Raw genomic sequence first — 115,343 nt, forward strand, 5'->3', positions numbered from 1 at the left:
TATCAACACAGTAGAGAAGGGGAGCTACCTATGTTTAGCCATAAAAGATTGCTAGCTACGATGCTGATCAGTTTGACCCTGTTTTTGAGCGCTTGCTCGGGTGCGGCGCCGCCGCAGGGAGCTGCTTCCGGCAATGCTGGAAACGTACAAGCATCTGCAGAGCAGAAGTCGCCTGAGGCATCGCCGCAAGCTGAAGCGGCAGGCGGAACGCGGATGATTAAAACCATTAAAGGAGATATAGAAATACCGAATCAGGCACAGCGCGTCGTAGTCGATCTGTATTTAGGCAGCTTTATTGCGCTTGATGTGAAGCCCGTTGGCACGCCGCAAAAAAACCTCGAAAATCCCTACTATAAGGCCGAGCTTGCCGGCGTAGAAAATATTGGCGAATACGAAAGTATTTCACTGGAGAAAATTTTGGAGCTGCAGCCGGATTTGATCGTTACCGGCAATGAAATGGCTTATGAATCCTTCAGCAAAATTGCGCCAACCGTGCTCGTGCCTTTCGGCAATTTGAAAACGGTACACGAAGAAATTGAATTTTTCGGGCAAGTGCTAGGCAAGGAACAAGAGGCAGAGGCATGGCTTGCCAATTTTGATAAGCAAATTGCACAGGCGCGCGAGCTGGTTGCTCAGCATGTGCCAGCCGAAGCGACTTTCTCCCTCATGGAAGATTGGGGCAAAACAGTGGGCGTATTCGGGGATAATTTTGGACGTGGCGGACAGGCCGTTTATCATGCGCTTGACCGCAAACTGCCGCCAAAACATGCAGCTGAGGTCATGAAGGAGCAGTCGCTCGAAATATCGATGGAAATATTGGAAGAGTATGCAGGCGACTATATCATTTTCACTTCCGAGACGCACACACTTGAAGATTTAAAGGCAGATTCGATCTGGGGAACACTCGATGCCGTTAAAAATGATCGGGTTTACATCTGGCACGGCGATAAATCCTGGTACTTTGATCCCATCGCCACTTCAGCACAATTAGAAGAGCTTACAGCTTGGCTAGTAAAACAATAACGCGCCAACCTACAATAATCCATTGTCTCCCAACGCTGTTTTCTATATATTTTTAAAGAGACAGATGATAAGGGGGATTGAAGCAAGCTCATGATACGTCGTTTTTTTTCTTATTACCAGCCTTATAGAGGGCTGTTCATGCTGGATTTTGGCTGTGCGGTGCTGGCCGGGCTGCTAGAGCTCGCTTTTCCGCTAGTAGTCAACCGGTTTGTAGATGATCTGCTGCCAAAGGGAGAATGGATGATCATCTTGTGGGCGTCGCTGGCGCTTCTGGCCTTGTACATTGTTAATACGCTGCTGTTATTTGTCGTAAATTATTGGGGGCATATGCTCGGTATTAACATCGAGACAGATATGCGCAAAAAGCTGTTTGAGCACATTCAGAAGCTGTCATTCAAGTTTTTCGACAATACGAAGACGGGGCATTTAATGACGCGTCTGACCAACGATATGATGCAGATCGGCGAGATGGCGCATCATGGACCAGAGGATTTATTTATCGCTGTTATGACGCTGGCAGGCTCTTTCGTGCTGATGATGCTCATTAATTGGAAGCTTGCGGTGATGACTTTTATCGTCGTGCCGGTCATTATTTGGTTCGTTATTTATTTCAACCGCAAAATGACGAGCGCCATTCATCAGCTGTTTACCGATATTGGCGATTTCAATGCCCGGGTAGAGGATAATGTTGGCGGTATTCGCGTCGTTCAGGCGTTTGCTAATGAGTCGTATGAGAAAGAGCAGTTTAACACGAACAACAGCCGTTTCCGTCTGACGAAGCTGCTTAGCTATAAGCTCATATCGCAAAACGGAACGATCAGCTACATGATGATGCGCTTAGTTACCGTATTCGTCATGGTATGCGGCACTTGGTTTGTTATTCAGAACGAGCTGACGTACGGCGAATTTATCGGCTTTTTGCTGCTGACGAACGTCTTCTTCAAGCCAATTGAGAAAATTAATGCGATTATTGAAAGCTATCCGCAAGGCTTTGCCGGCTTCAAGCGTTATGTGGAGCTGCTCGATATTGAGCCGGATATTGCCGATGCGCCGAATGCGGTGGCGATGGGCGAGCTTAAGCGCGACATTCGCTTCCAAAATGTTTCCTTCGGCTATGAAGGCGAGGAGAAGGTGCTCAATAACATAAGCCTGACTGTCGGCAAAGGGGAAACGGTCGCTTTTGTCGGGCCTTCGGGTGCGGGGAAAACAACGCTGTGCAGCCTGCTGCCGCGTTTTTACGAGCTGAATGAAGGCTCCATTACGGTGGACGGCGTCGATATTCGCCAGATCAAGCTGCAATCGCTGCGCAGCCAAATCGGCATTGTGCAGCAGGATGTATTTTTGTTCTCGGGCTCGATTCGTGAAAATATTCTCTACGGCAAGCTCGGTGCCACCGAGGAAGAAATATGGGAAGCGGCTCGAAGAGCGCGCCTGGATGATTTTATTCGTACGCAGCCGGAAGGGCTGGATACGGTCATTGGCGAGCGTGGGGTCAAGCTGTCCGGTGGGCAGAAGCAGCGGATGTCGATTGCAAGAATGTTCCTGAAAAATCCGCCGATTCTGATTTTGGATGAAGCTACGTCGGCGCTTGATACAGAGACGGAGCTGATTATTCAGCAGTCGCTGGCTGAGCTGTCGGAGGGCCGGACGACGCTCGTTATTGCGCACCGATTGGCAACGATCAAAAACGCCGACCGCATCGTCGTCGTTACTCCACAAGGCATTGAGGAGCAGGGCCGTCATGAGGAGCTTGTTCACCAAGGCGGCATTTACAGCAGGCTCCATCAGGCACAGTTTGGTTAATAGCCAAAGCAGATTACTTAGATTAAGCGGACCAACTCAACAACCAGATCGAGCAGATCAAGAGAATCCAGAGCGAAAGAAAGCAGATCAAGAGAAAGCAGATCAAGAGAAAGCAGAGTAAGAGCAAGAAGCAGAGCAAGAGAAAAGCAGTTCTCTTGCTCTGCTTCTTTATTTACCTGATGGAAGAGGAGAAGTGTTCAGAATCAGTTCAGTTTTATTTTATATAATAAATAATAAATGGTTTAAAGAAGATTGTACGCTCAAAGAGGTGATAGAGCAGATGATAATCAAAATAGCGCTTGTATCCGATGCCGAAGCCCTTATCACGCTGAAGCAAGCAGCGGGCAGAGGCCTTGCCGGCCGATTCGGAGCATACAGGCTGGAGCCCTCCATTTCGTCCTTGGCGGCTATAAGGAAGCAGTTTCAAGACCATATTTACCTCAAAGCGGTTGTAGAGGGCGACGCGATCGTCGGTTCGATTCATTTGCATGTGCGAGGGGATGTTCCCTATATTGGCGGGCTCATCGTACATCCGGAATATGTGGACCAAGGGATAGGAGAGCAGCTGATGCTGGAGGCGGAAGCGCTGTTCAAGATGGGCCAGCAGCTTGATGCTCCTATATCGCATTATGAGGAGCAGGGCTATCGCAAGACCACATTCGTCTATAAACGTTTAATCCGGTTTCATTGAAAAATACCGTAAAAATATGAGTCCGTCTGGCGCATAAGATCGTGAGAAAAAACAGCTGCAAGCAGGGTCTGAGAAGACCGATGCTTGCAGCTGTTTGCTTATGTTGTCTTATTCTGCGGAGCCAATCGTTTCCCCCTGCACAGGCTTAATGCCGCCTTCCCATTTCACTGCAATCGCTGATGAGGTGAACAAATCCTTACCGTCAGACAGCTGAAAATGCAGATGGGCCTCGCTGGAGTTGCCGGAATTGCCCGTCTGTCCAAGGACATCGCCTTTGCTGACTTTGTCGCCTGGCTTTACAACTGCTGAACCTTTTTTCATATGGGCGAGATAGCTGTATTCTCCTCCATGATCGATGACAACCACATTGCCGGCAGGCGCCTTTTCATTCATAACGCCAACGGGCTCGTTATCGGCAATATCGTTAACAACCGATACGACTGTGCCGTCCGCAGGGGCAATAATATCTTGGCCAAAGGCGAAGTAGCTTTCATTTTTCAAAGGATCGCCTTCATAGGAAAAACCGTCCTTCGCCTGCACAAAATCATAGGCGTAACGCTGGCTCTCATATTCATAGTGATAATTGATTAACGCATTGTTTCCGCCCCAAATGACAAGCCATTCCCCGCGAAATGGCAGGCTGTAGCTATTTTTGGTCAGGATGCTGTCTGTTTCCGTTGCAGGGGAGAGCTCCTTCACTTGAAGCCCAATAATCGTGCCTTCCGCATCAAAAATGCCGACAATTCCCTTAGTTCCGGAATCGCTCACCCATGTGCGCTGTTCAACGCCGCTTTTGTTCAAAATGGAGGACTTTTCGAGCGACTTCACGCCGCTCATAAACGACTCCGCCATTTTTAGAAAATCAGCCTCGCTAACCTGCTCCTTAAACGGAGCGCTAAAGCGCTCATAAATCCCTTTATAATTGCCTGCAAGCAGCGCCTCTGGCAATTGCTCCGGCGTTATCAGCGCTTCACTTGGGTTCGTTGTCGACTCTGCCGCAGTTGGCGAGCTTGAAGCTTCACTGGTTGCTCCGCTATTGTTCGTCGCTGCGGTATCTCCACCCCCACAGGCGGTTAAAATTACGGCTAGCGTTCCGACAGCAGCAGCTATTTTAACCGAGGTGCTGGCTTGTTTGATCATTATAAATGATGGTTTCTTCATTCCGATCTCTCCTCTATATTCCTATAGTCTATAACCCTATACTAGCAAGCCACACTTAGCTGTACTGAAACAGCAGCTTAACGTTGTCTTAACTTTCAGGACTAAGCTGGTATGACGAATTAAGCTTCCGTTAAGACGGCATAGCGTATTTAATCAAAGCTATCATGCTATGATGGAGAAATAGTGCAATACAGCATTGAATTTGAAAGGAGGCGGCGTAGTGGAAAATGCAGCGATTTTGCTTGTGGACGATGAACAGGCGCTGCTGGAGCTGTTGCAGACGGTGCTGCACAAGGAAGGTTATACGAATATTGACAGCGTCGGCACAGGAGAAGCGGCGATTGCTGCCTGTACGGCGAAAAAATATGATTTAATCGTCTTGGATGTGATGCTGCCGGGGCGCAGCGGAATCGAGGTATGTCCGTTTATCCGGCAAACGACAGATGCTCCGATTTTATTTTTGAGCGCGCGCACTTCCGATTTCGACAAGCTGACCGGCTTTGCCATCGGAGGTGACGATTATATTGCGAAGCCCTTTAATCCGCTTGAGGTAGTTGCGCGTATCAGGGCGCAGCTGCGGCGGTATTTTGGCGCGTCTACTCCAGTCAATGGCGGCAGTGCGGCGGAGATGGAGCGGGGACCTGCCAGCCCTATTTTTGATTATGGACGATTTAAGGTGGATGAAGCAGCGGGCGAGCTGACGGTGGAAGGGCAAGCGGTAGCCTGTCCGGCACTCGTGTTTCAGCTGCTATTGTTTCTATGTAAAAACCCGAACCGGATTTTCAGCAAAAGCGAGCTGTACGAGAAGGTTTGGGGCGACGACGCCTTCAGCGACGATAATACCGTGATGGTTCATATTCACCGGATTCGGGAACGAATTGAGGCTGATCCTTCTAATCCGAAGTTTATCGTCAATGTGAGAGGGCTTGGCTACAAGCTCGTTCAAGGGCCGCTGCGGGAGAATGGCACGCGATGAATATGCGGCGGCAATTGACGTTGAGATTTGTCCTTCAGCTGGGGATAGCGGGCACAATCGTATTGCTTATGTCTGCTGTAACGGTAGTCTGGATGCTGCAAAAGTTTAACGAAATTAGCATTACGCGTGATTTTGCCAGCGTTGGGCTGGAGAGACTAGTTGAATCGTCGGAGCTTGGACCAGAGGGGATTCGCTTTGATCCCAGCCTGCTGAAGCAGGTGAAGGAAAATGGCGGCTGGCTGCAAAGTCTGGATGAGCTCGGACAGGTGGAAAGCTCCTATAATACGCCTGCGGATGTTCCCAAGCAATATGGACCGGGCGAGCTGGTCGCTTATTGGACAGGGAAGCAGCCGTTTGCTTACCATTTGGCCGTATGGATTCAACAGAAGAACGGTAGGCTGTACACGCTCGTTTATGGCGCGCCTAATTATATGAAGCCGATACTAACGCAGGTGAACGAAGGCGGATTTACCGCTCAAGGCGGTCAGCTTTTAATTCCTGATGCGATGGGAACCGAGCTGAAGAAAGGCCAAGTGTTCGTGCAACTGCTGGATCAGACAGGTACGGAGCTTGCTTCCTATAATAAGCCGGACGCCATTCCGGTGCAATATACCGTTCAGGAGCTGGTGCTTCGGACGCTCTACTCCGACAGATACGGCTATCTCATTCAATCTTCCTACAATGAACAGACGAAGCAGACCTGGATTGTTGGGCAAAAAAATACGGGAACAGGGGCCGCGGGCAAGAAACCGCTCATTCCGGCCGAAGCGCAAATTGTCATCATTGGCGTCGTTGCGATGTTCGCCGCGATGCTGATCCTGTTCTTGCTGCTTTCGCTATGGCAAGCGCGGCGGTTTGGCGCTCCTTTGCTGCATATGCTGGTATGGCTGGATGCCATCGGCAATGCCGTTTACCAAGAGCCGCTGGATCGCAAGGGTTTGCCGCGCAGCCGGATGCCTTCTGGCAAATGGCGGCGGCGATACCGTGTTTTCGCCGATGTCATATTATCCATTGATAAGCTGTCTGCTGCTTTGCAGCGCGAGCAGGAAATGCGGAAGCAGACGGAAAGCTTGCGGGAGGAATGGATTGCGGGCGTGACCCATGATTTGAAGACGCCATTGTCCTCCATTACGGGCTATGCTCATCTGCTCGTGGAGCCCAAATATGATTGGTCACAGGCGGATGTGCGCAAATTTTCAGCAACGATGCTGGAAAAATCGGCTCATATGGACATGCTGATCAGCGACCTGGCGATGACCTATCGGTTGAAGACGGGGATTTTGCCGCCCGAGATCGAGGAAGTGGAATTGAATGGCTGGCTGCGGGACACGCTGCAGCTGGCGGCAGATGATCCCCTGTTTGGCAAAGGTCGAATCCGGTTCCAAGCGTCTGCTCAGAAAGCCGTATGGGTTCAGCTCTATACCCCGTGGCTGGAGCGTGTCGTTAACAATATTGCTGCAAATGCGCTTCTGCATAATGCGCCGGATACTGTATTAACCGTCTCGTTGATCGCTTCGGAGGAGAAGAAGCGTGAAGGCATGACGATTGAATTTGCCGACAATGGTGGCGGAATGGACGAGAGCACGCTGAATCGGCTGTTTGAACGGTATTATCGCGGCACGGATACCGCCTCCACACCGAATGGCTCGGGCCTTGGGATGGCGATTGCCAAGGGGCTGACAGAAGCGATGGGCGGCAAAATCACGGTCGTGACTACTCTGGGGCAAGGCACGATCATTCGGCTCATTTGGAGAAATACGATAGTAAGGACAGATGCGGCTGGAGCCTCCGAGTAGAGGAGCTTTAGAGGAGAAAATGCCCTTTTTGCTTCCTTCCGGTTTGGGGGAAGGTTGGAATGGTGCAAGGCTGGATGCATAAAGCTTCCAGCCTTTCTTTTTTAGTCGAGTGATGCTTTTGTTATATTTTATAGTTTTTTTGCGTAATGAAGAATGTCATGAAATCAACGAAATAAGCTTTTGATTTGCCGAGGAAGAAAAAAAGAATGGCACAAAACCTGACTTGTTTTTTATTTTCGCGCTTAAAACGGAGTTTTGACACAAAATCTCGGATTTATATATCAACTGATGTCATATGTCACTTCTTATAACTTTTAAAGAAAACTAATGTGACAATGGACGAATTGAATATTTTTTTGCATTTTTATCAAGAAAATTCTTTTAATATGCAGATGAAAAAGGTAAAATGAAAAAAACTCATTGTCGGTGCAGTTCGATAGTGCGCGGTCGCGGTAAAGCGGCAGTTTTCAAGCAGACCAATTTAGAGTGAAGGAATGATTTCGAAAATGACAGTCGTTGTTGCAGAAGAAACATTAAACCCTTATAAAATTGCCCAGCAGCAAATCGATACGGCGGTTGCCCATCTGAAGCTGCCTGAGCATGTGACTCAAATTTTGAAGCATCCGATGCGCGTGTTGTCCGTTAACTTCCCGGTTCGTATGGATGATGGTACTGTACAGGTTTTTGAAGGCTACCGCTCCCAGCACAATGATGCGATTGGGCCGACTAAAGGCGGCATTCGTTTCCACCCGGACGTTACGCTTGATGAAGTTAAAGCATTGTCGATGTGGATGAGCTTCAAATGTGGCGTTGTTGGCTTGCCTTACGGCGGCGGCAAAGGCGGCGTTATCTGTGATCCTCGCAAAATGAGCAAAGGCGAGCTGGAACGCGTAAGCCGCGCATTTATGGAAGCTATTGCCGACTTTGTTGGACCGGATAAAGATATTCCTGCACCAGACGTGTATACGACGCCGCAAATTATGGGCTGGATGATGGACACGTACAGCAAGATGAAAGGCAGATATTCCCCAGGTGTCATTACGGGCAAACCGCTTATTATCGGCGGCTCGAAAGGTCGTAATGAAGCGACAGCTCAAGGCTGTGTTTATACGATTTTGGCGGCGCTCCAAGATAAGCATCTTCCGGTACAAAATGCGACTGCAGCTATTCAAGGCTTCGGCAACGCAGGAAGAATCGCAGCTCGTCTGCTTAGCGAAGCAGGCTGCAAAATCGTGGCGATCAGCGATTCGCGCGGTGGCATTTACGATCCAAACGGATTGGACATCGATCAAATTTCCGATCTTAAGGACAATGCATCCATTTTGGACTACGGCGAATCCTTCGTCATTTCCAACGAAGCTTTGCTTGAGCTGGATGTTGACATCTTGGTACCAGCTGCGCTGGAAAATGTAATTACAGCTGCAAATGCAGACCGCATTCAAGCGAAAATCATCGCTGAAGCAGCCAATGGCCCAACGACGCCAGAAGCAGACCGCGTTCTGTTCCAGAAGGGCATCGTCGTTATTCCTGACGTCCTTGCAAATGCAGGCGGCGTTACGGTATCCTATTTTGAATGGGTACAAAACCTGATGAACTACTACTGGAGCGAGGCTGAAGTGCTTGAGAAGCTGGAAACAAACATGATCCAGTCTTACGTGGCTGTTCGTGATTTGGCGAAAGAGCACAGCACTGATCTTCGTACAGCGGCTTATATGATTTCCATCAAGCGTATTGCTGCAGCGATGGAAGCAAGAGGCTGGGTGTAGAACGACCTTTAATTACGGATCGGCTTGCAATCATTTTTACAATCAATAAAAGGTGGCGATACACATGGCTGAACAAATTCGCATTGGCATTGTAGGTTACGGCAACTTGGGCCGCGGCGTGGAGCTTGCCATCAAACAAAGTCCGGATCTGCGTCTGGATGCTATCTTTACCCGCAGAAATCCAGATTCCATTCCGTCTGAGACGAAAGCATATTCCATTGAAGACGCAGAAAAATTCACTGGCGACATTGACGTTATGATTTTGTGCGGCGGCTCGGCAACAGACCTGCCGGAGCAGGGTCCTGCTTTTGCCCGTCTGTTCCACACCGTCGACAGCTTTGATACGCATGCCCGCATTCCTGAATATTTTGAGCAGGTAGATGCAGCTGCGAAAGCAAGCGGCAAAATCAGCGTCATTTCCACAGGCTGGGATCCAGGCTTGTTCTCCCTTAGCCGTCTGCTGGCGGAAGCGATTTTGCCGGAGGGCAAGGAGTACACGTTCTGGGGCAAAGGGGTAAGCCAAGGCCACTCCGATGCGATTCGCCGTGTCAATGGCGTCAAGAATGGCGTGCAATATACGATTCCTGTTGAAGAAGCGGTCAATCGTGTGCGGAGCGGGGAAAATCCTGTGCTCACAACGCGTGAGAAGCATCTTAGAGAATGTTATATCGTAGCAGAAGAAGGCGCAAATCAAGAAGCGATTGCCGATGAAATCCGCAATATGCCGAACTATTTTGCCGACTATGATACGGTTGTGCATTTTGTAGACGAAGCGACGCTGAAAGCAGAGCATTCCGCAATGCCCCATGGCGGCACGGTACTGCGCAGCGGCAAAACCGGAACGAACAGCACGCAAATTATTGAATTTGGTCTTACGCTTGACAGCAACCCTGAGTTCACAGCAAGCGTGCTTGTCGCTTATGCGAGAGCAGCCTACAAGCTTGCTCAAGAAGGTGGAGCTGGCGCGAAAACCGTCTTTGATATTCCGTTCGGCCTTCTGTCGCCGAAATCCGCAGCACAGCTGCGTAAGGAATTGCTGTAATTCGTTCCACAACAAGCTAGCTTGCATTTTTTTGCTAGTTGCTATTAAAGAAAAAAAGCCGTCCTTCAGCAGTTCATTCTGCTAAGGGACGGCTTCTTTTTTTTGCTGTATTGGCATGGAACAGCTAAATCGGCACTATTTGAGCAGGCATTACTTCGAATTGCATATAACGCATCCGTGACAAGTAAGATAGATGCCATGCTTCCCGCATTGCGGATACCCTGGTGGAATCGTCGGCCAATCGTCTCCTTCTTCAACGAGAGACCAATCCTCATAATGAGTGGCATCGACATCCTCGGGTCGAAAGGCGGAAACCATCCGGCCAAACCGCTCTAGCGTGCTTTTGATATAGTCCAGGTTCGGCTCGTAGCTCAGTTTGCTCCAGCCTAAACGCGCCAGCGCTCCGTCTACAACCCGAAGCAGAAACTGCTGATTGGATGAAAAATCATCCGGGTCCCACGGCAGCTCATCGAGGCTAAAGCCGACGGTTCCAATGCCGACTATGTTTTGATCGCGCTGAGCCAACCAAATGACAAACTCTTTCTCGCGGTTCGTTTGTGCAAGCGCCGATCCACTAAGCGCAATAACATCCACAAATACAGAGGTGAAAATATTGGACATGTGAATTTCTTCATCGTGCTCGCTTGATGAGGTTTTGAACGATATATTATTTCCCAATCGTGTCTGCTCCTTTATCCGTTATCCTTACAGTTGGTAAAGAGTAACTATTCAGGCAAAACGCCCATTTTCACCAGCTGCTCCTGCAAATCCGTATAGCCAGACATTATGTAGGCGGGAGCGTGCTCGGTTAACGGCTGCACTTGGCGGTGGTTGAACCAAATGGAGATCCAGCCTGCTTGCAGGGCGCCTACTACATCATTATTCCAAGAGTCGCCGATGTAGATGCTATTCTCGGGCAGTGTGCCTGTACGCTCATTCACCAGCTTGAAAATCCGCGGGTCGGGCTTGTCCCAGCCGACTTCGCCGGAAATGAACTGACGGTCACGCGGAATCAAATCGTCGATATCCATCGCTTCGATTTTGCGGCGCTGATGGGCGCCAGCTCCATTGGTAATGAGGCCAACGATATACCCGGCTTTTACAAGCCGCTCAAGCATGGCTTTTGCCCCCGGAAACATTATGATGTCGTATTGGCAGCCAATGTAGGCAGCCTGCATCGCTGCGGCCTGCTCGTCCGTGAGCACTACATCGAACTCGCCTAGCGCCAGCTGGAAGCGGCGCGTCCGCATCAGCTCCGTCGCAGCCCCAGCCTCCAGTGCGCCAGCGCCGCCCATTTGCTCAGACAGCACATCGCTGTAATGCCGCATGCGGCGATAGGCTGCTTCATAGGGGAAGGCTTCGCCAAGCTGAAGCACTTCTTGTACCGCTTTAGTGAATGGGGGCAAATGGTCATATAGCGTATCATCCACATCGAAAAAAATGCCTTTTACAACGGGAGCTGCGGAATGTTTTTCTGGTGCAGCGTCATATGCGAATCTATTTGTTAAGCGGTTATCCTTCACGGCGAGTTCTCTCCCATTTTCGTCTATTTCATCGTTAGTTGCTCTAATAGTAACCCAATTCGTCCTCGCCTTGCCAGCAGCAATTGCGTTTATACAGGCGCAGCTCCTCTCGGGTGGCGTGCGAAAGCGCATAAATTTTTTTCAGCAGAAGCTGGCGGGCTAAATAATACAGCTCAACATCACTGGCATTTTTGCGAAGAATGAGGTCGATCATATCGCTTGTCAGTTCTGTTTTCGGCGGGCGGTTTTCATTGGCGTTTTTTTTTGAATAGACTTTCGGCTCCCAGCCCATTGTTTTCATAAACAAAAATTGCGATTCCGCATAAAGCTCAGTAATGCCAGCAAAAGAAATGTGCTGCTCCAAATTCCTGATGGCCAAGTTCAAATTGGGGGTCGTGCTGCCCAGCTCTCCGCTCAGAAAACGGGTTTGTACATTGACATATTCGGGATCGAAATACGGATTATTCAAAAACTCCTCGAACGTAAGATAAGGATTGTAGTTATCGGGATAACGCTTATTTTTGTATTTAAAATAAAAGAAGGAGGCGATCTGCTCCACCGGATCACGCAGCATCGTTACATATTGGCAGGGGCGGGCGGTGGTATAGTGGAGGCCGAAGGGGAGGTGGCCGCATAGCGCATCGGCCTGTTTGAGGGTTTGACGCAGCAAACCGGGTTTATCCGCTACCTGAAAATAGTAAACCGCAATCGGGCAATGCTCGACAATCGCCTGCGTGAAGGAGGTTCCTCCGGTTTTCGGAATGTGTGCATACAGCAGCAATGGCTCCTTGGATGTTTTCATGATGCTGCACCTCGCCTCATTTGTAAAAAAGTAGTTGGTGCCAAAGCCGCTTACAAGCAGCCGTTGTCTCTTAAATAATCTAAAATGAAGCGGACAGATTCCTTAGGCGTATGCTTGTCGCTTGCGATCATTATTTCAGGATGCCCTGGCGCTTCGTAAACGGAGGAAATGCCTGTGAAATCATGGATTTTACCGGCACGTGCTTTTTTGTACAGGCCCTTCGGGTCCCGGCGCTCACATTCTGCAAACGGGCATTTGACATAAATCTCAATAAACTCGTCCTCGGAAAAAAAGGATCTGACCCGCTCGCGATCGGCCCGGTAGGGGGAGATGGCAGCGACCAGCACGATCAATCCGGCATCGGCGAACAGCCGGGCGGCTTCGCCAATGCGGCGGACATTTTCCCTGCGGTCCTGCTGGCTGAAGCCGAGCCCTTGATTTAAGCCAAGCCGAAGATTGTCCCCATCCAAAACATAGCTGTGCATATGGCGCTTAAACAACTCATGCTCTACTTCGAAAGCCAAAGTCGATTTGCCAGAACTGGGCAATCCGGTAAACCATAGCACGCAGCTTTTATGCCCGTTCAGCTGATGCCGCTCGTCCTTGCTTACTTTGGGCAAGTGCCGCTCATTAGGGGGCGTTTCATGTTTCATATTTCCACTTCGCTTCCGGAGGGCGCTACGGTCCTTTTTGTACTAAAATATGTTGCGCTGTGACAAGCGTTCGTACAAAAACACAAAATCAGGCACAGTGGCCTGTGCCTGATTTTATGGAGACGGTACTGCCCGTTTATGCCGGCCATATTGCTTTGCTGGACAGGTGACGCTGAGTTCTCCTTCATCTCGATTGAACCTGCAGCGCTAGCGCAGCAAATAGCCGCCGTCGGGATGCAAGGTTGTTCCTGTCGTGTAGCTGTTCGTCATTAAATAGACAACCGTATGGGCGGCTTCTGCCGCTTCCCCAACTCGGCCCAGCACATTCATATTCGTGTAAGCATCATAGGAGGCATCGCGGGTTGCCTGCTCGGCGCCCTCCCAATTAAATGCCGTATAAATCGTGCCCGGCGAGATGACATTGGCTCTTATTTTCTTCGGTGCGAGCTCGACAGCTAGCGCCTTCCCCAAGCTTTCAATCGCGCCGTTGCAGGCGGCATAAGACGCGCCATCCGCGAGCGGCCGCTGGCTGAATGCGCCTGACATGAGCACGACAGAGCCGTCTGAGTGAATATAAGGGAGAGCGTATTTCACCGCATAATATTGCGGCCAGAACTTCGCCTTGAAGCAGCTTTCCGCTGTCGCTTCATCTGAAGTGATCGGCCCCCGCACATACGAGGCTCCCGGAGTGAACAAGTGGTCGAAGCTGCCGATTTTCTTGAAAAAGAGTTCCAGCTGGTTGTTGTCGCGATTATCCAGCGCATGCGTCTCCACCTTGTCAGAGCTGAGCGTCTGACGGGCTGATGCCAGCTTCGCTTCGGATCGTCCGGCAATGACGACGGACGCCCCTTGATCAAGTGCCTGCTGGGCCGTCGCCAGGCCAATTCCCGAGCTGCCGCCAATAATGACGACGCGTTTATTTTTCAAAGATAGATTAGTCATAGGTAAGCCTCCTGATTTTCATCGATGGGCGAATTTCGCCATTACCGCTATTATTGAAGAGATCATAAGCGCTGCCAAGTACGCAGTTTTTTCGTACATAGTCCGAAATTTCGTACCATCAGCAAGCGCGCGGAGGTTAGGCGGCAGGTGTGCAGAATTGGCATTTAGCTGGTATGATGGTAGAGAGAGGAGTAGACTAGGATGAATTTACAAGAGCCGAGATTGGCAGGAGTTATTGCAACGCTGGAAGTAATCGGAGGCAAATGGAAGCCGCTCATCCTGTTTATTTTACTCGTAGAAGGTACGAAACGGTTTGGCGAGCTGCGGCGGTTAATTCCCGATGTGTCGCAAGGAACACTTGCGAAGCAGCTTCGTGAGCTGGAGGAAGACGGGCTTGTGCAGCGCGAAATATTTCAGGAGATCCCGCCCCGTGTGGAGTACAGTCTGACCGAGCATGGGCTTAGCGTATCGGCAGTGCTGGACAGCATGTGCGGCTGGGGCAGGAAGCATGCCCGGTTTGTGCAAGAGCTGGAAACCAATAAGGCCACGGATTCCCAGCCAGCGGCATCAGCCGAGGTGAAAGGGAGTACGGACCGGACGTATGAGGAGATGAGTTCAAATGCAATTTCGTAATTTAGGAAAAAGCGGTTTGAAAGTCAGCGAGATCAGTCTGGGAAGCTGGTTGACATATGGGGGTTACGTGGAGCGGGAAAACGCCGTTAAAGCGATTGAGACCGCCTATGGCTTAGGCATTAATTTTTTTGATACCGCCAATGTGTATGAGCGGGGCGAGGCCGAGAAGGTGATGGGCGAAACGCTGCGTGCGTATCCCCGCGAATCCTACGTGCTCGCAACGAAAGTGTTTGGCAAAATGGGCGATGGTCCGAATGACCAAGGGCTGTCCCGCAAGCATATTACGGAGCAGTGCCATGCCAGCCTGAAGCGTCTGGGCGCCGACTATATTGATCTATATTACTGCCACCGCCATGATCCGAATACGCCGATGGAGGAGACGCTGCGCGCATTGGACGATTTGGTTCGCCAAGGAAAAGTGCTGTACGTCGGCATCAGCGAATGGACAGCGGCGCAGATGGCGGAAGCGCATGCGATTGCCGATCGTTATTTGCTGGACCGCATTATAGCCAATCAGCCGATCTATAATATGTTTAACCGATACATTGAGAAGGAAGTCATCCCTTTCGGGGAGCGTGGCGGTATTGGCCAAGTGGTATTCTCGCCGCTGGCGCAAGGCTTGTTGACGGGCAAATACAGCTCGGCAAGTGAGCTTCCGGCGGACAGCCGGGCAGCAAAGCTTGAGAACATGCGTAAAAATGTGACCGACGAGAAAATCGCCAAGGTGCAGCAGCTGGGCAAAATCGCTGCGGAGCTAGAGCTGTCGGTTGGACAGCTGGCGCTGGCCTGGATTTTGCGCCAGCCGAATGTGTCCAGTGCGCTTGTGGGAGCCAGCCGTCCGGAGCAGGTCGAAGAAAATGCCAAAGCGGCGGGTGTAGAGCTTAGTGCTGACGTTTTGGAGCGAATCGAGGAAATATTGGCTTAATAAGTGATTGAAATTAGTGAGCGTAAATAGAGCTGGCCGCTTGGGGGTTATTCCTCAAGCGGCTGTTTCATTTGGAAAGAATCCATATTCTCATTTTTTTTGAAATAACGCGATTAAAGGGAATGAAAGAATGGCGCCAAAAAAAATGAAATATAAAGCAAGTTCGGCGCTTAAGAATTTGAACTGTACCAAAAAGAGCATAACGGCTATATAACCTAAGCTAAACAAATAAGCATAGTGGCCGACTTTCTTGAATAAGGAAGAACGGGCTTCCTCCGAAGTAGATTTCATCTTCACCCCAAAGTGCAGAATGAAATCAGATATAATGCCTACGATAATGAGGGCTCCGAGAAAAATAAAATCATTGCTTATAAAAAATATAGCTAATACTAAGCTTGAAAGTTCGCCAACAATACGAAATGAAGGGTTGGTCATTTTACCTCCTAAAGCAGCTGAGCTGTATAGAATAAAATTTATGTCATGCTTGTGTTGAGATTCAATGATATACGCCTCATTCCAGACTTATACCATCCATACTATTGTACATTAGACTATTAATATTGTGGATCTAAACTTGAAAAAACCAATTATCTCGTTAGAGTCCAACATAGACAGCGTCTTATTAGATTTGTATAAACGATTGTTCTATTTTGTCCATTGCTCTTTACTGGAATAGAAGGCTACAATGAATAATATAGTGAGAATGAATATCAAATTCAAGATCTGGGAGGAACAAGCGTGTCAGAACAGCTAGAATTATACGATGTAACGATTATTGGCGGCGGTCCAGCAGGACTATATGCTGCTTTCTATAGCGGGATGAGGGACATGAAGACGAAGGTGATTGATGCTCAAGAAGAGCTGGGCGGACGGATGCTGATTTACCCGGAAAAAATGATTTGGGATGTAGGGGGCGTCACCCCGATTTTATGTGAGAAGCTTATTGGACAGCTCAAGCAGCAGTCGCAAACCTTTGACCCGACCATTGAGCTTGGGCAGCAAATTCGCAATTTGACGAGGCTTGAGGACGGAACGTATATGCTTGAAGCCTCTACGGGGGAGAAGCATTGGACGCGCACCGTTATTTTGGCGATTGGCCGGGGCATCTTGAAGATGGCAAAGCTGGAGCTGGAGGGCGCCGAGCGCTACGAAGTATCCAATTTGCATTATACGGTGCAGGAGCTGGAGCCGTTTCGAGGCAAGCGGGTGCTTATTTCCGGCGGCGGCAACTCGGCTGTCGACTGGGCGAATGAGCTGGAGCCGATTGCGGCGCAGGTGACGGTCATTCATCGCCGGGAGTATTTTGGCGGCCATGAGAAAAACGTCATCAAGATGAAAACCTCCTCCTGCGATGTCCGCACGCCATGGGAGGTCACGCAGCTTTACAGCGGCGACGGATCGACGATCAGTAAGGTAACGGTGAGACATTTGGAGACGGAGGAAACAGAGCAGCTGGAGGTAGATGCTGTCATCGTTAACCACGGGCTGAAGTCCGATTTCAGCGGCATTAGAGATTGGGGCATCGGCATGGATGAGTGGTGCGTATACGTCACTCCGAAGCTGGAGACGAATTTGCCAGGCATTTTCGCCGCAGGCGACTTTGCTTCTTATGACAGCAAGCTGAACCTGATTGCCGGAGCGTTTACGGATGCCGCGCTAGCGGTCAACAGTGCCAAGCTTTTCATAGACCCGAAGGCGGATGGGGTTGCTTACGTATCCTCGCATAATTCCCGCTTTAAGGAGAAAAATCTAGCTCTCGGCGTTAAAGAAGAAGATGCTTAATGAAGGAAAGAAGATTAGCTTAGATAGGATGTGAAAAATGATGCTGCTCTCTTCGGCAAATGCTGGCCTGCCTAAGGCCCAGCATAGCTTCTATATGCCTGTGCGGCTGCGGGAGCTTCAGCAGGGTCTGGATGAAAAACATCAGGAAGAAGCGGCTCCTCTCTACCGTATGCTCATCGTGTGGGGCGGAGAGGGCGCGCTTTACATTCATAACTATTATCATGAGCTGTCCCGTGGCAGCGTATGGCTTAGCGGCCCTTCGCTGCCTAAGCTTCAGATAGAGGCGCATACGGAATTGCGAGGCATTTTGCTGGAATACAGCTGTATGCCAGCTGCTGGTGAAACAGGAGCGGGGCTGAAGCATCCGGCTCCGCTGCAGCGCTGCCCAGCGATCATCCTGCGGCTTGCGAGCGAGCTGGCGAATGTGTGGAATCAATGTGATTCCCATTCGCCTTTTTGCGTTCAGCAGCTTTTTACGCAGCTGCTTGCCGAGCTGCACCGGGAGCTGGCAAGCCGGCAAAAGCCCGCCAGCTCATGGCTGGAGCAAGCAGAAGCTTATATCGAGCAGCATTTCAGCGAGGATATAACGCGGGAGCAGATGGCGAGCCGCGCGGGGGTCAGCCCAGAGCATTTTTCGCGAATGTTCCGCAAGCATACGGGCCGGACATTCAATGCCCATTTGACGCTGCTGCGCATTCGCAGCGCACAGCAGCGCTTGCTGGCCGGAACGGCCCATGATCTCGGCACGCTGGCGCAGGAGGTTGGCTACAAGGAGGGCGTTTATCTCAGCCGCAAATTTAAGGAAGGCATCGGCTTGTCGCCGACGGCTTATTTGCGCAAAAACAAACGGCTCGTTTCGCTGAATTTGAACCATACCGCGAGCCTAATGGCGCTCGGCATTATTCCGGAGCTCGGCGTATATACGCCCTGGCTGGAAGGGATGCGAGGAGGCTTGCAGTCGGGGAGGCACCAAAGCCAAAGCCAAAGCCAAAGCCAAAGCCAGAGCGGGAGTGGGAGCTTCAATCCGTATGGGCATACGCCGCAGACGTTTTACGAGGCGATTGCAGCAGCTAAGCCGGATATCATCATCAACTATAGCGGGGCTGAGGAAAACAGGAGGCTGCTGCCGCTTGCTCCCGTTATCGAGCTGCCTTTTCAGACGATGAGCTGGCGCGAGCAATTTTTGCTGATTGCTGGCATTGTAGATCGCAGACAGCAGGCGGAGAACTGGCTGGCGCAATACGATGAGCAGATCTACATCATTAACCGCCAGCTTGACCGAGAGCTGGGCAGCAGAGGTACGGCAATCGTCTGGGAAATTGGCCGCAATACAGCCTATTGCTTCAGCAGCAGCTTTGGAAGAGGCAGTCAGGTGCTTTATGATGACATGGGCTTTCGCCTTCCGGCAAAGCTGGTGGAGCAAAATATTTCCGCCAAGGGCTTTATTGAAACAGGCATTGAGCTGCTGGCTGCTTATCCGGCGGATCATATTTTTATAACAGGACCGCCAACTAACCCTGACGACAAGCAGCGGCTGCGGCGTTTATTCCAATCGTCAGGCTGGAGAAAGCTGGACGCTGTACAGGGAAACCGCGTACATGTGCTGAAGGAGAAGGGGCAGTTTTACGGGTATGACCCGTTGTCCTCGCAGGCGCAGCTGCAGGAGCTGATAGGCTTGCTGGCACCGCATCACAAATTTGCATAGTGCCGGATCATTTTAAGGCATAGTCATTTGCTCGCTTACACGTTAAAGTGTAAATGAGAATGATTATCGACATAAAATGAGGGGGATTTACACGTGTTTTTGAAAAATCAAAGCCAAAATCATAAGCGCCGCATGGCTGCTATGCTGGTTATGCTGCTGCTATGCGTAAGCATCTTTACCGCATGCGGTACAGCAGATTCGAAGGAGACTGGCAAGGCGAATGCTGGGAGTGAAGCAACACCAGAGGCTAGCGCTGATCCTAATGCAGTCAGAACGATATCTACCGTAAATGGCGATATTGAAATTCCGGCTCAGCCGAAGCGCATCGTGGCTGAAGAGTACCTCGGCAGCTTGATTGCCCTTGACGTTGTGCCAATTGGGGCGCCGGGATTAACGCTGAAAAACTATTATTTTAAAGAGGCGCTTACCGGCGTTGAAGATACGGGGGAATATGGCAAGCCGTCTGCAGAGAAAATTGCAGCTCTTGCTCCCGATTTGATTATTACGGGCAATGGAGAGAGCTACGAGCTGCTCAGCAAAATTGCGCCTACCCTCTTTATTCCGTATGGCGATCTCAAAAATGCTCATGAAGAGCTGACGTATTTCGGGAAGGTACTGGGCAAAGAACAAGAGGCGAAGACATGGCTGGAGGAATTTGACCGTCGCATTGCTGAAGCGAAGGCGAAGGTTGATGCGGCCATTCCGGCAGACGCGAACTTTTCCATTTTTGAGCATATGGAGAAGTCGACCTATGCCTACGGAGATAATTTTGGACGTGGGGGCCAGCCGGTGTATCAGGCGCTTGGACGCAAGCCGCCAACCGAAATAGCAGACATCATTATGGAGAAGCAGTGGGCCGAGCTGTCAGCAGAGATTGTTCCGCAATATGCTGGGGATTATATTATTATGACCTCGAACGACTGGACACAGGCTGATTTTGAGGCTGATCCGATTTGGAGCAACCTTCCGGCAGTGAAAAATGGCAAGCTGTATGTATGGCCAGAGGAGCGTTCTTGGTACTACGATCCGCTCGCGGTACTGGCTCAGACTGAGGAGCTTGCGGAATGGCTTACTAAAGGCAATTAAACATTAACTGCAATAAGCATCCAAAATGAAAAGCCGCCGAAGCGATCTCGGCGGCTTTATTTAATTCTCGAACACTTGCTGGCATACAGGCTTACTCTTGCTTGGCTTGCTCCGTCAGCATTTTTACAATTTCCTGAATTTGCAGCTTCAAGGACACGGGATCATTTCCCCAGAACAATTCTGGATCGAGATTGAACACATGGTTATTTTTAACCGCATCCAGCGATTTCCATAGTCCTTGGTTGCTTCCCCACACCTCGGAAATCATGTCTCCCTGGTCGAGAAAAATATAATCGCCTGCGTAGTCTTCAATGACCTCGTAGGAAATTTGGCGATAGGCTTCCTTGCCGATCATTTCCTGCTTTTGCTTGTCAGGGGGAGTCAGCTTCAAGTGTGTATAAATCGCCTCGCCGCCGCGATAGCCGCCATCTCCATAAATGTAGAAGCCGCTGTCTACGACGAAAACGCCCATGAGCGAGAAGGTATCTTCAGGTTTAATCATATTAGCAAGCTTCGCCCGTTCTTGTCCAACAAGCTGGTCAAATTCAGCGAGCCACTGCTCGGCATCCGCCTCTTTGCCGACAGCAGAGGCAAGGAAACGCAGCGTCTCATGGATATCGGTGTACGTGCTGAAGGGCAAAGCAACCGTCGGGGCGATTTTGTCATATTGCTCCAAAATTTTCTCGTCGCCGGTCCACGTTACGATGATATCGGGCTTCAAATCGAGTATTTTCTCAAGGTTGCGTTCGCCCGTGCTTTCGATGCCGTCAATTTGGTCTTGGATAACTTTGTTCTCAAGCTCCCATGAGGTGGAGCCGACAGGCTTAATGCCCATGACAAGCATCTCCGGCAAATAGCCGTCTGTTACCGCTGCGGATTAATGGGCACCTCAACGTCTCCCCGAAGCGTCTTTACGATGCGGGTCGTTGCTTCTGGAGAAGCTTCGGCCTCCACAGCTGCTGAAGGAGAAGGCGATGGCGAGTCCGAGGCAACGGCATTGCCGCTGCTATTGCTGCCGCCTGCCGAGTTTCCGCAAGCAGCGAGCGATAGTGCAAGTAGAAGCAAGGCAAACATTTTCGTAACTTTATGTAGCTGATACATATAATCCTCCGATAAAATAATAATGATTATCATTCGCGATGATAATTCTATTATAACGGCAGCGGAAGAGAAAGGTCGATGTGATAAAGTTGGATATTTGGCTGGGAAAATTGTTGGATTTACCCGTCTGTTGTTGAACCTTCAGCTGCATCGGATAGTAGAAGCTTCACCATTATATCTAGCTGCTTCTCTAGCGACACTCCATCGTCCATCCAAAACTCATTCAGCTTCAGCAGATAGATTTTATGGCCCTGCTCCTTCACGAGCTGCTGCCAAAAGCTGCGCTCCATGAGTTTGCCTCTTACAGCCTCAGTGTCATCTGCTGGCACAATCAGAAACATATGCTTGGCGGCATAAGGCAGCAAATGCTGTTCCCGCAAGGCTAGATGGGTGTTCGCATCAATAACCTCCTTTTGGATAGCAGCGGGAGGCGTCAGCCCGAGCAGCTTATAAAGGATGAAGGCGGAACGAACAGGCGGATGAAGAATCATCCATGAATCATCATATCTTAGCTCATATAAGCCGAACGTATCATCAGGGGCTAAAAGCTGCGCTAGTCGCTGCTTCGCCGCTGCTCCTTGCTGCTGCAAGCCGGCTATCCAATTTTCCGCCTCCGCTGTACGCCCAAGCAGCCTGCCTATCATGCGCACCTCCTCCAGTTTGTCCATCTCGCCCCACGGCAGCATAATGACGGGAGCGATATGTTCAAGCGCCTTGAGCATATGAGGCATGTTGTAATGGTAGGTAGGCGCAATAATTAAATCAGGCGCCAGCGCTCGAAGCTCCTCGACCTGCTCGATGTCTGCCAGCTCCATGATGCCTTGCAGCCGGCCATGCAGCAGCGACGAAGAGCGGAGCACCTCGCGCGGTGCGGCCAGCGGCTCAATGCCGACAGCAAGCAGAGCTCCAAGAAACTGCATGCCCACAATGCGCGTTGCATGCTTCCTGCTGCGGAAGCTGCTGGGCGACAGATGAGTGATTTTTTGGAACGTCTTGCCCAAATAGGAGCCGTCCGCAAAGCCGGTTTTGTAAGCGATTTCCTGCATTTTATCGTTGGTGAGCAGCAGCAGCAGCTTGGCCTCGTCAATGCGCAGCCGGTATACATATTCGGCGAAGCTCCAGCCGGTTTCCTTGCGGAACAGCGAGGAGAAATAGCTTTCGTTGAAGCCGGCCATTTTCGCCAAATAAGCACGGCTGAGCGGCGAGCGGTAATGCTGCTTCATATAAGCAAGCACCTGATGAATAGGCTTATCCTTTTTCAAATAATGGTTGCTGTACAAATCGCGGGAAAAAAGCAGATCCAGCAGCTCATGCAGCATGAAATGCAGCCTTGGCGTATTTTGAATAGACCCTGTCAGCTTAACCACCTGCAGCAGCTCATGCAGCAGGCCCGCAGCCTGGCGCGGAAATTCGAGCAGCTGCCCGTGTTCTGGCAACTGCTCGCTGCTTAGCTCATAGACCAGCCGGTTTTTTCCACGCTCCGTTATTCGGTAGCTGTTGAACGAAATGCCGTAGATGGGCTGGAATGGCTTGCCATCCGTGCTTCTGAGATGCAGATTATTTTCTGCTTGCCGCAGCAAAATCGCTTGCCCTTTCTCTACTGGATAAGTATTGCTATCCGACCCGACAACGATTGCTTCCGTTGGAACGATAATCGCCGGGAAGGTCGTAAAGGCAAGGACGGACGGGCTCGTCGTCCCGTTATCTGCAAGCAAGGAGGCTCCAAGCAGCTCATAGGTAATGGGGTTCATCGTTAATCACCTGTTATTTTTATTTGCTAACCAGTCTATCATTGCTGAATAAAGAGTACAATTCACATTAATGCTTTTCATTCCGGCCCGATGCTGATACAATTTTAATTGAAAACGTTTCTCAATAAAGGTGGGTAAATAAGGATGAAACATACGTTGGAAGCCCAACATATCGAATCTTTATATAATGAATGGATTGGTGTAGAGCTAGGCGTTCCGGTGGAGCAGCTTGCAGATACGGTTAAGCTTCCTGAGCAATGGGGAGACGGCTATTTGCAGCGCACGCGCCTGCGGCCGGGCATGGAGCTGCATACGATTGATGTGAAGCTGCATGAAAATCATATTTTTTATATTGACGTGCAGTATCCGCATTTGGAAATTTCATTAACGCAGCATGGCAATGGCTGTTGGACGATTGAGGGCAGGCGAGGGGAGCGGGCGATGGGCTCGGGCGGGACGCAAATGATCTATTTGCACGATACGCGCATCCATTTCGAGCAATTGCATTCGGATCGGTTGGCCCATATGGAGCTGCGAATCGATTTTAGAATATGGAAGCATCTATTCTCGTATTTCCCTTGGCAGGCAGGCGATACGTTTTATTGCGAGCAGCAGCAGCTGACACCGGAAATTAAGCAGGTGTTCGATCAATTGAAGAATTGCCCGTATACCGGCCCTATTCGGCAGCATTATTTGGAGGGCAAAGCGTTTGAGCTGATTGCCTTGTTCTGGTACGGGCTGGAGCAGAAGAGCGAGCTGGAATCCGCCGCTTCGCGCTTAAAGACAGCCGATGTGGAGCGGCTTCATCTGGCGAAAAACATTTTATACCACAACCGCACCAATCCGCCGGGCTTGCTGGAGCTGGCGCGCCAGACGGGACTGAATGATTTTAAGCTCAAGGCAGGCTTTAAAGAGCTGTTTGGCACAACCGTGTTCGGCTATATTCGCGAGGAGCGGATGAGGGAAGCGAAGCTGCTGCTGGAGCAGGGGAGAATGAATGTCAGTGAAGCGGCGATTATGGTCGGGTATACGAACATGAGCCACTTTGCCTCATTGTTCCGCAAAACGTTTGGGGTTAATCCAAGTGAATATGCCAGGCAGCAGAGCCGCTCGATGTGAGTGGCAACCCGCTTGAAAAGTATAGGAGAGCCGGAGCCGTGGCGACGTTAACGTTAGAAATGACGATAACGCCGCCACGGCTCCGGCTTTTTCTCATATAAAATGGCTGCTATACGGCTGCATCTCCGTCCACCGTCAGGAATAATCCGTCCAGAGGTAGCTGATATTCATTAATGATGATAATGTTTCTCAATAGCAGTGTCATAAGGGGAGGATTTTCGCTTGAATATACAGGAATTGATTAAAGACAGAAGGACGATCCGGAAATTTAATACACAGCCGCTTTCGCAGGAGACGGTCCTGGAGCTGATGAATATCGCGGTGTGGGCGCCAAATCATAAGCTGCGCGAGCCATGGCGGTTCATTTGTGCGACTGAGATGGAGTCGAAGGCGAGGCTGGCGGATCATATGGTGGGTTCGCTGTCGGAGCTCAAGCGCTATAAGCTGATGCCGAGCAAAATCAAGCAAATGTACAAGGACAAAATTCAGCAAATACCTGCGGTTTTGTTCAAATATAGGAAAGGATATGATTTTCTCATCCATTCTCTATATTTCTCGGAATGAAACGCGCTGCGCCGCCAAATGACGGCGACAGCGGTTTCACCTTGGTCGTCGCGAAGGAGGAGAAAAGCAAGGTGAAGCGCGATGAGGATTTTGCAGCGGCGTGCGCATTGATTCAGAATTTTCAGCTGTGCGCTTGGGAGCAGGGCATCGGCATGGTGTATTTAGGGTACTTCGATCAGAAGCCAGCACCTGGCAACCGCATTTCGGCTGATAAAAAAATGACGTGGCTGTAGGGCAGCACGTCCCGATGATTTTTGCCTGAAGGAGAGGAAGCTATCATGGCTGGAAAAACAGCTGGAGAAATCGCAAGGAAAAAGGGAATCGCAAGGCTGCTGGAATTGGCGGGAGAACGCCGCGGGCTGCTTGCTGTATCAGGGATTTTTTCCGCATTAAGCGCCATATGCATGCTGATTCCATATATATCGGTCTATTTTATAATAAAAGAACTGCTGGAGCATGCGGCGAACCCGGCAGCTGCGGACAGCGGGCTAATGATTCGTTGGGGCCTCGTTGCACTAGGCGGCCTGTTAGCCAGTTTGCTCCTGATGTATGGCGGCGGTCTGGCTTCGCATATTGCGGCGTTTCGGATTTTGTATGGCCTGCGGGTGAAGCTGTCCTCGCATATTGGCCGTCTGCCACTCGGCTGGCTAAACAGCACCTCGACCGGAGCAGTCAAGAAGACGCTGGATCAAAATGTCGAGAAGGTCGAGACGTTCGTCGCGCATCAGCTGCCGGATCTCATTCATATGGCAGTCACGATCGTTATAATGATTATCGCCATGTTTTGGCTGAATGTGTGGCTCGCTGCTGCCTGCCTGATTCCGATTGTGCTGGGCTTCGTGCTGCAAATGCTGATGATGTCAGGCTCGAAGAAGCAGGAAAGCATCAAGCAGTATTATGATTCGCTGGAGCGGCTGAATGGTTCAGCCATTCAATACGTGCGGGGAATGCCAGTCATTAAAGTATTTGGGCAGACGGTGTTTTCCTTCCGTCAATTTTATGAGGATATGGTCAAATACCGGGATTTTTGCGTGAAATATACGGATCAATTTCAGTATGGTTTTTTATCGTTCAAAGTCGTTCTCGGCTCATTCGCAGCCTTCATCCTGCCAGTAGGCGTGTTCCTGCTCCAGCGTGATCCGGGCAATGTGGCTTTCGCCGTTGTGCTGCTGTTCTTCCTCATTTTGTCGCCGGGCATTACCGCGCCGATGTTCAAGATTATGCATCTTGCATCTGGGCTGCGCGACATAAATGAAGGGGTTGAGCGAATTGACAAAATTTTCGCCGAGCAGCCCGTACCAGAGCCGGAATTTCCTAAACGTCCGGTTTCCTACGAGGTGGCCTTTCATGATGTGTCCTTCTCTTATGGACAGGCCGACAGTCTTGTGTTGTCCAATGTGAGCTTTGTGGCGCAGCAGGGGGAAGTAACGGCGCTCGTTGGGCCATCGGGGGCGGGGAAATCGACAGTGGCAAGCTTGCTTCCTCGCTTCTGGGATGTCCGTGAAGGAGCGATTCAAATTGGCGGCGTCGATATCCGCGATATGGCGACGGAGGAGTTAATGAATACGGTAGCGTTTGTTTTTCAGCAGACGTTTCTATTTTACGATACCGTCTACAATAACATTGCGATCGGCGTGCCTGATGCTAAGCCAGAAGCGGTATATGCAGCAGCGAAAGCGGCACAGTGCGATACGTTTATCACTCAGCTTCCGCAGGGCTACCATACGCTGATTGGCGAGGGCGGCGTTTATTTGTCAGGTGGCGAGGAGCAGCGTATTGCGGTAGCGAGAGCGATTTTGAAAAATGCGCCAGTGCTTGTGCTGGATGAAGCAACCGCTTTTGCCGATCCGGAAAACGAATTTGAAATGCAGCTTGCATTGAAGGAGCTGACAAAGGGCAAGACGGTTATCGTCATTGCGCACCGGCTGTCTACGATTCGCGATGCGTCGCAAATTATTGTCATGGACGAGGGCTGTATTGCCGAGCGTGGCAAGCATGAGCAGCTAGTCGCCGCCGGGGGGCTGTATTCGAAGCTATGGAACGCTTATACGGCAGCAACAGGCTGGCGAATTGGAGCAGGGAAGGAGGCAGGGAACAAACATGGGAATGCTGCGCAATATAACAGCAGGTAATCCAAAAGCATTATGGAAGCCAATTGCATATACAACGCTCTCCAATCTGGTAGCGATTATTCCTTTTATTTTGCTCGTTGAGGTGGCGCAGCTTATCTTTACTTCGTTTGCCGAACCGGGTACAGCTCTTGATATGACGAGGCTTTGGTGGATATGCGCCAGCATGGCTGGGGCGTTAGTGCTGCTTTATTTAAGCGAAATACCCGCCTATCGCGCGCAATTCCGCGGTGCCTACACCGCAGCGGTCGATGGCAGAAGCCGTCTTGCGGAGCATTTGCGCAAGCTGTCGCTCGGGTATTTGAATAAACGTGATCCCGGCGATCTCGCCAATATGATGATGGGGGATTTTGCGCTCGTTGAGCATGGCATTTCCCATGTGGCGCCGCAGCTGTTTGCTGCTGCCCTAACGCCGATTTTAGCTTTGATTGGGCTGTCGCTGCTGGACTGGCGGCTCGCTTTGGCGCTGTTCGCGACGCTGCCCTTTACCATTGTCATCGTACTGGCTACCTCGGGACTAACCCGTAGGCTTGGTGCGAACCATATGGCGGCGAAAATCAATGCCTCCAATCGGCTTCAGGAATATTTGAATGGCATTCAGGTGATTAAGGCTTTTAATTTGACGGGAGAGCGCTTCGTGCGGCTTGAGCAGTCATTTAAAGATTTTATGCGTCACAGCATTCGGATTGAGGGGCTTCTGGGTCCAGTCGTGCTGAGTGCAATCGCCTTTCTTCGCGCGGGATTAACGCTAATGACCATTGTCGGGGTATATTTGCTTGCTGGAGGCAGCCTTGATTTGATCACCTTCGTTACCTTTTTGCTAATAGGCACGAGAATTTATGATCCGTTGACGACGGCGCTGACTAGCTTTACAGAGTTCCGCTACAATGAGCAGGCGGGAAAACGAATCATAGAGCTGATGAAGGAGCCCGTCATGCCTGGAGAGAAGCAGCCTCCTGCTGGTCATGATCTCGTTTTTGACAAGGTGACGTTCGGCTATAATGAGCATGCCGTTATTCAGCAGGCAAGTCTAAGCTTGCCGTCAGGATCCTTCACCGCGCTGGTCGGCCCTTCGGGCAGCGGCAAAAGCACGATGCTGCGGCTGATTGCCCGTTTCTACGATCCAAGCGAGGGGCAGGTGCTGCTCAGCGGGGAGGACATTCGGGAGATGAACCCGGAGGCGCTGCTGCGCAAAGTATCCATGGTATTTCAGGATGTGTATTTGTTCCAGGATACAATTGCGAATAATATAAGTGTCGGCAAAGCTGGGGCGACCCAGCACGAAGTAGAGGAAGCGGCTCGCCAGGCATGCTGCCATGATTTTATTATGAAGCTGCCGCAAGGCTATGAAACGCTAGTTGGAGAAGGCGGAAGCACATTGTCCGGCGGGGAGAAGCAGCGCATTTCAATTGCGCGGGCGATACTGAAGAATGCTCCGATTGTGCTGCTGGATGAAGCGACGGCTTCGCTCGATCCTGAAAATGAAGCCGATATTCAGCAGGCGATCGACCGCCTCATTCAAGGGCGTACCGTTATTGCCATCGCCCATCGGCTGAAGACGGTTATGAGTGCCGACCAAATTATTGTGCTGGATCAAGGCCGAATCGTTGAGCAGGGTCAGCATGAGGAGCTATTGGGCGCGGACCGCTTGTATGCGCGGCTATGGAAGCTGCAGCAGCAGACGGCGGGCTGGCAGATTTCTTCTTAGATTTTGCAAGGTGATTGGATAGAGAAAGGCCAAAAGGGAATGTCGAATGGAGCTTATCCATTCGGCATTTTTATTTTTGACGGGAGCAGGTTAAAGCTTATCATAAATGGTTGAATTATAAGAACATGTGTTCTATAATGTGGAGGGGTGACTGGAACGAATTGGAATGAGAGAGGGCTGGATCAGAGTATGCCATTAAATATTAATGTAGTTGAACGCATGGGGCATTATGGAGTGGCAGGTTTAAGTGCTGTGTTTATTCGGCAGGGGCAGTTGAGCGAGGCAGAGTGCTTTGGTGTTCTGGAGCAAGGAGCCTCGCATCTGGTGAATAGCGATACGATTTTCAATGCATGTTCCATTAGCAAGTTTTTAACAGCTATGCTCGTTATGAAATTGGTCGAGGATGGTCTTCTAGCATTAGATGAGGATATAAATGATAGGCTCACTTCATGGAAGGTTCCGGGTCATTCATGGACTGCTAGCAGCAAAGTGACTCTTAGGAAGCTGCTTAGCCATCAAGCGGGCATTGTTGATCCAGAGGGAGGATTTGGCGAGCTTCATTCCAGGGCGCTTTTTCCTCCAATGGTGGCGTTGTTAGAGGGAGAGACGTCTTATTGCAAAGTGCCTATTAAGGTGGAATATGAGCCGGGAAGCGACTTTCAATATTCAGATGCGGGCTATTGCATCATTCAGCAGCTCATAGAGGATGTTTCAGGGAAGCCCTTTGAAATCGTCATGAGCGAGCTTATATTTGAACCTTTACATATGAACAACAGCACGTTTCGTCCATCATTATTAGAAGCAATGAGCGGGAGAGTTTGCTGTGGACACGATAAGCATGGAAAGGCAGTGGAAGGGAAATATCCGATTTATCCTTATCCGGCAGCAGCCGGGCTTTGGACAACGCCGTCGGACTTGGCCATTTTAGTTGTGGAATTAATGAATGCTCTTAAAGATCAAAGTGAAATAGGATTGTCCGCAAGCTATGCGAAGGAGCTCGTTACCCCTCAAGGCGTTACAGAATGGACGGGGCTTGGCCTTTTTCTAGACCATTCCAAGCATGAGCTGGAAATTTCCTCGCTCGGCTGGGGCGTAGGATTTCAATGTATGCTAGTTGCTTTCCCATTCACAGGAACGGGAACCGTTATTATGACGAATACCGATTTAGGCATTCATCAGTTAAAAGGGATGATTGGGGAAATGATCTCTCCGTCTTGAGCCTGAGGCAATATCCGCTTTCCGTTCAGTGAAATACTGGATAAAGGTCCGTTCCGGTTGCCCTGTCCATTCCTTTAAAGTTAAGGCAAGAAGCTAATAGGGAATGGATGGGATAATATGATTAGGAATTTAGGTGCGGAAGCGGGCCCGCAATGGGAGGAGCCTGTAAAGAAGGTTCGTCTGTTTCAGGGGGAGGGCCTGCTGGCGTCGCTAGGCATACTTGGCTTTGTGCTGGCAGCGGTATGCGTGGTCTGGATGCTGCTGTATGGTGGCGAGGTTGCGCCAAATGGGGATGTAAGCAAAGCGGCTTCCTTTAATGCGGCATTGGGTATTTTTTTGCTTTCGACAGCGGCGATATTGCCTTTGTCCGCTATGAGCACGAGAGGCAAGGCGATTTTTCGCTGGTCTTATGCGGTTCTTTCCATGTATTCGTATTTCGCTGAAAATGTACAAAATATGCGCGGCATGAATCCGCGTTTTGCAGAAGGCGGTACAGTCTTTGATATAGCTGTGGCAGCCGGTTTTAGCCTTGTGGCCATGCTGCTGATCGTGTTTTATTGCGTGTTGGCCGTTGCTTTCTTCCGCAGCAGATCGTATAAGCTAAGACCGGAGCTGGTGCTGGCGATCCGCTATGCGATTATGGCGATATTGCTTTCCTTCGCCGCTGGCATTTGGATTTCCTTGACGGGGGGCCGCATGACAGGCGGGAATGGGAATATCATCTGGCTTCATGGTCTGGGTTTTCATGCGATTCAAGCTGTGCCGCTTGTCGCATGGCTGTCGGAGCGCACGAGGCTGCGCCCGCAGGAGCGCCGCAAGTGGGTGCATGTGGCGGGAGCTGCCTATATACTGGGCTTGCTTGAAGTAGGCTGGCAAACTTGGATCGGCGGAGCCATGCTGGAATGGTCGCCGCTGCCGCTGCTCGCTTTGTTCTTCTTCTTGCTGTCTCTCGGGGCTGGCTGCTTTATGTTATGGCAATCTGTAATAAGCGGGAAGAGTTCAGAGGTGAGCAGCCCGTCGTTGGAACGAGAGGGATAATACGTTACAGGGAGAAGCCTTGCATTCTTGTGCAGAGAATGCAAGGCTGTTTTATGTTACTTTAAGTATAGTAGTGAGCAGAGGAGGACTGGATAATGGATTGGGTATTACATATGAACGCGGCCATTGGCTATATTGAAGATCATTTGGCTGATGAAATTGATTATGCGGAAGCAGCCCATATAGCGGGATGTTCACTCTATCATTTTCAGCGGATGTTCCCCTACATTATGGAGGTGTCGTTATCGGAATACATTCGCAGGCGACGGCTCAGTCTGGCAGCGTTTGAGCTGCAAAACAGCACGGTAAAGGTTATCGATGTGGCGCTCAAATATGGTTACGATTCCCCCGAAGCGTTCGCCCGTGCTTTCCAGCAGCTGCATGGTACTACACCGACTGCTGCGAGAAGTGCCGGTACAAAGCTGAAGGCCTATCCGCGACTATCCTTTCAAATTTCAGTAAAAGGAGCGGCAGCAATGAATTATCGAATCGAGGAGCTTGGCGCATTTTCTGTCGTTGGTCTTTCGGAGCAGGTGCGCAATAGCGAGGTGTTTGAGACGGTACCGCGTTTATGGGCTGAGGCAGCACAGGCTGGACTGTTTGAAAAGCTATGGGAAATCCGCGCAGCCGAACCCGGTATCCGTGGCATACTTGGCGTATGTGCGGACGGAGGGCACGGGCAAAATGAGTTTTTGAACTACATTTTAGCAATTGAAACAGAGCAAGAGGCTCCTGAAGCTATGGTCCGCCGAGAGTTTTCGCCATCATCATGGGTGGTATTTGAAGTGGAGGGCGGACCAGATCAGCTGGCCGGTATTTGGAAGCGGCTGTATACGGAATGGCTGCCTACCTCAGCCTATCGGCTCGCCGAATTGCCGGCTATCGAATGTTATTTGCCGCCAGAAGAAAACCGTAATGAGCTATGGGTGGCGGTTGAGGCGAGAGCTTAAGAGACCGACAGCCGAGCTGCTGCACGATTTAGTTGGCGAATAGCGCGCATTTCGGCAATCTAGTAAGTGTGAAATAAAGCAAAAGAAGAAGCCGTCTTCGCCTCGCAGCGCAGGTGGCTTCTTCTTTTTTACTTGGAGTCCTATCTATCCTACTGCCTGCTACTTGCTGTTCACTAAATGATCCGCATGAGTAATGCGGTTTCTTCCGCCCGTCTTTGAAGCATAGAGGGCAGTATCCGCTTTATGGATCAGCGTCTGGTCGGTGTCGCCTGGTGTAACGGTTGCTGCGCCAATGCTAACTGTAATACTGTACTCTCCCCAATCCATAGAAGCGGTTGTCGTGCAGTATCGTTCTGCGGCAACGATCGCTTTTTCCTGATTGGCGCCGGAAAGAATGATGACGAATTCCTCGCCCCCATAGCGGGCGGCAATGTCCTTCTCCCGTGACATCGTTTGCAGCAAACGGGCCAGGTTGGTCAGCACAAGATCGCCGACGGGATGTCCGTAGGTGTCATTAATCTTTTTGAAATGGTCGATATCAATAATGAGCAGCGAGAAGGGCTGCTGTGTTTCTTGGAACAAGGCAAGCTGTGCCAGCAGGCTGTCCTGGAAAAAACGCCGATTTTTAAGCCCGGTCAGCGCATCCGTGGAGGCCATCGTTTCAAGGCGATGGTTGATCCCTAGCAGCTCCTGCTGTTTAAGCTCGTACTCCTCATGCAGGAGCTCGAGCTTCTTATTGGCTTCATGAGTGGCCTGATACAACTCTTCAAGCTTCGTCTTGGTTTGTAAAATATCCTTCTCGTGCTCGATTCGCTTGCGCATCACTAACACAACGCAGTCAATGAAGGTAACCCCGTCACGCTCCTGGCGAACCCCGTTCAGCAATACAGGCACATCTTCATGGCTGCTCGTCCGAAAAGAAAAGTACATTTCATCGACGCGCCCATACAATTGAATGTACGGATAAAAATACGTTTGAAAAAACATTTTGTTCGTCACCGACATGGTGGAATGAATATGCTGGCCAAGCAGCTCATCGCGCTCATAGTGCAGCATGTCCAGTAAAGTCTGATTAACCGATTGAATCAAGCCTGCGTCCGATATGGAGAAATATCCGCAGGGAGCTTTATCTAATTGAATATCCATATAAGGGCTGCCTTTCTTTAAAATATAGGAAAGGATATGATGTTCCCATCCTTCCTCTATATTTCTCGGATTGAAACGCGCCGCGCCGCCAGAGGACGGCGAAAGCCGTTTCACCTTGCCTACTAAACACTGGCTAAATATTCTTTAATCATCTGGCTCGTCTCTTCAGGCTGACTTAAATGCGGATAATGCCCGGTCGCTGTCATCTGCCGAAGGACGCTGTTTTTGAGATGGGCATGCAAGTAATGGCCTACTTCAACCGGAGCGATACTATCGTCGGTGCATTGAAGAATCAGTGTAGGCACAGATGCATGCTGAAGGCTGACACGGCAATCGGAGAAAAAAGTAACTTCTGCGAACTGCCTCGCGATATGCGGGTCTCTGGAGCAGAAGCTTTTTTCCAATTCCTCGCTTAATTCCTTGCGCTCGCTATTTTGCATGACAATGGGAGCCAAGTAGCTGGCCCAGCCAATGAAATTCATTTCCATCATGGAAAGCAATTCTTCTATATCGCGTTTGTCAAAACCTCCGTAATAATCCGGAAGATCGTTCACATAGCGCGGAGAAGGACCGAGCATAACGATACGCTCGAAATATTTAGCATCATGAATGGAAGCGAGCATGCCAATCATGCTGCTAACCGAATGGCCGACGAAAATAGCATCTCGCAAATCCAGCGTTTCCATCACATCCAGCACATCCTGGGCGTAGCCCTCTAGGTCATTATATTTTTGTGAATCGTAATTGTGAATTTGCGATTTTCCAGAGCCTACATAATCAAACAATACAATTCGATAGTTGTCTACAAAGCTAGGAACCATATAACGCCACATATCCTGATCGCATCCAAAGCCATGAGCAAAAACAATCGTTTTGCTGCCTGTACCCATTACCTTTACATTATTCCGTTCCAAAACGTCGATAGTCATATGAAGCTCCTCTCTGAAGCGCCTTGATGAAGGGATAGCGATGATTGTTGGCTTCTTGTTCATTATATCGGAAAATGGAGGAAGATTGATGATGGTTAGCAAGATTCAATGCTGGAACTAGAGAAATAAAGCATGAAGCAGACGTCATAGTTTGCTGGGGCTCAGAGCTATTTTCCAAAAAATGCGATTATTTCTTAGCTGTATGGGGTAAAAGGGCATAAAGCATAAAATATCCGGTACCGTGAAGAGATTCAAGTTTTTGCCAAGTTTGACCGATAAGTATAAGAGTGAGTTAAGCAGGGAGGAATAGCACGACCATGTCACAAACGATCAAGACTCTGCGCCAGCGGTGGGGTGGAGGCCATATAGAAGAATATCGCAAGTCCACCGCATCGTTCGTCCCCAGGCAGCAATTCGAAAGCATTTCCCTTCAAAATAAACCGTTGATTACGGCTTTCCACGATAGTCTCTCTACCATTAAGGATCATCTTACAGGCAATTATTTATTTCTGCTGACTGATGCGAAGGGCGTTCTGCTTGCCATGGATTACAGCGATAATTTGAAACAGACGGTTGCCAAATCGAAGCTTCACCTTGGCATGTATTTCACCGAAAAAAGCTGCGGCGTCAATGCGATTTCGGCAGCGATGGCCTCGAATGGACCGGTATATTTACTGCCGGAGCAGCATGGAAGCCCTCTTTTTCAAAGCTGGCACTGCTTCTCTACCCCTCTTGAGGTGAATGGGGAAACGGTCGGTTATTTGGATGTGTCCACGATTAATGCGGATATGAAAAGCGAGCTGATTGCGATAGCCAAGCTGATTCCGACCGATATGCTGTTCCGTTACGACAAGCAGCAGGCTGCGGAGGATTTGGACCAAGGGCTGGGCACGGTGAAATTAACGGAACGCCAGCTTAAGGTGCTGCAGCTGATCTCACAGGGAATGAAGGTCAAGGCGATTGCATTGAAGCTCAAAATTAAGGAGAGTACGGTCAATCATCATAAGCGAATGATTTTTGAGAAGCTTGGTGTGCAATCGAGTACAGAAGCGGTATCTATCGCCAGTAAATGCGCTTATTTGTAAAAAACAACCTATAGTTTTTTGTAGGTGGAAAATAATAGGGTCTATGCTACACTTTCGAAGTACACAAATAGAGAATATTTATCGGAGGGTATTATGTCTAAAATGTCTAAAAAGAAGCTAGGTTCCTTATCGCTGCTGCTCGTGCTTGTAGCTGTATTGGTTGCAGCATGCGGAGGCAGCACGAAAGATGTTGATTTAGGGACGACAGCAAAAGGAACGTATAGCAATGAATATTTCGGCGTATCGCTGAACTTCCCGGAAGAGTGGGAATATCAAGATGCTGAAACGATGAACCAACTGACTAGTGAGGTTGGAGAAGCGATTGTCGGCAACGATGATAAAAAGAAAAAACAGCTCGACTACGCTCAAACGAAGACGCTTAATTTGTTGATGGCTTCGCAATACCCAATCGGGGGAGAGCAGACGGGAGCATCCGTTATGGCGATTGCGGAAAAGCTGAGCATGCTGCAAGGCATCAAAACAGGCAAAGATTATTTGGAAGCATCCAAAAAATTCATGGTCGAGAGCCAATTGCCTTACGAATACAAAGATATCGTTTCGACGAAAGTTGGCGGCAAAGATTTTGATATGATGGAAGTTACAATCAATGCAGGCGAAGTGACGGTTACGCAGCATTACTACAGTGCGATTCTGGAGGGCTATGCGTTCAACCTGATTACGACTTACTTGGATGATGAAACGAAAAAAACGACGGACGATGTAATAAGCTCCGTTACGTTTAAATAAGCAAGCGCACTATTTGCGGTTGAAAATAGAGCATTAACAGCCCGGCAGCTGTCCTGAATGGACGCTGCCGGGCTGTTATTTTTTATATGGTTGCAGATATGTCGAGGCAAGGCTGTGTTTATCAGTACTTTACTCTACACTACACTAGTCTTCACTACACTAAGCTAAATGCTTAACGCTGCGAATGAGGCTTACCAGAAAAATCTGCCCGCCAATACGTTTTCTTGCAGAAGCTTTAAGGTGTCGGCTGGTAGCTCTTTTTCCATGCGGGAAAGCACATCCGCTTTCTTGTAATATTCATTCGACATATGAATCGTCTGATGCTCATTTGAAGCATCCAGACGCAAAATGCGATCAGCGCCATTCTTCGCCGTCCACGGTGTCCATGCTGGCAGGAAGCTGGCATTTGGATTGCTGGTGTAGAGGAAGTTTTTCCAGTAACCGTGAATGGCTGCTGTCAGTTCATTGCGACCAGGCTCATTTTGCTCGGAGAAATAGCCGTCAGGGAAATACGCAGCAATGCCAGCTTTGCGTCCGAGAATGAAATCCATGTCAGCGCCGTGCGTTGCGCCAATCAACTGCTGCAGGCTGCTCGAAATGACGCCGTCCTGTGTGCCCCATGCAAAACGGTACGCATAAACGGCTGGCTGTCCAGAGCGTGCCGTCAGTACCTCGGCTGCGCGCTCTGCATTGAAGCCGGAATACAGCTCGCTGCCATATTTGATAGCTGCTGCATATTGTGGCCCCTTCACCGGGTCCTTCAGCAGGCTGCCGTCAGCGAAGCCAGCAGCGAATGAGGGATCGCTCAAGGCGAAGGCGGAAAACTCCGTCGCTGTGCTGCCCAAAATCATCGGAAGCTGCGCATATTTGCCGCTCTTCAATACGTTAAAGCCCTCCGCTGGCAGCACCGTGCCATCGCTGAATAAATGCGGGAACGGCGCCATGCGGATGGCCGTTCCACCAAACTGCTGCACGAGGTCGGCAGCAGGCTGCTTGCGCAAATATGCCGCGAGCTGCTCGGCTGTTTGGCCAGCCACCCACTTGGCAGCCGCCGCTTCATCGGCGGCTGTGCCATCCGCAGCGGCCAGCTTCGCCAGCACGCTGTTCACCTTGGCGTCGCCGTCCGCCGTAGGCGCGGTCGTCATGCCGCCGCTGAGCACAATGGCTTTCTGAAACAGCCCTTGGCTCAGTGGAGAGATGACGGCCGCCATGACATTGCGGCCGCCGGCCGATTGGCCGGAAAGCGTCACATTGGCCGCGTCTCCGCCGAATCCGCCAATGTTGCCCTGCACCCATTTGAGCGCCTGGAAAATATCCAGCAGCCCATAGTTGCCTGAATCCTGAACCGCATCGCCTGTTGCTAGGGAAGGGTGATGGAAGAAGCCGAGCGCACCGAGGCGATAGTTGATCGATACGACGATGCTGTTCGTCGCTTCGGCAAGCAGGTCGCCTTTGAAATCTTTGCCGGAGCCGGTCATATTGCCGCCGCCGTGCGCGAAGACAAGAACGGGCAGGCTTGTGCTGCTGTCAGCCGGCCGCCAAATGTTCAAATACAGGCAGTCCTCGCTGCCTGCTGCCTTGCCAGCTGCGAGCTGGGTGCAATTCGCAGCGAAAGCGGTCGTCGCCAGCGTGCTTGTCCAAGCTGCTGGCGCTTGTGGTGCTTGCCAGCGAAGCTCGCCGACTGGCGCCTTCGCATAAGGTACGCCGAGCCAGCTAAGCGTGCTGCTCGCTTCATCCTTGGCGCCTTTAATCGCGCCATAGGCGGTCTGTTGCGTCACATCGGCAGTGAAAGGCGCTTGTGCCGCTTGTCTAATTATAATCGCGGCCAGCGTTTCGCCGCTGATTTTATGCTTTGCTTTCAGCGCTTGCGCCGTGGCGGTTGCAAGCTGGGCATTGGTCAGCTTGCCGCCTGTTTTCAATGCGGCTAGCCCTTGCTTGGCTGCAAAATCCAGCACCTCGGCTTCTTTATAATCTATGCCAGCTTCATAGCCGAGCGCCTTCAGCAGCACCCGGGCATATTCCTGCGCGGTGACAGCCTGCTGTGGCGCGAAGCGGCCATCCTTATCTGCAAGCCAACCGAGATGCGGATGAGCTTTCAAATAGTTAACCAGCGGCTGAAGCACTTTGCCTGCTTTCGCCGCATCAGGGAAGGAATCGCTTCCCGAATAGCTAAGCGCTTCTTTCTCTAAGCCTTTCAAACGAAGAAACAGCGTCGCAGCTTGTGCGCGAGTCGCTTGCTTGCTCCAATATTTTTCGCTGAGCGCTTTGCCATTGCCCTTAATCATTCCTTGATCGATGAGCGACTGAATTTCGGCAGATACTGCCGCAGCAGCAGGCACCGTCATGCTCGCGTAGCTGTAAATGGGCATGCTTCCGAATAAAACAGCAAGCAGTAAAGCAACAACGCTTATTTGTCTGACCTTCCCCATTGTACAATCATCCTCTCTGTTGTCATCCTTTATGATGCCTTTTCATTATAAGAAGTTGCTTTCAATGCCACTACGACGATAACGACATCTAACATGTTCAAATCCGACTTATTGTAATCGCTTTCATTTAAATGATCATTTTGTATAAACGGGTTTGTCGAAATGCCGCCAAATATCGAACACATGCGTGCTCAGCGAGCTAAGCGAAAGCTGGCGGACGCTGCTGCATACCGTAGCCGATTATTTTGGACGAGTGGGGCAAGCAGGGCAGGTCATATACAGACGGAGGCAGAGGCTTTGCTGCTGCGGTTTTGTATGGAGATTTGGGATTATGCCCGTCGCCGGCGGTACAGATAGGTCCTGTTCCTTCCAAAGCGGTTGGTTCGCGCATGATCAAGATGACGCTTGAGGAGCTTGCGCTGCTATCAGCTGACCATCTGTTTATCACGTTCGACAAGTGGCACAGCCAAGCGGAAGGAGAGGAGCGCCGGCTGCTGGAGCAGCCCGAGTGGCGCAGCCTTCCCGCTGTACAGAATAGCTGTGTGTACGAGGTTGATTTTCTTCTTGGATGAACAATGGCGTCATTTCCAATAGTAAAAAAATCAATGATATATTGCGCGCGCTTGCTTGATTAGGGTCGTCCTAACGAATGAACACCGCGCCGTGGCGTGCTTCACTAGGAAGCTGCATGAGCTCTCCGACTGCTTCCCATCGAACAAGATCGCTTGAGCGGTAAGCGCTATAAACAAGCTTTTGAAAACCATCTACGAGCATGATTCATTCACGTCCGTTCGGACCCTCTACAGCATACAGTGTCGGGCCTTCGGTTAGCGGCTCGGTCAGCAGCATAGCTTGCATAACGGCTGCTGAACGTAGAAAATTGGTTATTTATGCAGAAAATCAGCGTATTTAGGAGAGTAATGAGGAGTTTGGTGAGTTTTTGTGACGAAAAGATCCGAAAAATGGATTGACAATATTTTATAAAATAGGGTAAAGTATAAAATAATTATGAAGCGAAGCACGCTTAAATCCTCCTGGGTTTTTTGCGTGCTTTTTTGCGCTTTATGGGGGGATGGGCTGTGCCATTTTACCTATGAAGGAGTCCCCGCATGAAGAAAAATCAATTTATGTTAACGGTTGTTGTAGCGCTTGCCTTTAATCCAGTATTGCATGCCCAGGCAGCAGAGGCGAAGCAGCAGCTAAACGATATGGACGGCCATTGGGCCCGTATTCCCGTGGAGCAGGCGGTACAATCCGGTTATGTGAGCGGTTATGCGGATGGTACCTTTCGACCGAATAAGCAGGTAACTCGAGCGGAGCTGCTTGCCGCAGTCGTAAAAGCACAGCAGCTTAAGGTCGCCAATATGGACACGCCTTTTCTGGATGACACCGGATGGTTCCGCCCTTATTTGGCTGCCGGATTGAAGCTCAGTCTATTGAAGATGACGGAATATGATTCTGCCAAGTTCAAGCCGAATCACGCGATCACGCGCGGAGAAGCGGCGAGGCTTTTCGTTCGGGCAGCAGGCGAGGACAAGGCGGGGAGCACGAAAGGCTATGTCTATATGTCCAAGCAGCTTGGCCTAATGAAGGGTGATACTGCCGGGAGGATCGGGATGGGCCGCAAGATGACGCGTGCGGAAGCGATTGTGGTCATTTATCGGTTGCTGAATTGGCAGTCTGCGCAGCTTCGGGCTGCTGGGGGCATTACGGAGCAGTCCGCTTATACATCTACGGGGGAGCTGAAGCAGCTGGTTTTGTCACTCGAAAGCTTTTCGGGCGATGTGATGGTTAGTGGTCAAACGGTGCTGCTTAATCCTGAAGGCAGCGGAAAACCTGCAGATTATAAATTAGTGTTGGAGTATGACAGCAGGAAAAAAGCAACGATGATATGGCTATATGAGAAGCCCTCATTACATAAGGAGTTGTTAATGGAACTCTTGGCCCGTTATGTAGGCGAGTCTGCGGATACGGCTTACCGGGATGCGGTCAAGCTGGACGCTGGAAAAGCGTTAGAGGCTAGACTGCTGAAAACCTATAAGGGGAAGAAAATCATAATGGACAAAAGTAGGGCCAGCAAGTCTTTGGCTATTATTATTTATGCAAACTAATCTAATCGGAAGAAGGTTAAATAAGATGGGGAAAATGGGATTGCAATGGTGGAAAGGCTCTATTGTATGGCTAGTGTTGGTGGCGGTAGTGTTTACGGTTACGTTGTCGTTAACGTCCGTAGATTCTAAAGTTGCTGAGGCAGCCGCGCCTGTGTTTAAGGATATTTCAGGACACTGGGCGAAGGAATCGATTGAAGCTGCGGTGAAGGCGGGAATTTTGAACGGGTATCCGGATCAAACGTTTAAGCCGCAAAATCCGATTACGCGTGCGGAGCTGCTCAAGGTTATTGCGCTGACGACGAAGGTGGAGGCAGCAGCAGCTCCTGCTGGCAAGCCGTGGTATGCAGGCTATCAGAAGGCGCTGACTGATGCGAAAATCTATGCCGCAGGCGATTTTACGGGCGATCTGAGCAAGGCGGTAACACGCGTGGAAATGGCTAAGCTTGCCGTTCGTGGAGCAAATGCTGAGTACCGCGGTGCGAAGCTTACGGCGGATGAGTTGATGTTCCGCGCCGTGAATGCGGGCTTGCTGTCGCGCACAGGTGCCAAGGCGGAAACGATAGATCCAGATGGGACGACTACTCGGGCACAAGCGGCGGTTATCGTCACGCGCCTGCTGAAGCTTGCTGGTGGCGGGAAGCTATCGGTGGATCAGGGAGCATCTAGTGCGGCTGAGATTAAGTGGCATGATCATAATGTGATAACTATGCTAGAGCAAGATGATCTTGTTAAACTTCCTTTTAAAAAAGAAATGCGTCCGGGTTTCAATGTATCGATTGAACAGTTGGTTATTATGGACCCACTCGATAAAAACGGCTATTACTCAGAGTACTTAGAGGGAGCTATTTATCATATTAATGGCAACATTATTGACCCCGAAAAAAATAATGGACTAGTTTTTGGTTTTAAAGTTAAAGGGGAAAATCTTGTTATTGACAAAAATCGGAGTGAAAGTGCTAGTACAAGTTTTTATGTTCATACTAGTGGTGATATTGGCGCTACAAAAATAAATGACAAGTTCTATTATTTCGACAAGAAAACTATTGATCGTGGCGGAATTTTCGTCAATAAAATGGAACTCTACTTTGGTACTAAAAATAATAAAGAATACAATTGGAAGCTACCGTTTATTCCAAAATCATTGATTCAGGAACAAATGAAAAAGTATGGAGGTTTTCCAATTCAATTAAGAACATATAGTGGGCAGAAAGATTATTATTTGACAGGAGTTAAGGGAATATGATGAAAATAAAATTTCTAATATCCCTTCTATTAATTTTCTCTATTACACTTGGAAATGTTCCTATTCAGTTTCCACAAGTATCTGCTGCCACTGTAACACTGACTAAAAGCTATAAAGTAAAATTGGGAACAGATGGCCTTTTTGATTTAGCCTCTAGTAGAAGTAATATAACTACTGTAAATGCACCAGTTCCAGATGGATATAAGATAAAATCCTTTGAACTCTGGACAATGGTGGCAAATCGTAGAGGTCAATTAAAGTTGACTAATTCGGGAAGCAATCAAAGTAATTTTCGTTATTCTAATAATGAAATAACGGTAAAAAAGTTTTCTGGCACTAAAGTAACTGCCACTTCTAATGGTTATAGCCCAGATATGTACTTTGCTATAAACAGGAGAGCGAACGGAAAAGAATGGGTATTTAAAGGTGCCGATAGTATAACTTATAATGTGACACCTGCTGTGGGCGATCCATGTTGGCAGGGAAATATTTCTATTTGCCCAGGCATTCTTCCGGCAAAAGATGCGACTGGAAAAACGATATCTAATCAAATGAAGGACTCACAAGGATGGGCCATAGTGACAAATCCAAGATTTAGTGGACCAAACTATTACTCCTTTAATAACGAACCTGTTAGTGTCAATAAGTTAATTTCTTCAACAATAGAAATTACTAGAGCGAAAGAAATCACAAAAAATGATATGGAACTAATTTATCATAAAGTTCGTGAGGCCAAAAAAGGCGATGATGGATATGGGTACATTTCTATTGCAGTTCCAATGGATAAGGCTAATACGAATTGGTCATACAACGATTGCAACGGATGTACTGGCAATGCAATCGGAATGAAATACCTTATTTCAGCATCAACTGATTGGACAGGACAAACCTACTATTACGAAGGTGAAGTCCGAGTCACATACGAAAAACTACCTCCAATAGACCAGCCCTACCTCGACTGCTCCTGCAAAGCTGATCCATCAATAATAGCCTTTGCAGACAAAGACGTTACTGTAAACTCAACAATTACTGCAACGATAAAACAGCGAGGCTCGCTTAAAATAAAAAACTGGAAAGTATTTGGCCGCCTTGAAGACGGGACCCAATATCAGACGCAGAACATAGCTCAGGCATTGGACACGATCAGCTATAAATTTGCATTCACAATACCGAAAACCCAGTTGAATGGCCGAGACAGCTTCACCGAGACATTCGTCATGCGCGCCATAGTCACGTTCACGGACGGAACGACAGCGGAGCAGGCCATTGAATGCACGACGACCGTTACAAAGCCGGGAGCATCTACGCCAATCGCTACAGCTTCCAATGGAGGATCCGAGCCAACGCCTGCGCCAAGAACAATCCTCGAAGTGAATGCAAACTGGAGTCCAACCTCCATTTTCACCGGTGATCGGGCTACATTATCGGCGACAGCCCGAGGATATACCGATTATTCGTGGGAATTAACTGAAAATTTAGACAAATTTAATTTTGATCAAAAAGCTTTCTCTCATCCCACGGTGACCTTTAATGAACCGGGCGTTTATAAAGCTACGCTGAATGTATCTAACGACTATGAAAGCCAATCAGATACGGCGTTGCTTTATGTCAATGACCCGAAACCAGTCGCCATCATTTCTGGTGTAACGCGCTGGATTCAGGGGAGGTCCTTCCCGCAGCCTTATCATCTGAATAACTCGTTTTCACCACTGTCGGAGCGGGGAGTGACCATTGATTTCAGCAAGTCGGAAATTCGTTATAAGAAAAATGATAGTGGTCCTTATACGGTCGGTGTATGGCCTGCTAAAGCACCTGATCAGCTAGGAGTCTACACTCTTGAAGGCAAGGTTCATGATTCTCAAGGGAGAGAAAGCGAATGGACGGCTTATCCATTGGAGGTTGTTCCTGATCAGCCGCCTGCAGTGGCGCTGTTAGCTGCCGAGCAAGGCGTGCGCTATAACGAAAACACGATTTATATGGATGCAAGCAGCCCGGATGGCGACAAGCTGGAGCGCCTTTTGCTTGAAGAGCGTTACGATGCTGACAATGATGGCGATTTTAATGAGGAACCATGGCGCACGTTGTATAACGGGGCTTACAAGGAGGTGCATAGTGTAAAATATGCGACAGTTGGCAAGCGGCAGTACCGGGCAACGGTTACGGAGGATTATGGCTTGTCAGCACAGTCTGCTATTGTGGCAACGGACATTATTAATCGCGCGCCAAGTGTAGATTTTACTGCAGTCGGCCTGACGCAGCAGCCGGATCAGGGGGAGAGCAGCGGTCCGCCAATTACCTCATATTCTCCGGAATCGATTTTGCGATCATGGGTTAATAAGACGCCATATGAAGGCGGGGCGACAAATAAGGCAAGCTGGAAATCAAATGGAGCTAATCTAACGACCCGCAATGCGCTATGGGCAGATTTTAATGGAAGCTATAACTTGGCGAGAAAGGTGAAACCGCTGCCGGCATGGGAAGGCAGTATCGGTCAAATTTATGCTGGCTACAAAACGACAGTAATGACCGAGGCTGGGTATTATTATGCTTATAGCTACAAACCGCCAGAGTCTAAAAACTGGGTGTTTTCAATTCGTGATGTATGGACAGGCCAGATTGAACATACGTATGTGCATCCTGGGAACACATTCAAAGGGGCATTTTATCAATATCATCCAACCCAAATGAAGCAGGCCTATTTTCTAGAAGAAGGGACAGTGAATGTTTCTGGGGATGCGCTGCGCATATATGACATCGAGACCGGGCAGCTATTGGAGGAATACCCTAACATCGCACCCCCAGCGACTGGAGGTGCAGCGGGCAGCAGCTATTGGGACGATCCGAGCAATAAGGTCATCGGTACAGCTTTTTCGCCAGATCGGCAGTTTCTATATGTCGCGTATCGGGAAAGCAACGGAGGACGGACATTCGATATTCGGCAAAAGCTTTATGTAGCTAAATATTCTGTCGCGCAAAAAACGCTGTATTGGACAAAGCTTGTGCATGCGGGAATAGATGCATGGAACGTTTACCAGATCGGCAGTGTAGATGTCGATGCAAATGGCAATTTGTTAGTGGCTGCAAACATGCGTAGAGGTACGGAAGATAATTGGACGGCATTATTTTATGTCGTAAACCCTAATGGTCAGCTTATAGCCAATCATGTTACGGGCAATGGCATGCTTTCTGCTATTACGATGTCTGCTGACCGAATGAAAAGCTATGCGACCTCCATGCGTTTTGAGTTTGGAAATTACGGATACTCCCAGGTGAGTGGCGTTCTGTCTTACGGTACAGCAACGAATAGCTTTACGAGGCCGGAGAAAAACAGCGGTACGATTGATGTTTTGAAATTCCCTTACGAGCTCGCAAAAACAGCGGTTAATAAGTCCGGAGTTATGGCGACGCCGTATGGTTTTTTGATAATGCCGGACGGTTCCATCACGAGTAACGATGATAGAAATCCATACCGAATGCTGGATCATTTTATAGTTGCGAATAATAAAAGCCCGTCGCCAAGCGATCCGATCATGACGCAAATTTTATGGCCTAAAACAGGCCTGATCGGTCCTTTTTCACAGCCTTCGGATGAATTTTGGGCAATGGCATCTGGTGTGAAGCTATTTAATAAAATTACTTATCAGACATCGGGTGGCCAGCAAGTTTGGGCAAGCTCAGCATTTCAAAAATTACAGCATTGGGCAGGTGTATTGGGCATTAATCAAACACCGTCTTTAGGTGCGGAAACTTATGAGAACAAAGCCTATTTTGTGACGGATACGATGAAATATTCAGATGGAAATGGCTATGATGGAGTTGCTTTTAACGCTTCATCCAACGTCCTTCCGAATGGTTCGGTTTTAGGCATCGGAACAGATGTTATCTATACGGGACCATACTCAGGCTCACTCACGAGCAAAAAAGTAGTTATTCCTTTCACAGGTGAATCAACAGGAGATTTGCCGCGTCTGCTGAACGATGCTACGGTCGAGATCGATAGCGAGGCATGGGGCGGACTGCTTTACGATCCGAATAGCATAATGCGAAATCAGGTGCTTGAATTTGAGCTATCCATCAATCATTTATCTAATGATAAACCAGTAGGGGCAGCCATTCAAATTCAAGATGAAAAAAATATGTATGCAGTGGAGTGGACGAGCAACTCCCTTACGCTTTACAAAGTGTCGGGCGGCAACAAGACCGTTCTGGCTCAGGCAGCCATGCCGCGGAGTGCGGGTATCCCTTATGCTTTCAGGCTAGAATCGCTTGCAGGTGTACACCGAGTTTCTATTAATGGGGTTAACAAGCTGGAAGCGGCGGACGCCACCTACAAAAAAGGCTCAGCAGGCTTAATGTCGCTTGGTCAGCAGCAAGCCTCGTTTAGCCAAGTGAAGCGCACCAATTATGGCGATTCTATTCCAGAGGAAACCTATGAAGCCGTGCTTATAGGCGAACAGATTTTATACAATAAGCTGTTTAATGATCCTGAGACGGATGCGAAATTGGCGGAAAAATGGAGCTACGCGCATAACCCAAAATATTTTGCCAATACGCTTGGCCTTAGCCAGTATGATGGGAGAGCATTTGGAACTGCGCTAAATTCGCTCGAAAAGCCCGGATTGTATGCCATTACTTATATGGCACAGGATAATCCCGGACTGGCTGATTACCGTTTGTTCTCGGAGCCGGTTACAAAATCGCTTTATGTGCACCGCAGACCGATTGCGCAGCCGGATATTTGGTTTACGGGCACCGTTTACGCTGGAGGGGAAGCGCTGGATTATTTGACGCACGATACGTCTTATGACCCGGATGTTCCCGGTTATTTGGCGGATCGTTTGTTTCGGACACGCTGGGCGGACGAAAGCGCCTGGACAACAGGGAAAAGATTGCTTTATAGCCGTCCCGGCATCGAGCTGATCGTTCAGGAGCAGGTGAAGGACATGCACGGAGCATGGAGCTTCTGGGCGGAGACGAGAGTTTATAAGGAGGCACTGCCTGCAGTCAATCAGTCCAAGCCAGAAATGGTCATTACCTATCCGGCAGGTTCTTCTTCCGCTCCAACAGTTGTCCTGGGCGATCCTAATCTGAAATGGTTATATCGGGATAAAGAAAATGATCCGCAGGAACAGTTTTATTTGAAACTAACTTATGTGGATAATGGCCAAACGGCGCTGGAGGTAGAATACCCGGGCAGTGATGTCAGCTTCCAGCTTGAAGCAGGCACGATAGATATTGGACGCAAGGTGAAGGTGCAGGGGCGTGTATTCAGTCGTGGAGCATGGTCGGATGATAGCAACGTCGTATATTTTATCATTGATTCGCCGCCCACAACGTACTTGCTTAGCTATAACGGGGCAACAACATCGGAGCCGATCTATACGAATAACAATCGTCCGAGCTTGCGAGTATTTACCGTTGATCCTGAAAATGATCCTATTACAGCAATCGATTATGAGGTATTTTTCCATGCTGTGGATCGTAGGGTGCTGGACACTAATATGGCGAGTGCTGCAGCCAGTCATATTCCAACATTCAATTTGTAGGAAGGCCTGCATTATTGGAAAGCGAGAGCCTATGACAGTTATGTATGGGGGCCTTACAGCAGCAATGGCTATTTCTTTGTGGATACCGTACAGCCGGATGATGTGGAGGAGCAGCTTGACATTAAACCGACCTCGGTAAAGGTTAATTTTAATGCTTTTAGCGATGCGGCTCCATCCTCTGGCCATGCCGCCCGAGTCTTTTATATGCAAAAGGTTCATACAGATGGCAGTGTGACGACGATTGATTTAAATGGCGATGGTTCGGCCGAATACAGCATAGCCCTGCAGCAGGCGGCACGTTCTCATCAAGTAACAGGATTAATTCCCGGACAAGCGTATCGATTGACGGTCATAGATACGGATGTAGCGGGCAATCTAGGGAAATATGCGTATATTTATTTTGTGACCAATCGCCCGCCAACGATTGATGTAGACTGGTCTCCGAAACCGATTTTTGAAGGGGATATGGTAACGAACGAGGCGATTGCAGCTGATCCGGACAAAGATACGCTGGCTCTAAAGATGGAGCTTCAGTCGCCTTCCGGGCAAAAATATGCGTACGAGTATACCGTTTCCTATCCTTACGCCAAGACAGGGCCGAAGCTCAAAATGGAGCAGACTGGCGCATGGCAGCTTAGCGTAACGGTAGATGACGGTTTAGCCGAACCAGTAACGATCTCCCAAACCGTTCAAGTGCAGCCGCTGAAAGTGGCGGGAATGGTCAATCATACGGACGATTGGAACAGCATTCGTAAATCCTATAACAAAAAGCAGGGCGGAGATGAAGAAACTCCGCGTGCATACAGCGTATTTTGGGCAGGCGAAAAGTTCATTTTGGTAGCGAATGCGACAGAAACAGGGACGGATACGAAGCCAGAGCGCGTTGAAGTTGCCATGAACAGCTATAAAACGAAGCTGGAGGTGAAAAATACGGCGGGCACATTATGGGCTGGCGCGCTATGGGATGCTTCCTTTGAAAAGCTTAACAAAGGAACATTAAGCTTCACATTTACAGCTCATTATAATAATGGAACAGTGAAGCAGGATGTTGTCCAGGTGTCGATAGATGGCACGATTAATGATGTTCTGGGCGTTCATCGCGTGCGATAGAGTTTATTTTGTGCAATTAGAATAATCAGGACGGCTCAGCTGGTCTATGCAGATTTGCTGGGCCGTTCCAATGTATAGCAGCAGGCTCTTAATTATAGCGAAATTAAAAGCAATATTTTGTTGTTGTCACTTTTTTGGTATAATTTGTTGCCAAATAGATTGAAGCAGTACGTAGATTGTCGAAATTGGAGGGAAAATGATGATAAAACGGCTTGATCATTTCGTTTTAACTGTCAGTAAATTAGAAGCGACTATACACTTTTATACACAAGTTTTGGGAATGAAGGAAGAGACGTTCGGTGTGAATCGAAAAGCTTTTTAATCAAAAAATAAATTTGCATGAGGCTGGAAAAGAATTTGAACCCAAAGCTGAGCACCCTTTACCTGGGTCTGCCGATTTATGTTTTATTACTGATATAAACATAGAAGAGGTCGTGCATCATTTACATAAAAATGGGGTTGAAATTGAGGAAGGGCCAGTAAAAAGAACAGGAGCCCTTGGCCCGATTGTCTCTGTTTATGTTCGAGATCCAGATCGGAACCTCATTGAATTATCACAGTACTTAGTATGATTCTATGAGAAGTAAAAAAGTTGATGGTAAGTTAAGGTCAGCCCTGCTTTATATTATCCCCTATAAGTAAACAGTGTGGAGCAAGCTCGTTACAATTTACTTATAGGGGATTTTTCATGAGTAAATTTTGCACAGGCAGATTTTCACTCAGTAGAGGCTGGTATGTTTTCGACTCCTGTGAAGTTAAGGAGAGGTGGATTCTATTAGACGTAAAAGCTCTTGGGGCTGGTCAATTAAAAAACTAGGTTTGCCGGATTCCAGCAGTTCCTTAGGGTCGAGTCCCCAAGTGACTCCGATTACCTTAATGCCGCATTTATGGGAAGCTACAATATCCCGCAGCTCATCGCCGACGTAGATCACGTCCTCCGGCCGGAGACGGTTTTGTTTCAAATAGGTTTGAATGGTTTTATGCTTGCCGAACAGACCGCTGGAGCTGCGTATGTCATGCAGGGTGTGAATGCCGTGGGGCTGCAAAAAATCTGCGACGTTGTTTGCAGCGTTGGATGTAATAACGGATAGCTTGATGCCGCTTTGCAGCAAATGGCTTAGTACATCTTGCATCCCGTCACAAAATGGAATCGATGCAACATGCTCATTATATTTACGTTTGAATTCCTTGCTGATTTTGCGAAACAGCATAAACCGATAAAAGGGAACGTCAAGCGCTTTAAATCGCTCCTGCAAAGATAGCTGGCTCAGCTTCTTATATTCCTCTTCGGTTACAGGCTTAAAACGATATTGTGCCGCCATTTCATTATAGATGGTAAATACAGCGGCAGCAGAGTCGGCAATCGTACCGTCAAAATCAAAAATAACATGCTTGTACATACCAGTATCAGCTCCCTTGTTATGCCTATTTATACTATAAAAAGTAGACGATAACAACAAGGGTAGTTCATGACGGAGCTTTGCGGGTACGGGCATTTTAACATTTCTCTAGCCGTTGACCATCGAATAAATGAACATAGCGACAAGAATATTGACGATAAAAGCGGAGCCTGAGATAAGCAGGGAGAGGAGGACTTTCGCGGCAGTAGGAAGCTGGCTGCGGAATAGATTAACGTTTCCAAGCATGGCAATGGCACCAATTGCACCGCCTACAGCACCGCCCAGAAAGAGCAGCAGCAAAGGCAATGCGCTCAAAATCCATTCATAGCCCTTTAGTTTTTTGGCGAGCAGCACTTCGCGGCCATTCCATGTCACCTTCGGTACGTTATCAAGCATCGCCCGTCTAACCGTAATTTGCTGCGTCTCTCCATTGAGCGGGAAGAGGTAGCCATCATTTGTTTTTTCAATTTTATTGCCATTAATAAATACCGAAAAGCGTCCTGCAAAACCAGTAGTAATTTTTAATTCAGTGTTTTCGGCCAAAATAGTTTGGAATTTCATAGATAATTCTCCTTCTGTTTATAAAAATATAATAATCCATATCCTAGTACTATTTCGATCTTTTTAACTAGAAAATGAATAGTCCTATATTCCTAACTTTAGGAACAATACACTAATCAGAAAAAGAAAACAGCACCTGCCAGTAATCGGCAGATGCTGCTTGTTAGCGATAATTAAGAGCGTTTAAAGATGAGGAAGCCATCTTCAACAGGAATCGTTTGTCCATTGATTGCCGAAGCTTCTTCGGAGAAGAGGAAAGCTACAACATCAGCAATCTGCTCCGGCTGAATGAGCTTTTTGCTCAGATGCTGCTCAGCAAGGAAATTTTTGAAATCATCGCCATCCTTGATAATCGGTGTATCGATGAAGCCTGGTGCGACTGCAGTTACGCGAATGCCCGCATCAGCAAGCTCCAGTGCTGCCGATTTCGTCATCATGACAACAGCAGCCTTAGCGGCTTGGTAAGCAAAGCTGCCTTTAGCAGCCATGTAACCGAAGATGGAGGCGGTGCTTACAATAATACCTTTAACACCAAGCTCTTTCATTTTCTTCGAGGCATAATAGATGCCCAGGTACACGCCAAATTGGTCTACAGAAATAACATGGTTGAAGTATTCTGGTGTGTGATCCTCAAAGGAGCGAATGTCGCCAACGCCGGCATTGTTGAAAATTCCATCAAGCGTACCGTGCGTTTCAACTGCTTTGTCGATCATGTTTTTAACATCTTCCACGCTGGAAACGTCAGCGCGGATTGCGGAAGCTTGTCCGCCAGCTTGCTTGATCAATTCAGCTGTTTCTTTGGCAGTAGCTTCATTGTAGTCGGAGGATACGACGATAGCGCCTTCGGCAGCAAGCTTCAAGGCAGTCGCACGTCCAATGCCGCTTCCCGCACCTGTAATGATGATGACTTTATTTTCAAGCTTCAATGTAGATAGTCTCCTTTTCGATTAGTTGTATATATTTATTTGCTATTGTCCAACCATACCGCCATCGACCGTATAAAGCGATGCCGTAACGAAAGATGCTTCATCGGACAGAAGGAAATTCATTACAGCAGCTACTTCTTCCGGTTCACCGTAACGGCCCATCGGTGTTGCGGCTTCATTGGCTTTTTTGAATGCCTCTGGATTGCCGAAGTTTTCTTCAATTTGGCGCATCATGCGCGTATTGATCGTGCCTGGAAGAACGGCGTTGACACGAATGCCAAGCGGAGCAAGCTCATTGGCTGTAACGCGAGTCAAGCCGATTACGGCATGCTTGGACATGATATATGGGGACATGCCAGGTGCGCCCATGAGGCCCGCCAGTGATGAAGTGTTCAAAATCGCGCCGGATTTTTGTTTTTTCATAACAGGAACGACGTAGTGAAGACCAAGGAATACGCCGCGAACGTTAACGTTATATACAAGGTCAAGTGCTTTCACGCTTTGTTCTTCGATGAGCCCGGATGGACCTTCGATGCCGGCATTGTTAGCGAAATAATCGATTGTGCCGAATTTTTCCACGGCTTTATTTACGTAGTTTTCAACATCTTCTTCTTTGGAGACGTCTGCTGCAACGATTAGGGAGTTGGAATCGTCTAGGCCAAGCTCAGCAACGACTTGCTGCAAAGCTTCAAGCTTCAAGTCTACCAGTACCAAATTAACTTTACGCTCTACAAAACGGCGGGCAAGCTCTTTTCCAATACCGCCAGCGGCGCCTGTAATGACTGCGGTTTTCGTTGTTGTTGTAACCATGTTTTATCGCATCCTTATCGTATAATTTAGTCGAGCGCAGCTTGTATGAATAAGTTGTATGTGTGCCATTACAGGTTACACTTCACAATGTTGTCACGACAATAATCAATACTTTCTTAAATGTCACGTAAGTGACAGGTAAAGAATGTATGTCTACTTATAGACGGAAATTGAACATATGAAACTTAATTGTTGATTTTTGCTTATGATGTATAAATGTATTCCACTGTATGCAAGCTTTGGGTGTTTAATAGGTGTGGGAGATTAGATAACATTTATTATGGAATATCGAATGAGATATAATAGGGACAACATTACCTATAGGCTTTGGAGGCTGAGCGCATTGGCAACGGAGAAGCAACTGGACCGAAGGACGAGAAGGACGCGTCAAGCGATTAAAGCTGCATTCGTGTCGCTCATATTAGAGCGAGGATATGAGGCTGTGACCATACTTGATGTGGCAAAGCGGGCGGATTACAATCGCGGAACTTTTTATAAGCATTTTGTCGGCAAAGAAGAGCTGCTGCAAGAGATACGTAGCGAATTTCTGCTTGGCTTTGCAGAGACTTTGCTTATTCCATACGAGGGGATGGATCTGGTAAAGGCTGAAGATATTTATCCTTCGGCGCTGCAGCTGTTTGACCATATTGAAAAACATAAAGATGAATTTCAGGCGCTGCTTTCCGTAGATCGCAGCTTTGGGTTTGAGCTTTACGACGTGCTTCGGGAGTCGATGAGGCGCGATATGCACATAACTATGGATGTGGGCAGCCCTGCTCTAGACTACGAAATTTTGCTCAGCTACCAGATGTCAGCTGCAATGGGCGTTATTCTTTATTGGGAAGAATCGGGCTTTAAATATTCCACCTCCTACATGGCGGACCAGTTAATTGGGCTGGTAAATCGCAAAATGGACAAAATCACGTTCAAAAAAAATGCGCCTTCGTCTGCTCCAACCGTAAGTGTCTATTCCCCTTATAATCAGTAATGCCTAGGAGAAGCCTGCGTTCGTTAGGGCAAAGGATCAAGCTTTTGTTACAAATTTTTCTATTAATTGATATTGTAGGCTCAGCTAGGAAGATGTATAATTTTTCATAGGGGTCGTTCCCAGCTCTAACTATCGGGTATCTTTCTTGCAAAAGGGTCGGCTCTTCCAACCAAAATAGGGAGGAGGCGCGTCTGTCTAAAAATATAGACAAGTATAAGTCGTTATCTTCGTTTAAGTAGGTGGAACGACAGTACTTCGGATTTGTGAGTGGTTACCATACCCGAATAGGAAAAGGAGTGAATTAAAGAATGAGCAATCGTCAGCTTTACCCATTTATGAAAGCGCTTAAATTTCTAATTATCGTAAGTTTATTGCTTCCCCTCTACTGGGCAAAGCCTGTGCAAGCGGTGGAAACCGGGAATACCTTGCTTCAGCAAAGCGATTTTGAGGATGGTACGGTGCAGCAATGGGTTGGCCGCGGCGGTGTGGAGGTTTTGGCTGCAAATGCAGCAGCAGCGCGCAGCGGAGCATACGGCTTGGCGGTAAGTGGACGCACAAGCACTTGGCATGGGCCTTCGCTTGATGTGACAAGCCAGCTTGAGATTGGGCAAACGTATGAGTTTATTGGTTGGGTCAAGCTGCCTGCTGGAGCAGCAAACGCCAATATTTCAATGTCTCTTCAGCGCACATTGCCTGCTGGTACCCGGTATGAAAATATCGCATCTGGAGCGGTCACAGCGAGCGGCTGGACGAAGCTGCAGGCTACATTCAAAATGCTAGAGCCGGCCACACAGGTAGCGGTTTATTTTGAGGTGCCAGGAAGTGCAACCGCTTCCTTTTACCTTGATGATTTTCGATTTGAGCGGCATCCGGATCTTGGTCCAATTATAATTGAAGACATACCGTCGCTTAAAGCTGCTTTTGCCGGGAAATTTTTAATTGGCTCAGCTTTTACCAATGATGAGCTGCTGACCGTTCCGGATAAACAGCTGCTTTCCAAGCATTTTAACAGCGTCACGCCTGGCAATGTGCTGAAGTGGGACAGCACGGAGCCGCAGGAGAATGTGTTTAATTTTACGGAGGCAGATGCTGCGGTAGCTTTCGGAGTGCAAAATGGCCAGCAAGTGCGCGGGCATACACTAGTCTGGCATTCACAAACACCTGACTGGGTGTTTCGTGATGCGAACGGAAATTTAGTCAGCAAAGCGGTGCTGTATGCACGCATGCAAAATCATATTCAGACTGTAATGGAACGATATGAGGGCAAAATTTATGCGTGGGATGTAGTTAATGAGGTTATCGATGCATCGCAGCCAGATGGCTTGCGCCGCAGCCTGTGGTATCAAATTGCAGGGGAAGAATATATTGAAAAAGCGTTCGAGTTCGCCCACGCAGTGGACCCGACCGTGAAGCTGTTCATTAACGATTACAATACGCATGAATCGGCAAAAAGCCAGGCATTGTATAACTTAATTACCCGTTTGCAGGCCAAAGGCGTTCCGGTTGACGGCGTTGGCCACCAGACGCATATCAGTCTTTATTATCCAACACTTGCGGAAATTGAAAGCTCCATCATCAAGTTCAAAGCGCTTGGACTGGAGACGCATATTACCGAGCTCGACATTAGCGTCTATTCGGATAATTCGCAATCCTACGATACATTCTCCGCGGAGCTGAAGCAGCGCCAAGCCAACTTGTACAAAGCGCTGTTTCAGGTGTTTTTGCGGCATACGGACACCGTTACGAATGTAACCTTATGGGGCAAGGATGATGCGCATACGTGGCTTCGCACCTTCCCGGTAACCCGCAACAATTGGCCGCTGCTGTTCGATGAGCGTTTGCAGTCCAAGCCTGCCTATTGGTCGGTGCTGGAAACGGTCCAGACGCCTGAGGGGCCGCTCGTTCCTGCTGCACCGACTGGCCTAACAGCGACAGCTGGCAGCATGCAGGTTCAGCTTGCTTGGAATGCGGTAGCCGGCGCGACCTCGTATACGGTGAAACGGGCAACGACGAGCGGGGGGCCATATACGACGCTTTCTGCTGCTGTATCTGGCAGCGTCTATAATGACACAGCCGTTACGAACGGAACGACCTATTATTATATTATTCAGGCGGCCAACAGTGCTGGTACGGGAGCAGCCTCGGCTGAAGCCGTTGCTACACCGAGCGGTACGACCGGGCCAGAGCAGCCTTCTGGCGCCTTAGCGGTAGCTTATCGAGTAGGGGATAATAATGCAGGGGATAACCAGCTTAAGCCGCAGTTCATCATAAAAAATAACGGGACGACTCCCGTCGCAATGAGCGGACTAAAGATCCGCTACTGGTATACGATTGACGGGGAAAAACAGCAAAACTTCTTCAGCGACTATGCCCAAGTAGGCAACGGTAATGTATCGGGCAGCTTCGTCAAGCTGAGTAAGCCGCGGACAGGCGCCGATTATTATGTAGAGCTGTCCTTTGGTTCTGGCGCGGGCAGCATCCCAGCGGGCGGGACATCTGGCGAAATTCATACGCGCATTCATAAGAGCGATTGGACAAATTTCAGCGAGACGGATGATTATTCTTTTAACTCGACACGGACGACTTATGCAGATTATACGAAGGTCACCTTGTATCAAAACGGAAATTTAGTGTGGGGCACGGAGCCTAGCTAATAGGGGAAACGAAAAAAAGGAAGTGCGGAAGGCAGATCGTTGCCTTTCTGCACTTCCTTTTTTAACGTCCTGCTGAACCAGCCTGTCCGCCAAAAGAAGACGATTATTTAACACGTGAGCAAGTCTATTATGCTCTACTCTTTCACTTATTCCAGCTTAGTTTGCTTGGCAGCTAATTTTTCAGCAATTTCTTCTGCCTGATAAATCGTCGTATAAGGATCAGCAGAAAGGTATTTATGAATATCGAGCTCATAAACCCGGTTATTTTTCATGGCATCCATCCCCGCCCATATTTCGGGAATATCTTCTTTATCACTGTTCTTGGACTTCATAAGCAGAAGATAATCGCCGACATATTCTCCGAACAGCTCGGAGCTGATATCCATGCTTTCCTCGCCTTTATCGATTAAGTCCTGCTTAATCTTTGTGGCAGGGGTGAGGCCGAGCAAGTCGTATACCGCTTTACCGCCTCGGTTTGCACTTTTTCCAACGATGCCTACATTAGTGAGCCAATTAAAATCAGCTATCGTAAAGGTGGCACCAGCTGGTACGGCAGCCTGTGCTTTTTTACGTGCGGCTTCTGCCCTTTGGGTAAACTGCTCGTTCCATGCTTTTGCTTCCGTCTGGCGATTCAGAATTTCGCCCATAGCGGTCACTTCCTCTTCCATGGAAGCATATTCGTCGGGCACGAAAACGACCGTCGGAGCAATTTTGGAATAGGACTCATAGGCATCTTTGCTCCATGTAATAATGAGATCAGGCTCAAGCTCTACCATTTTTTCAAGTGAAACCTGATTGTGATTTCCGATATCTGCTGTATTCTCCAGAGGTTTGCGCATAAATTCGCCATAATCGAGAAGGCTGTGAGGCACTCCGATAGGAGTGACGCCTACAGCGAGCACATGCCCAATATTCCAATCTACAATGATGCGCTCTGGCTGAGCAGGGATTTCGATCTCTCCAAGGGACGTGTTTATCATCCGGGTTTTCGGAATTTCGACTGCATCTTCCACTTGATCGGTAGTCTCTTGATTAGTGCAGCCAGCGAGAAATACTGCAAGTACCAGCATGGCGAGGCATGCCATTTTGTAAAAAGCTTGTTGTCTAAACATTTTGTACCCTCTTTCTAATTGATAATAATTTTCATTTAAATCCCACTTTAGATGAATTTTTCAGATTGTACAATGACCAATTCGGACCGAGGGCATACCCGTTTCGGAACTTGATATATATTTGTATTGAGAATTGTTATCATATATGATGAGAACGTATGCTTGTTTTGAAGCTAACGATAGGAGCTTTCTTAATGGATATAGAGCAGTATGCAGCGCTGTGGGACAATAGGCCAATTCGGCTATTGGATGTACGGCGTTATGAATATGAAAGTAATCAGGTACCGAGCTCGCAAATATGCCCGTCCAACACTTTTTTATTTGTAACGCGCGGCCGAGGCATCGTGTGGCTGAATCAAGAAATGCACAGGGTTGATACCTGCTATGCCATTCATGGCAGCCAAGGGGCGCATTTAAGTGTCATAGCCGATGAGGCGATAGAGCTTTATTGGGTTGTTTATATGTTTTTGGGGCCTTTGCCCGTGGAAGCTGCGGATTTGAATGCCCACTTTGGCATGCAGCTGTCCTATCCTTCACCGCTTTTGGAGCATGTGGTGCAGCTGCAGAAGCAATGGGAAAACATTGATTATTTGGAGCGTATCCAATCGACCGCACAATTTTATCAATGGCTGTACGAGCTGTTAAAGCAAATTCGGCAGCATCGCGCGCTAGCTTTGAGCCCTGACCGAACCATGCAGGTCATCGGCTATTTGGCGGAGCATTATAAAGAGCAGATAACCGTTGAGCACGTAGCCGTTATTTTTCATTGCAGCCCCCGTTATTTAAATCGTCTGTTCCAAAATCGGCTGCATACGAGCCCGGGACGTGTGCTGTCCCAAATTCGCATGGCCCAAGCATCGAGGCTGCTCAGACAAACGGAAGCGACTCTGCAAAATATTGCCGAGCAAGTGGGATATGCGAATGGATTTACATTAAGCCGTTATTTTAAAAAAAATTTTGGAATTTCACCTATGTCTTATAGGGAACAGCTTAAAAAACACGGGCCAGCCTTTGAAATAGGAGCTGGAGATCTCGGTTCAGCTATAAAGGTATGGTTAGGAACGGATAGCGAAGGGACGGCAAATCGGGCAAACAGCAAATCCATCGAAACCAGGACAAGAACGATTGCTACGCCAATGGGCAGCATTCAAGTTCCGGATAGGCCTAGTCGGGTAGTCGTGGATTGGGATATCGGCCACGTATTGGCGGTAGGGGTTACGCCGATAGGAGCGCCGCATTCTTTGATCGGGAGCAAGGAGTGGTTTGCGCCCTATATGAATGCGGAGGTGAACAATATCGGCAACCATAACCAAATCTCTCTGGAAAAAGTGCTGGAACTGGAGCCGGATTTGATTATTACCTGGAACCCCTGTGCATACGCCTCGTATGCCCGCATCGCGCCAACGGTTGTTTTTCAAAGTGAAGCGTACCAGACTGTAGCGGAGGAAATTCAGGCGATGGGTCATATTTTGAATCGAAAAAAGGAAGCGGCTAATTGGCTGGACGAGTTCGCACGGCGAATTTCTCTAGTACGCCATCATGTAAGCACATATGTTTCGTCTGAGCGGACATTTACAATAGCTGACCCGAATTGGTCGGAGCATGTCGATTTGGTTGGGAACAGCAAAGGCCGTGGAGGCAGAGCTGCCTATGAGCTGCTGGGGTTCAAGCCTGCCGAAAAAGTACGCCGTGAGATCATGGAGCAGAGGCTTGAATACGCCCAAATTGAAAGAAGCGCGATTAGCAGGTTTCTTGGCGACTATTTGCTCATGCTGAATAGTTCGCAGGGCAGCCCTTCTGCCCAATCGATGCTAAAGTCTGAATTGGATAAAAAGCCGTCATGTGAAGTCATTTACTTGGAATGGAATAAATATTTTTTATCCGATCCTTTGTCGTCCCTGCTGCAGGCGGAGGAAATCGCGCAGCGGATCACGGCAGTGGGTCCCATTCCTATGCGGTAATCAAACCAAACAGGACGAGGAGGAAGGAGGGATGGGAAGGGACACAGCAGCCCTTCATCCTCCAAAACCGCGAGCAAACATGGCATACATGTATGCTGAACAAGGAAGCCAAATGTTAAACCTTGCCCGAGTTTACCTGTGTATCGATGGAGCCGCCCTGAATAATAATTTGTACGGCAGCAGCGATTATAGGAGCTATTGGCAGGATGACAAGCTTTTCACCAAAAGCTTCATGCTCCTCCTGCATCGCAATCGTATCGGTGACGACGATTTCACTGATATTAGGCGATGCCAGCAAATTTCGTGCCCCTCCCGAAAAAAGCCCATGTGTCGCACAAACATAAGCATTCCCGGCGCCATTTTGCTTAAGGGCATTAACGACATTGACGATTGTATTCCCGGTATCAATCAAATCCTCAATGATAATCGGCGTTTTGCCCGCTACATCGCCAATAATATGCGTAATCTCCGTCTGGTTGTGGGCCGGGCGGTTTTTGATCATAATGGCGAATGGGCAATTGAGCTCGCCAGCAAGCTTTTCCGCTGTGGAAGCACGTCCTGCATCGGGAGAGACGACGACCGGATTTTCAATATTTTTGTTTTTTAAATGATGGATAATAAGGTCGAGGGCGGTTAAATGGTCAACCGGAATTTCAAAAAAGCCTTGAATCGGATCGGCATGAAGATCAATCGTTACGATGCGGTTCGCGCCAACGGTCGTCAGCACCTCGGCGACCAGCTTCGCCGAAATCGGCTCGCGGGGAGCCGTTTTTCGCTCTTGCCGGGCATAGCCGTAATAGGGCAAAATCAAATTGATTTTATTTGCCGAGGCACGTTTGGCAGCATCAATGAGCACAAGCAGCTCGACCAAATGTTCATTAACCGGATGGGACATCGCTTGAATAATAAAGACGTCGCAGGTGCGGATCGGCTCTTGGTAGGAAACGTGAATTTCGCCGCTTTGCTGGCGGGTAATAGCGACATCGCCAAGCGGCTGCCCAAGCAAAGAACAGACCTGCTCAGCGAGCTTGCGGTTGGATGTACCGGAAAAAAGCTTTATTTTTTGCATCTTAAGCCTCCTATAGGAAAAACGTTTCACCAATTTTTTGGCTTTGAAGCTTGTAGTTATGAAAAACGCTGACCATTGGCATCGTAGTGCCGGACATCTCCGATGTGTCTTTACAGAAATTATTCGCGGCAATGAAGATTTATTCGATGATCATGTTTAGTATATTGAGCTCAAATTACAAATTGGATATGCTAGAGAGGATGAAACAGAGATGAAAAAGGAGTATGAAAAAGGAGCTGAGGGCATGGGCCAATCGTTGCGAGTAGCAGAGCTGACAGAGCTTGATGAGCATACGTTAGAGGAGTTAGCCGGGCTCATTGTCGAGGTCGTAGACGATGGAGCGTCGATCGGCTTCCTGCCGCCACTTAGCAGGGAGGATGCGAAAGGGTATTGGCAAGGCGTATTGGAGCCGGGCACTTTGCTGTGGGTTGCCAAGGAGGGAGAGCGAATTGTCGGTACCGTACAGCTCCAGCTGGCGCAAAAGCAAAATGCGTCCCACCGGGCGGAAATCGCCAAAATGATGGTGCAGCCCCAGCAGCGGCGCAAAGGCATTGCCAGACTGCTGATGCAGGCAGCGGAGGAGCGGGCTGTTTCGGAACAACGAAGCCTGCTCATCCTAGATACGCTAGAAGGAGCGCCGTCTAATATTTTGTACCAGTCGCTGGGCTTTATGGAAGCAGGGCGTATTCCGAAATTTGCCCGTTCAGGTGATGGCAACCTATATGCCACGGTATTATATTACAAAGAAATATAGTTGGTTTGATTGTCCAAAGCCCAATTAGGAGCAGCAGCTTGCCGCTCTTAATTGGGCTTTATATTGAAGCACCCTCACACTTACTGGGGCTTTGCAAACTCCCGGTCATAAATCGAGCTGACGAGATTTAGCACTTTGGCGCTTTGGTCAGTAAATTTCAGCGCAGAGGTTTTGCCATTTACAAGATAAGAGCCAGGCGCTGCGAGCTTCTGCTTGCCGATCGCTGCTTCATAGAGCAGGGAAGCGCCTTTGCTCGGATGCGGGAAAAATAGCTTCATGATGGGCTTTATATAAAAAGGCAAGCCGGAGCTTTTTCCTTTTCTAATCGTATTATTGCCGCCCGGATCAACGCTGATGATGCGCAGGCCTTCTGCAGCAAGGGCTGGAGCCAGCTCCTTTGTCCACAAGGAAAGAGCGAGCTTGGAGGTGGAGTAGGGACCGAACAGCTTCTTGAATTCCGTTGGGCGCTCCAACGTTTTCGCGTCGAATTTCTTTAAAGTTTTGAAAGAGCTGGTCGACGTATTAACGATCGTCTTATAGCTTCCTTTTTTGAGCAGCTCCTTCAGCTCCATAAAGACGGCATAAGGCGCGACCGTCTGCAAATCAAAATGCTGCTCCCGCCCTTGCTTGGTTATGGATAGCTCCGAGAAGCTGCCTCCTGCATTGTTGAATAGCACATCCAGCTTGGCTTCTGCTGCTTTAATTTGCTTCATTGCCTGCTTTAAGCTTGCAAAATCAGCTAAATCGGCTTTGTAAATGCGAAGCTGTCCCTTGCGCAGAGCAGCTTGAATCTCCTCATCGTCCTCTAGAAAATCGGAACGAATGAGCGCGGCAACATGCCAGCCTTCCCCAAGCAGCCTGCGAGTGAGCGCTAGCCCAATTCCATTGTTAGCGCCTGTAATGAGCGCGGTTTGTACATCTATTTGCTTGTTCATTATGTTTCCTCCTCGATAAGGTTGGCAATCAAACCAGCAGCTAGCTGTTGATGCTGCTCTTGATGGCATTAGCGTACAACTTGGAGGCGACTCCAAGTCAAGCAGTCAGGCAAAACTTTTTGAAACAAAGGACTTGCAAGTCTTTTTAAAAATATAAGAATTTATAGGTTTCACTCTTATAATCAGCTTATATTTCTCGGACTGAAACGCGCCGCGCCGCCAAAGGATGGCGACAGCCGTTTCACCTTGGATCGGATATAGTTTAAATCAAGTTAGTGATTGATCAATCAATACCAATTGAAAGGTTTGGTGCGTTTATGGCAAAAGGAACGGCAACAGCTGCCAGCAGGCGTTCCGACATCGTATCTGCGGCTATTGAGGTTTTTTCTGAAATTGGTTATTATCGCGCAACTACAGCGCAAGTAGCCGAGCGGGCTGGAGGTTATGTATCATCTGTTCTTCGAATCCGTTCCAGCATCTGATGAGGCAACGCGCAAAGCATGGCTGGAGCAGATTTCCTATATGGCAAGCAAGGCTTAATCGGGCAGCTTATTTCACTCATTTGTAATTGATCAATCAATAATTTTATAAGTATGTATATTGTAAAATAAGGCAGGCCGAAGTTCCCCAGGGAACGACGTGCTTGCCTTTTTTGAATTTATTTTAAGATTTGCGTGTAAATATTAAATGTAGAAACCAGTCGAATGCTGAAACATGTTACAATCTTTTCAAAAGAAAAATAAGCTTTCTAGCGGAGGCCATCATGCAGCCATTTACGAAAAGAGTTATTGAAATTATAAAACGCATTCCAGCAGGCACTGTCATGAGCTATGGGCAGATTGCCGAGCTTGCGGGAAGCCGCAGAGGAGCGCGCCAGGTCGTGCGGATTTTGCATACGCAGAGCAGCATCCATCAGCTGCCGTGGCACCGGGTTGTCAATGCGCAAGGCGAAATCGCCATCCCGAGTGAAGAGGGGAATATGGAGCAGCGGTCCCGCTTGGAGGAAGAGGGCATCGAGGTTAGTGCGCAGGGCAAGCTGGATTTGGCAAAATATCGTTTTAATCCGGCGCCAGCGGACATAATGGGAGCGTGGGATAACCTAGATCCAGACGATGTGGACCAAATGTTTTAAACCCGGATTCAGAGAAACGAGGCAGATGGATGCGTAAAATACAATCAAGCGGTTCGGGCAAAAAAGTGATCTTAACCGCAATAACGTTCGTGTTATTGTTGACGGCATGTGGACGCTCGGAGCAGCCAGCTCCATCCTCATGGCCTACATCCTCGGCAGCGCCACAGGACACGCCTATGGCAGCATTGCTGCCAGAGCAGCATTATGGTGACAAGCTGCAAATGCAGGACAAGCGGCAGAAGCTGTATCATTTTATAACGACTGAGCTGTCTGGAACGGCGGGCATTTATACGAATTTGCAGGATACGGAGCAAAATGCGGAGCTCACGACGGGGCATGAAATGCTTAGCGAGTCGGCGGGACTTATGATGCGCTACAAAGCGTTAACGCAGCAAAAGTCTGCTTTCGAGGAGGAGTGGGCCCGCGCCAAGCAATCCTTCAATATGGAGACGGCTTTCAGCTACCGCTTCAGCCCCAAGCTGCAAAAGCGTTATACGCTGAACGCAGCGGTTGACGATTTGCGCATCATCCGGGCGCTTTATGAGGCCGGCGATGTTTTTCAAAATGAAGGCTACAAGCAGGAGGCCGACAGCTTCGGCAAACGTTTTTACGAGCATAATGTGAAAAATGGCTATTTGTATGATTTTTATGATGAAACATACAAAATAACGAATGATTTTATTACGCTCTGCTATATCGATTTGAAGACGCTGGGGCTGCTGCCTATCGAGGCGGGGGAGCGGCAAACGCTGATCGCTAATATGGAGAAAGTCATCAAGGACGGTTATTTAACGAATGAATTTCCTTTCTATGAGACGCGTTATGATTATGGCAAAGGTAAATACAGCTCGGATCATATTAATATGGTGGAATCTTTGTTAACTGTGCTGGTATTAGCCGAAATGGGTGAAGAAAAAGCCGAAAGCATCCGATACATAAAGGATAAGGTGAAGGCGGGTACGCTTTACGGCCAATACACGAGGGAAGGCGCAGCCACGACGGATACGCGCTCCACTGCCATCTACGCGATAACGGCGATGATTGGCTCCGTGATTGGCGACCAGACTTTATATGCCGACAGTATTGGCAAAATGAATGAGTTCCAAATCGAGGAGGTTGGAAGCCCGCTGCTCGGCGGCTTTGGCGACACGGCAGCTCAGCAGGCCTATTCCTTCGACAACCTAATGGCTTTGCTTGCTTATACTTACTAAAAGCATGGTGAAAAAGGATCATCACTGCGTGAAAGGTTTGGCTTACGATCGCTATTGCCACTGGATTTCTTGAATAAAAACGGATCTAGCTGTAGAAATCCAATGACAAATGCGAACGCTACCGCTTCTCCAGCTCAAACCTTTCACTCCGCTTGCCTTTTTCAACATGCTTTTAAAAAAGATATTAAGAAAGAAGGCGCCCACCATGATAGCAGACAGGGCCAAGCACTATGCGCGGCAAGCCTACGCCTTATTGAATAGATACCTATCGCCTGCCAGCTTCGCTGCTTTGGCAGTGTTAATTATTACAATCATCGCCTTGTTCACGCCCCCGTATATTGGGATGGCGGACAATGGGGACTTTTTTCGTATTTTGTACAGCAACGGCTTATATTTTAACGCCCCGGATTATGACAGCCAATATCTCGGCTATTTTGTAAAGAAATTTGGCATTTTGCAATATTACAATGAAAATGGGACAACCTTTACGTCCTCGCAATCCTGGTTCATTCAATTGTCAGTTGCGCTGAATACGCTGCTGGCCAGCAGCCAGGTGTTCGATGTGCGTTTTCAGGCGGCCATATTGACGATTCTTTACGTCATTGCGATTTATTTGCTCGTTGAGAGCCTGACTTGGAAAATTGACCGGAAATACGGCTATATCATTGCGCTGCTGGCGATTTTTATGTTTGGCGATACGGGATATACGGCGTTTTTCAATTCTTTTTTCAGCGAAGGCATCGTGCTTATTATGATGATGCTCGTCTTTGCCTCAGGGCTGCTGCTTTACCGCCGCCGTTACAATGATTACGCGATGCTCGCTGTGTTTACAGTAAGCGGGTTTCTGCTGACGACGAGCAAGCAGCAAAATGCACCGGTTGGCGTCATTATTGCCGTCATCGGGCTGTTCTACCTGTTCATCCATGTGAAGCGGACGTTCCGCGTGCTTATGCTGACTTCGCTCACCATTCTGATGCTTGCAGGCATTGCAACGTATGTGCTCATTCCGAAGGAGTTCGTCAACATTAACAAATACCATGCGATGACGCGCGGGGTGCTGATGGGCTCGGACGATCCGGAGGGTGCCTTGGAGGCGCTCGGCATGGACAAGCAATATGCGATTTTGAAGGACAGCATTTATTATGAGCCGTTTACGACAGTGGATGTGGATTCACCTATATTAGAGGAAAATTTCTACAGCCAATATGGCTTTGGTGCGATTGTCGGCTATTATATCAGTCATCCCGATCAAGCTGGAAGCATGCTGAACTTGGCAGCGAAAAATGCGTTCACCATCCGCCCTGCGGCGATGGGCAATTATGAAAAATCGGCTGGCAAGCCGTTTGGTCAGCAGACGATCTTTTTCTCCGGCTACAGCTTGCTGAAAGAGGCGCTTGCGCCCAAAACCTTCGGCTTCATCGTCATCTGGATGATTGTCGTCGTTGGCGTTTATATGCCGGCTTTCGTAGCGGCGATCAGGGCGCGAAATTTAAGGCGGGCTTCGCGCCTGCCGCTCATCGTCATGATGATGCTGGCCGGCTTGTCCGGCATCTTCGTCTCGATTATCGGGGCGGGGGACGCCGATTTGGCGAAGCATGAATTTCTGTTTACCGCGGCTTTTGATCTCATTACGTTTTTGGTCATTGCAGATGCTGTGCGCCGCAGATTATGGCATAGCGAGCAGGAGAAGGATTCGCCAAACGAAATACATCTAGAGAGGGTGGGAAGGTGAGAAGGTGAAAAAAAGCAAATGTAGACAACCATTACCGAAAACGCTATTGCACCTGCTGCTGTTGCTCTGTTTGCTTTGTAGCTCTTCCATTTCTTCTCTCGCTGCTGCCGCAGAAAGAGAGGCGGAGCCGATCCGCGTGCTGCTGCTCTATGACAGCTTGGCGGGTGGCACGCCAAAGGCTGGCAATGTCGAGGCGCTGCAGCAGCAGCTTGCCGCATTCGGGGCGCAGGTGACAATCCTCTCCGTAGATGGTTACTCAGGCGGCATGCTGGAGCAGTATAGCAAGGTGATTCTGGTGCGAAATGCAGCGGATATGGAGCTGACGAATGCCGCTTTTGTTCAGGATAGGGCAGCCTATCGGGGCGATTATTTTCACATCGGCGAGGAATTGCCTGCTCGGCAGCAGCAATCGCTGCATATTGCCATCGAACAAACACCGAGCGAGGAAACGATGCGGCTTGCGATTGGCCCATTTTCAGATGAGGCAGTGCGTGTGCAAAACACCCCGTACATCGTGATGGAGCAGACGGCAGCCAATCCTTCGGTGAATCTTCAGGCCGAGGCCTACGGCAGCTTTACCCCCAAGCAAAATAGCGGTGCGAACGGAAGCTCCCCCTACGCGGTGAGGAATGAGCATACGGCGTATGTGCCTTATTTTCAGAAGGGGAATTTGAGCGAGCTGGCGATGTCGTATGTGCTGAAGGATTGGCTGGGACTTGCCGAGCCGGGACTAACCTACTTGCTTTTTAAGGAAATTTACCCGTTTTCGGATTTAACGCTATTGGCCCAAATGGCCGATACTTTATATGATGCGGGCATTCCTTTTGCGATAAGCGTCCAGCCGGTGTTCAGCAATTCGGAGTTTCCGGCGATGCAGCGCTATCTGGAAACGTTGAAGTATGTCCAGTCGCGAAACGGCACTGTGCTGGTCAATGCGCCAGTCGTAGCTTCAACCATTGGTCAAAATGACCAGACGCTGAAAACGAAGATGACCTCGTTCATTGACGTATTAGCGGCTTACGGCATTGCCCCGCTTGGCATGGGAGCAGAAATGTATTGGTCCTACGATAAGGAATACGCTGTGGATGGCATGGGCTTCTTTAATTCGGCGGTGCTGCTGCCTAATAAGAAGCTGATGTACCGTTCGCAGACGAACGTTTCCCAGCCCTTCGCCTCATCGCTTTACAGCATAAGCCCGAGCTATCTTGCCAGCTTTGACCGTGAGGGCAAGGCTTGGGAGCCGCTTCCGATGAATACGGCGCTGACGTATGATTTTGCTGAAAATGAAGCGCAGCTCAGCGCCGATCTCGCCAGCATTACAGAGAGCTGGATGACCTTCACAGATTATAAGCAACAAGGCCACGAGGTGCGAACCGAGGCGCATGTCATCCTGTCGCAAGGCGGCCATATGACCATTAATGGTCAAGCGGTAACCTTGAATGATGCGCTGCGGCAGGTCAGCTCTGATTTTGAATATGCAGATAAGGGCACGGTAAGCTTTACCACCTTGTTTAATGTGCAAAATAAAATTTTTATCGTCATTATTATTGTGTCGCTCTTCATATTCGGCTTCCTCTTTATGATCGGATACCGACTGTACAGACGCAAATACTTCAAATAAGGAGACAGCTATGACAATCGCAGACATCCTCATGTTGATTGCCGTTATCTGTATTTGGTCGCTCCTGCTCGTCAATGTGGTGCTGATTATTGCCGGATATTTATTTTATATCCAGAGCGAAGGAAAGCCTGTGCCAGAAATCAAAGGGGAGACCCCCTTTGTCACCATTATGGTTCCGGCCCACAATGAGGGCAAGGTCATTACGAAGACGGTCGAATCGCTGCTTGCGCTCGATTATCCGCATGACCGTTACGAAATTATTGTCATTAACGATAATTCCTCGGATAATAGCGCGGTGCTGCTTGCCGAGGTGCAGGCGAGATACGCAGGACGCAACTTAATTGTTATCAACACCGACAAGGTTACAGGCGGCAAGGGCAAGTCGAATGCGCTCAACATCGGCTTTCAGCAGAGCCGAGGCGAACTGATCGCCATTTATGACGCGGACAATACGCCGGAGCGCACAGCGCTTCGCTATCTGGTCGGTGAAATTACGAATGATGATACGCTGGGCGCGGTCATCGGGAAGTTCCGAACGCGCAACCGCGATACGAATCTGCTCACCCGCTTCATTAACATTGAGACGCTGTCCTTCCAATGGATGGCGCAGGCGGGCAGATGGAAGCTGTTCAAGCTTTGCACGATACCCGGCACGAACTTCATTATGTGGCGTCATATCGTCGAGCGGATTGGCGGCTGGGATGTGAAGGCGATTGCCGAGGATACCGAGATCAGCTTCCGCATTTACATGATGGGGTACCGAATCAAGTTTCAGCCGAAGGCCGTCACTTGGGAGCAGGAGCCGCAAACGGTCAAGGTATGGTTCAAGCAGCGGACGCGCTGGGCGAAGGGCAATATTTATGTCATTGTGAAAAATATCCCCTTGCTGTTTGACCGCTCGGCGACGAACATCCGCTTTGATATTTTATACTTTTTATCGATTTATTTTCTGCTTCTCACGTCGCTCGTTATGTCTGATCTGCTGCTCATTCTTCACGCTTTAGGTTATGTACATACGACGATTGCCGGATTCAGCTCCTTCCTCTGGGTGCTGGCGGTCACGCTATTTATAGTAGGCACTTATATTACGCTAACAACGGAAAAAGGCGAGCTTAGGCTGTCCAATGTGTGGATTATTATGCTGATGTACGTATCCTATTGCCAAATGTGGATGGTTGTTGCCGCCTACGGCTTATATACCTACCTCAAGGATTTAGTGTTTAAGCGTGAAGCGAAATGGTACAAAACCGAACGTTATTAAAGCTGGAGGAGAGCATCATGAAAAGACGCATATTCGTAATTACCTTCATTTGTATGGCGCTGCTGCTTGGACAGCTGGGTCAGCTTGGAGCAGCAACGGCAAGCGCAGCAGAAGCACCGGGCACAGAAAGCTATGAGATCCCATTCATTACAGCAGATACATCCATGTCGGGTGTGGTGGCGGCGCGCCAGGACTTTTTTCAAATACCGTCCTATTGGAATGTAAGCAGCGTCGTCGTCAATATGGACTATAAGGTGTCGCAGCTTGCGGACAAGGACCGTTCCAGCGTCACTTTGGCGATTAACGGCGTAGCCTTTTATTCGTTTCGTCCGGATCGCACGGTGGAGAAAAAGCAGCGCCTGAGCGTGACGATTCCTCGCGAGCTGCTGGCGGAAGGCACAAACACGCTGTCGACAGAAGGAAGCATTCAGACGATCGTCAATGATCAAATTTGCTCGCCGGATGAGGAGCGGGACAATTGGCTCCAGCTATACAGCAGCTCCAGCGTGGATGTTCGTTATGTAAGCAAGCCGCTGGACGGCTCCATCCGTGATTTTAATGAGCGCTTTACAAGCCTCGACACGGTCAGCAAAAGCTTGAATACGATTGCAGTGCCGGCACAGGCTTCTGCGAAAGAAATGGAAGCGGCCGTCTACGCACTGTCTGGCTTTGCCAAGGCGAATACGCTTCAGGACAAGACGATTCCGCTGCTTGCCTTCGATGATGAATATTATGCAGGCAAAAAGCTCGTTACGGCTGTCGCCTTGTATGACCAGCTTCCGAGCGGGCTGAAGACAGCTGTCGGCACACCGGATTTGAACGGTAAAGCGCTGATTCAGCTCGTGCGCCAAGGCGAGCAATGGGCGCTCGTTGTAACCGCGAAGGATGAGGCGCTGCTTGTGAAGGCAAGCCGCCTTGTGGCGAATCAGGCATTGATGAGCCAGCTCAGCTCCGACCGTAAAATCGTCGATGAGAGCACCGATGTCTCGACGCCTGTGGTCAACATTAGCCGCAATGTCGTTTTGACCGAATCAGGCGACGAGCTGAAGGGCCCTCGCCATCAGGAGAAAGCTTATTTTGTGTCGCTGCCAGCCAATCGTTCCATCGCTGACGCAAGCAAAATCAGTCTCGATTTCCGCTATGCGAAAAACTTGGATTTTGACCGTTCGATGGTGACAGTGCTCATCAACAATACGCCAATCGGCAGCAAGAAGCTGACGGAGGAGCTGGCAAATGGCGATTCGATTACATTGCCAATTCCGAAAAATCTGGACATTTCCGGCAACTTTTCCGTCGTTGTCGCCTTTGATCTAGAGCTGAAAAATGCCGTTTGCGTGCAAAATCAGAACCAAATGCCGTGGGCTTTCGTGACGAAGGATTCCATGCTGCAATTGAATACGAAGGATCGGACGGAGCTGTTGTTCAACAACTATCCGTATCCATTTTTGAGAGATGGAGCATTTAACCAGGTAGCGGTTGTACTGCCGCAGGAGCGCGATTCCTACACGTATCGTACGGTAGCCAACCTGTTTAACCTGCTTGGCCAATATGCAGAGGGCAACACAGGAGACGTTCTTTTTTATAGCGATGATGTCGCTGCTGATGTTTTGAAAGCCCGCAACGTCATCGCGATTGGAACCTTCCAAAGCAACAAGGTGATTCGTGATCATAATGACGCGCTGTACTTCAAATATGATGCGAATGGCGCAGGCTTGCAATCCAATGAGAAAATGAGCATCGACTCCGATTATGGCAAGCGTATCGGGACTTTGCAGCTGATTGATTCCCCGTATGAGGCGGGGCATGGCTTGCTTGCCGTTACGGGGGCAGACTCGGAATATTATTATTTAGCTTCCAAGCTGGTCGCCAGCCAAGGAACGGTATGGAAGGTGTTCGGCGATGGCGTATCGACGGACAAGGACGGCAACATTAACGCATTTCGTTTCAAAAAAGAAGCCGAGCCCGAGCAATCCTCCGTCATTAGCAATGTGATGGAACGCACCGATGTGCTCAGCTTCGTGATCGCGGCGGCACTTGTTATGGTACTGGTGCTCGTATCGCTGATTTTCCTGGCTCGCAAATATCGCAGAAGACGGGGTGATCGCGATGAGGCGTAATCAGAGCAGTCTTATTTCCGACAGCGGCTTCCTGCTGCTCATCGTCGTCAGCTTCATTTGCATCGTATTTACAGCGGGAGATCCTGACCGTTATTTGCAAAATGTTATTTTTCTGAATGTCGCTTTCCTGATTGCGATCATTACGTATTTCACGAATGTGACGACAGGGCTGATTCTCAACATTGTGTTTATTTTTGGCTTTGGTACCTATACGCTATATGGAACGCTTGTGGGGGGAGAGGCGGTCAGCGGCGGCAATTATTTCTGGCTCGTCATGACGCCGGTGTTCACCTTGGTGACGTGGATGTTCACGCTTGCAGGCAGACAGCTCCAAACGGAAAATGAACAGCTCAAGAAAACGAACAGCCGGCTGGCGACGATGGATGAAAATACGAATCTGCGCAACAGCCGCTCGTTCCAAAATGACGCCGCCGTCTTCATGGCGCTGTCCACCCGGTATCAAATTCCGCTCACACTGCTTGTTGTGAACGTGAAATATTGGGATGAGCTGCGGCGGATGGTCAGCGAGGAGCGGATGACGGAAGCGATCTTCGAGCTTTCGCAGATGAGCCAGACAAGCATTCGGACGAATGATTCGATTTATATGCTGAGCAAGGATAATCCGACTTGGGGACTGCTGCTGTTCACAGACCGCCAAGGGGCGAATATCGTCATCGAGCGCTTGCGGCATAAAATCCAGGAGTTTAATTCTGCCGAGTTTTCGCATAAATACAAGGTGGAGCTGAGCCTGAAAATCGGAGCGCTGCAATATGAGCCGGAAGCAATCCCGACGCCGCTTGATTTCATCGTGCAGGCGCGGAAGCAGCTGGAGTATGATGTGTAAGCTAGAAGGATAATGGGAAGACAGATGCCGAATGGATAGCAATCCGGCGGATAGCAAGTTATAGAGAATCCCTTGATTTCAAGGGGCTCTTTTTTTTGCTGGTGATTGAACCTGAATTACGAAAGCCCATAAGAACAAATATTTAATGAAGATGACTTAGGAAATTGCATCCAGTTATGGATGCGCAATCATCGAAAAGAATAGAGAATGTCGAAAAAAATATGAATTGGCGGCCGCTGCTATTCTACCAGAGATCAGGGCGCTTTTTTATATTTTTATGAGGCTATGCTTTCGTAATTCAGGTTTATCTCTTTTTCCATTTGTTTCTTTGAGGGTACCTAGATAGTAACGTTTAATGAACACAATTCATACAACATAATCAAAATAATTACATTATAGTAAGTTCACAGATTAGACGAATTTTAGTGGTGACTATTTCCAAATTTGTGTTAATATATTAAAAGTTAAGTTAATTACCAAATATTATAATGGATGGAGTGTCGGCCGCTTGAAAAAAATAATTAGTCTTGTTTTAACAATATCATTATTCTTCGTAGCTGCGACATCTGCAATTGGTGCAGAATCAAGTAAAACCCAACTCAATATTGCTCCCCAAATTCCAACTGAAGGTATAACAAAAGGGTATCTAATTGAATTTTCGAACTCATTTACAAACGAATATCTCATAGAAAACCCAGAGTTTGCAGATACTCTAGAAGAGCTAAAGAAACTATTGAAAACGTCGGAAACTGATGTAAAATTAATTGAACAACAATTAATTCAAACTGAAGCAATGAGAAAACTTGCTGTGAAACTTGGAGACACTGAAACAGCTACTCTCTCAGTAATGAGTACCCCAGAAAGCCAGGAACAATTTAATAGAATTGATGCCCTTGCCCAAGAATATTACGAACAATATAAATTAACTGGTATTTTACCCGAAACTGAATTTAATTCCTCAGAAGCAGCAGTGCTAGCTGGTTCTAATTCCTCAGAATTGTTTGTGCTAGCTGCCTCTGACAGAGAATGGGGGAATGATGGTGTTTATAGTATAAATACCGGTGATGCTGTGGTCGCACTTTCCACTGTTGGTATCGTTGAAACTGAGGCAAGATTAGCAGCTAGACTTGTTACCCTTGGAGCCCTTTCAGCTATAGATGGTCCACTACCAGTTGCAGATTTGATTTGTTTAGTTGTAGGGATTTCTCTACTGTGGCATTATACCGCGACAAAAGTCAGTACTCACAGCACTGTAATATCCAATCAAATTGGAACATATTACAACAGCACAGCCAAAGCGAATGCTTCGAAAGTAGCTATAGGGGCTGCAACAATAACGACTCAAATTAGGCAAGGGTACAACCATTTTGTAGCATTTAGAAACAACGTAAGACCGGGGGGGATATTATTAGGAAATCAAATGACTTTTGCTGTGGCATCAGATCATCTTAAAGCTAGTGGTGATGTATGGTCTATACAGAGATCTTCAGCTCAAACGCTAGCAGCAAATATATCATTTGGTACCAAACCAGATGAAGACAACCCTGGTCATACATCCAATGGGATGATTATGAATCGTCCTCATTTTCACGCAACTGTACTAGGTGTACGAACTGGTGGCCACTCCTTTTGGTAATAACTACGTTAATAAAAAGTTTCAAACCCAGTGCTAGAGTTGCGCACTGGGTTCACTCATTGGAGGTGGAATGAACTTTGTGTTTTTTTCTACATATAGCAACAAATGATGAAATACCCTCAAGCACATTAACTCATTACCAACAAAAACATGATATCTATATAGACCAAATTAATGAATATCTCAATGTTACTGTACCTCAACATTATTACCTCATACACAGACAGTGTTCTTGTGACTTTATTAGAGAGAATAATAACAGTTATAATGAACTCTCCATATTATTTAAAGGTCTTTCCAAGCCATTTGATATTATCTTACTAGATGCAACTGTAACTCCAGATACTAATACGCATCTTAGTGAGGTTGTTACAAGTAGAAAGATAACAGAATCAGTAAGTCTGAATGATTTTTTGATTAATTACCCAACTAAACTAACTGTTTCAAAAATTTATACAGTCATTTAATCAGAGCCTATCCCATTCTAATGTATCCTCCCTTTCGTATGATGGGATCAACCATTTTTATCTGGTTGGTCCTTTTTGTTCTAATATATTTTTTCATAATACTTCCTATTATGGATGCGAAATCATCGAAAAGAATAGCGAATGTTGGAAAAAATAGAACATCCCCTTCCCGCATAGAGGGGATGTTGTTCAGACAAACACCATTTTACTAGAGATCAGGGCGTTTTTTATGTTTTTATGAGGCAACGCTTTCGTAATTCAGGTTGAAGCTAAATTCAATATCAACTTAAGTTAAAATTAAAATAAAATGTCGAATATTAAGGAGGATTGTAAATTTAGATGTGGAATAGATAAATATGGTAATCATCTTTCTGGTTGATTTTAGGAGGGGATAGCAAGTGCTTACGGGCAGACTCCATATGGCACAGGCAGGGGAGAAGCATCATTCATTTCTATATCGTGTTTATGCGAGTACCCGCGAGGAAGAGGTAGAAGCATGGGGCTGGGAGGAATCGTTTCAGCAGGCCTTTCTGCGCATGCAATATGATTTACAGAAGCGCTCTTATGAATCGCAGTATCCGGATGCGGAGAACTATATTTTAATGAAGGATGATTTCCAAATCGGGGTTTGCATGCTTGTTCGCAAGGCAGATAGAATGATACTCGTTAATGTGGCACTGCTGCCAGCTTTCCGCAATTCTGGTTATGGCACGTACTTGCTTCAGGAGCTTCAGGAAGAAGCGGCTGAGAAAAAGCAGCCTATTCAACTGCATGTGATGCGGGGCAATGAGGCGCTCCGTTTATACGAAAGACTAGGCTTCCACATGGTAGAGGAGCAAGGCATGCATATATTGATGGAATGGAAGCCATAGACTCCTAAGACAGGACAGGCCTCGGCTCACCTATTGTTTTTCAGCAGCTTTAAATGTTCAATCGGAGGGGATTATAAAATGAGCGAGGCTTTTATTGGTGAAATTCGCATGTTCGCTGGTAATTATGCTCCACAGGGCTGGGCGAAATGTGAAGGCCAAATTTTATCTATATCAGAGAATGAAACGTTATATATGCTATTAGGGACTACCTACGGTGGTGACGGTATGTCGACCTTTGGACTACCGGACTTGAGAGGGAGGGTTCCCATTCATAAAGCGACCAATTATCCCTTAGGCATGAAGGCAGGAACAGAAAACGTCACACTCTTAACTACTCAGTTACCTACCCACACTCACTTACCCCAAGTAGTCCAAACTATGGGCAGTGCCTCTTCTCCCCAAAATAATACCTGGGCGAAAGCAGCCGTATATTCCACAGGTCTTGATAGCAGCAACAATCCACTTCCACAGTCTCCTATGAATAACAACAATCTTTCTTCCTTCGGTGGCAGTCAGCCCCATAACAATATGATGCCTTCCTTGACCGTTTCTTTTATTATTTCACTTTTTGGGATCTTTCCACCCCAGTCTTAATTGTTTTATAGATCTCATTCTTTTTATATAGGAGGTTGAAAATGAATCCATTTGTTGGCGAAATTAGAGTGTTCCCATTTGGTTTTACACCGAAGGGCTGGGCTCCATGCAATGGGCAATTATTGCAGATATCAACAAACACAGCGTTGTTCGCCGTTCTTGGCACGTATTATGGCGGGAATGGGAGGGATAATTTTGCGCTTCCGAATTTACAAGGACGGGTTCCCGTTCATGTCGGACAGAATATTCCACTTGGCAATGTAGCAGGAGAGGCCAATCACACCTTAACGGTAAACGAGATGCCGATGCATACGCACCAGCTCGCTGCTTCCTCGGAAACGGCTGATCAAATATCTCCAGCGGGGAATGCTTGGGCAGACACACCTTATACGCCTTATGCGCCTCCTTCTGCGAACGTCACTATGAATGCAGGCGCTATCGCCACTGCAGGTGGCAGTCAGCCGCATAACAATATGCAGCCATTTTTGGCGCTGAATTTTTGTATCGCTATTACAGGAATATACCCACCAAGAGGTTAAAGGAGGCAGCCTTATCATATGGATGCATTTACAGGGGAAATACGCATTTTTGCGGGGAATTATCCACCGAATAACTGGGCGTTGTGCAATGGAGCTATACTGCAGATTCAATCCAATTCTACTCTGTATTCTATTATTGGGGCACAATATGGCGGAAATGGATCGACAACCTTTGCTTTGCCTAATTTAATGGGGATGGCTCCTTTGGGACAAGGAGCAGGTCCCGGGCTTACGCCAACAACGGTAGGCGAACAGGGTGGAGACGCTCAAGTAACGCTTCTCTCTACTGAAATTCCTACCCATACACATATCGCTACTGGAATAGCAGCGGAGCAAAACTCCGATAATCCATCCAACAATTATTGGGCGGAGACGAAGGCATCAGGACGGCCAGCCGTTCAGCGGCCGCTATATAAAGCAGCAAATAATACGCAAATGAATCCACTAGCGCTTACGCCAGCAGGCGGCAGCCAGCCGCATAACAATATGCAGCCGTATTTGGCAATGAATTTCATAATATGCCTTTATGGAGAATATCCTCCAAGAGGATAGAGGAAGCACAGGCTGATTGAGATGGGATAGTGATGGAAGTCTCTCTTTTGAGAAAAAAGAGTGATTACTTGTGGCGGGTGCAGGAGATCTCGGCAGATGCCGGATATAGCACCCGCTTTTTGAGTGGACTAGTGAAGTTTGTAAAAAGTATGAAGATTTCTATTAGAACAAGGGGAGATGCGGTTATGAGGCATCAATTAGTGGGGCAGAAAGAAGGCAAAGTCACGATGAGGCGAGGAGAGTTTGGCAGCCCTATCAAGCGAGTTGCCGTTATGCTGCTCGTGCTTGCCGTTATGCTTAATCTGCTTCCGGCAAGTCTGAATGCAGCTGCGGGGACAGCGGATGGGACTTATGATTTTGGTGATACCTTAGGGGTAAATGATTCAGGCGGAACGGGCTTCAGGAAGCAGGGAGATAAGTTTGTCGTAACAAATGGCTTTGAACAGGACGGAACTTCTTTATACTCGGCGCATATGACGACTCCGAACACGACTGGCGAGCTCGTCATTAAGGCGGAAGGGCAAAATGTGCTGAGCAGCTTTACCTTTAACAATTTAGGTATTTCTGCATATTCTGGTTTTCCGTATCCCCCCCAACTTAGTTTGCTTAGCATTACTTTAAAGGATGCTGGAGGCACAGTGATTGCTACGCGCTCGAACACAGGTAACGTTAACCTGCATGAGGGCGGAGTCATTAAGAAGTTTCAGGTTTCGACTTTATTAGGTAATGGAGCCTCGTACAACTACTCGAATGTTGCTTCTGTAACGCTTCAATGGCGCTTCTCAACTAGTGACGAGCCATCCAACTTGAACATTGATGATATTACTCTGACCAATATGATTAGCCCTGTCCCTCAAGACACCCCGATATTCAATCCGGCGGCGGGAGCAGTCGCGTTAGGAACAGAGCTGGAAATTGTATCGGCAGGAGCCGAGCATATTTACTACACGACAGATGGAAGCACGCCAGCGACAGCTGTAGGCGGCTCAACGCTGGAATATAATGCGGCAGCGAAGCCGACAATTAGCGCAGCGGTGACCGTGAAGGCAATTGCGACGAAGATAAATAAGCTTAATAGTGCTGTAGGCAGTGCAAGCTATACACAAGCTGCAACTGCGAATTTGACGGGCCTCGCGCTCAGCGGCAGCCCAAGTGGTTTTGTGTTTGCGGGCGGCACGTATGCGTATAACGGAGTGACAGTCGCGAATGGAGTTGCGAGCGTACAGGTGACACCGAGCGGGGCAGGCACGCTGACCGTAGACGGAACGACGGTACTGAGTGGAGTAGCTTCGACGGCAATTACGCTTACGCCGGGAGTGGAACGCACGATTACCGTTGTCGCAACAGAAACGGGAAAAAGTGCAAAAACGTATGTCATTAAAGTGACACGTGAGCAGGTAACCCAGGAAACGCCAACGTTTAACCCTATAGCGGGAGCGGTCGCTTTCGGAACGGAGTTAGAGATTCTGTCAGCAGGAGCCGACCACATCTACTACACGACGGACGGAAGCACGCCAGCGACAGCGGTAGGCGGTTCGACGCAGGAGTATAATGCGTCAGCGAAGCCAACGATTAGCGGAGCAGTGACCGTGAAGGCGATTGCCACGAAGGCGGGCAATTTGAATAGTGCTGTAGGCAGCGTGAGTTATACGCAGGCAGCGACAGCGAATTTGACGGGCCTCGCGCTCAGCGGCAGCCCGAGTGGGTTTGTGTTTGCTGGCGGAACGTACTCGTATAACGGCGTGACGGTAGTGAATGGTGTTGCGAGTGTAACGGTAACGCCAAGTGGATCAGGCACGCTAACCGTAGATGGAACGACGGTAGCAAGCGGAACAGCTTCGGCGGCGATTACGCTTACGCCGGGAGTGGAACGCACGATTACCGTTGTAGCAACGGAGACGGGAAAAAGTGCAAAAACGTATGTGATTAAAGTGACGCGCGAGCAGGTAGCGCAGGACACCCCAACATTTAATCCATCAGCGGGAGCGGTGGCATTCGGTACGGAGCTAGAGATTATATCGTCTGGAGCCGATCACATTTACTACACGACGGACGGAAGTACACCAGCGGGAGCGGTGGGAGGTTCGACGCTAGAGTATAATGCGTCAGCGAAGCCAACGATTAGTGCTGCGATGACGGTGAAGGCGATTGCCACGAAGACAGATAATCTGAATAGTGCTGTAGGCAGCGCCAGCTATACGCAGGCAGCTACGGCGAATTTAACGGGCCTCGCGCTCAGCGGCAGTCCAAGTGGTTTTGTGTTTGCAGGTGGTACGTACACGTATAACGGCGTGACGGTAGTGAATGGTGTGCCGAGTGTAACAGTGACACCAAGCGGAGCAGGGACGCTGACCGTGGATGGAGCAATGGTAGCAAGCGGAACAGCTTCAGCGGCGATTACGCTTACGCCGGGAGTGGAACGCACGATTACCGTTGTAGCAACGGAGACGGGAAAAAGTGCAAAAACGTATGTGATTAAAGTGACGCGCGAGCAGGTAGCGCAGGACACCCCAACATTTAATCCAGCAGCGGGAGCCGTGGCATTCGGTACGGAGCTAGAGATTATATCGTCAGGAGCCGATCACATCTACTACACGACAGACGGAAGTACGCCAGCGACAGCGGTAGGCGGCTCAACGCTGGAATATAATGCATCAGCGAAGCCTACAATTAGCGCAGCAGTGACGGTGAAGGCGATTGCTACAAAAGCGGGCAATCTGAACAGCTCTATTGCGAGTGCGAGCTACACGCAGGCGGCGACAGCGAATTTGACGGGCCTCGCGCTTAGCGGCAGTCCAAGTGGTTTTGTTTTTGCGGGTGGCACGTATGCATATAACGGCGTAGCAGTGGACAATGCCGTGGCTAGTGTAACAGTGACACCGAGCGGAGCAGGGACGCTGACCGTGGATGGAGCGATGGTAGCAAGCGGAACAGCTTCAGCGGCGATTACACTTACGCCGGGAGTGGAACGCACGATTACCGTTGTAGCAACGGAGACGGGGAAAAGTGCAAATACGTACGTCATTAAAGTGACGCGCGAGCAGGTAGCGCAGGAAACGCCGACGTTTAATCCAGCAGAGGGAGCCGTGGCATTCGGTACGGAGCTAGAGATTGTATCGACCGGAGCCGATCACATTTACTACACGACGGATGGCAGCACGCCAGCAACAGCGGTAGGAGGTTCGACGCTGGAATATAATGCATCAGCGAAGCCAACGATTAGTGCAGCAGTGACGGTGAAGGCGATTGCGACGAAGACAGACAATCTGGACAGTGCGGTTGCGACCGCGAGCTATACGCAGGCGGCGACAGCGAATTTGACGGACGTTGGGCTGAGTGGTGCACCAAGCGGATTTGTTTTTGCAGGCGGGACGTATGTGTATAACGGCGTGACGGTAGACAATAGCGTCGCGAGCGTAACGGTGACGCCAAGCGGAGCGGGCACACTGACCGTAGATGGAGCGACGGTAGCAAGTGGGGCAGCTTCAGCGGCGATTACGCTTACGCCGGGGGTGGAACGCACGATTACCGTTATGGCAACGGAAACGGGAAAAAGTGCAAAAACGTATGTGATTAAAGTGACGCGCGAGAAAGTAGCGCAGGCAAAGCCGACATTCAATCCAGCAGCTGGAGCAGTCGCTTTTGGCACGGAGCTGGAGATTGTATCGGCTGGAGCTGACCACATCTATTACACGACGGACGGGAGTACGCCAGCGCCAGCGGTAGGCGGTTCAACGCTTGCGTATAATGCGTTGGCGAAGCCGACGATTAGTGCAGCGATGACGGTGAAGGCGATTGCGACGAAGGCCGATTATTTCGACAGTGACGTCGAAAGCGTTAGTTATACGCAAGCAGAGGCAGCAGACCTCATTAATCTTTCCTTAAGCGGCAGTCCAAGCGGTTTTGTGTTTGCCAGTGGTACGTATGATTATATCGGATTGACAGTCCCGTATAACGTTTCCACTCTTACCGTGACGCCAAGCGGAGCCGGAACTATTAAAGTGGATGGCGCGACGGTAACAAGCGGTATCGCTTCTGCCCCAATTAGTCTGAATGCTGGCGTAGAGCAGACTGTATTGATTGTTGTAGAAGAAGCAGGAAAACTTTCTAAAACCTATACGGTGAAGGTGACGCGCTTAAATATCCATACGCCTGGCGTACCTACTGGTGTCACAGCTACCCACGGCAATGCACAGGCAATCGTTAGTTTTACTGCCCCTGCCGATAATGGGGGGAGCCCAGTGAAAGGGTATGAAGTGACAGCGATGCCAGGAAATATTACAGCTTCTGGTATCAGCAGCCCAATAACGGTAACGGGACTTACGAACGGAACCAGTTATACGTTCACTGTAAAAGCACTCAATATTGCGGGCAGCAGTGCCCCGTCTGCTCCGTCTAATGCGGTAACACCGGCTGCTCCTTCTAGTGGTGGAGGCAGCAGTGGAGGCTCTAGTAATCCGAGTACGCCAACGACTAAAAGCGTAAATGTCCTTATAAACGGAATTGTGTATAACATAGGCTCGACTTCAACTGCGATGGTCAACAATCAAAGCGTAACGACATTGACCGTCAATCAAGCAGCGTTGAACAGCAGGCTTGCGGACGAAACAAGCGGAGTTGTCGTTACGTTTCCGGTAGATATCCAATCGGGTGCGTTGATTGTGAAGCTCAATGGGGATAATGTGAAGGTACTGGAGCAAAAACAAGCTCTTGTCAAAATTCAAACGGGAAGCGCCACTTATACGCTTCCTATTGAGCAAATTACAGGCTCTTCTGATATACGAGAGCTTCTAAAGCAAACAGGGCTGGAACAATTGGAGTTTCAAATTGAGGTGGCAGCACTAACTCCAAGCAGGCTGCAGGAAGTGAAGTCAGCCGCTGCAAAGGGTGGCTTCGAGCTTTTTGGAGAGCCGTTTGATTTTACCGTCAAGGTTGTCAATGGGACGACACGGCAGGAGATTGCAAAATTTAATACTTATGTAGAACGTGAAATAGCGATTCCGAGTACTATTGATCCACAGCGAATTACAACGGCGATTGTGGTCGAGGCAGATGGCAGCATCCGTCATGTTCCAACAAAAATCGTACAGGTGAATGGCAGTTATTGGGCGAAAATATTCAGCCTTACTAACAGCACTTACGCTTTAGTCTGGAATCCAGTTAAGTTCCAAGATGCTGCTGGACATTGGGCTGAGCAGGCAATTAATGATATGGGCTCGCGTATGGTCATCAGCGGTGTAGGTAGCGATCGTTTTAATCCGAATGCGCCCATTACCCGTGCTGAATTTGCGGCTATTATCGTAAGGGGTCTGGGGTTGAAGCTGGAGACCGGGGCTTCCGGATTCTCTGATGTGCAGGCCGGCGCTTGGTATAATCAGGCGATTCAAACGGCTGTTGCCTACAAGCTGATTAATGGCTTTGAGGACGGAACCTTCCGGCCCAATGAGCCAATAACCCGCGAACAAGCGACGGTCATTATCGCCAAAGCAATGGCCGTCACCGGACTGAAAGCGGGATTGCCAGCGGGAAATACAGATGATATATTACGGCCTTATGCCGATGCGAATGAAGCGGCAGTGTGGGCGAAAAGCAGCCTTGCAGACAGCTTGCAGGGCGGAATTATTTCAGGCCGATCGGGTGCGCAGCTGGCCCCTAAAGCTTTTATCACCAGAGCGGAAATTGCAGTGATGGTGCAGAGGCTGCTCGCTAATTCGAAGCTGATTTAATAGTTTAAAACATTAAAACATGAAACAGCCCCTGAAGACTTATGTCTTCAGGGGCTGTTCGCGCTGCGGCAACCCATAAAATTATATTTGATAAGCGCAGGGCTGGGCTTCTCCCTATTTTTTAACAAATGCTTGACATAGAAACGTATTATGCGCATAATACACTTAAAGTGTATGAACTACTTGGTACACACACTGGAACAAGAATGAGAGGTAACGGGATGAAGACAAATGAAGGCTGGACGGAAGTCGCTTTCAATGGCCGTGACCCGGTCTACTTGCAGGTCGTCAAGTTTTTTAAGGAGCAATTGGTCATTGGGAAAATGGAAGCCGGACAAATTATTCCCTCGCGAAGGGAGCTCGGCGCACTGCTCAAGATCAACCCCAATACGGCGCAGAAAGCTTATAAGGAAATGGAGGAACAGCAGTTGATCGTAACAGAAGGAAACTCGCCAAGCCGGATTACTACGGACGAGAACGTATTGCGGGCTATCCGCGCGGAGCTGATAGGCGAGGCTGTGGAGGCATTCGTTGCCTCTGTTCGTAAAATCGACGTTCCGGTGGAGGAGCTGCTGGAGCTGGTCAAGCATAAGTATACGGAAGATAAGCAGCTGAGTGGCGAGAAGCAGGGGGGAGGCGCGCAGTATGATTGAGGTGCGGGATATACATAAAAAATATCGTCGGCGCAAGGTGCTTGATGGTGTCTCCTTTCAAATCGAGAAGGGTGAAATTACCTGCCTGATTGGCACGAATGGAGCGGGCAAATCGACCATTATGAAAGCCATTATGGGGCTGACGCCGATCCGCAAGGGCGAAATCACAATGGATGGGCAAAAGCTTGGCAAGGAGCGGTATGAGAAAATTTCTTTTATCCCGGACCATCTGACGATGCCGCCTGCGATGAAGCTGGATGAAGCGATGGTATTCATGGCGGACTTCTACCGCAGCTGGAATGAGGATCGGGCCAAGGAGCTGATGACATTTTTTCAACTGGAAGGGAAAGAACGGATCGGCCATTTGTCCAAAGGGACGGCGGCGAAGTTCAATCTGCTGCTGGGACTTGCGCTGGATACCGAATATGTGCTGATGGATGAGCCGTTTTCCGGCATTGATATGTTCAGCCGAGCGCTCATTACGGAAGTTTTTTCGAGCCATCTGATTGAAGATCGCGGTGTGTTGATTACGACGCATGAGATCGCAGACGTTGAACATCTTATTGATCAGGCCGTGCTTTTGAAAAATGGTTCGGTTATCCGCAATTTCAACTGCGAGCAGCTTCGTATGGAGGAAGCCAAGTCAATTGTGGATGTCATGAAGGAGGTGTATCAGGCTTGAAGTTTTATTTGAAGCTGGTACATATGGAAGTGCACCGTTTTCGCTATTTGCTTGGCGGATTAATGGCGTTAACGCTTCTCATGCAATTTGGCGTAGTGCTGCTGTGGTCTCTTAGTGAGCGCAGCATTAGAACAGGCCCTGGCTGGAGTGAGAAATTGAATACGTATCATCCTTTCTCTGAGACCGGGAAGCTGACGTTTAATGAGCTGATGTTCAACAATCAATTTTGGTTTTCCTTTCCGGTACTGATCAGCATTGCAGTTATCGCCGGTTATGTTTTTCTCATTTGGTACCGCGATTGGCTGGGGCGCGATACGTTTATTTATCGGCTGCTGATGCTGCCGAGCAACCGCGGCTCCATATACGCAGCGAAGCTGACGGCGATTCTGCTGTTTACGTTTGGACTGGTCTCCTTCCAGCTGCTGCTGCTTCCGCTTGAAATGATGCTGTTCAATATGGTTATACCAGAAGTGCTGCGCGATCCTTCCTATTTGTCGCAGGCGATTTTGCAAAATCAAGCACTGAAAGTGCTCATTCCAGGCCAGTTTGATGCATTTGTGATGGCCTATGCGATTGGGATTTTGACCGTACTTGCTGCTTTTACGGTTATTTTGCTGGAACGAAGCTATCGGGTTATTGGCATTGGTTATGCTGTTATTTATTTGTTCGTATGCGGCGCCGCGCTGCTGGCTCCTATTACTTTGCAGCGGCCGGGGAATACGGCTTCCTATTTATATCCAGGGGAAACTTACTCTATTATGCTGGCGTTGACCGTCATTCTCGTTTTGGTATCCGTATGGCTTAGCATCAGACTGTTAAATAAAAAGATTACCGTGTAAGGAGGGGCAAGATGAAACGTTATATCACTACGCTGGCGCTCGTCCTGCTCGCAGCAGCAGGGTTCAGCACGTATTACGCTTTTGGCTCGGCAGACCATTTGCCGGAATATCGATTAGAGACGCTGGAAGGGGATGCGAATGAAGCGGCTAATCTGGTATTAGTCGGTTCGTATATAGGCGGGAAGGGCTCGCAGCCTCTAAATTTAACTGTACACGGCAGTGAGTATCGAAGCAGGAAGTCCCTTTATGAATCGTATATAACTGATGCTCGTGAGTGGTTTTATGAGCAAGAGGGCATGAGAGAGCTTATTGAAAAATATCCCGCTTTCATGCGGGGCAAAGCGGAGATAGGCAGCTTTTATCAGGATCAGGACTGGCTAGCCTACGCTGAAATTCCATACAATTCGGCTACTAGTGACCCGGAAGGAACGATAGAGGTAGAGATGCTGAATCGAAGCACTGGCAAGGTCGCAGACTATTCGATTGCATTAACTCCTTTTTCTCAGCAAGGCATGAGAGAGCATGCAACCATATATGATGTACAACTGCAAGCAGATGGTCTTCATGTGATGGTAAACCAATATGAAACAGATAATAGGCCATCAGGAGCAAAACAGTATTTTGATTATATAATCGATTCGGATAGCGGTCAGCTCATTAAAAGGATTGCCCTGGAATTTCTAGATGCTGCTGGGACCAAGCTGACTCCCCTTTCATCTGCAGCCACCCAAAATGATTATACAGCACCAAATGATTATTTTGTTTTAAGTATCGTTACGCAGGAACAGACGGGAGAAGCCAACAGCAGCAGCGTTCCGACAAACGTTCCGGCAGAACTTTATGTGTATTCGTATAAGAGCGGGATAACGCAGCGCTTGCCGGATGAAATGCAGAAATTGGATGCGCGTAGAATGGGGGGGCGCTACATTTCAGGCGGTGACCTCTATTTTACAAATTACAATGAGACGCTGATTGCGGTATCACGTTATAGTCTGGAAACAGGGGAAAGACGAGGTGAGACTTGGTCACTGTTGTCAAGCCAGATTGGCGAGGGCGAATTGCAGAGCTTTTTTATGAATGGAGAGCGTCTGTATGTTTTGCTCGGTAAGGAAGATGCTCGAACCGTTGTGGTAATGAATGCTGCAACTGGCGAGCCATTATATAAAGGCAGTGTGACAGCTGAGGGCAGCGAGGAAGAGAGACAGATCGCATTAAGCGATATGGCGCTAAATAATATGAGCATTAAAGAATAGACTAGCAAACATCCCAAATAAGAGGGTGAGGTGCAAGGCATGCAGGCAGCAGCTAGCCTGGATCATACGGTCGAGGCGCTCAGAGAGCTGGAAACTTGGAGCTATCAGTTGGCCTTTTATATTTTGCAGGATGAGCGGCTTGCCGCTGAAGCGGGCAAACAGGCGCTGCTTGCCATTGGCCAAGAGCAGGCCTTTCATCTCCAATCCCCCGCTGAGCGCCGAGAGAAAGTGAAAAAGATGATTATGCGCAAAGCGCTTATTGTAAGCGCAAGCAGCGGACGCCGTTCATAACGGTGTCCGCTGCTTTTTCTATTATTTTTATCGTTTTTTCTATTGCATCGACAAACGGGGATCGGCTCCAAAAACAGCAAGGCCACTCACCCTTGCACTAGGAGACGGGGGAATGCACCTGCCGATATTTGGACGGGGACAGCCCTTCGCGCTTCGTAAAGTGGGAGGTGAAATGGGACGTATGGACAAAGCCGACCTCCTCGGCGATTTTGCCAATCGGATAGGAGGTTTGCGCGAGCAAACGCTTCGCCTGCTCCATGCGATAGACTAGCAAATATTCGACGGGCGTTACACCATACATTTTGCTCATGCATTTGGCTAAATAATTAGGATGATAGTTTAAGTGAATTTGCAGCATTTTATTCGTAATGGGGAGTGCATAGTTTTGGCGGATGAACAGCTCAATCTTTCTGGCAAGAGCGGCGGTCGTAGAGTCTGAGGCTAGCGCCTGCTCCTCCTTCAATTCATGCAATAAGGCTTGAAAATGATCCTGTCTTTTCCAATTGCGCAAGGTGGGCGGCACCTGCTCCAGCTGGGAAAAATGGCCCAGCAGGCTGAGAGCCTGAGCGGACAAGCTTCTGTGCTTTTGGATAAAAATAGAGCTTAAATCGCGGTTGTGCAAATAGGCTTTTGCCCGGTGCGACTCCATGAGAGAGGCTTGCTCTTCAGCAGCAGCCTGCAACGATTCGCTTGTGCGCCAGCTTCCGAAAATTTGAAAATGAATCCAGACAATTTCAGTAGGCTCCGTGCATGGAGCGAAGCCGTAATGCAGCGCATCGGGGCGCAAAATGAGCATTTGCCCCTGCTTCAGACTCCACTGCTCCTCCTCCTCGCTAATAAATAAGGTGCCACGGGTGACCGCAATTAGATCAAAGACGCCAATGCTTCTGCGTCTAATATGCTGCTCGCCCGGCGCGTAGACGTTTGTACCACAATCGATAATGCAAGGAACCGGCGGTGTGATAAAATGCAAAACGGTTGGTTTCAACGTGCACCTCCATCATACTTGAGTCGGCTTTGTATGAATGAACAGCTTCGTTTTTTCTCTATCATACTCAAGGCGGCTCACAAACTCAATCGAAAAAAATAGAAGGCAGGCAACTTGCGCAAAAAAAGGTTACACGTTTAGATTTAGGAAATCAGGTTGCGAATATGAAAGTTTTGGTTGAAATCATTAAATCCTATTCAAAAATACCGTGCTATGATAATAAAAAAGCGCTTACATATGCTTGTGAAGTAAGCGGAAAGGGGTGTCTGCTGTTTCCTATTTGAATGAGGAGCTAGAATGAAGGAGCGGTTTCTCACTAAAAATCTAAACGATTAACAAGGAGGCTGTTTTGTGATAAAGAAGAGATGGAAGACGTTAACGGCTAGACGGACCATAGCTTTATTTTCAGCAGTAGCCATTATAGCGGGATTATTTAGTCCATTAATCGGGAAGGCCTGGGGTGCGGAAGCAGAGGGCGGCGGCTTGCAGGTGGAGATCGGAGAATATGGCGAAATCAGCTCGCTTAAAATCAAAGGCGATTTATACCCGACGGAATATGTGATGAACAAGACGGTAGCGCCGGAGCAAAATACAGCCGATCACCAATGGATGGGCGAGCTGATGTTTACGTATCGCTTGGGCGATAACGGGCAATGGAAGGAAGTGTCGACCAATCAATCAGGTGATGTGCGGCAGATCGCAAGAGATGGCGATGTGACAACCGTGACGTATGCGGGGTCGCAAAATGCTGGAGGCATAAAGGATTTCACTTTGGTGGAAACCTACACGCTAGAGGAGGATGGAACGCTAAACTGGACCATTCATCTGACGAATACGAGTGGGCAAAAGCTGGAGATCGGCGATTACGGCGTACCGCTTCCTTTCAATGAGCAGTGGAATTACGGGGATGCGATTTATGAAACGCGGGTCGTGAGCCACTCCTTTGTTGGCAATAACAGCTCATATATGACGGCAAGCCGTCCTAGCGGACTAGGCTCCTACCTGCTGATGACGCCGGATGCGCAGACGAAGGCCGGCTTTGAATACCAGGATCGGTGGCGGCAGGAGGAACGCCCGAACAGCAAATGGACGGGAGAAAGCGGCAAGTGGATAGAAGGGCTGAACGTCTATTACATTCACTCCAATGTGATCAAGAAGACGAACCGCGGCTATTTGCCGAATACAAGCCTCATCCTGGAGGCTGGGGCTGACAATCAGTATGGCTTTAATTTTCATGCTGTTGCTGATGAGCATCAAATGAAGCAGAAGCTGTATGAGGAAGGACTGGTCGATGTCAGCGTCGTTCCCGGCATGATCGTTCCGACTAATCAGAAGGCGAAGTTCGATTTGCGTACGAAGCAGACGATTAACTCCGTTAAAGATGATGCGGGCAACGACATTCCGCTGGTAGAGAGCAAGGCTGGCGACCATCATATTTACGAGCTGCAAATGACGAAGCTGGGGCCGAACGATATTACAGTCAATTATGGGGATGGCCTCAGCACCGTTTTGCAATTTTATGCGATTTCGCCTATCGATGAAGCTTTGGCGGCGCATTCTGAATTTATGGTGGATTCCATGCAGTGGCAGGCGCCAGGCGAAATTTATGACAAAGTGTTTGACGACTGGATGATGAACACGAAGAAGAAAATGGGCAATTTCAACGGCTATTGGGGCTGGGGCGACGATTGGGGGCTGACGCATGGGCAGTTTCTGGCGGAGAAAAATGCCCTCGATCCGGTGGCGAGAGAGGTCAAGGCAGTCGACGAATATTTGGAGACGGCGATTTGGACAAATTTGATGAACGGGCATCATGACGATTATTTGATCCATGACTTTTTAATGCCGGAGCCGAATACGACGCCGACCTATCGGGGTTATGCGTATCCGCACATTTACAACACCTTCTTCAGCATGTATAAAATCGTTAAAGAATACCCTGATCTCATCGACTATGAGCATGATGCAAATACGTATTTGCTGCGGGCCTACAATATTATGAAGGCGCTCTACGAAGGGCCGGTTGCCTACAACTGGAATACGGGATTGATGGGCGAGCTGACGACGCCGGCGATTATTCAAGCGCTGCAGGATGAAGGCTACGTCGTCGAAGCCAGCGATATCATTGGGAAAATGGCAACGAAATATAATAATTTTAAAAATACGAAGTATCCGTACGGCTCGGAATACAGCTATGACAACACGGGCGAGGAAGCGGTCTACACCCTTGCCAAAATGCAAAGCGATAATGCGGCCGAGCAGCTCAAAGCTCAAGAAATGATGGGCAAAATTAATGCCAAAACACGGGCCTCGCGCGGCCATATGCCGGTGTGGTATTACTACACGGACCCGGTTACGATTACGGGCGAAAACTGGTGGAATTTTCAGTACACCGTATCGCTCGCCGGTTATGCGATGGATGACTGGATTCGCTATCAGTCAAGCGGCAACCGGGAAGTAGAGCAGCGGCTTTCTTATGCGGCGAAAATCGCCAACATTGGCGCTATCAACACGGGACAGATCAGCGACGATCCGGCCAACTATGGCGCTTCGGCATGGACGTATCAAGCGGAGAAGGGCAATCTTGGCACGCTTGGACATGGCGGTGGCGCATCGCTCCCACTGCTTAACGGCTGGAGAGGCATGACGGGAGAATCCGACCTTGGCTTGTTCGGCGCTCTGCAAATTTTAAGCGCGGACGTTGCGATTGATCCGATTTTTGGACTGACAGGGTATGGAGCGAATGTGACGGAGGATAGCGGTTCTTATTCAATTGAACCGATAGATGGGCTTTATAAGAAAATAAATCTGATTACCGAAAAGCTGTATTTGACGCTTGAGCGGGACCAGTTTACGCATGCGGAACTGTCCAAAACCAAGGATGCAGCTGCGCTGAATATTAAAAATCTGACGCCGGGTACAGCGCATCAAGTTCATTTGACGCTGGAGGGCTTGAAGCCAGGAGCCTATGCCGTAACGGTGGATGGGCAGCCAGCAGGCAAGCTGAATGCGTTTGGGGCAAAAGCGATTCTTGCGGTAGATGCGCCAGCAGCCGCAAATTATACGGTTGAGCTGAGTGAAACGACGCCAGATCCGAATACAGCGCCAACGGTTCATGCGGGTGATGATCAGGAGATTCATTTGTATGATGATTTGGTGCTGAAAGGCAGTGTGCAGGATGATGGCCTTCCGGCCGGAAAGCTGACGGTGCAGTGGAGCATGGAATCCGGCCCCGTGGGCGGTGTGGTGGACTTCGGATTTGCGACCTCGTCTGTAACGACAGCCCAGTTTAATGAGCCGGGTAATTATGTATTAAAGCTCAGTGCAGATGATTCGGAGCTGAATGCCAGCGATACGGTGAGCATTACCGTTAATCCGCCAGCGGCCCTTCCGGACGTTATTGCAAGCTATAACTTTAATGAGACGTCGGGCACGATTGCCGCAGATTCTTCTGGCAGCGGAAAGGATGCTTCCCTTAAAGGCACGTCTGCATGGGCAAGCGGCCGCTCAGGCAACGCCGTCAAAGTAGGCGGTACGGACGGTTATGTGCTGCTGCCGGACAATGTGCTGGGACTTACGGAGAAAATTACGGTTGCGGCTTGGGTGAAGGCCGATCAATTGAATGATTACTCCCGATTGTTTGATTTTGGCACAGGAACGCAATCCTATATGTTTTTGGCGCCGAAGGTAGGCTCCTCGATGCAATTCAGCATAACGACGGGCGGAAACCAGCCGGGAGCCGAGCAATCGATTACCGGACCCGCGCTGACTACGGGCGAATGGAGGCACGTAGCGGTAACGCTGGATGGTTCGCTGGGCATTTTGTACGTGGACGGCGCAGAGGTAGGACGCAATGACCATATGACATTAACGCCGAGAAGCCTCGGCAAAACGAAAAACAACTACATCGGCAAATCGCAGTATAGCGATCCTTATTTAAATGCCAGCGTCGATGATTTTCAGCTGTTCAGCCGTGCTTTAACTGCGGCAGAAATTGCGGCAATGGTTGCTCCGCCAGTTGATGAAATCGAACGCATTGAAGAGGTGCAGGTGTCCACTCCAGTGGACGTAGCTCCGAAGCTGCCAGCATCGGTTAAGGTTTATTTGAAGGATGGCAGCTCCATTGATGCCTCGGTGAGATGGAACGACATTCAGCCGGAGCAGTACGCGGAAGCGGGCAGCAGCTTTACGGTAAAAGGCCTCGTTATTGGCACAAGCCTGGAAGCGACGGCAAACGTAACGGTAATGGCCCGAGAAATACAAGGTTTTCCTTCGCTCGTTGTTCGCTACAATTTCGATGAGACGGAAGGAACGATCGTCCAGGATGCATCCGCTTCAGCGCTGAATGGCACGATTAACGGAGAATTGGACCGGGTAAACGATGGACATACCGGAGGAGCATTGCAGTTTGATGGCGTTTCTGGCAATTATGTAGACGCAGGCAGTAGTGCGGCTTTGCAGCCTGGCAGCTTGACACTGTCCTATTGGATTAAACGGACGGAAAATATGAATGACCGCGAAAATGTGCTGCTCTGGTTCAAACCGGAAAGCAATTATGCGGGCAATGGCTTTTTCTTGACCTACAATGGCAACTCGAGCATTTTTTATGTCGATGGCGCCAACGGTTTTTATGTTAAGCAATCGCCGAATGATTTTCTGCCGCTGAATGAATGGACGAATGTCGTCATTACATTTGATTCCGCGACCGGCGAACGGGCGATTTATAAAAATGGGGTGGCGCAGACGCTGGGCACAGACGGCACACCGAGGAAGATAACCGCTACTGCGGATATCAAAAAGATCGGCGTATCCGGTTATGGCAACGGGGCGCAGCTGCATGCGGGCCTTGATGATTTCCGGATTTACAATGGGCCGATGACGGCCTCGCAAGTGAAGGGTTTGTATGAAGGCAAAGATATTAAAAGCGTAGATCAAGCAGCAGCAGCAACGACCGTTGGCACTGCGCCAAGCCTCCCGGCAAGCGTTCAAGTGACGTATGAGAACGATGCGAGAGGAACCGCTTTTGTCGTCTGGGATGCAATAAGCGCCGAGCAATATGCGGCAGAAGGCAGCTTTGCTGTTGCAGGGACGGTTGATGGAACCTCGCTTCGTGCGGAGGCCGTTGTGACGGTGACAGCGGCACCGGTGGAACCGACGCCAACGCCGACACCAGCACCAACCGATACGCCGGTGACGCCAACACCAACGCCAGTTCAAACCGATACACCAGTGACGCCGACACCAGCACCAACCGATACGCCAGTGTCGCCAACACCGACACCATTGCCTACGGATTCGCCGGTGACGCCAACATCATCACCAGCACCAGCAACGTCGAGTCCGACTACATCATCGACGCCAACACCGTCACCATCGGCAACGCCACTACCAGCAACGAATCAAGTGGTGACGGGCAATGAGCTGGCAAGCAGCAATGGCGGGATCGTTAAGCTTCAGCTTGCCGCTGGCAAGAGCAAGCTTGTACTTCCTGCCAATGCCGGCGCATTGCTGGGAACTTCAACACTTCGTGTAGAAAGCAGCGGAGTAGTGCTTGAAATTCCAGCAAGCGTGCTTGCGGATTTGGTAAAGCTTATTGGAGCAAATGAAGCTGCAACAGCGCAAATTATTTTGTCTTTGGATAGGCTGGAGCAGAACGTTCAATCCGGCAGCTTAAAATCATCCGGGGAAGCTTACGCGTTTACTTTGCTGATCCGCACAGCAAATGGTACGGAGAAGGAGCTGGCCAATTTCTCCTCGCCAGTCGGCATTCAATTGAGCTATAACGCGAGCGCGGATGAAGAAAATCTGCTGGGCATTTACTGGTACAACGAAAGCGATCAGAAGTGGGAGTATGTCGGCGGCAAAATCGACAAGGCTGCCAAGCTAATCAGCACCTCCGTACCTCATTTCAGCAAATATGCGGTCATGTCTTATGAAGCTGCTTTCAGCGATGTGCCTGCTTCGCATTGGGCGTATGATGCGGTCCGTTCATTAACGGCTAAGCATATCGTCCTCGGGCTTTCAAATGAACGGTTTGCCCCGCAAAAAACGACGACCCGCGCTGAGTTTACAGCGATGCTTGTCCGGGCGCTCAAACTGGATACCGCTGTCGCTGGCACAACTGGCGCAGAGCAAAAGTTCGACGATGTATCATCTGACAACTGGTTTTATGATGAGGTAGGGGCAGCGGTAGCTGCGGGACTCATTCAGGGGAAGGATGCACGGACGTTCGCTCCGAATGAAGCGCTGACGAGAGAACAAATGGCTAGCATTATGGCCCGAGCTTGGGCGATGCTGAATGATGACGAGCAGTCTGCCAACCAAACGGCTCTGGACTTCGCAGATGCAGGCGACATATCGGAATGGGCAAAGCAAGCAGTAGCTTTAGTTACCGAGCTGGAAATTATGAATGGCAAAAATCAAAATCGTTTTGATCCAGCTGCTATTGCAACGCGGGCTGAAACGGCCCAGGTTATTAACAAGCTTCTGCAAAAGCTGGAGTAGTCAGTAAAGATAGCGATTGACACAATAATAGGGTCGTCAAGCCATACGAAGAAGAGCCATCCCGATTCATAGGGGATGGCTCTCTTTTTTGCATAGATATGGTTCAATCAAAGCTCTATTCTGCATCCGGGCTGCTGAACGTCACGTTGATTTCCACGATTTCGGAGCGGGAGCCGAGACGAATCGGCGGTCCCCAGAAGCCGAAGCCGGAGGAAACGATCGATTGCAGCTTTTCCTTTTTCAAATAGCCCCAGTCATTCTCGAACACGAGCTGCGTAATGAAATTCGCCGGAAATATTTGGCCGTGATGCGTATGGCCTGACACCATCAGATCGACACCCAGCTCATCGGCAATATCAAAATCGTAAGGCTGATGCTCCAGCAAAATGAGCGGCTTGGCGGCATCCATGCCTTGAACGAGCTCACTCAGCGGAGCGCGCTCCGTATCGGAATGATCCTTGCGTCCAAGCAGCATGAAACGGTCATCAATGGTAACTGACTCGTCATACAGCACCTTCATGCCACCCGCTTCAACGGCGTTAATAATGTCCTCGATATGCCCATTATATTTATCATGGTTGCCGAGCGATGCGTACACACCGTAGGGCGCCTCGATCGTTGCCATGATTTTATCAATCCCATTGTCCAAATACGGCTGGATTTGATCATCCAAAATATCGCCAGGAAACAGCACGATATCCGGCTTCAAAGCATTAAGGCGCTCGACGAGACGGACGGCATGATCTTTGCCGGACAAAATGCCAAAATGCATATCGGAGGCCATGACGATTTTTAAAGTGTTTTTAGCTGGATCGCTGTCCTGTGCGCCTTTGGGAATCGTAATATCATACGTGCGGACAACGGGGCTGTAAGCTAGAAACGAACCGTAGCCGAGCAGCGCAACGAGCAGGATGGGAACGGCAATGCCGGACCATTTGGACACCGACTCGCGTGGCAATGACGTAAAGCGCAGCAGTCGTGCGATGAGCTGTACGGAAGGAATAATGAGCAGCAATAAGCAGAAAATAGCGAGCCAGTACATGCCAATGGCAATTAAAATAGCATTTTGCGTAATCATCGCGATGATAAAAGTGCAGGGCAGCGCAGCGGCCACGACCGTATAAATGAGCTTGCGGGCCCTCGTATGCAGCGGCTTAAGCCACTGCCAAATGCTCCAGCTTTGATAAAAAACGAGCGAGCCGAAAACGGCAAGCATGACAATACCCATAACAATAAACATGATAACTCTCCCTTTTATGTCTCTTTCTATGTTTTTACGTAATTAGTTATTTTCTGCTGAAGGCGATGCTAAGGCCAATTAGGCCGAATACGGAGCCTTCGACGATATTCAGTTTGCTGGACAGGCGTGGACGTTTGAAAATAAACCTGCGCAGCACATCGGCAAACATGCTGATCAGCGTAAAAATAACGATGGCTTGCAGCACAAATATGAGTCCCAGCGCGATCATTTGCAAAGAAGCATAGCCGCTTGACTCATTGACGAATTGCGGCAGCAGCGCTAGAAAAAACAAGGAAACCTTAGGATTCAGCATGCTCATGAAGATGCCTTTTTTGTATAAGGAGGCATAGGCCAGTTCATCGGCGGTGCCAAGCGCGAGGGGCGATTGCTTTTGCCGAAAAGCTTTATAGGCCAAATAAAGCAAATAGGCGGCACCGGCATATTTCACGACGGCAAAGGCAACTGCCGATTGGTAGACAATTGCGGAGATGCCGAGAGAGGCTGCGGAAATATGGGCGAAGAGGCCGGTGCATAGGCCAAGCGTTGTGATGATTCCTGCTTTTTTGCCACGGGCGATGCTTTGGGTGAGCACGTACAAATTGTCTGGTCCCGGCATTAAGGTAAGCAGCACCGCAACGCCTAGAAATGATAAGAGGGAAGCCCATTCCAAGGTCAACACATCCTGTTCTATCAAAAAGTTACTTACTTCCTTTAGTATACTAGGAACGGCTCCCCGATCTCAATCTATACACTTTACTAGAGTCAACCGCGTGCCAAGCTAGAGGGAATGATAAAGGCAAACACTGCGTTTCATGATATTATTGTGAAAGCATTCAAGGGTTTATTGCAAGCTAGACAAAGCGATTAAAGCCAGATTTAGAAATATGGAGGAATGTGGAATGAACCATTCGTCAGATGAACAGTGGCTGGACTGGGTAAAACGGGTTCAAGCACTTGCGCAAAATGGGCTTGCCTATTCGGAAAATGCTTTCGATATTGAGCGCTATGAGGAGCTTCGGGCTATTTCGGTTGACATGCTGGCGTTTGCAACAGGCATAGGCCGGGAACAGCTAAAGCATACTTTCGCCAGCGATACGGGATATGCGACGCCGAAGGTCGGCATTCGCGGCGTTGTTTTCCAGGATGAGCGGATTTTAATGATCAAAGAAAAGCAGGATCAGGCGTGGGCGCTGCCGGGAGGCTGGGCGGATGTTGGCATTTCTCCTTCTGAGGTTGCAGTGAAGGAAATTTGGGAAGAATCCGGCTTTAAGGTTAAGCCAAAGCGGCTGCTAGCGGTGCTGGATAAAAAGAAGCACGAGCATCCACCAGATATTTATCATATTTACGACCTGTTTATTGAATGTGAAATTATTGGCGGAGAAGCGGCAGTTGGGCCGGAGACGACCGATGTTGGTTTTTTCACGGAGGATGCGCTGCCTCCATTATCGGTGCAGCGCAACACCGAGCGGCAGATCAAGATGATGTTCGAATTTTTGAAGCAGCCGGATAAATCGGTCGTGCTGGATTAATCGAAATAAGGGCAGCCCTGCCAGTAGTTTTTAACTACTAGCGAGGCTGCCCCTATTTGATAGGCTGAGTTGGATTCAACGATTAGTTTTTAGAGAGGAGATTGTACAACACCTGTGCCACCTGAGCGCGCGAGGAGACCGTTTCAGGGTTGATTTTGCCACCTGATCCTGTAATGATTTCATGATCGGCCAGCTTTTGAATAGCCTCTTGTGCATAATCGGCAATCTGGTTCGCATCACTGAAGCGGGATAAGGACGTGTTTGCGCTGCCTTCAGGCAGCTCGCCAAGCTTGTCAAGCGAGCGGTACAGCAGCGTAAACAGCTCCTGCCGCGTAATTTGGTGATCCGGCTTAAACTGATTGTCGCCTACGCCAGTAGTAATGCCAAGACGTTTTGCCGCAGCCAGGTAGCCCGTATAATAGGTGCCAGAAGTTCCCTTGTCAATCATTATTTACTTAACCTATTGAAATTGTCGGATATAGTGGAGGAGAGCTAGCTGCAATCCTGCCAGATCCCCTTATTATTTTTTAATCCATAGCTTAGAAAAATCCAGCCAGCCGAAGGAATCGATAGCCAGCCCTTGAAGGGCTAGCGGCAGCTGCGTCTGGAACCGGGAATGGTACAGATAAAGCAGCCAATTATCCTGCCGCAGCCACTGCTCGGCTTCCTCAACAATTTGGGCGCGCTCGGCAGCGGTTGGGAGGCTGACATAGCGGGCAAGTATGCTCCGCAGCCGTTCTCGCTGTTCCCTAGTCAAAAAATGATGCAAATTGCTGTCTTCATTATAGAAAAGCCGCAGCAGGCCTAGTTCGGTATCGTTTTCAAGCACCTCAGTTGCCAGCATCAAATGGGCAGCTTGCGCGAGCTTTTGGGGCGAGACCTCGGCAATGACATAGGAATGGAGGTTCAGATGAAGGCCTATAGCAGCTGCCCGCTGCTGCAGCCAAAGCATGTCCTGCTGCTCAACAGGCCTCCCGTGGTAATACAGCTCAATGGCTTCACCGGCATAGCCGCTTTCTCGGAGCAGCGCTTCCGCATCAGCCAGCGAGCCGGATTCATAGGAAGCGAGCTCGCTGCTGGCGACTAGAAAGCTGTTGGCAGGTACGGCGCGATTGCCTCCGAGCTCCGCAATCAACAGCTCGCGGTCAAGCAGCAGCCGCAGCGCATGGCGGAAGGAGGACTGATGCTGGATGCCCGGCATGCTGAAGTTGAAAACTAAATAGCGGCAGCCATCAAGCAAGGAATCCATCGCTCTATTATTTTCCGCAGCATGATCGCCGGCTGCGGCGTCCAAATGCGGCAAGGAAAATTGCCGCTCCCGCGGCGCATCCGAAGGAATATGCCATACCTCCACGAGGTCAAGCCAAGCCCGCTCGCGAAAATAGGGGTCGAACGCTTCAAGCCGCAGCACCTGCGCTGCATTTTCCACCATCTTGAAAGCGCCTGTCCCAAGCATCTTTTTCTCAGAAAATGGTTCATTATGCGGCAAAATCGACATGGCCGCACAGCTGAGAAAATGCAGCAGAAACGGATTAGGCTGCCGCAGCCTGAAGATCAGGCAATAATCGCTGACGATTTCAATGTCCGCGATATCCTCATATTTCCAGCAGGAGGGAGAATGGACCTCCCGCAAACGCTCCAGCGTGAATCGCACATCCTCAGCCGTTAGAAGCAGCCCGTGGTGGAAGCGGACCCCTTTGCGCAAATAAAAGGTCCATGCCGTGTAATCTTCGTTGTTTTCCCAAGCGTGGGCAAGCGAAGGCAGGAAGCGCTGCGACGCCGAATCAAAGTCGATTAGGCGGCTGTAGATCTGCTCCAGTAGAAACACCTCGGTAACGGTAAAAGCAAAGGCTGGATCAAAGATGCCCAGCTTCCTCGTCACGGTAACCCGAAGCACGTCAAGATTGGCGGCACCTGCCTGCTCCAGCTGGAAGCCCATGCGATTTTCCAGCATGGCGCGCAGCTTGTCACGCAAGGCAGGAGGCAGCTCGTGGCTGGAGATGAAAGCGATGGCCTCCTTCATTTTTCCCTTCGCAAGCAGCTCGTTGAAATGCTCCGTCAGTACATCCTCCAGCTCGCGGATAACCGTCAATTGCGAAATATGGCCGCGGCCCACCCCCGCGCTCCATGCCGCAAAGCCTTCCTCCACCAGCCTGCGCAGCACCAGCTTGACGTTGCGAGGCGTACAGTTCAGCACCTCAGTCAGCTCGCCAATCGTAATCGGTATCGTTGCGCCTTTGTGCTGCTTGCCGGGCAGCGACAGAAGCAGGCTAATATAATGCTCTTTATGTTTCATCCTATACAATCCGTCCTTTGCTCTGGCTGGCGCAAGCGCGCCCCATAAAAGGTGAAATTTTAATTTCAATCTTACTCTTTTTATTCTCGTTTTCCCAGCTAAAATTAAGTCTACACAGAAAGAGGGGAAACGAACATGTTTATGCAGCTAGACCGCAACATTAAAATTCGGATTTTGACGACCTTCCTGACCCGCTGCGTAGAGGCGATGATTTTGCCGTTTATGGCGATTTATTTTACCCAGCGGCTGGGGGCCGGAATGGCTGGCTTGCTGCTGCTCATTAATTTGCTCGCGCAAATTACAGCGAGCCTGTATGGCGGCTATATGGCAGATCGTTATGGACGAAAAAAGGTGATGGCATACGCGCAAATAATCCGCTTTATTTCCGTCCTCGTCATGACGCTCGCCAACTCGCCCTTTCTCGATTCAACTTGGCTGACCTTTTCCATGATGCTGCTGATTAGTCTCTGTAATGGCATGTTTAATCCAGCGGCCGAGGCTATGCTGATTGACGTCAGTACAAAGGAAAATCGCGCTTTTATTTATAGCATTAATTTCTGGGCGATCAATTTGTCGATTTCCATTGGTGCACCGATCGGCGGCTTTCTGTTCGCGACGCACCGGACCGAGCTGTTTATGATTATGGGACTGGCGAGCTTGGCTACACTTATGCTGACGTTATTTTTAATTCGGGAAACCCATTTTCCAGATGCGGAAAGCAGGCTGCAATATAGCAGCAATGGCCCGATTCGCAATATGGTGCTGAATTACAAGCTGGTAGCGCAGGACAAGCTGTTTATTATCTACAGTGTGGGCGGGATGCTTATTCGCTCGCTGGAAATCCACTTGTACAACTACATTAGCGTCCGCCTGCAAAAAGAGTTCGAGCCTCAGCAGCTGCATATGCTGGACAACTTCACCTTCGAGCTGACAGGCATTCGGCTTGTCAGTCTGCTGCAAGTAGAGAATACGCTTATCATCGTCTGCCTCGCAATTTGGGCAGCCAGCTTTGTCCGCCGTTTCCGCCCAGCACGGATTATGTATATTGGCGTTATTTTGTACACGCTTGGCTTTACGATCGTCGGCTTCAGCAATTCTGTATGGTTGCTTATCGTATCGATGCTGGGAGCGACGGTTGGCGAGCTCATGTTCACGCCGATTAGACAAGCCTATTTGGCCGGCATTGTGAAGGATCATGCGCGAAGCTCCTACCTTGCGGTCAACGGTTTGCTGGGACAGTTCGCCGGAGCCTTCGGAGCTATCGGCATTAGCCTGGGTGCCGTGCTGCATTCGAGCTACATGGCATTAATCATTTTTGTAATGGGCATGACGGGGCTGCTGCTGACGCATTATGTATTTCAGCGGCTCGCGCCAGAGACGACTCGTCCGCAAGGTTCCGCACCGACTGCTGCGAAAGTTTAGAAGCGGATATTTTTTGGAAGCGAAGAAAATAAAGGAGGTTGTGCAGCATGAGCAAAAAACAATGGGCTGGTGCGATGCCAGCCGTACAATTCAGAGTAGCAAGGCCGACGAACCAATTGGCTAAGGTGGCTGCTTTTTATGAACAGGGGCTGGGACTGGAACGAATTGGCTCCTTCGAGGGGCATGACGGGTACGACGGCATGATGTTCGGTCTGCCGGGGGCGGACTATCATTTGGAGTTTACGCAGCATGTCTCTGGGCCGCCGCTTGCCCCGCCGTCTGAGGATAATCTGCTCGTATTTTACATTGAGGAACGGGAACAGCAGCTCTTAATCGTAGAGCGTCTGCTGGAGCTAGGCTACCCCGAGGTGGAGCCGGAAAATCCTTATTGGAAGCAAAAAGGCATCACCATCGCCGATCCCGACGGCTACCGTATCGTGCTGCAAAATACGTCTGGGCTGAGCTAATTGAAAGTTGATCTAAAGAAACATTATTTGGAGAAATCAAAACCCAAGCTAAAAAAGCTTTGCTTACTTGTATCTAAAAGTGAGCAAAGCTTTTTTAGCTTGTCTAGGTTAACCAAACCAATTTGTCTTAATAGGGAGCGGAGAGGGCATAGTTTATGTTTTGTTTATGTTTCGGGATATTTCTCGTTGAATGGATTTGCCCCAAAGACAAGTCAATTAAAATGTAGTTAACGTTGAAAATTAAAAATAAAAGAATTATAATATTATCAAATGATAGTTTTTGCTATCAATTGATAATATTATTTGTCTTAGGTTTTTTCAATGCCGATCAAGTATTAGACCCATCTCTTCTGACACTTCAAGGCTGGTGAACTTCAGCCTACAAGTGATGCTGAAACTACACAGCTAGGGGCGCCCACTTCTTGATTGGAGGACTGTGGTTCCGCTATTTTGGCTTTTGATCCAATTTCAGGCCATAAGTGGACAGGAAATCCGTTATGTTTCTCATTATCCCGTCAATATAGCCATTTACAGCGTATTAGCGGCTCCTGAGTCCACATCCAGTGCCGCAACCCGTGATTCAGTTGAAATAACGGCTGCTGTGTCCGCCAAGTCTATTTTTGTGAAGGGAGTCAACTGCTGAACCGATGAACTTGAACTTGAACTTGAACTTGAAGCTGCCATTCGGTAAGTATGCTCACGTTCATGAGGGGAGACTTTCCCGGTCATGGAGGCAATACGTTTGAAACTAAGTACGATCTGGAGCCGGCTCGCTTACGTTTGATTACGCCCTCTAGCTTCCCGCCGGCACAAATGTTTGAAAACTGTTCAAAACATGAAGAGAGGAATGATAGAAGATGAAAGAAAAAAGCTCTATTCCCCACCCCCCAACGTATGGTCCGCTCGGCAATTTGCCTTTGATTGACATAGACTCGCCAACCTTATCGCTTGGAGCATTGGCAGATAAGTACGGACCTATTTTTAAATTTACTGCACCAGGACTATCCAGTTTAATCGTGTCAGGCCATGAGCTCGTGGCTGAGGTATGCGATGTGACCCGATTTGACAAATATGTATACAACGAGCTGCAGAACGTTCGCGCCTTCGGCGGCGACGGATTGTTTACTAGCTGGACGCATGAGCCGAACTGGAAAAAAGCGCACAACATACTGCTTCCTACGTTCAGCAAGCAGGCGATGAAGGGTTATCATTCCATGATGATCGACATCGCCGAACAGTTAATCCTCAAGTGGGCACGGCTAAATCCGCAAGACTCCGTCGATGTAGCCGATGATATGACCCGGTTGACGCTGGATACGATTGGACTGTGCGGGTTCAATTATCGATTCAACAGCTTTTATCGGGAAGATCATGCCCCGTTTGTCCAAAGCATGGTTCGCGCCTTGAACGAAGCGATGCTCAGAGGCTCCCGAATGAAAATTCAAAATATGTTAATGATCAAAACAAAACGCCGGTTTGAAGAGGATATTCAAACGATGTTTACGCTCGTGGATAGGATCATCGCTGAACGAAAGGCAAGCTCCGAGCCGGGACAGACGGATTTACTGGCACGCATGCTGGAAGGCAAGGACCCGGAAACCGGAGAGATGCTGGACAACGAAAACATTCGTCATCAGATCATTACCTTTCTAATTGCTGGTCATGAGACGACGAGCGGGCTGTTATCCTTCGCGATATATTTTCTGTTGAAAAATCCGGAAGTGCTTTTGAAGGCTCAGGAAGAAGTGGGCCGAGTGCTGACAAGTGAAACCCCGCAATATGAGGAGGTTCTTCAGCTTAATTACATCCGATTAATATTAAATGAATCGCTGCGATTGTGGCCGACAGCACCAGGATTTGACGTTTATGCAAGGGAGGATACGGTCATTGGCGGGAAGTATCCCATTGCAAAGGGACAGAGCTTTAGCGTGCTTCTGCCTCAGCTTCATCGTGATCCGGCTGCTTGGGGAGAGGATGCAGATCTTTTCCGGCCTGAGCGATTCGAAGATCCGACTAAGGTTCCCCATCATGCTTACAAGCCTTTTGGAAATGGAGAGCGCGCCTGCATCGGCATGCAGTTTGCCCTCTATGAAGCCACATTAGTACTGGGCATGGTGCTAAAGCATTTCGACTTAATCGATTACGACAATTATATATTGGATGTAAAGCAGACTCTGACACTGAAGCCTGGTGATTTCCAGATTCGGGTTAAACCCCGTCAGCAGATATCCACGAGAGGAACCGTAGGAATAACAGACGCAGCAGAGACCAATTCTGGAGATTCACGATCTGTTGCTGCGGACCAGACTAGACCGGCCATAATCGGAACATCGAGCGGCAATGAATCGCTGCTTGTTTTATATGGCTCAAACCTGGGTACATCGGAAAGTATTGCCCGTCAGATCGCGAGTATGGCCACTGGTTATGGAATTCATAGTGAGGTGGCGCCACTCAATGAATGGAGTGGGAGATTGCCGGGCAAAGCCATTGCGATTATCGTTACGGCTTCATACAACGGCAAGGCGCCTTACAATGCATCGGCATTCGTGGATTGGCTGAAAGAAGCAGGAACAACTGAGGGGCAAGCCGTTCGATATGCGGTATTAGGCTGCGGAGACCGGACTTGGTCGGGAACGTACCAGAGCATCCCGCGCTTTATTGATGAGAGGCTGGATGCCATAGGTGCCAAAAGACTTGTATCCCGAGGTGAAGTCGATGCAGGGGGCGATATGGAACAGCAGGTCAAGGAGTGGCTGGATGCGATGTGGCGGGCGGTTACGGATGAGCTTGGCATACAAGTGAATCGCATGGAGATGGCCAATCCAAGTACGCTTCAGCTGCAATTTGTTGAGGGGCCGTCTCAAGTGCCTTACGAAAAAACCTATCAGGCCTCCTATGCGACTGTTCAGAACAACCGGGAACTGCAAGCCGCTGAAAGTGGTCGCAGCACGCGCCACATCGAACTTCTTCTTCCCGAAGGCATTAGCTATCGCGAGGGCGACCACATCGGTGTGCTGCCGCTTAACCGGGACATAAATGTAGACCGCATTCTGAAGCGGTTTGGCATGGATGGCAGCGAAATGATTTGCTTGAGCAAGGGCGGTTCACAGCTGACCCATTTGCCCTTAGAACGATCCGTCAACGTGCGTGAGCTGATCAAGTCCTGTGTGGAGCTTCAGGCGTCCGTCACACGTGCTCAGCTGCAGGAATTGGCCGTTCATACCGTTTGTCCGCCCCATCGTCGTGAGCTGGAGGCCATGATGGAGGATGAGCGCTACACCCAGTATATTTTAGGCAATAGAGTAACGATGCTGGAGCTGATTGAACAATATGAGGCCTGCGAGCTTCCTTTCGTCAGGCTGCTGGAATTGCTGCCTCCGCTGAAGCCGAGGTATTACTCTATATCCAGCTCTCCTCTGCTCCATCCGAGAGAGGTTAGCATTACGGTAGGCGTCGTCAAGGAACCGGCATGGAGCGGCAAAGGAGAGTATGCGGGAGTCGCCTCTACTTATTTGGCTGATCGTGTACCAGGCGACCGTGTTCTCATGTTTGTACAGACGCCAGAATCCGGGTTTGGACTGCCAGAAGAAGCAGCTGCGCCAATCATCATGATCGGTCCAGGAACGGGCGTTGCTCCATTCAGAGGATTTTTACAGGCGAGATCCGTCTTGAAGCAGCAAGGGGTGGCACTCGGGGAAGCCCATCTGTTCTACGGGTGCAGGAACGAAATGGATTTCCTGTATCGAGATGAGCTGATCCAATTCGAACAGGAGAATGTTGTGAAGCTTCATACCGCTTTCTCACGGTTGCCTAGTGAACCCAAAACCTATGTACAGGATTTAATGAAGCAGGTGTCTTCATCACTAATGGATCTTATAGAGCAACGTGGCAAAATATATGTGTGTGGGGACGGCAGCCAAATGGCCCCTGCTGTGGAGGAGACATTAAAGGCTACGTATGAGAAAAGGCATGGAGCAGGGCCTGAAGCAGGCGACCGCTGGCTCGAACAGTTAGAGGAGGAAAGCCGGTATGTAAAGGATGTATGGGCCGGCAATTCCAAGCCAACCGTGTCCTAACATACGGCAGTATGATGTAAAGACCAATGAAAGTTAAAGCCGAAGCGTCATCCCTGGAGATAGCGCTGCAGCAAGCCATTTCTCCGGGGAGACTTTTCAGTTGAGACTAAGCCATCTATAGCAGGGAGCGGATTCAATTTTGGAACAGTCAGCCGCATTCGTGCTTATGTTATAATTTCAATGTAATATTCCTACCATATGATTGGACAATGAATCCATTACACCATAATTCTCTCCAAGGAGTGAACAAATATGAGAACAGAAATGTCATCGATCAAGCAATCGAGGCTTAACTCTATTCTGGATGAAGCAACCAAGCTGCTTATAGAGAAGCCCAATGCGTCGATGAATGAAATTGCAGATTCGGCAGGAATCGGGATCGCTACGCTGCATCGGTATGTGGAAAGCAGGGAGCAATTGATGATTTATTTGGGCTTGCGCGCAATCGAGGTCGTCAGTGAAACTATGAAGGACATTCGGCTCGATGAGGATAACTGTGAAAACTACATCCCGATGCTCATTGAAGCGCTCATCCCATTAGGGGATAAGCTTCACTTCATTGCCCATGATACAACCATTAATTACAACGAGGAGATTATTGGAGCAGATCTAAAGCTGAGGGAGCCCGTGCTGCATGCAATCGGCTTGCTGCAGCAAAAAGGTTATTTTCGCCATGATGTAGATAAGAACTGGATTGTGAATGTCCTGTATTCCCTCCTGTTCCTGACATGGCAGCAAGTCGTAAGCGGGGATATTGCTAGAAAATCCGCAGCAGCCTTGGTCGTGGACACATTCTACCATGGTTTTAAAACTCCCTGATTCCCTGATTTACATAAGCCCGGCCAAGCACAGCAAAACGGCCCTCTGCGCCGTATTAGGGGGGACGAGAGAGCCGCTTGCTCGTTCTATGATAAAGGTTATTGAACGTTTGCGTAGAAGTTCGAATAATTAAGCTGGCCGCTGCCATTTGTAATTTCGGTGCCATATTCTATGCTGCTGACGTAGCGGGTTGTTGGGAAATAGCTTTTGCCAACGAGATAGTCGGTAAAATTTTTCACATTGATGGTGAAGTTATCCGTTGGCGTGCTGCTCCATGTTGCCGTACCTGTGGTATGCAGCCAAATATCATAGGCATTGTTATATTGGCCATTCGTGGCAGGATCAATAGAATAGGTTACTCCGCTGTTAATCGCTTTATTGTCAGAGAGCCGCGTCGGCAGTCCGCTGCCCGGTGTATAGCCTTCTGTCCAGTGCCAGCCGCTTACAATCAAAGGGAAAGCTTTTACGCCGCCTGTTGTAGTTGGCCAGTTCCACACATATCCAAAGTTCGTATTGCTGTTATGATAAACGGTCTGCCACCAGCCGGAAATGCCCGAGCTGCCCCAAGAGTTGTTGAATAAATAATATTTATTGTTGTTAAAATTTAGTTTGGCATAAGGTGTGGAGTTATCGATTTTGTAAAGCGCTTTCATTTAGTATTTTAGCAATATGTGGAGGGAGTAAACACCCCGAAAATTAGTGATTTAATCATACTATTTTTAGGGTAACTGTTAATATGAGGTATCCTTGAAAAAAGAAAATTTGAAGTTTTCTGGGCATTTTGCCCTAAAAACTAAAGTTTTCCCGCACGAAATCCGAAGTTAATTATAGGGTGGAATTCCTTGTTATTGGAAGGATGCGTGTGAAGATGAATAACAAGAATATCGTGCAATATTTTTATGAGCATCAATTTCTCCCGGCGCTGGATCAGAAGATGACTGCGATTGAAGAAGAGCTTCAGCATCATCAGGAGCAATGGATCAATCAGTTTCTGGAAACCTTCAAGCGTATTTGCTTGCGAATTAGGGAAATGCAGGATTCGGATCAAAAAGGCCCGATTTCGCTTATCCATTTTTGCTTGCTGCGCAGGTCGATGATGGATCATTCCTGTTATTTCATTGAAGCGTATTCGGAAAGATGGTATGAGAACTCGGCGCCGCTGTTTGAGGAATATGATGCCGCTTGGCTATATCACTCGCTGCCGGCGTTTATACAGGAAATGACCGAATCGTACGAAGGATACGGGGAATGTGCCAAGTCTACAGAATTTGAAGCGATGATGCTGAAAGCAGTGGGCTGTTACCATTTATTTGCGGTTGCGCTGCTGCGGGCAGCGATGCCGGAAGCCATTATGCTGGAGGAATATAAGTCTATTAAACGAGAGCTCGCTTTGCGTATCAGCATTGGCGAATATACAGATCTTAGCGAGGATGTGCTGGTCGATTATCAAGGCTTGCAGGATGTGAAGGAAATTCGCAGGCGGCTGGAAGAGAGCAAGGCAAGCAGCATTGCTTATGGATGCTACCGTAATTTAAAGCTGCCCCAGGTGCGAGCGGAGTCGAATGATTTGCGGTATGCGGATTTTAGTGGCAGCGATCTGCAGGGGAGCCGCTTTCAGCGCTGTGATCTGATGGGTACGAGATGGAATGGCTGCCTTGCACCCAAGTCGGATTTTCGATATTCGTCGCTGCCGGAAGCAGATTTTCGCCATGCCGATTTGCGAGGAGCCGTGTTTGATTACGTGCGCGGCCATGAGCCGAGAGATCATCGGAGGCCGGGAATGATGGGCGTGCGTTTCGATCATGCAGATCTGGAAGGGGCGAGCTTCATTGGAGCGACCTTTGGCCGGACAAGCTTTGAAGGAGCAAACCTTCAGCATGCGTTATTTTCCCGTCAAATAAAAGATAGCTACAGCTTTTCAGATGAACAGATTCATAGCATACGGTGGGTTGATTAAACGAGCATGGGAGGGAATTCATAAGCTAATAGAAATAAAAAAAGCCTAGAAGCGCGGCACATGCGCTTCTAGGCTTTTTGTTTTAAAGGCTCGTCAAAAAAAGCTTATTGGAAAGAACTGCTGCTCTTGTGAGCTGGAATCAGCTTTGCCGCATACGGCATAAAAAACTGCAGGATTGCACCGCCTAGGCAGACGGTTAATAACGTTCCAATCCCTATGGGCCCATGAAATAGAAAGGCCATCAATAAGAAAAAGAGCTGAATCAACGTTCGGGAAAGCAGAATGCCCATGCCGCTCCTATCCCGAATCAGAAGCATTAAGTGATCCATAGGAATGGGCGCGACCTGCGTCTGCAAATAACAGGCAATGCCTGCTCCAACGATCAGTAAGCCGAATCCCAGAAACAGCAGCCTGCTTAGCCACATCTCCGGCTGGGTGAAGGCTTGCAGCACATAAAGCCACAGATCGATGCCGAGGCCGGCAATAAAAGCGGTAAGCAAGCCTTTAAATTCGGGCCTTGTTCTGGATAATAGCGCGTTGCCGCCAACCATGATAAGAGCAATAATCATTTCCCAGCTGCCCACCGTAAGCCCGATTTGGTTGGCTAGGCCGACCAGAAACGCATCAAACGGCGATGCTCCAAAGCCCGATTCAATCGTGAGGGCGATGCCCAGAGACATCATTAAAATGCCTATCGTATAAAAGAAATATTTCACGTTATCCCATCTTTTCCTGAGCCCTCGGCAGCTAATCCTTTTACCATTAATACATGCGGAATCCCGTCCTCCATAAATAGGTCCGAGACGGTTTCATAGCCCAGCTTATGATAAAAGCCTTCTGCCTGCTGCTGTCCATGCAATTTGAATCGGCCATATCCGAGCCCCTTGGCTATTTCCTCTAAAGTTTGCACGATCACTTTTCCCAGCCCAAATTGCCGGTACGGGGGCAAAATACAGATGCGCTCAAGCTTGGCAAATCCATCTACCGTTCTTAAACGCCCAGTTCCGGCCGGTTTTTCGTTATAATAAACTAAAATATGCTGTACCCGTTCCTTCAGCGCATCAAAATCGTCGAATTCATCAAATTCATCCTGCAAGGGAGTGCCTTGCTCTTCGACAAATACTTGCTGGCGGATTTGCAAAGCAATGGTTAAATCAGCTTGAGTTTGTATAATGCTTGAATACAAATGTCTCACTCCTTTTCTGTATAGGTATAAGTGCTAGCATTAAAGCTTTTTAATAGTATAAATGAATTGAATTTTGTTGTAAATGCAACAAAAAGAAAAAGTGAGGGGAAATGAGACCAATGAAAGATATTCTTCGTGAAATCGGCATGATTGCTCGGGCTTTGGATTCCATCAGCAACATTGAATTTAAACAATTTGATCTGACAAAAGGGCAGTATTTATATGTGGTGCGCATTTGTGAAAATCCAGGCATCATCCAAGAAAAGCTGGCGGAAATGATTAAGGTCGATCGCACGACTGCTGCCCGGGCTATCCAGAGGCTGGAGGAGCAGGGCTTTATCGTGAAAAAAGAGGATGACAGCAATAAAAAAATTAAAAAACTGTTTCCGACAGAAAAAGGCGAAGCCGTTTATCCATTCCTCAAGCGCGAAGGGGAGCATTCCAATGCGGTTGCATTAGCTGGATTTTCAACGGAAGAGGCGGATAACATCTTGCAGCTTCTTCAGCGGGTGAGAAAAAATATTGAAGTGGATTGGGAATTTGTGAAAAAAGGAAACAAACGCAAATATTAATGCAGCTTGCGGTCACCTTTCTTTGGCGTCAGGTGTTCTAGAGAGTATACAAACCAAGAAGGAGGTGCTCACAACGCATTATAATCAATTGGAAGCATCGGAGCTGGAACGGCTAATCAGCGCTGTTCAAGCAGGGGAGACGGAGCATTACGCTGCGATTGTACAAGCTTTTCAGCAGCCGCTATATCATTATTGCTGGCGGATGCTGGCGAATCGGCAGGACGCAGAGGATGCGGTTCAAGATATTTTTGTCAAAGCGTATGAGGCAATAGCGGGATATGTGCCCAAGGTGCATTTTTCGGCGTGGCTGTACCGTATTGCCTATCATCATTGCCTGAATTTGCTGCGAAGGCGGCGTTTGCAAAAGCAGTGGCTGCGTTTGTTTCGTCCGAGCGAGATGACGGCTGCAAGCGCGGAAGAGGAGCTGGACAATCGGCTGTATACGCCTGCGCTTGCGGCAGCTCTTGCAGCATTGTCGCTGGAGGAGCGGAATTTGCTTGTTTTGCGAGTGTTTGAGGAAAAATCGTATGCCGAGCTTGGTGTCATTATGGGAAAAAAACCGGATGCGCTGAAAAAGAGGATGAGCCGCATTAAGCAAAAAATTAAACAGCAGCTGCAAAATAAGGGGGAAGAGGCATGGAGCGAATCCGCTTCGATCATGAATACAACGATATAACGAGCAGAGCCGCAGCAAATGGAGGACTTCCAGCTATCGATGTCACTGAAGCGGTAATGAAGCGAATTACAGGGGAAGCTGCGTCAGGCAGGAAGGGACAGACGTCCTTTATGCGCCCCGTAATGAAGCGTACGACGGCATTCAGCGGAGCACTCATGCTGCTGCTCTTGCTATCGGTTAGTGCCTATGCGGCAAGCCAGTATATTGAAATTCGCAATTCGGCTGGCGAAATTAAGGTGAAGACGATCGAGGAAATAACGCCGCAAACAGACAGTGCAGACAACAAGGCGTACCAAAACTATTTAAATAAAGCCCAAAAATTTGCCAAGCCGGGCGAGCTGGTTGCTTTTTATGTGTTAGGGAAAGAAGATGAGGCACTGTACACCTACAAAGAAAAGCGGTTGGGCACCTATGCCGCCTTTAAACAGGAGGCAAATCGGACTGGCGCGCAGCTGCTGCCCCAGAAGCTGAGCGGCTACAGCTTTGTTTCCGGCAAAGTAGCTCCTTATATGCCTAGTACCGATGCGGACAAGCAGACGGCAGCCTATAAGCAAGTGCTGTCGGAGCTGAAGGCACAGGCTGCTGCCGGAGCAGATGGAAAGAAGCTGTTCATGAAAGCTGTGCCATGGAATAAATCGGGCGTGTTAAGCGCGGTTTATACCAAGGGGCATTATAAATCGGAATTAACCAAGAACCCTTTGGATGGCGGTGAAATATATTTATTGCTGCCTTCCGGTCAAAATGCCGAGAAGATCAAGGTAGAAGGAATAGAAGTAATATATAATAAGCGGACTATTAGCGAGAAATACAACTATCATTATGCCCAGTGGTACGACGAGAAGCAGGATGCTTTTTATTTGCTTACAGATCTCGGGAATAAGAAGTTAACGAAAGCGGAGCTGCTGGCGCTGGCTGGCGAATCGATTAAGGTGCTTAAATAGGCTTTGATTTAGAAGCCAAACGTTTGCTTTAAATCAGCGGCATCTGCTGGCAGGGCGAGGACGATTTTAGACGGATCAGACGTAGAATAGGTAACTTTAATGACTGTGCCCGGCTGCAGACGGGCTAGCATTGTATCCCTTATCTCCTTCGTCATGGTCACTTGAAACGTGTCCCCGTCCGCCTTCGTTATCGCCAGATCCAGCCGCAGCTTGAGCTTGTCGTTCGGCGTGCTGCAGAGCGGGGTGGCATTCAGCACTTTGGCATAGGCTGCCCCATTCTGAAAGGAAACAGCCTCGACAATATAATGATTCCGAAGCCTTTGGCCATTAAGAGAATGAACAGCGGCATGCCAAGCCAATAAAAAGGGTCCTGCCAAATATAGTTGGCGATAGCGGCATACAGGCCAAGAGCGACCATTTGCAAAATGCCAATCCATCTCATCCATTTATGCATCGCGGGTTCCCCCTTCGTCCTTTTCTAAGGCGTCAGCAAGCCCATGTAAATCAGCTCGGAAGGATTAGCAGGGTTTTGGCCAAGCCCGATTAGATCGCCGGGGCGCGGGATTTGCAGCTTGGAGACGAGGGTTTCCATCGTTCTCTGATAGCTGCGACCGTCTGGCTCGGTGACGTTAAGTGCAAGAATGACAATCGGATCAAAGTTGACGAGCTTGCCTGTATCGGTAATCGAAAGCACGGTCGCAGTTGCGGCTATAGGAATTGCGCCAGTGGACGCCATATGCGCCTGCTTGGCTTGATTGAGGCTTTGATTCATCATGTCACGATGCTCCTTAGGGACAAAACCTTTCATCATCATGCCAGTGAACCCCTTGTTAAGCTTCTTATCCGCATACTCCAAAGCCTCTTCTTTGCTTTTCTTCTTTCCGAATAAGTTAAACATAACAACACCTCATTTTCATCGTATTTTGTAGCTTAATTTAAGTATGAGGCAGACTGGAAATCCTTTCAATACAATCGGGCACATGTAAACAAATCTTAAAAAACGATGCTTGAGCAGCGAAAATGGGTCGTTTTTTTGTGCCGGAAGGCGCTTTGAGCAAAAAAACAGCCCGTTTTGGCGATTCAATGAGCCACATCGCCCATTGTTTTGCGGTATTCGCTGCGGCTGTCCCCTTGCTTCGCCTATTTATTTCGCAATAAATAGACCAGCTTGCGGTAATACAGCGCTGATTCCTTGTAGCGGCGACTGTCTTCGGAGGCGACAGCTAGCGTTTCATAAAGCTGCTCCAGACGCATCGTCTGCTGGGTCTGCTCGAAATAGGGCAGGCAGGATAAGGCGGCCTCTATAAAAGCTTCCCTTTTATCGCTCGACAGGGCAAGCTGGCTTTCATAAAAAACGGCGGTCCTTTGCTGATCCTCCGTCAGCGGGTAGCTGGCAAGCAAGCTAAGCCCTTGCGAGAGCTGGCCCCAGTTTTTGGAGGCGAAGGCCACCTCGCAGCGATAGATCAGTAGAAGCGGCGCAAGCAGCTGCTTCATCTCGTCCGTTTCCTGCTGCGCGAGCTCTTCAAAGCGTGCGATTTCATCGGATGCTTTATCCAGCTCGCCGAGGTGCGTCAGCATAATGATGCGATTATTCATAATGGACGGAAACAGGTCGCCAGGGCTAGGCGTATAGACGAGATGGGCTTCCGCCATCGACAAAGCGAGCAGAGCTTCCTCATAACGTCCCATCGCAAAGCAGCAGCCGCTGTAGGCCAGATGCTGGCCGGATAATCGATGATACAGCCGTTCGCTGTACACATACTGCATCGTTTGCTCATAAATCGCTTTAGCCGATTCATATTGCTTGCTGTAAACAGAGGCTTCCATTAAAAAGTTTTGCACCGTTAACCAAATTTCCGAGCCTTTTTCCACAAGTGTGCTTAAACGCTGGCTGTTATTTAATGCTTCAAAATATTGATTTTTGGAGCGGTAATGCTGAATCTTATACAAAAATAGCGCCTTTTTGAGCGGAATGGGCAAATCCGGGTCATCCTCACGCCCAAACTTCTCTAAATAATAGTGAAGATAAGTACGGTGAATATATTCATAAGCATCGCCATTATTTATCTGTTGATAATAGACGGCTTTCATTAAAGCGGTAGTCAGCTCAATCGTCAGCGCGTCATTTTTGTCATCAAGCTCATTGACATCAGTCTCAGCCAGCGCTGGAACAGGCTGCGACAGCCGGGTGAAAATCTCCTCAGCGCGCTCAAGCGTGACCTCATCCTGCAAGGCGGCTTGAGTTAAATACTCGGGCGAGACGGAAAGGCGGGCAGCAATCAGCTTAGCCAAATCGTCGGCAAACGGATAACGCTCCGCCAAAATATTGGCGAAATGCGCTTGCGTCACCAGCCCCTCGACCAAATCCTTGCGCGCTAAACTGCGTTTTTTACATAGAAACTCAACCCGTTCCTTTAGCAAATTCATCCTCCTCAGGTTAATAATCTTTCATCTTGCCCATCTGGTTGCATAATTTATCTTATAATAGTAACTTACCCCAAGCTCCAAGGGGAATAACCCGATGCTAAGGAGCTGCGAGGAAATTAGCGGTACTTTTTTCGTCGCAGTCTCTAACGACTAGAAGGAGGAAAAAAATGCAGTTCAAAAAACGAATATTGGCTTCATGGATGGTGATGTCGCTTTTCATAGGCGCGGCCATTCCCTTCTCCAATGCTGTTATCGCGGACAAGGTTCCACAGATTGTGCTCGGCAGCGATTTTGAAGATGGCAGCCTGCAAGGCTGGAAAGCCAGAATCGGACATGAGAAGCTTAGCCTCAGCAAGCAAGAGGCGAACACCGGCAGCGGGAGCATGCTGGTAGAGGGGCGAAAGCGAACCTACAATGGCCCCATGCTCGATCTTAGGAAGCAGCTGCTCCCTAATAAAGAATATGAAATATCGGCGTACATTAGGCTGAAGGAAAAGCCTGCCAAAGATATAACGATGCAGTTGACCGTTTATAAAAATTCAGGGGCGGCAAGCTGGAGCCCGCTGAAGCAAATGACAATCAAGAAGGAGGAATGGCAAGAGTGGCATGAGCTCAAGGGAACGTTTCTTCATGGAGACACCCCATCCGAGCTGAAGCTGTACCTGGAAACGCCATACATAACGGATGATACAGTTGATACGACAGCTTTTTATGTGGATGATGTATCGATTGCGGTTATTTCTGACATGGCGATAGAGGACGATATTCCGGCAATAAAGGAGGTTTATAAAGACGATTTTACGATTGGAGCGGCGGTATACCCGTGGCAAATGGAAGGCATTTATGGCGATTTGCTCAAAAAGCATTTCAACAGCTTAACCGCAACCTACGAGATGAAGCCGAAATTTCTGGCACCGAAGCAGGGGCAATATGCCTTCGCGGCAGCCGATCGTTACGTCCGTTTTGCACAGGCGAATGATATGGTGGTGCGCGGCCATGCGCTGATTTGGCATACGGATGCGGCGGAATGGATGTATTGGGACAATAATGGCAAGCCAGCTAGCCGAACGCTGGCGCTATCGCGTATGAAGCAATATATCGAGAAGGTCATGAAGCGCTACAAGGGCAAGGTGTATGCATGGGATGTCGTGAATGAGGCGATTGCGGACACCGGCGGCGATAAAAACGGGCTTCGCCAAACGTCATGGTATAAAACGATAGGACCGGATTACATTGAAAAAGCGTTTGAGTTTGCTCGCGCCGCCGATCCGTCCGCCAAGCTTTATTACAATGATTATGGTACGGAAACGCCGCAGAAGCGTCAGGAGATTTATCAGCTGCTTAAGCGCCTGAAGAGCAAAGGACTGATTGACGGCGTAGGGCTGCAATCCCATTATAAGCTGGAGTCGCCATCGGCGCAGGAGATCGAGAAAACGATCAAGCTGTATGCTGGGCTCGGCTTGGACATTCAAATTACGGAGCTGGATATTGATACCCGGATCAGCTTCGGCACGGCAATACCGGAGGCGATTGCGGTACAGCAGGCCTACCGTTACAAGGAACTGCTGGAGCTTTATAAAAAATACAGCAAATCGATCTCATCTGTGACCTTCTGGGGTGTGCAGGATGAGAAGACGTACAACAATCAAGCGCTTTTATTTGATACGGAGCTGCAAGCTAAGCCAGCTTATTGGGGAGTGGCAGATTCGTCCCAGCTGCCGTCAGATCCACAAAGCCGGACGGCTGCTCTAAGGGCTTCGCCAAGAGTGCAGCAGACAGCCGATCCCATTTGGGATCAAGCGGTCTCCTCTCAGCTTACGCAATTGGGCAACGAGAAGACGAGCTTTAAGACGCTATGGGATGGGACAAATCTTTATGTACAGGTCATTGTAGCGGACAAAACCCGCGATGACGCTGATCAGGTAGAGCTGTATGTTCAGGAAAATGGGCAGGAGGGCAGCGATAATGCACAAGAAGCAAGACGGCTGATTTTCCCTCGTCTGAATCATCAAAAGGGCAGCTATTCTTATGTAACTAGAGCGCTTGCCACTGGCTATATGGTGGAAACGGTCATTCCTTGGCAAGCAGTCAAGGGCTCAAATGGGCGGGAAATTGGTTTTGAGGTGAAAATCATAGATGGATCGTCCGGCGCAAGCAAGCCCATCTATTGGAACGACAGTGCTTGGCCGAGCGATTCAGTGGGCAAGCTGGGAGCGGTCTGGCTGGCCGATATGCCGAAATAAGGCTGAATCACCGCCGGAGGTGTTCTTAACCGACAGATAGACTGCGGCGAACGCCTTTGCCTTGGCTTTTGAGCTTGGTAATTAGAGTGGGTCTATAGCGATTGAGGATAAAGCGGATGACAAAATAGCCGATTAAGGAAAAAACAATGCTATTGACGATGGAGCCAATCAGAAAATTCATGCCCAAATGGCCGAAGGAAGCAAAATGTCCGACCTTATGCGTAACCGGCGGCGCAAGCGCCATATGGGCGGGATGGTTGGCGGCTGGAGCGCCGACGAGGCGATTCAGCCAAAATCCGACTTTATAATTCAAATAAAAAAGTCCCGGCCAAGTAAAAGAGCCGATCGTCGAAAAAATAACGCAGGCGGCCAAATTGCCGCGAAGCAGCCGAGTCAGCAGCAGGGAGATCGGCAGTCCGACGATAAAAGTCGGAAACCAGCAGTGCAGAAAACCGAGTACGCTGCCAAGCGCAACGACATGGTCGCTTTTTTTTATACGGAGCAGGCGCAAGCAATAATATTTGAATTTTCGCAGCATTTTTGTTCTCACGATGAACGGCTCCCAGCTGTATATG

Annotated in this window: 92 protein-coding genes and 5 pseudogenes (1 of these 97 only partly in view); 64 read left to right on the forward strand and 33 right to left on the reverse strand. The window is 48.9% G+C overall.

Going from position 1 to position 115,343, the window contains the following annotated elements; translation table 11 throughout:
• The 3 genes from AC50Y5_RS28310 to AC50Y5_RS28320 all read left to right on the forward strand — a co-directional run.
• A protein-coding gene (locus AC50Y5_RS28310) for an AraC family transcriptional regulator (RefSeq protein ID WP_494864684.1) crosses the window boundary here: on the forward strand, nucleotides 1–1,023 show its 3' portion. The gene continues 927 nt to the left of window position 1, outside the view; only the last 1,023 of its 1,950 coding nucleotides appear in the window; its start codon lies off the left edge, out of view; it ends in the stop codon at nucleotides 1,021–1,023.
• A gap of 90 nt (nucleotides 1,024–1,113) precedes the next feature.
• The gene (locus AC50Y5_RS28315; protein WP_494864686.1) at nucleotides 1,114–2,826 is read left to right on the forward strand and encodes an ABC transporter ATP-binding protein; all 1,713 of its coding nucleotides are present in this window, start codon (nucleotides 1,114–1,116) and stop codon (nucleotides 2,824–2,826) included.
• Nucleotides 2,827–3,106: 280 nt separating this feature from the next.
• A complete protein-coding gene (locus AC50Y5_RS28320; protein ID WP_494864688.1) occupies nucleotides 3,107–3,517 on the forward strand; it encodes a GNAT family N-acetyltransferase in 411 nt (136 codons plus the stop codon).
• Between the two features lie 108 nt (nucleotides 3,518–3,625).
• Here the strand turns inward: AC50Y5_RS28320 and AC50Y5_RS28325 are convergent, their stop codons facing one another.
• On the reverse strand, nucleotides 3,626–4,678 hold the full coding sequence (locus AC50Y5_RS28325; RefSeq protein ID WP_494864690.1) for a peptidoglycan DD-metalloendopeptidase family protein: 1,053 nt from the start codon (nucleotides 4,676–4,678) through the stop codon (nucleotides 3,626–3,628).
• A gap of 220 nt (nucleotides 4,679–4,898) precedes the next feature.
• Between AC50Y5_RS28325 and AC50Y5_RS28330 the strand changes: the two genes are divergently transcribed.
• From AC50Y5_RS28330 to AC50Y5_RS28345, 4 genes are all read left to right on the forward strand, one after another.
• Complete coding sequence (locus tag AC50Y5_RS28330; RefSeq protein WP_056031203.1) at nucleotides 4,899–5,654, forward strand: response regulator transcription factor; 756 nt, start codon at nucleotides 4,899–4,901, stop codon at nucleotides 5,652–5,654.
• Entirely contained in the window at nucleotides 5,651–7,450 is a 1,800-nt protein-coding gene (locus AC50Y5_RS28335) for a sensor histidine kinase (protein ID WP_494864692.1), read from the forward strand. Before AC50Y5_RS28330 ends, AC50Y5_RS28335 begins: the two co-directional genes overlap by 4 nt.
• 506 nt (nucleotides 7,451–7,956) lie before the next feature.
• Nucleotides 7,957–9,216 carry a Glu/Leu/Phe/Val family dehydrogenase gene (locus AC50Y5_RS28340; protein ID WP_056032926.1) on the forward strand — a complete coding sequence of 420 codons (1,260 nt, stop codon included), beginning with the start codon at nucleotides 7,957–7,959 and terminating at the stop codon, nucleotides 9,214–9,216.
• 64 nt (nucleotides 9,217–9,280) lie between these two features.
• Nucleotides 9,281–10,258, forward strand: coding sequence for a diaminopimelate dehydrogenase (locus tag AC50Y5_RS28345; protein WP_056031197.1), 978 nt, complete (start codon nucleotides 9,281–9,283; stop codon nucleotides 10,256–10,258).
• Between the two features lie 150 nt (nucleotides 10,259–10,408).
• Here the strand turns inward: AC50Y5_RS28345 and AC50Y5_RS28350 are convergent, their stop codons facing one another.
• The 5 genes from AC50Y5_RS28350 to AC50Y5_RS28370 form a co-directional block, all read right to left on the reverse strand.
• A complete protein-coding gene (locus AC50Y5_RS28350) occupies nucleotides 10,409–10,936 on the reverse strand; it encodes a hypothetical protein (RefSeq protein ID WP_494864695.1) in 528 nt (175 codons plus the stop codon).
• A 47-nt stretch (nucleotides 10,937–10,983) separates the two neighbouring features.
• Nucleotides 10,984–11,781 carry an HAD family hydrolase gene (locus AC50Y5_RS28355; RefSeq protein ID WP_327204899.1) on the reverse strand — a complete coding sequence of 266 codons (798 nt, stop codon included), beginning with the start codon at nucleotides 11,779–11,781 and terminating at the stop codon, nucleotides 10,984–10,986.
• Between the two features lie 43 nt (nucleotides 11,782–11,824).
• Complete coding sequence (locus tag AC50Y5_RS28360) at nucleotides 11,825–12,583, reverse strand: sulfotransferase family protein (RefSeq protein ID WP_056031193.1); 759 nt, start codon at nucleotides 12,581–12,583, stop codon at nucleotides 11,825–11,827.
• A 50-nt stretch (nucleotides 12,584–12,633) separates the two neighbouring features.
• Entirely contained in the window at nucleotides 12,634–13,236 is a 603-nt protein-coding gene (cysC, locus tag AC50Y5_RS28365) for an adenylyl-sulfate kinase (RefSeq protein ID WP_494864698.1), read from the reverse strand.
• Between the two features lie 207 nt (nucleotides 13,237–13,443).
• The gene (locus tag AC50Y5_RS28370) at nucleotides 13,444–14,178 is read right to left on the reverse strand and encodes an SDR family oxidoreductase (RefSeq protein WP_494864700.1); all 735 of its coding nucleotides are present in this window, start codon (nucleotides 14,176–14,178) and stop codon (nucleotides 13,444–13,446) included.
• Nucleotides 14,179–14,379: 201 nt separating this feature from the next.
• On the opposite strand from AC50Y5_RS28370, the pseudogene AC50Y5_RS28375 reads away from it, so the two are divergent.
• Nucleotides 14,380–14,706: pseudogene (locus AC50Y5_RS28375) on the forward strand (winged helix-turn-helix transcriptional regulator); the annotation flags it as partial.
• Between the two features lie 91 nt (nucleotides 14,707–14,797).
• Complete coding sequence (locus tag AC50Y5_RS28380; RefSeq protein ID WP_056031186.1) at nucleotides 14,798–15,736, forward strand: aldo/keto reductase family protein; 939 nt, start codon at nucleotides 14,798–14,800, stop codon at nucleotides 15,734–15,736.
• A 90-nt stretch (nucleotides 15,737–15,826) separates the two neighbouring features.
• Here the strand turns inward: AC50Y5_RS28380 and AC50Y5_RS28385 are convergent, their stop codons facing one another.
• The gene (locus AC50Y5_RS28385; protein ID WP_494864703.1) at nucleotides 15,827–16,171 is read right to left on the reverse strand and encodes a hypothetical protein; all 345 of its coding nucleotides are present in this window, start codon (nucleotides 16,169–16,171) and stop codon (nucleotides 15,827–15,829) included.
• A gap of 303 nt (nucleotides 16,172–16,474) precedes the next feature.
• Here AC50Y5_RS28385 and AC50Y5_RS28390 point away from each other — a divergent pair, with 303 nt between their 5' ends.
• The 3 genes from AC50Y5_RS28390 to AC50Y5_RS28400 all read left to right on the forward strand — a co-directional run bounded on the left by AC50Y5_RS28390 (nucleotide 16,475) and on the right by AC50Y5_RS28400 (nucleotide 20,309).
• A complete protein-coding gene (locus tag AC50Y5_RS28390; RefSeq protein WP_099517287.1) occupies nucleotides 16,475–17,518 on the forward strand; it encodes an NAD(P)/FAD-dependent oxidoreductase in 1,044 nt (347 codons plus the stop codon).
• 37 nt (nucleotides 17,519–17,555) lie between these two features.
• The gene (locus AC50Y5_RS28395; RefSeq protein ID WP_494864705.1) at nucleotides 17,556–19,223 is read left to right on the forward strand and encodes a helix-turn-helix domain-containing protein; all 1,668 of its coding nucleotides are present in this window, start codon (nucleotides 17,556–17,558) and stop codon (nucleotides 19,221–19,223) included.
• Between the two features lie 93 nt (nucleotides 19,224–19,316).
• A complete protein-coding gene (locus AC50Y5_RS28400) occupies nucleotides 19,317–20,309 on the forward strand; it encodes an ABC transporter substrate-binding protein (RefSeq protein WP_494864707.1) in 993 nt (330 codons plus the stop codon).
• A 91-nt stretch (nucleotides 20,310–20,400) separates the two neighbouring features.
• Here AC50Y5_RS28400 and AC50Y5_RS28405 read toward each other — a convergent pair whose 3' ends face one another.
• From AC50Y5_RS28405 to AC50Y5_RS28415, 3 genes are all read right to left on the reverse strand, one after another.
• Nucleotides 20,401–21,144 (reverse strand): ABC transporter substrate-binding protein, encoded by a 744-nt coding sequence (locus tag AC50Y5_RS28405; RefSeq protein WP_494864709.1) that lies wholly within the window; start codon nucleotides 21,142–21,144, stop codon nucleotides 20,401–20,403.
• A 29-nt stretch (nucleotides 21,145–21,173) separates the two neighbouring features.
• Nucleotides 21,174–21,410 carry a hypothetical protein gene (locus AC50Y5_RS28410; RefSeq protein ID WP_494864711.1) on the reverse strand — a complete coding sequence of 79 codons (237 nt, stop codon included), beginning with the start codon at nucleotides 21,408–21,410 and terminating at the stop codon, nucleotides 21,174–21,176.
• 119 nt (nucleotides 21,411–21,529) lie between these two features.
• Entirely contained in the window at nucleotides 21,530–23,161 is a 1,632-nt protein-coding gene (locus AC50Y5_RS28415) for a helix-turn-helix domain-containing protein (RefSeq protein ID WP_494864713.1), read from the reverse strand.
• Between the two features lie 144 nt (nucleotides 23,162–23,305).
• On the opposite strand from AC50Y5_RS28415, the gene AC50Y5_RS28420 reads away from it, so the two are divergent.
• The 8 genes from AC50Y5_RS28420 (at nucleotide 23,306) to AC50Y5_RS28455 (ending at nucleotide 31,887) form a co-directional block, all read left to right on the forward strand.
• A complete protein-coding gene (locus tag AC50Y5_RS28420) occupies nucleotides 23,306–24,280 on the forward strand; it encodes a helix-turn-helix transcriptional regulator (protein ID WP_494864715.1) in 975 nt (324 codons plus the stop codon).
• A 222-nt stretch (nucleotides 24,281–24,502) separates the two neighbouring features.
• Entirely contained in the window at nucleotides 24,503–24,844 is a 342-nt protein-coding gene (locus tag AC50Y5_RS28425) for a nitroreductase family protein (RefSeq protein ID WP_494864717.1), read from the forward strand.
• Nucleotides 24,841–25,077 (forward strand): nitroreductase family protein, encoded by a 237-nt coding sequence (locus AC50Y5_RS28430; protein WP_494864719.1) that lies wholly within the window; start codon nucleotides 24,841–24,843, stop codon nucleotides 25,075–25,077. The genes AC50Y5_RS28425 and AC50Y5_RS28430 overlap by 4 nt, the downstream gene beginning before the upstream one ends.
• 45 nt (nucleotides 25,078–25,122) lie before the next feature.
• Nucleotides 25,123–26,976 carry an ABC transporter ATP-binding protein gene (locus AC50Y5_RS28435; protein WP_494864721.1) on the forward strand — a complete coding sequence of 618 codons (1,854 nt, stop codon included), beginning with the start codon at nucleotides 25,123–25,125 and terminating at the stop codon, nucleotides 26,974–26,976.
• Entirely contained in the window at nucleotides 26,945–28,681 is a 1,737-nt protein-coding gene (locus AC50Y5_RS28440; RefSeq protein WP_494864723.1) for an ABC transporter ATP-binding protein, read from the forward strand. Before AC50Y5_RS28435 ends, AC50Y5_RS28440 begins: the two co-directional genes overlap by 32 nt.
• A gap of 189 nt (nucleotides 28,682–28,870) precedes the next feature.
• Nucleotides 28,871–29,899 carry a serine hydrolase domain-containing protein gene (locus AC50Y5_RS28445; protein WP_494864877.1) on the forward strand — a complete coding sequence of 343 codons (1,029 nt, stop codon included), beginning with the start codon at nucleotides 28,871–28,873 and terminating at the stop codon, nucleotides 29,897–29,899.
• A gap of 117 nt (nucleotides 29,900–30,016) precedes the next feature.
• Nucleotides 30,017–30,937, forward strand: a complete 921-nt coding sequence (locus AC50Y5_RS28450; protein ID WP_494864725.1) for a hypothetical protein — start codon at nucleotides 30,017–30,019, stop codon at nucleotides 30,935–30,937.
• A gap of 95 nt (nucleotides 30,938–31,032) precedes the next feature.
• Complete coding sequence (locus tag AC50Y5_RS28455; protein WP_056031155.1) at nucleotides 31,033–31,887, forward strand: AraC family transcriptional regulator; 855 nt, start codon at nucleotides 31,033–31,035, stop codon at nucleotides 31,885–31,887.
• 159 nt (nucleotides 31,888–32,046) lie between these two features.
• Here AC50Y5_RS28455 and AC50Y5_RS28460 read toward each other — a convergent pair whose 3' ends face one another.
• Both AC50Y5_RS28460 and AC50Y5_RS28465 read right to left on the reverse strand, forming a co-directional pair.
• Nucleotides 32,047–33,033 (reverse strand): sensor domain-containing diguanylate cyclase, encoded by a 987-nt coding sequence (locus AC50Y5_RS28460; RefSeq protein ID WP_494864727.1) that lies wholly within the window; start codon nucleotides 33,031–33,033, stop codon nucleotides 32,047–32,049.
• Nucleotides 33,034–33,155: 122 nt separating this feature from the next.
• A complete protein-coding gene (locus tag AC50Y5_RS28465) occupies nucleotides 33,156–33,962 on the reverse strand; it encodes an alpha/beta fold hydrolase (protein WP_494864729.1) in 807 nt (268 codons plus the stop codon).
• A 317-nt stretch (nucleotides 33,963–34,279) separates the two neighbouring features.
• On the opposite strand from AC50Y5_RS28465, the gene AC50Y5_RS28470 reads away from it, so the two are divergent.
• Entirely contained in the window at nucleotides 34,280–35,047 is a 768-nt protein-coding gene (locus AC50Y5_RS28470; protein WP_494864731.1) for a helix-turn-helix domain-containing protein, read from the forward strand.
• 93 nt (nucleotides 35,048–35,140) lie between these two features.
• The gene (locus tag AC50Y5_RS28475) at nucleotides 35,141–35,794 is read left to right on the forward strand and encodes a hypothetical protein (RefSeq protein ID WP_494864733.1); all 654 of its coding nucleotides are present in this window, start codon (nucleotides 35,141–35,143) and stop codon (nucleotides 35,792–35,794) included.
• Between the two features lie 191 nt (nucleotides 35,795–35,985).
• Here the strand turns inward: AC50Y5_RS28475 and AC50Y5_RS28480 are convergent, their stop codons facing one another.
• Complete coding sequence (locus AC50Y5_RS28480; RefSeq protein WP_494864735.1) at nucleotides 35,986–38,223, reverse strand: carboxylesterase/lipase family protein; 2,238 nt, start codon at nucleotides 38,221–38,223, stop codon at nucleotides 35,986–35,988.
• A 245-nt stretch (nucleotides 38,224–38,468) separates the two neighbouring features.
• Between AC50Y5_RS28480 and AC50Y5_RS28485 the strand changes: the two genes are divergently transcribed.
• The 6 genes and pseudogenes from AC50Y5_RS28485 (at nucleotide 38,469) to AC50Y5_RS28510 (ending at nucleotide 48,805) form a co-directional block, all read left to right on the forward strand.
• Nucleotides 38,469–38,795 (forward strand): TroA family protein, encoded by a 327-nt coding sequence (locus AC50Y5_RS28485; RefSeq protein ID WP_494864737.1) that lies wholly within the window; start codon nucleotides 38,469–38,471, stop codon nucleotides 38,793–38,795.
• A gap of 537 nt (nucleotides 38,796–39,332) precedes the next feature.
• On the forward strand, nucleotides 39,333–40,334 hold the full coding sequence (locus tag AC50Y5_RS28490) for an S-layer homology domain-containing protein (RefSeq protein ID WP_056031137.1): 1,002 nt from the start codon (nucleotides 39,333–39,335) through the stop codon (nucleotides 40,332–40,334).
• Between the two features lie 25 nt (nucleotides 40,335–40,359).
• Complete coding sequence (locus AC50Y5_RS28495; protein WP_494864739.1) at nucleotides 40,360–41,577, forward strand: S-layer homology domain-containing protein; 1,218 nt, start codon at nucleotides 40,360–40,362, stop codon at nucleotides 41,575–41,577.
• A 578-nt stretch (nucleotides 41,578–42,155) separates the two neighbouring features.
• The gene (locus tag AC50Y5_RS28500; protein WP_494864741.1) at nucleotides 42,156–47,123 is read left to right on the forward strand and encodes a PKD domain-containing protein; all 4,968 of its coding nucleotides are present in this window, start codon (nucleotides 42,156–42,158) and stop codon (nucleotides 47,121–47,123) included.
• Between the two features lie 78 nt (nucleotides 47,124–47,201).
• Nucleotides 47,202–48,233, forward strand: coding sequence for a hypothetical protein (locus tag AC50Y5_RS28505; protein WP_494864744.1), 1,032 nt, complete (start codon nucleotides 47,202–47,204; stop codon nucleotides 48,231–48,233).
• 199 nt (nucleotides 48,234–48,432) lie between these two features.
• Nucleotides 48,433–48,805: pseudogene (locus AC50Y5_RS28510) on the forward strand (VOC family protein).
• 183 nt (nucleotides 48,806–48,988) lie between these two features.
• Here the strand turns inward: AC50Y5_RS28510 and AC50Y5_RS28515 are convergent.
• The 4 genes from AC50Y5_RS28515 to AC50Y5_RS28530 form a co-directional block, all read right to left on the reverse strand.
• Nucleotides 48,989–49,633, reverse strand: a complete 645-nt coding sequence (locus tag AC50Y5_RS28515) for an HAD hydrolase-like protein (protein WP_494864749.1) — start codon at nucleotides 49,631–49,633, stop codon at nucleotides 48,989–48,991.
• Nucleotides 49,634–49,741: 108 nt separating this feature from the next.
• On the reverse strand, nucleotides 49,742–50,194 hold the full coding sequence (locus AC50Y5_RS28520; protein ID WP_494864753.1) for a hypothetical protein: 453 nt from the start codon (nucleotides 50,192–50,194) through the stop codon (nucleotides 49,742–49,744).
• Between the two features lie 173 nt (nucleotides 50,195–50,367).
• A complete protein-coding gene (locus AC50Y5_RS28525; protein ID WP_494864755.1) occupies nucleotides 50,368–51,120 on the reverse strand; it encodes an SDR family NAD(P)-dependent oxidoreductase in 753 nt (250 codons plus the stop codon).
• Between the two features lie 42 nt (nucleotides 51,121–51,162).
• Nucleotides 51,163–51,930, reverse strand: a complete 768-nt coding sequence (locus AC50Y5_RS28530) for an SDR family NAD(P)-dependent oxidoreductase (RefSeq protein WP_099517260.1) — start codon at nucleotides 51,928–51,930, stop codon at nucleotides 51,163–51,165.
• Nucleotides 51,931–52,273: 343 nt separating this feature from the next.
• On the opposite strand from AC50Y5_RS28530, the gene AC50Y5_RS28535 reads away from it, so the two are divergent.
• Together AC50Y5_RS28535 and AC50Y5_RS28540 are read left to right on the forward strand one after the other, a co-directional pair.
• Nucleotides 52,274–52,918, forward strand: a complete 645-nt coding sequence (locus tag AC50Y5_RS28535) for a TetR/AcrR family transcriptional regulator (RefSeq protein WP_056031110.1) — start codon at nucleotides 52,274–52,276, stop codon at nucleotides 52,916–52,918.
• 308 nt (nucleotides 52,919–53,226) lie between these two features.
• Entirely contained in the window at nucleotides 53,227–55,572 is a 2,346-nt protein-coding gene (locus tag AC50Y5_RS28540; protein WP_494864757.1) for an endo-1,4-beta-xylanase, read from the forward strand.
• 146 nt (nucleotides 55,573–55,718) lie between these two features.
• Here AC50Y5_RS28540 and AC50Y5_RS28545 read toward each other — a convergent pair whose 3' ends face one another.
• Nucleotides 55,719–56,684 carry an ABC transporter substrate-binding protein gene (locus AC50Y5_RS28545; protein ID WP_494864759.1) on the reverse strand — a complete coding sequence of 322 codons (966 nt, stop codon included), beginning with the start codon at nucleotides 56,682–56,684 and terminating at the stop codon, nucleotides 55,719–55,721.
• A gap of 194 nt (nucleotides 56,685–56,878) precedes the next feature.
• On the opposite strand from AC50Y5_RS28545, the gene AC50Y5_RS28550 reads away from it, so the two are divergent.
• Nucleotides 56,879–58,645: an AraC family transcriptional regulator gene (locus AC50Y5_RS28550; protein WP_494864761.1), complete on the forward strand. Its 1,767-nt coding sequence runs from the start codon at nucleotides 56,879–56,881 to the stop codon at nucleotides 58,643–58,645.
• 115 nt (nucleotides 58,646–58,760) lie between these two features.
• Here AC50Y5_RS28550 and AC50Y5_RS28555 read toward each other — a convergent pair whose 3' ends face one another.
• Nucleotides 58,761–59,714 (reverse strand): ribose-phosphate diphosphokinase, encoded by a 954-nt coding sequence (locus tag AC50Y5_RS28555; protein WP_494864763.1) that lies wholly within the window; start codon nucleotides 59,712–59,714, stop codon nucleotides 58,761–58,763.
• A 244-nt stretch (nucleotides 59,715–59,958) separates the two neighbouring features.
• On the opposite strand from AC50Y5_RS28555, the gene AC50Y5_RS28560 reads away from it, so the two are divergent.
• The gene (locus AC50Y5_RS28560; RefSeq protein ID WP_494864879.1) at nucleotides 59,959–60,468 is read left to right on the forward strand and encodes a GNAT family N-acetyltransferase; all 510 of its coding nucleotides are present in this window, start codon (nucleotides 59,959–59,961) and stop codon (nucleotides 60,466–60,468) included.
• An 80-nt stretch (nucleotides 60,469–60,548) separates the two neighbouring features.
• On the opposite strand, the gene AC50Y5_RS28565 is transcribed toward AC50Y5_RS28560, so the two are convergent.
• Nucleotides 60,549–61,403, reverse strand: a complete 855-nt coding sequence (locus tag AC50Y5_RS28565) for an SDR family NAD(P)-dependent oxidoreductase (RefSeq protein WP_494864765.1) — start codon at nucleotides 61,401–61,403, stop codon at nucleotides 60,549–60,551.
• Between the two features lie 317 nt (nucleotides 61,404–61,720).
• On the opposite strand from AC50Y5_RS28565, the pseudogene AC50Y5_RS28570 reads away from it, so the two are divergent.
• From AC50Y5_RS28570 to AC50Y5_RS28660, 19 genes and pseudogenes are all read left to right on the forward strand, one after another.
• Nucleotides 61,721–61,840: pseudogene (locus tag AC50Y5_RS28570) on the forward strand (TetR family transcriptional regulator); the annotation flags it as partial.
• Between the two features lie 326 nt (nucleotides 61,841–62,166).
• On the forward strand, nucleotides 62,167–62,535 hold the full coding sequence (locus AC50Y5_RS28575; protein ID WP_494864767.1) for an MGMT family protein: 369 nt from the start codon (nucleotides 62,167–62,169) through the stop codon (nucleotides 62,533–62,535).
• A 29-nt stretch (nucleotides 62,536–62,564) separates the two neighbouring features.
• Nucleotides 62,565–63,746 (forward strand): hypothetical protein, encoded by a 1,182-nt coding sequence (locus AC50Y5_RS28580; RefSeq protein ID WP_494864773.1) that lies wholly within the window; start codon nucleotides 62,565–62,567, stop codon nucleotides 63,744–63,746.
• 205 nt (nucleotides 63,747–63,951) lie between these two features.
• Entirely contained in the window at nucleotides 63,952–65,478 is a 1,527-nt protein-coding gene (gene wsfD, locus AC50Y5_RS28585; protein ID WP_494864778.1) for a glycan biosynthesis hexose transferase WsfD, read from the forward strand.
• Between the two features lie 4 nt (nucleotides 65,479–65,482).
• Entirely contained in the window at nucleotides 65,483–67,099 is a 1,617-nt protein-coding gene (locus AC50Y5_RS28590; RefSeq protein WP_494864780.1) for a hypothetical protein, read from the forward strand.
• A gap of 10 nt (nucleotides 67,100–67,109) precedes the next feature.
• Complete coding sequence (locus AC50Y5_RS28595) at nucleotides 67,110–68,360, forward strand: glycosyltransferase family 2 protein (protein ID WP_056031077.1); 1,251 nt, start codon at nucleotides 67,110–67,112, stop codon at nucleotides 68,358–68,360.
• A 17-nt stretch (nucleotides 68,361–68,377) separates the two neighbouring features.
• A complete protein-coding gene (locus AC50Y5_RS28600) occupies nucleotides 68,378–70,477 on the forward strand; it encodes a cellulose biosynthesis cyclic di-GMP-binding regulatory protein BcsB (RefSeq protein ID WP_494864782.1) in 2,100 nt (699 codons plus the stop codon).
• On the forward strand, nucleotides 70,467–71,321 hold the full coding sequence (locus AC50Y5_RS28605) for a diguanylate cyclase domain-containing protein (RefSeq protein ID WP_056031074.1): 855 nt from the start codon (nucleotides 70,467–70,469) through the stop codon (nucleotides 71,319–71,321). The genes AC50Y5_RS28600 and AC50Y5_RS28605 overlap by 11 nt, the downstream gene beginning before the upstream one ends.
• A gap of 508 nt (nucleotides 71,322–71,829) precedes the next feature.
• On the forward strand, nucleotides 71,830–72,957 hold the full coding sequence (locus tag AC50Y5_RS28610; RefSeq protein WP_494864784.1) for a hypothetical protein: 1,128 nt from the start codon (nucleotides 71,830–71,832) through the stop codon (nucleotides 72,955–72,957).
• Between the two features lie 865 nt (nucleotides 72,958–73,822).
• Complete coding sequence (locus AC50Y5_RS28615) at nucleotides 73,823–74,296, forward strand: GNAT family N-acetyltransferase (protein ID WP_081418637.1); 474 nt, start codon at nucleotides 73,823–73,825, stop codon at nucleotides 74,294–74,296.
• Nucleotides 74,297–74,374: 78 nt separating this feature from the next.
• Nucleotides 74,375–74,890, forward strand: a complete 516-nt coding sequence (locus AC50Y5_RS28620; protein ID WP_494864786.1) for a phage tail protein — start codon at nucleotides 74,375–74,377, stop codon at nucleotides 74,888–74,890.
• 41 nt (nucleotides 74,891–74,931) lie between these two features.
• Nucleotides 74,932–75,429 carry a phage tail protein gene (locus AC50Y5_RS28625; protein WP_494864788.1) on the forward strand — a complete coding sequence of 166 codons (498 nt, stop codon included), beginning with the start codon at nucleotides 74,932–74,934 and terminating at the stop codon, nucleotides 75,427–75,429.
• 18 nt (nucleotides 75,430–75,447) lie between these two features.
• The gene (locus AC50Y5_RS28630) at nucleotides 75,448–75,981 is read left to right on the forward strand and encodes a phage tail protein (protein WP_494864790.1); all 534 of its coding nucleotides are present in this window, start codon (nucleotides 75,448–75,450) and stop codon (nucleotides 75,979–75,981) included.
• A 185-nt stretch (nucleotides 75,982–76,166) separates the two neighbouring features.
• Entirely contained in the window at nucleotides 76,167–81,707 is a 5,541-nt protein-coding gene (locus tag AC50Y5_RS28635) for a cadherin-like beta sandwich domain-containing protein (protein WP_494864792.1), read from the forward strand.
• 221 nt (nucleotides 81,708–81,928) lie between these two features.
• Nucleotides 81,929–82,360 carry a GntR family transcriptional regulator gene (locus AC50Y5_RS28640; RefSeq protein ID WP_056031055.1) on the forward strand — a complete coding sequence of 144 codons (432 nt, stop codon included), beginning with the start codon at nucleotides 81,929–81,931 and terminating at the stop codon, nucleotides 82,358–82,360.
• On the forward strand, nucleotides 82,353–83,042 hold the full coding sequence (locus tag AC50Y5_RS28645; RefSeq protein WP_056031052.1) for an ABC transporter ATP-binding protein: 690 nt from the start codon (nucleotides 82,353–82,355) through the stop codon (nucleotides 83,040–83,042). Before AC50Y5_RS28640 ends, AC50Y5_RS28645 begins: the two co-directional genes overlap by 8 nt.
• Nucleotides 83,039–83,881: a hypothetical protein gene (locus tag AC50Y5_RS28650; RefSeq protein WP_494864794.1), complete on the forward strand. Its 843-nt coding sequence runs from the start codon at nucleotides 83,039–83,041 to the stop codon at nucleotides 83,879–83,881. The genes AC50Y5_RS28645 and AC50Y5_RS28650 overlap by 4 nt, the downstream gene beginning before the upstream one ends.
• A gap of 11 nt (nucleotides 83,882–83,892) precedes the next feature.
• Nucleotides 83,893–85,134, forward strand: a complete 1,242-nt coding sequence (locus AC50Y5_RS28655; protein ID WP_056031045.1) for a hypothetical protein — start codon at nucleotides 83,893–83,895, stop codon at nucleotides 85,132–85,134.
• Nucleotides 85,135–85,173: 39 nt separating this feature from the next.
• The gene (locus tag AC50Y5_RS28660) at nucleotides 85,174–85,425 is read left to right on the forward strand and encodes a hypothetical protein (protein ID WP_494864799.1); all 252 of its coding nucleotides are present in this window, start codon (nucleotides 85,174–85,176) and stop codon (nucleotides 85,423–85,425) included.
• A 97-nt stretch (nucleotides 85,426–85,522) separates the two neighbouring features.
• On the opposite strand, the gene AC50Y5_RS28665 is transcribed toward AC50Y5_RS28660, so the two are convergent.
• Nucleotides 85,523–86,413, reverse strand: a complete 891-nt coding sequence (locus AC50Y5_RS28665) for a helix-turn-helix transcriptional regulator (RefSeq protein WP_494864802.1) — start codon at nucleotides 86,411–86,413, stop codon at nucleotides 85,523–85,525.
• A 483-nt stretch (nucleotides 86,414–86,896) separates the two neighbouring features.
• Here AC50Y5_RS28665 and AC50Y5_RS28670 point away from each other — a divergent pair.
• The 3 genes and pseudogenes from AC50Y5_RS28670 to AC50Y5_RS28680 form a co-directional block, all read left to right on the forward strand.
• Nucleotides 86,897–90,661, forward strand: a pseudogene (locus tag AC50Y5_RS28670) (DUF5695 domain-containing protein); the annotation flags it as partial.
• A gap of 186 nt (nucleotides 90,662–90,847) precedes the next feature.
• Nucleotides 90,848–92,470: pseudogene (locus AC50Y5_RS28675) on the forward strand (LamG-like jellyroll fold domain-containing protein); the annotation flags it as partial.
• 18 nt (nucleotides 92,471–92,488) lie between these two features.
• Nucleotides 92,489–92,917 (forward strand): S-layer homology domain-containing protein, encoded by a 429-nt coding sequence (locus AC50Y5_RS28680; protein ID WP_494864881.1) that lies wholly within the window; start codon nucleotides 92,489–92,491, stop codon nucleotides 92,915–92,917.
• 115 nt (nucleotides 92,918–93,032) lie between these two features.
• Here AC50Y5_RS28680 and AC50Y5_RS28685 read toward each other — a convergent pair whose 3' ends face one another.
• Together AC50Y5_RS28685 and AC50Y5_RS28690 are read right to left on the reverse strand one after the other, a co-directional pair.
• Nucleotides 93,033–94,157: a metallophosphoesterase gene (locus tag AC50Y5_RS28685; RefSeq protein WP_494864804.1), complete on the reverse strand. Its 1,125-nt coding sequence runs from the start codon at nucleotides 94,155–94,157 to the stop codon at nucleotides 93,033–93,035.
• A 46-nt stretch (nucleotides 94,158–94,203) separates the two neighbouring features.
• Nucleotides 94,204–94,827, reverse strand: coding sequence for a LysE family translocator (locus AC50Y5_RS28690; RefSeq protein ID WP_494864883.1), 624 nt, complete (start codon nucleotides 94,825–94,827; stop codon nucleotides 94,204–94,206).
• A gap of 229 nt (nucleotides 94,828–95,056) precedes the next feature.
• On the opposite strand from AC50Y5_RS28690, the gene AC50Y5_RS28695 reads away from it, so the two are divergent.
• On the forward strand, nucleotides 95,057–95,686 hold the full coding sequence (locus tag AC50Y5_RS28695) for an NUDIX hydrolase (RefSeq protein ID WP_494864806.1): 630 nt from the start codon (nucleotides 95,057–95,059) through the stop codon (nucleotides 95,684–95,686).
• An 82-nt stretch (nucleotides 95,687–95,768) separates the two neighbouring features.
• On the opposite strand, the gene AC50Y5_RS28700 is transcribed toward AC50Y5_RS28695, so the two are convergent.
• Together AC50Y5_RS28700 and AC50Y5_RS28705 are read right to left on the reverse strand one after the other, a co-directional pair.
• Nucleotides 95,769–96,134, reverse strand: a complete 366-nt coding sequence (locus tag AC50Y5_RS28700) for an S-layer homology domain-containing protein (RefSeq protein WP_494864808.1) — start codon at nucleotides 96,132–96,134, stop codon at nucleotides 95,769–95,771.
• A gap of 72 nt (nucleotides 96,135–96,206) precedes the next feature.
• A complete protein-coding gene (locus AC50Y5_RS28705; protein ID WP_494864810.1) occupies nucleotides 96,207–97,982 on the reverse strand; it encodes an ABC transporter substrate-binding protein in 1,776 nt (591 codons plus the stop codon).
• 135 nt (nucleotides 97,983–98,117) lie between these two features.
• On the opposite strand from AC50Y5_RS28705, the gene AC50Y5_RS28710 reads away from it, so the two are divergent.
• The 4 genes from AC50Y5_RS28710 (at nucleotide 98,118) to AC50Y5_RS28725 (ending at nucleotide 104,766) form a co-directional block, all read left to right on the forward strand.
• Nucleotides 98,118–99,404, forward strand: coding sequence for an MDR family MFS transporter (locus AC50Y5_RS28710; protein WP_056031026.1), 1,287 nt, complete (start codon nucleotides 98,118–98,120; stop codon nucleotides 99,402–99,404).
• A 47-nt stretch (nucleotides 99,405–99,451) separates the two neighbouring features.
• On the forward strand, nucleotides 99,452–99,871 hold the full coding sequence (locus tag AC50Y5_RS28715; RefSeq protein ID WP_494864812.1) for a VOC family protein: 420 nt from the start codon (nucleotides 99,452–99,454) through the stop codon (nucleotides 99,869–99,871).
• 857 nt (nucleotides 99,872–100,728) lie between these two features.
• A complete protein-coding gene (locus AC50Y5_RS28720) occupies nucleotides 100,729–103,947 on the forward strand; it encodes a bifunctional cytochrome P450/NADPH--P450 reductase (RefSeq protein WP_494864814.1) in 3,219 nt (1,072 codons plus the stop codon).
• Nucleotides 103,948–104,199: 252 nt separating this feature from the next.
• Nucleotides 104,200–104,766 (forward strand): TetR/AcrR family transcriptional regulator, encoded by a 567-nt coding sequence (locus AC50Y5_RS28725; RefSeq protein ID WP_056031020.1) that lies wholly within the window; start codon nucleotides 104,200–104,202, stop codon nucleotides 104,764–104,766.
• 98 nt (nucleotides 104,767–104,864) lie between these two features.
• Here AC50Y5_RS28725 and AC50Y5_RS28730 read toward each other — a convergent pair whose 3' ends face one another.
• A complete protein-coding gene (locus tag AC50Y5_RS28730) occupies nucleotides 104,865–105,419 on the reverse strand; it encodes a glycoside hydrolase family 12 protein (RefSeq protein WP_494864817.1) in 555 nt (184 codons plus the stop codon).
• Nucleotides 105,420–105,634: 215 nt separating this feature from the next.
• On the opposite strand from AC50Y5_RS28730, the gene AC50Y5_RS28735 reads away from it, so the two are divergent.
• A complete protein-coding gene (locus tag AC50Y5_RS28735) occupies nucleotides 105,635–106,723 on the forward strand; it encodes a pentapeptide repeat-containing protein (RefSeq protein ID WP_056031015.1) in 1,089 nt (362 codons plus the stop codon).
• Nucleotides 106,724–106,827: 104 nt separating this feature from the next.
• Here AC50Y5_RS28735 and AC50Y5_RS28740 read toward each other — a convergent pair whose 3' ends face one another.
• Nucleotides 106,828–107,439, reverse strand: a complete 612-nt coding sequence (locus AC50Y5_RS28740) for a YczE/YyaS/YitT family protein (protein WP_494864819.1) — start codon at nucleotides 107,437–107,439, stop codon at nucleotides 106,828–106,830.
• Nucleotides 107,436–107,909 (reverse strand): GNAT family N-acetyltransferase, encoded by a 474-nt coding sequence (locus AC50Y5_RS28745; RefSeq protein ID WP_494864821.1) that lies wholly within the window; start codon nucleotides 107,907–107,909, stop codon nucleotides 107,436–107,438. Before AC50Y5_RS28745 ends, AC50Y5_RS28740 begins: the two co-directional genes overlap by 4 nt.
• A gap of 119 nt (nucleotides 107,910–108,028) precedes the next feature.
• On the opposite strand from AC50Y5_RS28745, the gene AC50Y5_RS28750 reads away from it, so the two are divergent.
• The 3 genes from AC50Y5_RS28750 to AC50Y5_RS28760 all read left to right on the forward strand — a co-directional run bounded on the left by AC50Y5_RS28750 (nucleotide 108,029) and on the right by AC50Y5_RS28760 (nucleotide 110,098).
• Nucleotides 108,029–108,481, forward strand: a complete 453-nt coding sequence (locus tag AC50Y5_RS28750; protein WP_056031006.1) for a MarR family winged helix-turn-helix transcriptional regulator — start codon at nucleotides 108,029–108,031, stop codon at nucleotides 108,479–108,481.
• Nucleotides 108,482–108,545: 64 nt separating this feature from the next.
• Entirely contained in the window at nucleotides 108,546–109,157 is a 612-nt protein-coding gene (locus tag AC50Y5_RS28755) for an RNA polymerase sigma factor (RefSeq protein WP_494864823.1), read from the forward strand.
• Nucleotides 109,118–110,098, forward strand: coding sequence for a hypothetical protein (locus tag AC50Y5_RS28760; RefSeq protein WP_494864824.1), 981 nt, complete (start codon nucleotides 109,118–109,120; stop codon nucleotides 110,096–110,098). Before AC50Y5_RS28755 ends, AC50Y5_RS28760 begins: the two co-directional genes overlap by 40 nt.
• Before the next feature lie 8 nt (nucleotides 110,099–110,106).
• On the opposite strand, the gene AC50Y5_RS28765 is transcribed toward AC50Y5_RS28760, so the two are convergent.
• The 4 genes from AC50Y5_RS28765 to AC50Y5_RS28780 form a co-directional block, all read right to left on the reverse strand.
• A complete protein-coding gene (locus AC50Y5_RS28765) occupies nucleotides 110,107–110,355 on the reverse strand; it encodes a hypothetical protein (protein ID WP_494864826.1) in 249 nt (82 codons plus the stop codon).
• Entirely contained in the window at nucleotides 110,349–110,552 is a 204-nt protein-coding gene (locus tag AC50Y5_RS28770; protein ID WP_155972821.1) for a hypothetical protein, read from the reverse strand. Before AC50Y5_RS28770 ends, AC50Y5_RS28765 begins: the two co-directional genes overlap by 7 nt.
• Nucleotides 110,553–110,576: 24 nt before the next feature.
• On the reverse strand, nucleotides 110,577–110,996 hold the full coding sequence (locus tag AC50Y5_RS28775) for a hypothetical protein (protein WP_494864828.1): 420 nt from the start codon (nucleotides 110,994–110,996) through the stop codon (nucleotides 110,577–110,579).
• A 242-nt stretch (nucleotides 110,997–111,238) separates the two neighbouring features.
• Nucleotides 111,239–112,525, reverse strand: a complete 1,287-nt coding sequence (locus tag AC50Y5_RS28780; RefSeq protein WP_494864830.1) for an XRE family transcriptional regulator — start codon at nucleotides 112,523–112,525, stop codon at nucleotides 111,239–111,241.
• A 167-nt stretch (nucleotides 112,526–112,692) separates the two neighbouring features.
• Here AC50Y5_RS28780 and AC50Y5_RS28785 point away from each other — a divergent pair, with 167 nt between their 5' ends.
• Entirely contained in the window at nucleotides 112,693–114,768 is a 2,076-nt protein-coding gene (locus tag AC50Y5_RS28785; protein ID WP_494864832.1) for an endo-1,4-beta-xylanase, read from the forward strand.
• A 25-nt stretch (nucleotides 114,769–114,793) separates the two neighbouring features.
• Here AC50Y5_RS28785 and AC50Y5_RS28790 read toward each other — a convergent pair whose 3' ends face one another.
• The gene (locus AC50Y5_RS28790; RefSeq protein ID WP_150131510.1) at nucleotides 114,794–115,318 is read right to left on the reverse strand and encodes a DUF2062 domain-containing protein; all 525 of its coding nucleotides are present in this window, start codon (nucleotides 115,316–115,318) and stop codon (nucleotides 114,794–114,796) included.
• Nucleotides 115,319–115,343 lie beyond the last annotated feature (25 nt).

The sequence above is a fragment of the Paenibacillus sp. JT22N7 genome (assembly GCF_059383875.1).

Excerpts from the sequence above, each read along its gene's own strand:
- AC50Y5_RS28770 (WP_155972821.1), bottom strand. The coding sequence starts at position 110,552 with ATGCATAAATGGATGAGATGGATTGGCATTTTGCAAATGGTCGCTCTT.
- AC50Y5_RS28720 (WP_494864814.1), top strand. The coding sequence starts at position 100,729 with ATGAAAGAAAAAAGCTCTATTCCCCACCCCCCAACGTATGGTCCGCTC.
- AC50Y5_RS28490 (WP_056031137.1), top strand. The coding sequence starts at position 39,333 with ATGAAGAAAAATCAATTTATGTTAACGGTTGTTGTAGCGCTTGCCTTT.
- AC50Y5_RS28685 (WP_494864804.1), bottom strand. The coding sequence starts at position 94,157 with ATGTTTATTGTTATGGGTATTGTCATGCTTGCCGTTTTCGGCTCGCTC.
- AC50Y5_RS28420 (WP_494864715.1), top strand. The coding sequence starts at position 23,306 with ATGAAACATACGTTGGAAGCCCAACATATCGAATCTTTATATAATGAA.
- AC50Y5_RS28545 (WP_494864759.1), bottom strand. The coding sequence starts at position 56,684 with ATGTTTAGACAACAAGCTTTTTACAAAATGGCATGCCTCGCCATGCTG.
- AC50Y5_RS28460 (WP_494864727.1), bottom strand. The coding sequence starts at position 33,033 with ATGGATATTCAATTAGATAAAGCTCCCTGCGGATATTTCTCCATATCG.
- AC50Y5_RS28555 (WP_494864763.1), bottom strand. The coding sequence starts at position 59,714 with ATGCAAAAAATAAAGCTTTTTTCCGGTACATCCAACCGCAAGCTCGCT.
- AC50Y5_RS28735 (WP_056031015.1), top strand. The coding sequence starts at position 105,635 with ATGAATAACAAGAATATCGTGCAATATTTTTATGAGCATCAATTTCTC.
- AC50Y5_RS28475 (WP_494864733.1), top strand. The coding sequence starts at position 35,141 with ATGTCTAAAATGTCTAAAAAGAAGCTAGGTTCCTTATCGCTGCTGCTC.
- AC50Y5_RS28370 (WP_494864700.1), bottom strand. The coding sequence starts at position 14,178 with ATGACTAATCTATCTTTGAAAAATAAACGCGTCGTCATTATTGGCGGC.
- AC50Y5_RS28480 (WP_494864735.1), bottom strand. The coding sequence starts at position 38,223 with ATGGGGAAGGTCAGACAAATAAGCGTTGTTGCTTTACTGCTTGCTGTT.
- AC50Y5_RS28415 (WP_494864713.1), bottom strand. The coding sequence starts at position 23,161 with ATGAACCCCATTACCTATGAGCTGCTTGGAGCCTCCTTGCTTGCAGAT.
- AC50Y5_RS28410 (WP_494864711.1), bottom strand. The coding sequence starts at position 21,410 with ATGTATCAGCTACATAAAGTTACGAAAATGTTTGCCTTGCTTCTACTT.
- AC50Y5_RS28640 (WP_056031055.1), top strand. The coding sequence starts at position 81,929 with ATGAAGACAAATGAAGGCTGGACGGAAGTCGCTTTCAATGGCCGTGAC.
- AC50Y5_RS28530 (WP_099517260.1), bottom strand. The coding sequence starts at position 51,930 with ATGGTTACAACAACAACGAAAACCGCAGTCATTACAGGCGCCGCTGGC.
- AC50Y5_RS28325 (WP_494864690.1), bottom strand. The coding sequence starts at position 4,678 with ATGAAGAAACCATCATTTATAATGATCAAACAAGCCAGCACCTCGGTT.
- AC50Y5_RS28750 (WP_056031006.1), top strand. The coding sequence starts at position 108,029 with ATGAAAGATATTCTTCGTGAAATCGGCATGATTGCTCGGGCTTTGGAT.
- AC50Y5_RS28335 (WP_494864692.1), top strand. The coding sequence starts at position 5,651 with ATGAATATGCGGCGGCAATTGACGTTGAGATTTGTCCTTCAGCTGGGG.
- AC50Y5_RS28515 (WP_494864749.1), bottom strand. The coding sequence starts at position 49,633 with ATGTACAAGCATGTTATTTTTGATTTTGACGGTACGATTGCCGACTCT.
- AC50Y5_RS28625 (WP_494864788.1), top strand. The coding sequence starts at position 74,932 with ATGAATCCATTTGTTGGCGAAATTAGAGTGTTCCCATTTGGTTTTACA.
- AC50Y5_RS28495 (WP_494864739.1), top strand. The coding sequence starts at position 40,360 with ATGGGGAAAATGGGATTGCAATGGTGGAAAGGCTCTATTGTATGGCTA.
- AC50Y5_RS28715 (WP_494864812.1), top strand. The coding sequence starts at position 99,452 with ATGAGCAAAAAACAATGGGCTGGTGCGATGCCAGCCGTACAATTCAGA.
- AC50Y5_RS28700 (WP_494864808.1), bottom strand. The coding sequence starts at position 96,134 with ATGATTGACAAGGGAACTTCTGGCACCTATTATACGGGCTACCTGGCT.
- AC50Y5_RS28560 (WP_494864879.1), top strand. The coding sequence starts at position 59,959 with ATGGGCCAATCGTTGCGAGTAGCAGAGCTGACAGAGCTTGATGAGCAT.
- AC50Y5_RS28710 (WP_056031026.1), top strand. The coding sequence starts at position 98,118 with ATGTTTATGCAGCTAGACCGCAACATTAAAATTCGGATTTTGACGACC.
- AC50Y5_RS28580 (WP_494864773.1), top strand. The coding sequence starts at position 62,565 with ATGCGTAAAATACAATCAAGCGGTTCGGGCAAAAAAGTGATCTTAACC.
- AC50Y5_RS28575 (WP_494864767.1), top strand. The coding sequence starts at position 62,167 with ATGCAGCCATTTACGAAAAGAGTTATTGAAATTATAAAACGCATTCCA.
- AC50Y5_RS28660 (WP_494864799.1), top strand. The coding sequence starts at position 85,174 with ATGCAGGCAGCAGCTAGCCTGGATCATACGGTCGAGGCGCTCAGAGAG.
- AC50Y5_RS28760 (WP_494864824.1), top strand. The coding sequence starts at position 109,118 with ATGGAGCGAATCCGCTTCGATCATGAATACAACGATATAACGAGCAGA.
- AC50Y5_RS28565 (WP_494864765.1), bottom strand. The coding sequence starts at position 61,403 with ATGAACAAGCAAATAGATGTACAAACCGCGCTCATTACAGGCGCTAAC.
- AC50Y5_RS28430 (WP_494864719.1), top strand. The coding sequence starts at position 24,841 with ATGAAACGCGCTGCGCCGCCAAATGACGGCGACAGCGGTTTCACCTTG.
- AC50Y5_RS28605 (WP_056031074.1), top strand. The coding sequence starts at position 70,467 with ATGAGGCGTAATCAGAGCAGTCTTATTTCCGACAGCGGCTTCCTGCTG.
- AC50Y5_RS28315 (WP_494864686.1), top strand. The coding sequence starts at position 1,114 with ATGATACGTCGTTTTTTTTCTTATTACCAGCCTTATAGAGGGCTGTTC.
- AC50Y5_RS28340 (WP_056032926.1), top strand. The coding sequence starts at position 7,957 with ATGACAGTCGTTGTTGCAGAAGAAACATTAAACCCTTATAAAATTGCC.
- AC50Y5_RS28465 (WP_494864729.1), bottom strand. The coding sequence starts at position 33,962 with ATGACTATCGACGTTTTGGAACGGAATAATGTAAAGGTAATGGGTACA.
- AC50Y5_RS28680 (WP_494864881.1), top strand. The coding sequence starts at position 92,489 with ATGCTTGTCCGGGCGCTCAAACTGGATACCGCTGTCGCTGGCACAACT.
- AC50Y5_RS28785 (WP_494864832.1), top strand. The coding sequence starts at position 112,693 with ATGCAGTTCAAAAAACGAATATTGGCTTCATGGATGGTGATGTCGCTT.
- wsfD (WP_494864778.1), top strand. The coding sequence starts at position 63,952 with ATGATAGCAGACAGGGCCAAGCACTATGCGCGGCAAGCCTACGCCTTA.
- AC50Y5_RS28595 (WP_056031077.1), top strand. The coding sequence starts at position 67,110 with ATGACAATCGCAGACATCCTCATGTTGATTGCCGTTATCTGTATTTGG.
- AC50Y5_RS28445 (WP_494864877.1), top strand. The coding sequence starts at position 28,871 with ATGCCATTAAATATTAATGTAGTTGAACGCATGGGGCATTATGGAGTG.
- cysC (WP_494864698.1), bottom strand. The coding sequence starts at position 13,236 with ATGAAACATGAAACGCCCCCTAATGAGCGGCACTTGCCCAAAGTAAGC.
- AC50Y5_RS28655 (WP_056031045.1), top strand. The coding sequence starts at position 83,893 with ATGAAACGTTATATCACTACGCTGGCGCTCGTCCTGCTCGCAGCAGCA.
- AC50Y5_RS28320 (WP_494864688.1), top strand. The coding sequence starts at position 3,107 with ATGATAATCAAAATAGCGCTTGTATCCGATGCCGAAGCCCTTATCACG.
- AC50Y5_RS28395 (WP_494864705.1), top strand. The coding sequence starts at position 17,556 with ATGATGCTGCTCTCTTCGGCAAATGCTGGCCTGCCTAAGGCCCAGCAT.
- AC50Y5_RS28730 (WP_494864817.1), bottom strand. The coding sequence starts at position 105,419 with ATGAAAGCGCTTTACAAAATCGATAACTCCACACCTTATGCCAAACTA.
- AC50Y5_RS28550 (WP_494864761.1), top strand. The coding sequence starts at position 56,879 with ATGGATATAGAGCAGTATGCAGCGCTGTGGGACAATAGGCCAATTCGG.
- AC50Y5_RS28440 (WP_494864723.1), top strand. The coding sequence starts at position 26,945 with ATGGGAATGCTGCGCAATATAACAGCAGGTAATCCAAAAGCATTATGG.
- AC50Y5_RS28405 (WP_494864709.1), bottom strand. The coding sequence starts at position 21,144 with ATGGGCATTAAGCCTGTCGGCTCCACCTCATGGGAGCTTGAGAACAAA.
- AC50Y5_RS28695 (WP_494864806.1), top strand. The coding sequence starts at position 95,057 with ATGAACCATTCGTCAGATGAACAGTGGCTGGACTGGGTAAAACGGGTT.
- AC50Y5_RS28345 (WP_056031197.1), top strand. The coding sequence starts at position 9,281 with ATGGCTGAACAAATTCGCATTGGCATTGTAGGTTACGGCAACTTGGGC.
- AC50Y5_RS28470 (WP_494864731.1), top strand. The coding sequence starts at position 34,280 with ATGTCACAAACGATCAAGACTCTGCGCCAGCGGTGGGGTGGAGGCCAT.
- AC50Y5_RS28635 (WP_494864792.1), top strand. The coding sequence starts at position 76,167 with ATGAGGCATCAATTAGTGGGGCAGAAAGAAGGCAAAGTCACGATGAGG.
- AC50Y5_RS28780 (WP_494864830.1), bottom strand. The coding sequence starts at position 112,525 with ATGAATTTGCTAAAGGAACGGGTTGAGTTTCTATGTAAAAAACGCAGT.
- AC50Y5_RS28385 (WP_494864703.1), bottom strand. The coding sequence starts at position 16,171 with ATGACCAACCCTTCATTTCGTATTGTTGGCGAACTTTCAAGCTTAGTA.
- AC50Y5_RS28645 (WP_056031052.1), top strand. The coding sequence starts at position 82,353 with ATGATTGAGGTGCGGGATATACATAAAAAATATCGTCGGCGCAAGGTG.
- AC50Y5_RS28380 (WP_056031186.1), top strand. The coding sequence starts at position 14,798 with ATGCAATTTCGTAATTTAGGAAAAAGCGGTTTGAAAGTCAGCGAGATC.
- AC50Y5_RS28705 (WP_494864810.1), bottom strand. The coding sequence starts at position 97,982 with ATGAAACATAAAGAGCATTATATTAGCCTGCTTCTGTCGCTGCCCGGC.
- AC50Y5_RS28620 (WP_494864786.1), top strand. The coding sequence starts at position 74,375 with ATGAGCGAGGCTTTTATTGGTGAAATTCGCATGTTCGCTGGTAATTAT.
- AC50Y5_RS28540 (WP_494864757.1), top strand. The coding sequence starts at position 53,227 with ATGAGCAATCGTCAGCTTTACCCATTTATGAAAGCGCTTAAATTTCTA.
- AC50Y5_RS28630 (WP_494864790.1), top strand. The coding sequence starts at position 75,448 with ATGGATGCATTTACAGGGGAAATACGCATTTTTGCGGGGAATTATCCA.
- AC50Y5_RS28360 (WP_056031193.1), bottom strand. The coding sequence starts at position 12,583 with ATGAAAACATCCAAGGAGCCATTGCTGCTGTATGCACACATTCCGAAA.
- AC50Y5_RS28435 (WP_494864721.1), top strand. The coding sequence starts at position 25,123 with ATGGCTGGAAAAACAGCTGGAGAAATCGCAAGGAAAAAGGGAATCGCA.
- AC50Y5_RS28775 (WP_494864828.1), bottom strand. The coding sequence starts at position 110,996 with ATGTTTAACTTATTCGGAAAGAAGAAAAGCAAAGAAGAGGCTTTGGAG.
- AC50Y5_RS28520 (WP_494864753.1), bottom strand. The coding sequence starts at position 50,194 with ATGAAATTCCAAACTATTTTGGCCGAAAACACTGAATTAAAAATTACT.
- AC50Y5_RS28600 (WP_494864782.1), top strand. The coding sequence starts at position 68,378 with ATGAAAAGACGCATATTCGTAATTACCTTCATTTGTATGGCGCTGCTG.
- AC50Y5_RS28725 (WP_056031020.1), top strand. The coding sequence starts at position 104,200 with ATGAGAACAGAAATGTCATCGATCAAGCAATCGAGGCTTAACTCTATT.
- AC50Y5_RS28455 (WP_056031155.1), top strand. The coding sequence starts at position 31,033 with ATGGATTGGGTATTACATATGAACGCGGCCATTGGCTATATTGAAGAT.
- AC50Y5_RS28450 (WP_494864725.1), top strand. The coding sequence starts at position 30,017 with ATGATTAGGAATTTAGGTGCGGAAGCGGGCCCGCAATGGGAGGAGCCT.